The organism is Pseudomonas sp. D4-21 (assembly GCF_051132125.1).
In the GTDB taxonomy this organism is placed as follows: Bacteria; Pseudomonadota; Gammaproteobacteria; order Pseudomonadales; family Pseudomonadaceae; genus Aquipseudomonas.
The window spans coordinates 1,824,200-1,939,542 of record NZ_CP071664.1; the positions used below are offsets into that span (position 1 = coordinate 1,824,200).

General features: G+C 62.1%; 68 protein-coding genes, 7 tRNA genes and 3 rRNA genes (2 of these 78 running past the window's edge). 48 read left to right on the plus strand and 30 right to left on the minus strand.

The annotated features are described in order from the left end of the window. The 5 genes from J3Q04_RS08265 to rrf form a co-directional block, all read left to right on the plus strand. Positions 1–1,177 (plus strand): 16S ribosomal RNA (locus J3Q04_RS08265) (it extends 362 nt beyond the left edge of the window). A 65-nt stretch (positions 1,178–1,242) separates the two neighbouring features. Then, positions 1,243–1,319: transfer RNA gene (locus J3Q04_RS08270), tRNA-Ile, on the plus strand. A gap of 27 nt (positions 1,320–1,346) precedes the next feature. Then, positions 1,347–1,422 (plus strand) — tRNA-Ala (locus J3Q04_RS08275). 250 nt (positions 1,423–1,672) lie between these two features. Next, a 23S ribosomal RNA gene (locus J3Q04_RS08280) occupies positions 1,673–4,564 on the plus strand. Positions 4,565–4,718: 154 nt separating this feature from the next. Then, positions 4,719–4,834, plus strand: a 5S ribosomal RNA gene (gene rrf / locus J3Q04_RS08285). The 16S, 23S and 5S rRNA genes sit together here with 2 tRNA genes alongside, the layout of an rRNA operon. A 98-nt stretch (positions 4,835–4,932) precedes the next feature. Here the strand turns inward: rrf and J3Q04_RS08290 are convergent. Beyond that, positions 4,933–5,334: a lysozyme inhibitor LprI family protein gene (locus tag J3Q04_RS08290; protein ID WP_434606983.1), complete on the minus strand. Its 402-nt coding sequence runs from the start codon at positions 5,332–5,334 to the stop codon at positions 4,933–4,935. A 120-nt stretch (positions 5,335–5,454) separates the two neighbouring features. On the opposite strand from J3Q04_RS08290, the gene J3Q04_RS08295 reads away from it, so the two are divergent. Next, positions 5,455–5,913 carry an SRPBCC family protein gene (locus J3Q04_RS08295; RefSeq protein WP_434559904.1) on the plus strand — a complete coding sequence of 153 codons (459 nt, stop codon included), beginning with the start codon at positions 5,455–5,457 and terminating at the stop codon, positions 5,911–5,913. A gap of 302 nt (positions 5,914–6,215) precedes the next feature. Here the strand turns inward: J3Q04_RS08295 and J3Q04_RS08300 are convergent, their stop codons facing one another. Further along, on the minus strand, positions 6,216–7,163 hold the full coding sequence (locus J3Q04_RS08300; protein ID WP_434606980.1) for an AraC family transcriptional regulator N-terminal domain-containing protein: 948 nt from the start codon (positions 7,161–7,163) through the stop codon (positions 6,216–6,218). Positions 7,164–7,361: 198 nt separating this feature from the next. On the opposite strand from J3Q04_RS08300, the gene J3Q04_RS08305 reads away from it, so the two are divergent. After that, complete coding sequence (locus J3Q04_RS08305) at positions 7,362–8,099, plus strand: SDR family oxidoreductase (protein ID WP_434606977.1); 738 nt, start codon at positions 7,362–7,364, stop codon at positions 8,097–8,099. Between the two features lie 62 nt (positions 8,100–8,161). Here the strand turns inward: J3Q04_RS08305 and inhA are convergent, their stop codons facing one another. Beyond that, a complete protein-coding gene (gene inhA, locus J3Q04_RS08310) occupies positions 8,162–8,848 on the minus strand; it encodes an isonitrile hydratase (RefSeq protein WP_434606975.1) in 687 nt (228 codons plus the stop codon). 99 nt (positions 8,849–8,947) lie between these two features. Here inhA and J3Q04_RS08315 point away from each other — a divergent pair, with 99 nt between their 5' ends. Further along, complete coding sequence (locus J3Q04_RS08315) at positions 8,948–9,934, plus strand: GlxA family transcriptional regulator (protein WP_420767862.1); 987 nt, start codon at positions 8,948–8,950, stop codon at positions 9,932–9,934. Here the strand turns inward: J3Q04_RS08315 and J3Q04_RS08320 are convergent. The 4 genes from J3Q04_RS08320 to J3Q04_RS08335 form a co-directional block, all read right to left on the minus strand. Further along, on the minus strand, positions 9,903–10,805 hold the full coding sequence (locus J3Q04_RS08320) for an alpha/beta fold hydrolase (RefSeq protein WP_434606971.1): 903 nt from the start codon (positions 10,803–10,805) through the stop codon (positions 9,903–9,905). The two genes, J3Q04_RS08315 and J3Q04_RS08320, sit on opposite strands and share 32 nt — an antisense overlap. A 28-nt stretch (positions 10,806–10,833) precedes the next feature. After that, positions 10,834–11,211 carry a hypothetical protein gene (locus J3Q04_RS08325; RefSeq protein WP_434559896.1) on the minus strand — a complete coding sequence of 126 codons (378 nt, stop codon included), beginning with the start codon at positions 11,209–11,211 and terminating at the stop codon, positions 10,834–10,836. A 275-nt stretch (positions 11,212–11,486) separates the two neighbouring features. Further along, entirely contained in the window at positions 11,487–13,310 is a 1,824-nt protein-coding gene (locus tag J3Q04_RS08330; RefSeq protein ID WP_434559894.1) for a glycoside hydrolase family 15 protein, read from the minus strand. Continuing rightward, the gene (locus tag J3Q04_RS08335; protein ID WP_434606968.1) at positions 13,303–14,103 is read right to left on the minus strand and encodes an SDR family oxidoreductase; all 801 of its coding nucleotides are present in this window, start codon (positions 14,101–14,103) and stop codon (positions 13,303–13,305) included. Before J3Q04_RS08335 ends, J3Q04_RS08330 begins: the two co-directional genes overlap by 8 nt. A 157-nt stretch (positions 14,104–14,260) precedes the next feature. On the opposite strand from J3Q04_RS08335, the gene J3Q04_RS08340 reads away from it, so the two are divergent. Beyond that, the gene (locus J3Q04_RS08340; RefSeq protein WP_434606966.1) at positions 14,261–15,433 is read left to right on the plus strand and encodes an MFS transporter; all 1,173 of its coding nucleotides are present in this window, start codon (positions 14,261–14,263) and stop codon (positions 15,431–15,433) included. A 50-nt stretch (positions 15,434–15,483) separates the two neighbouring features. Here the strand turns inward: J3Q04_RS08340 and J3Q04_RS08345 are convergent, their stop codons facing one another. Then, positions 15,484–16,617 carry a cupin-like domain-containing protein gene (locus J3Q04_RS08345; protein ID WP_434606964.1) on the minus strand — a complete coding sequence of 378 codons (1,134 nt, stop codon included), beginning with the start codon at positions 16,615–16,617 and terminating at the stop codon, positions 15,484–15,486. An 82-nt stretch (positions 16,618–16,699) separates the two neighbouring features. Further along, on the minus strand, positions 16,700–17,470 hold the full coding sequence (gene tam, locus J3Q04_RS08350) for a trans-aconitate 2-methyltransferase (RefSeq protein ID WP_434606962.1): 771 nt from the start codon (positions 17,468–17,470) through the stop codon (positions 16,700–16,702). A gap of 131 nt (positions 17,471–17,601) precedes the next feature. On the opposite strand from tam, the gene J3Q04_RS08355 reads away from it, so the two are divergent. The 6 genes from J3Q04_RS08355 to J3Q04_RS08380 all read left to right on the plus strand — a co-directional run bounded on the left by J3Q04_RS08355 (position 17,602) and on the right by J3Q04_RS08380 (position 51,852). Further along, positions 17,602–18,336, plus strand: coding sequence for a thioesterase II family protein (locus J3Q04_RS08355; protein WP_434606960.1), 735 nt, complete (start codon positions 17,602–17,604; stop codon positions 18,334–18,336). 264 nt (positions 18,337–18,600) lie between these two features. Beyond that, positions 18,601–31,374, plus strand: a complete 12,774-nt coding sequence (locus J3Q04_RS08360) for a non-ribosomal peptide synthase/polyketide synthase (RefSeq protein ID WP_434606959.1) — start codon at positions 18,601–18,603, stop codon at positions 31,372–31,374. Then, positions 31,374–44,936 (plus strand): non-ribosomal peptide synthase/polyketide synthase, encoded by a 13,563-nt coding sequence (locus J3Q04_RS08365; RefSeq protein ID WP_434606957.1) that lies wholly within the window; start codon positions 31,374–31,376, stop codon positions 44,934–44,936. The genes J3Q04_RS08360 and J3Q04_RS08365 overlap by 1 nt, the downstream gene beginning before the upstream one ends. Beyond that, positions 44,933–48,145 carry a non-ribosomal peptide synthetase gene (locus J3Q04_RS08370; RefSeq protein ID WP_434606954.1) on the plus strand — a complete coding sequence of 1,071 codons (3,213 nt, stop codon included), beginning with the start codon at positions 44,933–44,935 and terminating at the stop codon, positions 48,143–48,145. The genes J3Q04_RS08365 and J3Q04_RS08370 overlap by 4 nt, the downstream gene beginning before the upstream one ends. Before the next feature lie 355 nt (positions 48,146–48,500). Continuing rightward, positions 48,501–50,972: a TonB-dependent siderophore receptor gene (locus J3Q04_RS08375; RefSeq protein ID WP_434606952.1), complete on the plus strand. Its 2,472-nt coding sequence runs from the start codon at positions 48,501–48,503 to the stop codon at positions 50,970–50,972. Positions 50,973–51,480: 508 nt separating this feature from the next. Beyond that, positions 51,481–51,852, plus strand: a complete 372-nt coding sequence (locus J3Q04_RS08380) for a DUF6124 family protein (RefSeq protein WP_434606950.1) — start codon at positions 51,481–51,483, stop codon at positions 51,850–51,852. 141 nt (positions 51,853–51,993) lie between these two features. Here J3Q04_RS08380 and J3Q04_RS08385 read toward each other — a convergent pair whose 3' ends face one another. The 5 genes from J3Q04_RS08385 to pvdM all read right to left on the minus strand — a co-directional run bounded on the left by J3Q04_RS08385 (position 51,994) and on the right by pvdM (position 61,642). Further along, entirely contained in the window at positions 51,994–56,124 is a 4,131-nt protein-coding gene (locus J3Q04_RS08385) for an amino acid adenylation domain-containing protein (RefSeq protein ID WP_434606949.1), read from the minus strand. A 39-nt stretch (positions 56,125–56,163) separates the two neighbouring features. Continuing rightward, on the minus strand, positions 56,164–57,822 hold the full coding sequence (locus J3Q04_RS08390) for a cyclic peptide export ABC transporter (protein ID WP_434606946.1): 1,659 nt from the start codon (positions 57,820–57,822) through the stop codon (positions 56,164–56,166). 276 nt (positions 57,823–58,098) lie between these two features. Beyond that, on the minus strand, positions 58,099–58,974 hold the full coding sequence (gene pvdO / locus J3Q04_RS08395; RefSeq protein ID WP_434606943.1) for a dihydropyoverdine dehydrogenase: 876 nt from the start codon (positions 58,972–58,974) through the stop codon (positions 58,099–58,101). A gap of 20 nt (positions 58,975–58,994) precedes the next feature. After that, complete coding sequence (pvdN, locus tag J3Q04_RS08400) at positions 58,995–60,275, minus strand: pyoverdine-tailoring periplasmic protein PvdN (RefSeq protein WP_434606942.1); 1,281 nt, start codon at positions 60,273–60,275, stop codon at positions 58,995–58,997. Continuing rightward, a complete protein-coding gene (pvdM, locus tag J3Q04_RS08405; protein WP_434606939.1) occupies positions 60,272–61,642 on the minus strand; it encodes a pyoverdine-tailoring dipeptidase-like protein PvdM in 1,371 nt (456 codons plus the stop codon). The genes pvdN and pvdM overlap by 4 nt, the downstream gene beginning before the upstream one ends. A gap of 256 nt (positions 61,643–61,898) precedes the next feature. On the opposite strand from pvdM, the gene pvdP reads away from it, so the two are divergent. Continuing rightward, positions 61,899–63,515 (plus strand): pyoverdine maturation tyrosinase PvdP, encoded by a 1,617-nt coding sequence (pvdP, locus tag J3Q04_RS08410; protein ID WP_434606936.1) that lies wholly within the window; start codon positions 61,899–61,901, stop codon positions 63,513–63,515. Positions 63,516–63,709: 194 nt separating this feature from the next. Here the strand turns inward: pvdP and J3Q04_RS08415 are convergent, their stop codons facing one another. The 3 genes from J3Q04_RS08415 to J3Q04_RS08425 are packed head-to-tail and all read right to left on the minus strand — an operon-like array spanning position 63,710 to position 68,231. Further along, positions 63,710–65,110: an efflux transporter outer membrane subunit gene (locus tag J3Q04_RS08415; protein WP_434606934.1), complete on the minus strand. Its 1,401-nt coding sequence runs from the start codon at positions 65,108–65,110 to the stop codon at positions 63,710–63,712. A gap of 10 nt (positions 65,111–65,120) precedes the next feature. Then, positions 65,121–67,082, minus strand: a complete 1,962-nt coding sequence (locus tag J3Q04_RS08420) for a MacB family efflux pump subunit (protein ID WP_434606931.1) — start codon at positions 67,080–67,082, stop codon at positions 65,121–65,123. Next, entirely contained in the window at positions 67,083–68,231 is a 1,149-nt protein-coding gene (locus J3Q04_RS08425) for an efflux RND transporter periplasmic adaptor subunit (RefSeq protein WP_434606929.1), read from the minus strand. It abuts the gene before it with no gap. Between the two features lie 435 nt (positions 68,232–68,666). Between J3Q04_RS08425 and J3Q04_RS08430 the strand changes: the two genes are divergently transcribed. The 10 genes from J3Q04_RS08430 (at position 68,667) to J3Q04_RS08475 (ending at position 80,336) form a co-directional block, all read left to right on the plus strand. Continuing rightward, positions 68,667–69,149: a sigma-70 family RNA polymerase sigma factor gene (locus tag J3Q04_RS08430; protein WP_420767837.1), complete on the plus strand. Its 483-nt coding sequence runs from the start codon at positions 68,667–68,669 to the stop codon at positions 69,147–69,149. Between the two features lie 145 nt (positions 69,150–69,294). Then, on the plus strand, positions 69,295–70,629 hold the full coding sequence (locus tag J3Q04_RS08435; protein WP_434606926.1) for a lysine N(6)-hydroxylase/L-ornithine N(5)-oxygenase family protein: 1,335 nt from the start codon (positions 69,295–69,297) through the stop codon (positions 70,627–70,629). Positions 70,630–70,816: 187 nt separating this feature from the next. Beyond that, positions 70,817–74,089 (plus strand): transporter substrate-binding domain-containing protein, encoded by a 3,273-nt coding sequence (locus J3Q04_RS08440; RefSeq protein WP_434606924.1) that lies wholly within the window; start codon positions 70,817–70,819, stop codon positions 74,087–74,089. 154 nt (positions 74,090–74,243) lie between these two features. Further along, positions 74,244–74,666, plus strand: coding sequence for a response regulator (locus tag J3Q04_RS08445; protein ID WP_434559854.1), 423 nt, complete (start codon positions 74,244–74,246; stop codon positions 74,664–74,666). Positions 74,667–74,779: 113 nt separating this feature from the next. Then, positions 74,780–75,394: a response regulator gene (locus tag J3Q04_RS08450; protein WP_420767833.1), complete on the plus strand. Its 615-nt coding sequence runs from the start codon at positions 74,780–74,782 to the stop codon at positions 75,392–75,394. Positions 75,395–75,538: 144 nt separating this feature from the next. Further along, positions 75,539–76,405 (plus strand): pirin family protein, encoded by an 867-nt coding sequence (locus J3Q04_RS08455; protein ID WP_420767832.1) that lies wholly within the window; start codon positions 75,539–75,541, stop codon positions 76,403–76,405. A 93-nt stretch (positions 76,406–76,498) separates the two neighbouring features. Beyond that, on the plus strand, positions 76,499–77,941 hold the full coding sequence (locus J3Q04_RS08460) for a mechanosensitive ion channel domain-containing protein (protein ID WP_420767831.1): 1,443 nt from the start codon (positions 76,499–76,501) through the stop codon (positions 77,939–77,941). 123 nt (positions 77,942–78,064) lie between these two features. Then, positions 78,065–78,505 carry a carboxymuconolactone decarboxylase family protein gene (locus J3Q04_RS08465; protein WP_434606921.1) on the plus strand — a complete coding sequence of 147 codons (441 nt, stop codon included), beginning with the start codon at positions 78,065–78,067 and terminating at the stop codon, positions 78,503–78,505. Positions 78,506–78,726: 221 nt separating this feature from the next. Continuing rightward, positions 78,727–79,149, plus strand: a complete 423-nt coding sequence (locus tag J3Q04_RS08470; protein WP_420767829.1) for an HPF/RaiA family ribosome-associated protein — start codon at positions 78,727–78,729, stop codon at positions 79,147–79,149. 11 nt (positions 79,150–79,160) lie between these two features. Continuing rightward, the gene (locus tag J3Q04_RS08475) at positions 79,161–80,336 is read left to right on the plus strand and encodes a hypothetical protein (RefSeq protein WP_420767828.1); all 1,176 of its coding nucleotides are present in this window, start codon (positions 79,161–79,163) and stop codon (positions 80,334–80,336) included. Between the two features lie 203 nt (positions 80,337–80,539). Here J3Q04_RS08475 and J3Q04_RS08480 read toward each other — a convergent pair whose 3' ends face one another. Both J3Q04_RS08480 and J3Q04_RS08485 read right to left on the minus strand, forming a co-directional pair. Beyond that, positions 80,540–81,691, minus strand: coding sequence for an MFS transporter (locus tag J3Q04_RS08480; protein ID WP_434606918.1), 1,152 nt, complete (start codon positions 81,689–81,691; stop codon positions 80,540–80,542). Positions 81,692–81,820: 129 nt separating this feature from the next. Next, positions 81,821–82,477, minus strand: a complete 657-nt coding sequence (locus J3Q04_RS08485) for a carboxymuconolactone decarboxylase family protein (protein WP_434606916.1) — start codon at positions 82,475–82,477, stop codon at positions 81,821–81,823. Positions 82,478–82,732: 255 nt separating this feature from the next. Here J3Q04_RS08485 and J3Q04_RS08490 point away from each other — a divergent pair, with 255 nt between their 5' ends. Continuing rightward, on the plus strand, positions 82,733–83,752 hold the full coding sequence (locus tag J3Q04_RS08490; RefSeq protein ID WP_434606914.1) for a diaminopimelate epimerase: 1,020 nt from the start codon (positions 82,733–82,735) through the stop codon (positions 83,750–83,752). A gap of 551 nt (positions 83,753–84,303) precedes the next feature. Here the strand turns inward: J3Q04_RS08490 and codA are convergent. The 5 genes from codA to J3Q04_RS08515 form a co-directional block, all read right to left on the minus strand. Next, positions 84,304–85,545 carry a cytosine deaminase gene (gene codA, locus J3Q04_RS08495; RefSeq protein WP_434606911.1) on the minus strand — a complete coding sequence of 414 codons (1,242 nt, stop codon included), beginning with the start codon at positions 85,543–85,545 and terminating at the stop codon, positions 84,304–84,306. Positions 85,546–85,557: 12 nt separating this feature from the next. Beyond that, the gene (gene codB / locus J3Q04_RS08500) at positions 85,558–86,829 is read right to left on the minus strand and encodes a cytosine permease (protein ID WP_434606909.1); all 1,272 of its coding nucleotides are present in this window, start codon (positions 86,827–86,829) and stop codon (positions 85,558–85,560) included. A gap of 196 nt (positions 86,830–87,025) precedes the next feature. Then, entirely contained in the window at positions 87,026–87,856 is an 831-nt protein-coding gene (locus tag J3Q04_RS08505; protein WP_434606906.1) for an alpha/beta fold hydrolase, read from the minus strand. 77 nt (positions 87,857–87,933) lie between these two features. After that, the gene (queD, locus tag J3Q04_RS08510) at positions 87,934–88,290 is read right to left on the minus strand and encodes a 6-carboxytetrahydropterin synthase QueD (RefSeq protein ID WP_025212792.1); all 357 of its coding nucleotides are present in this window, start codon (positions 88,288–88,290) and stop codon (positions 87,934–87,936) included. Positions 88,291–88,373: 83 nt separating this feature from the next. Beyond that, on the minus strand, positions 88,374–89,453 hold the full coding sequence (locus tag J3Q04_RS08515; protein ID WP_420765667.1) for a patatin-like phospholipase family protein: 1,080 nt from the start codon (positions 89,451–89,453) through the stop codon (positions 88,374–88,376). 225 nt (positions 89,454–89,678) lie between these two features. Here J3Q04_RS08515 and J3Q04_RS08520 point away from each other — a divergent pair, with 225 nt between their 5' ends. The 7 genes from J3Q04_RS08520 (at position 89,679) to J3Q04_RS08550 (ending at position 97,148) form a co-directional block, all read left to right on the plus strand. Then, a complete protein-coding gene (locus tag J3Q04_RS08520) occupies positions 89,679–89,987 on the plus strand; it encodes a PepSY domain-containing protein (RefSeq protein WP_434559833.1) in 309 nt (102 codons plus the stop codon). Next, entirely contained in the window at positions 89,987–90,298 is a 312-nt protein-coding gene (locus J3Q04_RS08525) for a PepSY domain-containing protein (protein WP_420765669.1), read from the plus strand. Before J3Q04_RS08520 ends, J3Q04_RS08525 begins: the two co-directional genes overlap by 1 nt. After that, positions 90,298–90,966, plus strand: a complete 669-nt coding sequence (locus J3Q04_RS08530; protein ID WP_420765670.1) for a response regulator transcription factor — start codon at positions 90,298–90,300, stop codon at positions 90,964–90,966. The genes J3Q04_RS08525 and J3Q04_RS08530 overlap by 1 nt, the downstream gene beginning before the upstream one ends. Continuing rightward, a complete protein-coding gene (locus tag J3Q04_RS08535) occupies positions 90,963–92,276 on the plus strand; it encodes an ATP-binding protein (protein ID WP_434606901.1) in 1,314 nt (437 codons plus the stop codon). Before J3Q04_RS08530 ends, J3Q04_RS08535 begins: the two co-directional genes overlap by 4 nt. A gap of 234 nt (positions 92,277–92,510) precedes the next feature. Next, positions 92,511–93,827, plus strand: a complete 1,317-nt coding sequence (locus J3Q04_RS08540) for a Na+/H+ antiporter family protein (RefSeq protein WP_434611638.1) — start codon at positions 92,511–92,513, stop codon at positions 93,825–93,827. Positions 93,828–94,026: 199 nt separating this feature from the next. Then, positions 94,027–95,706, plus strand: a complete 1,680-nt coding sequence (locus J3Q04_RS08545) for a methyl-accepting chemotaxis protein (RefSeq protein ID WP_434635516.1) — start codon at positions 94,027–94,029, stop codon at positions 95,704–95,706. Between the two features lie 380 nt (positions 95,707–96,086). Continuing rightward, positions 96,087–97,148: an AI-2E family transporter gene (locus tag J3Q04_RS08550; protein WP_420765672.1), complete on the plus strand. Its 1,062-nt coding sequence runs from the start codon at positions 96,087–96,089 to the stop codon at positions 97,146–97,148. On the opposite strand, the gene J3Q04_RS08555 is transcribed toward J3Q04_RS08550, so the two are convergent. The 4 genes from J3Q04_RS08555 to J3Q04_RS08570 form a co-directional block, all read right to left on the minus strand. After that, on the minus strand, positions 97,145–97,327 hold the full coding sequence (locus J3Q04_RS08555; protein ID WP_434606899.1) for a hypothetical protein: 183 nt from the start codon (positions 97,325–97,327) through the stop codon (positions 97,145–97,147). The genes J3Q04_RS08550 and J3Q04_RS08555 overlap by 4 nt on opposite strands. A gap of 89 nt (positions 97,328–97,416) precedes the next feature. Beyond that, entirely contained in the window at positions 97,417–97,611 is a 195-nt protein-coding gene (locus J3Q04_RS08560; protein WP_420765674.1) for a hypothetical protein, read from the minus strand. A 257-nt stretch (positions 97,612–97,868) separates the two neighbouring features. After that, positions 97,869–97,944, minus strand: a tRNA-Asn gene (locus J3Q04_RS08565). Between the two features lie 221 nt (positions 97,945–98,165). Next, positions 98,166–99,362: an amino acid aminotransferase gene (locus J3Q04_RS08570; RefSeq protein ID WP_434606897.1), complete on the minus strand. Its 1,197-nt coding sequence runs from the start codon at positions 99,360–99,362 to the stop codon at positions 98,166–98,168. A 332-nt stretch (positions 99,363–99,694) separates the two neighbouring features. On the opposite strand from J3Q04_RS08570, the gene uvrB reads away from it, so the two are divergent. From uvrB to J3Q04_RS08625, 11 genes are all read left to right on the plus strand, one after another. Then, complete coding sequence (gene uvrB / locus J3Q04_RS08575; RefSeq protein WP_434606894.1) at positions 99,695–101,710, plus strand: excinuclease ABC subunit UvrB; 2,016 nt, start codon at positions 99,695–99,697, stop codon at positions 101,708–101,710. 243 nt (positions 101,711–101,953) lie between these two features. Continuing rightward, the gene (gene gltX, locus J3Q04_RS08580) at positions 101,954–103,435 is read left to right on the plus strand and encodes a glutamate--tRNA ligase (protein WP_039593947.1); all 1,482 of its coding nucleotides are present in this window, start codon (positions 101,954–101,956) and stop codon (positions 103,433–103,435) included. A 146-nt stretch (positions 103,436–103,581) separates the two neighbouring features. Beyond that, a tRNA-Ala gene (locus J3Q04_RS08585) sits at positions 103,582–103,657 on the plus strand. Positions 103,658–103,736: 79 nt separating this feature from the next. Further along, positions 103,737–103,812: transfer RNA gene (locus tag J3Q04_RS08590), tRNA-Glu, on the plus strand. A gap of 53 nt (positions 103,813–103,865) precedes the next feature. Next, positions 103,866–103,941: transfer RNA gene (locus tag J3Q04_RS08595), tRNA-Ala, on the plus strand. Between the two features lie 75 nt (positions 103,942–104,016). Next, positions 104,017–104,092, plus strand: a tRNA-Glu gene (locus J3Q04_RS08600). A 179-nt stretch (positions 104,093–104,271) separates the two neighbouring features. Continuing rightward, positions 104,272–104,811: a TetR/AcrR family transcriptional regulator gene (locus J3Q04_RS08605; RefSeq protein WP_039593946.1), complete on the plus strand. Its 540-nt coding sequence runs from the start codon at positions 104,272–104,274 to the stop codon at positions 104,809–104,811. Between the two features lie 27 nt (positions 104,812–104,838). Then, positions 104,839–105,672 carry an alpha/beta fold hydrolase gene (locus tag J3Q04_RS08610; protein ID WP_434606891.1) on the plus strand — a complete coding sequence of 278 codons (834 nt, stop codon included), beginning with the start codon at positions 104,839–104,841 and terminating at the stop codon, positions 105,670–105,672. 45 nt (positions 105,673–105,717) lie between these two features. Continuing rightward, positions 105,718–106,167, plus strand: a complete 450-nt coding sequence (locus J3Q04_RS08615) for an acyl-CoA thioesterase (RefSeq protein ID WP_434606889.1) — start codon at positions 105,718–105,720, stop codon at positions 106,165–106,167. Positions 106,168–106,411: 244 nt separating this feature from the next. Continuing rightward, entirely contained in the window at positions 106,412–107,371 is a 960-nt protein-coding gene (locus J3Q04_RS08620) for a tRNA dihydrouridine synthase (RefSeq protein WP_420765680.1), read from the plus strand. 119 nt (positions 107,372–107,490) lie between these two features. Further along, positions 107,491–107,943 (plus strand): Hsp20 family protein, encoded by a 453-nt coding sequence (locus tag J3Q04_RS08625; protein WP_420765681.1) that lies wholly within the window; start codon positions 107,491–107,493, stop codon positions 107,941–107,943. A gap of 234 nt (positions 107,944–108,177) precedes the next feature. Here J3Q04_RS08625 and J3Q04_RS08630 read toward each other — a convergent pair whose 3' ends face one another. Together J3Q04_RS08630 and J3Q04_RS08635 are read right to left on the minus strand one after the other, a co-directional pair. Then, positions 108,178–111,456, minus strand: a complete 3,279-nt coding sequence (locus tag J3Q04_RS08630) for a PAS domain S-box protein (RefSeq protein ID WP_434606887.1) — start codon at positions 111,454–111,456, stop codon at positions 108,178–108,180. Between the two features lie 67 nt (positions 111,457–111,523). Next, positions 111,524–112,414, minus strand: coding sequence for a LysR family transcriptional regulator (locus J3Q04_RS08635; RefSeq protein WP_434606885.1), 891 nt, complete (start codon positions 112,412–112,414; stop codon positions 111,524–111,526). A gap of 157 nt (positions 112,415–112,571) precedes the next feature. Between J3Q04_RS08635 and leuC the strand changes: the two genes are divergently transcribed. The 3 genes from leuC to J3Q04_RS08650 form a co-directional block, all read left to right on the plus strand. Then, the gene (leuC, locus tag J3Q04_RS08640; RefSeq protein WP_420765684.1) at positions 112,572–113,990 is read left to right on the plus strand and encodes a 3-isopropylmalate dehydratase large subunit; all 1,419 of its coding nucleotides are present in this window, start codon (positions 112,572–112,574) and stop codon (positions 113,988–113,990) included. Between the two features lie 11 nt (positions 113,991–114,001). Next, positions 114,002–114,646, plus strand: a complete 645-nt coding sequence (gene leuD, locus J3Q04_RS08645; RefSeq protein ID WP_030142033.1) for a 3-isopropylmalate dehydratase small subunit — start codon at positions 114,002–114,004, stop codon at positions 114,644–114,646. 154 nt (positions 114,647–114,800) lie between these two features. Continuing rightward, positions 114,801–115,343, plus strand: partial view of a class I SAM-dependent methyltransferase gene (locus tag J3Q04_RS08650; protein WP_434606883.1) — the 5' portion only. The gene runs 222 nt beyond the window's last position; 543 of the gene's 765 nt are visible here — the first part of the coding sequence; the start codon lies at positions 114,801–114,803; its stop codon lies beyond the right edge, outside the window.

A 115,343-nucleotide genomic window follows, 5' to 3' on the forward strand; every position in this document is an offset into this window, starting at 1 on the left:
TTGGACAATGGGCGAAAGCCTGATCCAGCCATGCCGCGTGTGTGAAGAAGGTCTTCGGATTGTAAAGCACTTTAAGTTGGGAGGAAGGGCATTAACCTAATACGTTAGTGTTTTGACGTTACCGACAGAATAAGCACCGGCTAACTCTGTGCCAGCAGCCGCGGTAATACAGAGGGTGCAAGCGTTAATCGGAATTACTGGGCGTAAAGCGCGCGTAGGTGGTTCGTTAAGTTGGATGTGAAATCCCCGGGCTCAACCTGGGAACTGCATTCAAAACTGTCGAGCTAGAGTATGGTAGAGGGTGGTGGAATTTCCTGTGTAGCGGTGAAATGCGTAGATATAGGAAGGAACACCAGTGGCGAAGGCGACCACCTGGACTGATACTGACACTGAGGTGCGAAAGCGTGGGGAGCAAACAGGATTAGATACCCTGGTAGTCCACGCCGTAAACGATGTCAACTAGCCGTTGGGAGCCTTGAGCTCTTAGTGGCGCAGCTAACGCATTAAGTTGACCGCCTGGGGAGTACGGCCGCAAGGTTAAAACTCAAATGAATTGACGGGGGCCCGCACAAGCGGTGGAGCATGTGGTTTAATTCGAAGCAACGCGAAGAACCTTACCAGGCCTTGACATCCAATGAACTTTCCAGAGATGGATTGGTGCCTTCGGGAGCATTGAGACAGGTGCTGCATGGCTGTCGTCAGCTCGTGTCGTGAGATGTTGGGTTAAGTCCCGTAACGAGCGCAACCCTTGTCCTTAGTTACCAGCACGTTATGGTGGGCACTCTAAGGAGACTGCCGGTGACAAACCGGAGGAAGGTGGGGATGACGTCAAGTCATCATGGCCCTTACGGCCTGGGCTACACACGTGCTACAATGGTCGGTACAGAGGGTTGCCAAGCCGCGAGGTGGAGCTAATCCCACAAAACCGATCGTAGTCCGGATCGCAGTCTGCAACTCGACTGCGTGAAGTCGGAATCGCTAGTAATCGCGAATCAGAATGTCGCGGTGAATACGTTCCCGGGCCTTGTACACACCGCCCGTCACACCATGGGAGTGGGTTGCACCAGAAGTAGCTAGTCTAACCTTCGGGGGGACGGTTACCACGGTGTGATTCATGACTGGGGTGAAGTCGTAACAAGGTAGCCGTAGGGGAACCTGCGGCTGGATCACCTCCTTAATCGACGACAGCAGCGGCTCCATGAGCTCCCACACGAATTGCTTGATTCATTGAAGAAGACGATTGGGTCTGTAGCTCAGTTGGTTAGAGCGCACCCCTGATAAGGGTGAGGTCGGCAGTTCGAATCTGCCCAGACCCACCAATTTCATGGTGTACCCTGTAGCGATACGGGGCCATAGCTCAGCTGGGAGAGCGCCTGCCTTGCACGCAGGAGGTCAGCGGTTCGATCCCGCTTGGCTCCACCATTACAGATTGGTTCCAACGTTTAAAGCTTAGAAATGAGCATTCCATCCGCGGGATGATGAATGTTGATTTCTAGTCTTTTGATTAGATCGTTCTTTAAAAATTTGGGTATGTGATAGAAAGATAGACTGAACGTTACTTTCACTGGTAACGGATCAGGCTAAGGTAAAATTTGTGAGTGGCTCTTAGAGCCAGATCGAATTTTCGGCGAATGTCGTCTTCACAGTATAACCAGATTGCTTGGGGTTATATGGTCAAGTGAAGAAGCGCATACGGTGGATGCCTTGGCAGTCAGAGGCGATGAAAGACGTGGTAGCCTGCGAAAAGCTTCGGGGAGTCGGCAAACAGACTGTGATCCGGAGATGTCTGAATGGGGGAACCCAGCCATCATAAGATGGTTATCTTGTACTGAATACATAGGTGCAAGAAGCGAACCAGGGGAACTGAAACATCTAAGTACCCTGAGGAAAAGAAATCAACCGAGATTCCCTTAGTAGTGGCGAGCGAACGGGGACTAGCCCTTAAGCTTCTTTGATTTTAGCGGAACGCTCTGGAAAGTGCGGCCATAGTGGGTGATAGCCCTGTACGCGAAAGGATCTTAGAAGTGAAATCGAGTAGGACGGAGCACGAGAAACTTTGTCTGAATATGGGGGGACCATCCTCCAAGGCTAAATACTACTGACTGACCGATAGTGAACTAGTACCGTGAGGGAAAGGCGAAAAGAACCCCGGAGAGGGGAGTGAAATAGATCCTGAAACCGTATGCGTACAAGCAGTGGGAGCCCACTTTGTTGGGTGACTGCGTACCTTTTGTATAATGGGTCAGCGACTTATTTTCAGTGGCGAGCTTAACCGAATAGGGGAGGCGTAGCGAAAGCGAGTCTTAATAGGGCGTCTAGTCGCTGGGAATAGACCCGAAACCGGGCGATCTATCCATGGGCAGGTTGAAGGTTAGGTAACACTGACTGGAGGACCGAACCGACTACCGTTGAAAAGTTAGCGGATGACCTGTGGATCGGAGTGAAAGGCTAATCAAGCTCGGAGATAGCTGGTTCTCCTCGAAAGCTATTTAGGTAGCGCCTCATGTATCACTGTAGGGGGTAGAGCACTGTTTCGGCTAGGGGGTCATCCCGACTTACCAAACCGATGCAAACTCCGAATACCTACAAGTGCCGAGCATGGGAGACACACGGCGGGTGCTAACGTCCGTCGTGAAAAGGGAAACAACCCAGACCGTCAGCTAAGGTCCCAAAGTTATGGTTAAGTGGGAAACGATGTGGGAAGGCTTAGACAGCTAGGAGGTTGGCTTAGAAGCAGCCACCCTTTAAAGAAAGCGTAATAGCTCACTAGTCGAGTCGGCCTGCGCGGAAGATGTAACGGGGCTCAAACCATACACCGAAGCTACGGGTATCACGTAAGTGATGCGGTAGAGGAGCGTTCTGTAAGCCTGTGAAGGTGAGTTGAGAAGCTTGCTGGAGGTATCAGAAGTGCGAATGCTGACATGAGTAACGACAATGGGTGTGAAAAACACCCACGCCGAAAGACCAAGGTTTCCTGCGCAACGTTAATCGACGCAGGGTTAGTCGGTCCCTAAGGCGAGGCTGAAAAGCGTAGTCGATGGAAAACAGGTTAATATTCCTGTACTTCTGGTTATTGCGATGGAGGGACGGAGAAGGCTAGGCCAGCTTGGCGTTGGTTGTCCAAGTTTAAGGTGGTAGGCTGAGATCTTAGGTAAATCCGGGATCTCAAGGCCGAGAGCTGATGACGAGTTACCCTTTGGGTGACGAAGTGGTTGATGCCATGCTTCCAAGAAAAGCTTCTAAGCTTCAGGTAACCAGGAACCGTACCCCAAACCGACACAGGTGGTTGGGTAGAGAATACCAAGGCGCTTGAGAGAACTCGGGTGAAGGAACTAGGCAAAATGGCACCGTAACTTCGGGAGAAGGTGCGCCGGTGAGGGTGAAGCACTTGCTGCGTAAGCCCACGCCGGTCGAAGATACCAGGCCGCTGCGACTGTTTATTAAAAACACAGCACTCTGCAAACACGAAAGTGGACGTATAGGGTGTGACGCCTGCCCGGTGCCGGAAGGTTAATTGATGGGGTTAGCTAACGCGAAGCTCTTGATCGAAGCCCCGGTAAACGGCGGCCGTAACTATAACGGTCCTAAGGTAGCGAAATTCCTTGTCGGGTAAGTTCCGACCTGCACGAATGGCGTAACGATGGCGGCGCTGTCTCCACCCGAGACTCAGTGAAATTGAAATCGCTGTGAAGATGCAGTGTATCCGCGGCTAGACGGAAAGACCCCGTGAACCTTTACTATAGCTTTGCACTGGACTTTGAATTTGCTTGTGTAGGATAGGTGGGAGGCTTTGAAGCGTGGACGCCAGTCTGCGTGGAGCCATCCTTGAAATACCACCCTGGCAACTTTGAGGTTCTAACTCAGGTCCGTTATCCGGATCGAGGACAGTGTATGGTGGGTAGTTTGACTGGGGCGGTCTCCTCCTAAAGAGTAACGGAGGAGTACGAAGGTGCGCTCAGACCGGTCGGAAATCGGTCGTAGAGTATAAAGGCAAAAGCGCGCTTGACTGCGAGACAGACACGTCGAGCAGGTACGAAAGTAGGTCTTAGTGATCCGGTGGTTCTGTATGGAAGGGCCATCGCTCAACGGATAAAAGGTACTCCGGGGATAACAGGCTGATACCGCCCAAGAGTTCATATCGACGGCGGTGTTTGGCACCTCGATGTCGGCTCATCACATCCTGGGGCTGAAGCCGGTCCCAAGGGTATGGCTGTTCGCCATTTAAAGTGGTACGCGAGCTGGGTTTAGAACGTCGTGAGACAGTTCGGTCCCTATCTGCCGTGGACGTTTGAGATTTGAGAGGGGCTGCTCCTAGTACGAGAGGACCGGAGTGGACGAACCTCTGGTGTTCCGGTTGTCACGCCAGTGGCATTGCCGGGTAGCTATGTTCGGAAAAGATAACCGCTGAAAGCATCTAAGCGGGAAACTTGCCTCAAGATGAGATCTCACTGGAGCCTTGAGCTCCCTGAAGGGCCGTCGAAGACTACGACGTTGATAGGCAGGGTGTGTAAGCGCTGTGAGGCGTTGAGCTAACCTGTACTAATTGCCCGTGAGGCTTGACCATATAACACCCAAGCAATTTGTAGACTCGAAAGAGGCCAGATTGCGGTGTTGTGAAGACGAAACGAACCGAAAGTTCGAGATACTCACAAGCAACACGCTATCACATACCCATTTGCTGGAACGTGACCGTAAGGCACGCGCTGGCTACCGAATTTCTTGACGACCATAGAGCATTGGAACCACCTGATCCCATCCCGAACTCAGAAGTGAAACGATGCATCGCCGATGGTAGTGTGGGGTTTCCCCATGTGAGAGTAGGTCATCGTCAAGATTAAATTCCGAAACCCCTATCTGCTGATGCAGGTAGGGGTTTTGTTTTTGCGCTTGGATTAAAACCGGATGGCTTGTCATCCCTCTCATTGTCCTCAATCAAGCTTCAGGCACCGGACAGCTCAGGTCCCCTTCTTTGCAGCTGAGATAGGTGTTGAACGCGTCAATCCGCGCCTTGGTCAGCGTCGTGATGCACTCATTGTGGATCATGGGATGGACGCTTCCGCCTTCGACACCGGACGCCGAAAAGCTACATTCAGCGTCACGGAAGTCAATCCAGGCGCGCTGTGCCTTGACCAACAATTGTTTGGCCGCAGCGTTATCCTTCAGGCGCGCTGTGATTTTTTGGTACAAGCGGTTCAACTCTTTATCGGCGGCCCTGTTTTCCTGGGTTGCGCACTGGTTCAACTCGCCCTGGGTCGTGGCGTTTGCGCAATCATCAGCTTGGACGGGGCTGACGAACAGCAGCGGAATAAGGGGCAGCAGCAAGCGTTTGGACATTATCAATCTCTCCTTGACGGGTAAAACTGCCGGAGGGAGTGTACCCAAACAATGCGCTGACACAACTTTCCGGTTGGCCTCGTGGTCTTACAAGCCTAGTGTTGAACAAGGAGGTGACCCATGCATTTACCTGACCGTATCGAAAGAAAGATCTTATTGAAGGCGCCCCGTTCGCAGGTTTGGCGCGCACTGGCCGATGCTGAGACCTTCGGCCAATGGTTTGGTGTGAATCTCGACGGGAAACGGTTTGTCGCCGGAGAGCGCACCCAAGGGCAGATTACTTATCCGGGCTACGAACACCTCGTTTGGGATGTGATGGTGGAGCGTGTCGAGCCCGAGCGGGTGTTTTCGTTTCGCTGGCATCCCTACGCTATCGAGCCACAGACGGATTACTCCCAAGAGTCCGAGACTCAGGTGGAGTTCGAACTCGAAGACTTTAAGGGGGGGACGTTGTTGAAAGTGGTGGAGTCGGGATTCAACGGTATTCCTGAAGCGCGTCGACTCAAGGCCTTTCGAATGGATAGTCGGGGTTGGGATGAGCAAATGGCCAACATCGAGGAATTCCTGAGCAAGGCATGATATGGCTTCGGAGCCTTTATCGATCCGATGCCCGATTGACTAAGGGTTTTCGGAAGGGAGGGTATAGCGAATGTCTTACACGGCTTGGTAGTTATATCCTCTATTTCACTTTGGATCCGACGCGTAATCTTTGCTCATCCACTGAAGTACAGGGAGTGCTCAGGATCAGGGATGATCGACCTTGCAAGGATAGCTATCGACAGGGAGTCGTAATGGTCTTGGAAAAACCCGCTTAGGCGGGTTTTTTTTCGTCTGCGAGAAAGATATTCCATAAGGCCTGGCGTCGGGTTTTGCATGCCGGATCAGGCGCTGCTGGCCTGTAATGCCATCGCCCGCAGACGAGCGATGTCCTTGCTCGGCGAGGCGCCGAATAGGCGGCTGTATTCCCGACTGAATTGAGAAGGGCTTTCATAGCCCATCTTGTAGCCAATTGACGAAACGTCGCAGTTCTCGGCCAACAACAATCGTCGGGCTTCCTGCAGGCGCAGCTGTTTCTGATATTGCAGCGGGCTCATGGCGGTCACGGCTTTGAAGCGGTGATGCAGCGCCGAAGGGCTGAGATTGATCATTTGCGCCAGACTCTCAATGCTCAATGGCTCGGCGTAATGGCTATTGAGCCACTCGATGGCCCGGCTGATGCGGTGGGTCTGGGTGTCAGGAATTGCGATTTCATGCAGGCGCCGGCCTTGGGCACCGCGCAACAGTCGATAGAAAATCTCCTGCTGGGCCAAGGGCGCAAGTGTCGCGATGTCGTCCGGACTGTCGAGCAGCCGCAGCAAACGCAGCATAGCGTCGAGCAGGGGTTCGTCAATTCGGTCCAGGAATAATCCGCGGTCAGTTCTTTCAGCCGGCAAACCGATGGGGTTGGCATCGGCAATCAGCCGACAGATCTGGGCCGGCTCAATGTCCAGGCGAATGCACAGGTACGGTTGCTCTGGACTGGCCACGATCACTTGGCCGGCCAGCGGCAGCGTCACCGAGACCACCAGGTAATTGAGAGGGTCGTAGACATAGCGCTCGTGGGCCAGCGTGACTTCTTTGCGACCCTGCACAATCACACAGAGCCCCGGCTTGTGCACGACGTGCAGGGCTTCTGTGGGTTGGTCGCAGCGGATCAGGTGCAACGCTTCAATAGCCGTGGCGTGGACACCAAATTCCGGTGCGAAGCGCTTCATCAGGTTCGCCAGTTCGGCGCGACGCACGTCTATGCGGTTATCAGGCGTGATGGTGATGGACGTGGATACCGACATGCCGATCAATCTCCCTGGCCAATTGAATGGATCGCGCTAGTAAAGCCGATTGAAACTGCGACGACCAGAGGCGCTATCGTTACAGGATCGTGCAAATGCGCAGGAGAATCCGGCTAACCGAAGCGCAGAACGAATCCCTAATCTGGACCTGTCAAAACGCTCCACCGGGAGCCAACACATCCAGACGAGGGATTCATCATGTCCGATATTCAAAACAAAGTCGTGGTCATTACTGGCGCCAGCAGCGGGATTGGTGAGGCGGCGGCACGCTTGCTGGCTGCCCGGGGGGCTTGCGTCGTATTGGGCGCCCGGCGCGAGGAACGTTTGCAGGCAGTCGTGCAGGAGCTTGAGGCCGCCGGCCAACGGGCTGCTTGCAAAGCCGTGGATGTGAGCCGTCGCGATGACGTGCAGAGCCTGATCGATTTCGCCGTCGAAAAATTCGGCCGACTCGATGTGATCGTCAATAACGCCGGGGTCATGCCCCTCTCCAAACTCGAGGCATTGAAAGTCGATGAGTGGGATCGCATGATCGACGTCAACATCCGCGGGGTGCTCCACGGTATCGCTGCCGGCCTGCCACTGATGCAGCGTCAGCGCAGCGGCCAATTCATCAACATTGCTTCCATCGGTGCCTACGCAGTCAGCCCGACTGCCGCGGTGTACTGCGCCACGAAGTATGCCGTGCGGGCGATTTCCGAAGGCTTGCGTCAAGAAGTCGGTGGGGATGTTCGCGTGACCGTGATTTCCCCCGGTGTCACCGAGTCGGAGTTGGCCGAAAGCATTTCCGATGAAGGCGGACGCGCCGAGATGCGTGAGTTCCGTCGGATCGCCATACCCGCCGAGGCCATCGCCCGGGCGATTTCCTACGCCATCGAACAACCGGCGGACGTCGATGTCAGCGAACTGGTGGTGCGGCCGACGGCAAGCCCTTACTGAGGCGAATCGATCCAGCATCGGCTCCAGCCAGGTAACGCTCGCTTACCTGGCTCAACCTCCCGCTACACCTTTTCCAACCGCGCCGCAGCCCGGTGAGTGATCTGCGAACGTACCCGCAAAGACTCTGCCGAACGCCGGTTGGCTTCTTCCAATACTTTCGTCGGCGCCGTGTCCGGACACCCTGAGGCGAACGGCGGTGCGGGAGCGTATTCGAGTTGCAGCTGGACCAGTTCCGCGGTGTCTCGATCGAACAGCTCCGCCGCCAAGGTCAGGGCAAAATCGATGCCTGCCGTGATGCCGCCCCCGGTGAGCAGGTTACCGTCTCGTACTACGCGGTCCTTGACCGGCGTCGCGCCCAGGGGCTGCAACAAACTGTGGAAGGCCCAGTGGGTGGTGGCGCGCTTGCCACGCAACAATCCCGCCGCACCAAGCACCAGCGAACCTGTGCACACCGAGGTGACATATTTGGCATGGGCCGCCTGACGTTTGATGAAGGACAGGGTCTGCTCGTCTTCCATCAGTGGACCGACGCCACTGCCGCCGGGGACGCAGATCACGTCGAGCCTCGGGCAGTCCTCAAATGTGGTGGTCGGCAGCAAGACCAGCCCGGTGCTGGAATTGACGGGCGCCAGGTCTTTCCAGATCAGGTGCACTTTTACATCCGGCAACGAGGCCAGTACATCGTAAGGGCCGGTGAGGTCCAGTTGCTGGACCTGAGGGAACAACAGAAAACCGATCTGCAACGTCATGTGGCTTGCTCCTTTGGATGATGGCCGAGGGGTAGACGGTTTTACTGTAGGCTCGTAGGATCTGGCGTATTCGCCAATAAGCCCACGAATCACGCCAATATGCCAAATACACCGAAATCCATTCATGTGCTGGCCTTCGCCAATGTGCAGGTGCTCGATGTCACCGGCCCCCTGCAAGTATTTGCATCGGCCAACGATCTTGTTCGTGGGCAGGGTCTGCCGGCGCCGTACGCGCCGACCGTGGTCGCTGCCGGTGGCGGGGCAGTGATGTCGTCGGCGGGGTTGGCGCTGATGGCCGAGCCGCTCCCCAACGACGTCAGCGACACCTTGTTGATCGCGGGCGGTTGGGGCGTGTACGAAGCCGCCGAGGATCCAGCCCTGGTGGCCTGGGTCAAACATCAAGGGATGCGCTCGCGACGGGTCGCGTCAGTGTGTACCGGAGCGTTCCTGTTGGCGGCCAGTGGCTGGCTGGACGGACGACGGGTGGCGACTCACTGGACCCGCTGTGAACAGTTGGCCCAGCAACATCCGCAACTGCGGGTCGAACCCAATCCGATTTTCATCAAGGATGGTCCTGTCTGGACGTCGGCCGGGGTCACGGCCGGGATTGACCTGGCATTGGCGTTGGTCGAAGAGGACTTGGGCCGGGCGATGGCCTTGGAGGTGGCTCGGCATCTGGTGGTTTTCCTCAAGCGCCCCGGCGGGCAATCGCAGTTCAGCGCCACCCTGGCGCTACAAAAGCAGGGCGGTCGCTTCGACAAATTGCACGCCTGGATCGCCGAGAACCTGACGCGGGACCTGGGCCTGTCGAGCCTGGCTGCCGAGGCGGGCATGAGTGAGCGAAGTTTTGTCCGCCATTACCGCGCCGAGACCGGCCAGACCCCGGCCCGCGCCGTGGAACTGATCCGCGTGGAGACCGCTCGCCGTCTGCTTGCCGACAGTGCGGTGCCGGTCAAGCGCGTCGCCCTGCAATGTGGCTTCGGCAGCGAAGAAACCCTGCGCCGCAGCTTTTTGCGAGCCGTGGGCGTGACACCCCAGGCTTATCGGGAGCGGTTCAGTGCCCAAGCAGATCAAGCAACGCCTTGACCGTGGCCTCGGGTGCTTCCTGAGGAATGTTGTGGCCGACGCCGGGCAGTACGCGGCGTTCATAGAACCCGCTGAAGTGGCCTGTATCTTCATCGTCCTCCGTCGCAGGCCCCACACCGTCATCGCCGCCGCACAGGGAAATACTTGGCACGCTGATGACAGGTTGCTCTGTCAGTTTTTCCTCCATCCACTCGAGCGTCGGATCCCCCGACGCGTACATGAAACGATGGCGATAGGAGTGGATCGTCACTTCGACGAAGTCCGGATTGTCGAATGACGGTGCGCTAAGAGCGTACAGCTCGGCGCCGCGTTTCCAGGTTGGCGACCAGAGGCGCCAGAGCAATCGGCACAATTCACGCCGATTCTGCGTCAGGCCTTCGACGCCCCGGGCGGTGTGGAAGTAATACTGGTACCACAGACGGTATTCATCTTCGGGGCTCAGCGGCTGGGTTGAATGGGGAATGTCCTGCAGATTGTAGCCATCGCCCGTTACCAGGCAACGGGCGCGCTCGGGCCACAAGGCAGCGACGATGCACGCGGCGCGGCCACCCCAGTCATAGCCGCACAGCGCGGCTCGGGGAATGTCGAGCGCGTCCATCAGGTCCAGCAGGTCCTGGGCCAGTGCCGCCTGTTGGCCGGAGCGGGCGATGGCGGGATTGTTGAACCGGGTCGGGCCATAGCCGCGCAGGTAGGGCACGATGACCCGATAGCCGCGTTGGGCCAGGACCGGGGCCACCTCGTCGAAGGCGCGCGGGTCGTAGGGGAAACCGTGGAGCAGGATGATTGGCTCGCCGCTGGCGGGTCCATGTTCTTCATAGGCGATGCGCAGCAGTGGCGTCACCGCGAAATTGACCTTGGGCGCAGTTGTCATATCTGCCTCCGGCATCGCTCGATTGTTGTCAGGCGGGCTCCTGGTTCACGTATTTGGCCCGCTCCGGTGTGAACGTCACGATCATGTTCGTGCTGGAGCAGGTCAGGGTTCGTTCCTGGGCCAGGTCGATGTCCAGGTCCTCCCCGCGCAGGCCCTGCCATTGGGCCAGGTACTTGAGACAACCGAATTTGGCGGTTTTCTTCAGACTGCGGCTGACTCCGCCTTTCCAGCCCAGCACCGGCAGTTCACCGTCCCGGCAGCGTTGAGCCAGTTCCGGAAACCTCGCCGCCCGGTCGCGGCCGATTTCCCAGCATTTGATCAAGCCTTTGTCGTGGTCGTCCCAGAGTTCTCCCCGGGTCAGCCCTGTTCGGGGCTCGGTGGTAATGGAGCGTTTGATGTGCGTCATGTCAGGTCCTTGAATCGGGTTTTATCGGGCAGCTCCGCTGCACCCGTGAGTGCATCGATCTTAGGAGAGGGTTGGAGGACTGGCAACCTGCAGCCAGCGAAATTCGTTCAGCTTTGTTGGAATCCAACGTGGCGAGGGAGCTTGCTCCCGCTGGGACGGTCCGACGCTTCGGGCGAAGCGACCCCAAATTTCCGAACTGAAAAGCGGCGTGTGCTACGCAGCCGAGCGGGAGCAAGCTCCCTCGCCACGGAATCGTCATTGGTCATAACCGCAGCTCACGGCTGCCAATGATTTTTCTCCCCGCTCAACTTGCGATCCAAAAAGCTCGCCGCGCTGATCAGCGCCAAATGGCTCAAGGCCTGGGGCAGGTTGCCGAGATGATAACCGTGGCTGTCGAACTCCTCGGCATACAGGCCCAGCGGATTGGCGTAGCGCAGCAGCTGTTCGAATTCCAGTTGGGCTTTTTCCACCCGGCCGGCGCGGGCCAGGCATTCGACGTACCAGAATGAGCAGGCCACGAACGAACCTTCGGTGCCGCTGAGGCCATCGATGGGGTTGTCGTCGGTGCGGTAGCGATAGACCATGCCGTCTCGCACCAGGTCTTTTTCGATGGCGTCCAGCGTCGACAACCAGCGCGGGTCGCGGGCGCTGACGAAGCGCACCAGCGGCATCAGCAGCATCGAGCCGTCCAGGGCGGTGCTGCCCAGGCACTGGACGAAGTGCTGATGTTCGTCGCTCCAGAAGTTCGTCCAGATGTCTTCGTAGATGGCCTGGCGGGTCTCATCCCAACGGGCGAACGGGGCGGGCAGGGAGCGTTTGCTCGCCAGGCGGATGGCGCGGTCCACGGCCACCCAACACATCAAGCGCGAGTGCAGGAAATGTTGCTTGTCACCGCGCATTTCCCAGATGCCGACATCCGCGTCCCGCCAGATCGTGCATACCTGATCCACCACATCGACGGTGTGTTTCCAGCCCTGGTGGGAGATGGCTTCGCCGTATTTGTTGACCAGGTACACCGCGTCCATCAGCTCGCCGAAGATGTCCAGCTGCACCTGCTGGTAGGCCAGGTTGCCGATACGCACCGGCTGCGCGTTGCCGTAGCCGCTCAGGTGCGTCAGTTCGGTTTCGGGCAATTCAAGCCGACCGTCCAGGCCGTAGAGGATGTTGAGTTTGGTCGGTTGGTCGCGACAATCGCTGACTCGGCCACGCAGCCAGCGCATGTAAGCGTTGGCTTCGTCGACAAAGCCCAGGCGCATGAAGGCGTAGACGGTGAACGAGGCGTCGCGGATCCAGGTGTAGCGATAATCCCAGTTGCGCTCGCCGCCACGTGATTCCGGCAGGCCGAAGGTGGCGGCGGCGAGGATGGCGCCCTGTTTGCGCGATGTCAGGAGTTTCAGCGCCAGGGCGGAACGGTTGACCATTTCCCGCCAGCGGCCGCGGTAGTTCGATTGGCTGATCCAGCCGCGCCAGAACGCCAGGGTTCGTTCCAGGCAAAGGGCACTGGTATCGTCCACCAGCCGAGGGTCGTCGATGCTGCCCAGCAGGAACTCAGCGGTCTGGCCTTGCTCCAGGGTGAACTCCGTCACTGCCGCCTGGCCGTCCAGCGTCAGGGGCTGGTCGGCGCACAGGCGCAGGCTCGGTTGTTGCGGTGCCTCGAAAATGACGTGATCGCCCTCCTGGCGCGCCGTGGTCGCGGCGCGGGAATAATCATGGCGCACCGCGCAACGCATGCGAAACGTCGCGCTGCCGACGGTCATGCGCACCCGACGCATCAGCACCGGCAGGTCATCCTCGCTGTCGCCGATGGGCAGCAAATCGGTGATTTCCACCACCACGCCGTCGCTCAGCCAGCGGGTCTGCAGGACGTTGGTGTCGGGCAGGTAAATCTGCTGGCGACGGGCGTCCGGCAAGATCGGCGCGAGTTGAAAGATGCCGGCCTCGGGAGTGTCCAACAGCGAGCAGAAGATCGACGGGCTGTCGAATTCCGGCCAGCAGAAAAAATCCACGCTGCCTCGATCGTTGACCAGCGCGGCGGTGCGCATGTCGCCAATGATGCCGTGGTTCTCGATGGGGCTTTGCGGCTCGTCATGATCAACCATTGCCGCGGAACCCCGGATAGAGGCTCATTCCACCGTCGATGAACAGCGTGGTGCCCACGACATAATCGGACAAGTCCGATGCCAGCCAGACCACCGCATTGGCGACATCCTCCACATCGCCGACCCGACCGTAGGGGATGAGCTCGAGGATTTTGTCCTCATTGTCGCCTGCCATGGCCTCCCGATTGATGGCCGTGCGGATGGCGCCAGGGGCGATGCTGTTGATGCGGATGCGCTGGTGGCTGGTTTCCTGGGCCAGGGTCTGCATGAGCTGGTCGATGCCGCCCTTGGATGCCGCATAGTTGACATGACCGGCCCAGGGGATGCGCTGGTGCACCGAGCTCATGTGGATAATCTTGCCGGCGGCCCGGGACACGCCCTGGCGAATGCCCTGGCGGTTGAAGATTCGCAGGGCGGCGCGGGCGCAGAGGAATTGGCCGGTGAGATTGACGTTGATGACGGTGTTCCAGTCGTCCAGGGTCAGGTCCACGGCGGCGGCGTCCTTTTGCAGGCCGGAGTTGGCGACCAGGATGTCCAGCGTGCCGAAGGCGTCGAGGGTCTGGGCGAACAAGCGTTCGACATCCTGCTCCTTCGATACATCGGCGCCGAGGGCGATGGCGCGGCCGCCGCTGTCGTTGATCTCGCGGGCCAGGTCTTCGGCCGGGCCTGCACTGGAATGGTAGTTGAGCACCACGGCGGCACCGGCCGCCGCCAATGCCCGGGCGGAGCCGGCGCCGATGCCAGAGCTGGCGCCAGTGACCAGGGCAACTTGTCGGGCGAGGGAAATCTGCATGGGTAGCACCTTGAACTGAGGGCCTTACTTGCTGACTGGCGCCAGGTGCCGAGAGTTCATTTGCAGGAAACAGTCTTCACATTTCACCCACAGTTTTACGCTTTGCCCGTCCCGGTCGTTTATGGCAAGTTGCAGGCCCTTGTTGAGACCGTGTCCCATGGCAAACCCCTATCGTGAATTATTCACTGCCCCTGGCAGCCGCGGCTTCGTGCTGGCGGGGATGATCGCGCGCATGCCGATATCCATGACCGGCATCGGCGTGATCACCATGCTTTCGCAGCTCAAGGGCGGCTATGGTCTGGCCGGCGCGGTGGCGGCGACGTTTGCCTTGGCGACCGCGTTCTGCGCGCCTCAGGTGTCGCGGCTGGTGGACCGTTTCGGCCAGGGACGGGTCTTGCCGGCGGCGGCGTTGCTGGGGGGCGGGGCGCTGTTGATGCTACTGCTGTGTACGCGATTGCAGGCGCCCCATTGGACGCTGTTCCTGTTCGCTGCCCTGGCCGGTTGCATGCCCAGTATGTCGGCGATGGTCCGAGCGCGCTGGACCGAGGTGTATCGCGGCCAGCCGCAACTGCGCACCGCTTATGCGCTGGAGTCGGTGCTCGACGAGGTCTGTTTTATTGTTGGGCCGCCGCTGTCGGTGGGGTTGTGCGTGGTGGCGTTCCCGGAAGCGGGGCCCCTGGCCTCGGTGCTGCTGCTGGCGATCGGCGTGACCGCGTTTGTGCTGCAACGTGGGACCGAGCCGCCGGTGCATCCGCACCAGGCCCATCATCAGGGCTCGATCATTGGTTCAGGGGATGTGCTTTTGCTGCTGTTGTTGATGGTCGCCATGGGCGTCATTGTCGGGGTGGTGGACGTGGTCAGTGTCGCGTTCGCCCAGCAGCAGGGGCAACCGGCGGCGGCGAGCATCGTGCTGTCGGTCTACGCCATTGGCTCGTGCCTGGCCGGGCTGGCGTTCGGCGCGCTGCGCTCCAAGCTGCCTCTGCCGCGGTTGTTCCTGTATGGCGGCGTGGCGACCGCGGTCACCACGCTGCCGCTGTTGTTGGCGAGCAATATCCTCGGATTGTCCCTGGCGGTGTTCGTTGCCGGTTTATTTTTCGCGCCGACGCTGATCGTCGCCATGGCCTTGGTGGAGCGCATCGTGCCGCCAGCCCGGCTGACCGAAGGCCTGACCTGGCTGGTGACTGGCCTGAGCATCGGCGTGGCGATCGGCGCGGCCGGTTCGGGGTGGCTGGTGGATACGTTCGGCGCGCGCAGTGGGTTCTGGCTGGCGATAGCGGCCGGGGCGGTGGTGCTGGGGGCGGCGGTGCAAAGTTATCGCCAGCAGAGGTAAGCGACAGGTTTGCCGTACACATTCCCTCGCCACGAGTGCAACCTCGACCGCTACCAACCCCGTCCCGAATTCACCCAGAAATTGACTGACAGCGATGTGGACACCGATTCCACTTGATGAAACCAGCCTTCCGGCAAGAACAGCAGGTCACCGGCCTCCAGTGTGGCCCGCAGGAACGTCACGTCCCGGGCGCTGGGGAAACGTGCATAGTCCGGCGCGTCGGGATTGAAGTCGCAGCCGTCCAGCCCGCCTTGGGGCGCGGTCGACCAGGTGCCCAGGGCTTCGCGGTGGTGGGGCGCGGCGAGGGTGAAGGTTTTCTGGCCCCAGACCTGGGCGAACAGGTTATCGGTGTCGTCGCGGTGCAGTGGGGTGAGGGTGCCCTTGGGACCGATCCAGATACGTGGCGGGATGAACAGCGAAGCGTCGAAGTAAGGCGGGTATTTGATCAACTCCATCAACTGCGCCGGCAGAATGTTGTTGCCCATGTACGCCGGCGGCTCGCCGTTGGCGGCCGTGGTCACCGGGTTGTCGAGGGAGGCGATGAAATCGGCCATGGAGGTGGAGCGAAAATCCCGCTCCGTTGAGAAGGTTTTCTTGATGTAGTCGCCGTGGCGGGTGATGCCTTGCAGCTCGGCAAAATGCACCAGGGTTTCTTCCCGGCTGAGCTTGAACAAGGGCCAGTCCTGCAGCGCATCGCTGATGACCACCGGGATGCCTTGGGGCAGATAGCGCGCCTTGAATTCCTGGACTGACAACCCGCTGCACGGCCGACGTTCCACGCTGTGTTGGGTTGGCAGGCTGGCGGTGAGCTTTTCGCTGAAGCGCGAAGGAGTGGGATAGCGCTTGTTCATGTCGACCTTTTCCACCGGGCGGCTGCCATGGCGCGCCTGGTCGATGATCTGTGGCAGCAACGTCGCCAGGCCCATGTTGCCGCCGATCTTCAAACGACCGCTGGCGAACAGTTCCTCGACATTGGCCAGGCCGGCCATGATCCCGAGGAAGTCCTTTTCCGCCACTTCGATGGTGACGTCGGGGCTGGCGTGGCGCCCGGCCTGGGTGCGGCTGGTGGCCTTGACCTCGGACCAGTACGCCTGGTGCGGGCCGAACACGAACTGGAAGACGCCTTCGATACCAACGGCGCCGGCATTGGCGAACAGCTTGCCCAGGATGGTTTGCAGGTCCACGGCGGTCACTCTTGCGGGTTTTCGGTCTAGCAGGTAACGAGGGCCGTGACCGAAAATTTAGCCTGTGCCCCCAATCGCCGCCCTAGCGTGTCGCGACGATGAAGACCCGTGGAAACGGTAGCAGGACCGAACCATCGTCCAGGGTCGGGTAGGCCTGTTCGACAGCCTTGAGGTATTGCGTCAGGTATTGCTCGCGTTGCGCCTCGTCCAACGGTTCGAGAAACGGGCGCAAGCCGCTGCCCTTGAACCATTCCACGATGCCCGAAGCGCCACCGGCCAGTGGATGATGATAGGTGGTGCGCCACACATCGACCCGGCTGCAATGGGGCTTGAGGATCGAATAATAGGTGCTGGCGTCCTCCACCTCGGTCCGAGAATCAGCGGCCCCGGCCAGTTGGCTGGCCCAGGGGCCGTTGGCCGCAATCTCCCGCATCAAGCGGTGGGACGGCTGATGCAGGGTGTCGGGCATCTGGATCGCCAGGCTGCCACCTGGTGCGAGTTTGTCCACCAGTGACGGCAGTAGGGTGGCGTGGTCCGGCAGCCATTGCAGCACAGCGTTGGCGAAGATCACCTCGAAGGGGCCGCTTTCATTCCAGAGGCCGATGTCTGCCGTATCGAATGTCACGTCGGGCAAGCGCTTGCGGGCGGCTTCGACCATGTCGGCGGAACTGTCCAGGCCACGCACCGTCGCGCCGGGGAAGTGGTCCGCCAACAGTTCGGTGGAGTTTCCGGGGCCGCAGCCCAGATCGATCACCTGGCGCGCCTGTACCGGCGGGATCGCCGCCAGCAGATCGCGGGACGGGCGGGTGCGTTCCTGTTCGAAAGCGACATATTGTTGGGCGGACCAGCTCATTGTGTTCTCCTTGGGCAGACCAGAACCATGGGGTTTGCAGTATAAGACGCATCCAGGGGAGAGGCCGGCGACTAATTTTTTACGGCCCGGCCTCGTTATCCTTTTGACTCGAACGATCGGAGAAAACCGCAGTGACCCAACTGACCCTGCTGTGCCTGCCTTATTCCGGCGCCAGCGCAATGGTGTACAGCCGGTGGCGGCGCAAATTGCCGCAATGGCTGCACGTGCAACCAGTGGAGTTGCCGGGACGCGGGGCGCGCTTCGACGAGCCGCTGCACACCGAGATGGGCCCGTTGGCGATGCAACTGGCGCGGGAGCTTTACCCGACGCTCCAGGCGCCGTACGCCTTGTTCGGTCACAGCCTGGGTGCGCTGTTGGCCTGTGAAATCGCCCATGCCCTGCGTGAACTCGGCAGCCCGGAACCGGTGGCGCTGTTTGCATCCGGCACCGCCGCGCCGACGATGCGAGCCGACTACGATCGCGATTTTGCCACGGCAAAGACCGACGCTGAGTTGATCGAGCAATTGCGCACCCTCAACGGCACGAGCGAGGAGATCCTGGCCAATGAAGAACTGATGGCCCTGACCCTGCCGATCCTGCGGGCCGATTTTTTGCTGTGCGGACGTTTTCAGCCGCGGCAGCGACCGTTGCTCAAATGCCCGGTGCACGCGCTCGGCGGCACCGCCGACAAGGCCACCACGGCGCAACTGATGGGCTGGTGTCAGGAAACCACGGGCAGCTTTTCGGTGGACATGCTGGCCGGCGGGCATTTCTTCATCCACGAGCACGAGGCCAAGGTGCTGCGGCTGATCAAGGATCAGTTGAGCGTGCATCATCGGCGGCATGGGTTGGCGATCAGCGCATAACCCGTTAAAGACCCGCTTTCGTGACCTAGGGAGCTTGCTCCCGCTGGGCGGCCGGGCCGCCTCAAAAAGAATGGCGCATTAACCCAGGCAGACCGCATCAGCCGGTTTACGACTGCTGCGCAGCCGAGCGGGAGCAAGCTCCCTCGCCACGGTTTTCTTCCTTCCTGACACTTGTTCCCAATCGCTAATTTTTCCGGTTTGCATTCGTTTCATAGGGACGACATGCCTTTGTGCCTTGTGCCCACTGATCCCGGATACCCAGAAATGAATGCTGAAAACGCCTTGAAACTTGCTCGCCGGTTTATCGGGTTGCCTTTGGACAAGCGCCAGATGTTCCTGGCGGCGCTGGACAAGGAGGGCGTGGATTTCAACAGCTTTCCCATTCCCCAGGGCGTCGAAGCCGAGGATCGCCAGGCCCTGTCCTATGCCCAGCAGCGCATGTGGTTTCTCTGGCAGTTGGATCCCGAAAGCGGCGCCTACAACCTGCCCGGGGCGGTGCGGCTCAAGGGCGCGTTGAGCCTGTCGTCGCTGGAGCAGGCTTTTGCCAGTTTGGTGGCGCGTCATGAAACCCTGCGCACGGTGTTCCGGCGCCAGGCCGACGACAGCCTCTTGCAAGTGGCGACCGATGCGCCGCTGCTGATCGAGCATCAGGACCTCAGCGGCTTGCCGGCAGGCAATCGCGAGCAAGCGGTGCGCCAGGCTGCGCAAGCACAATCGATGCGGCCCTTCGACCTGTCCAGCGGCCCCTTGCTGCGGGGCGAGTTGCTCAAGCTCGATGCGCAGGAGCACGTACTGCTGTTGACCCTGCACCACATCGTCTCCGATGGCTGGTCGATGAACGTGCTGATCGAAGAGTTCATCCGCTGCTACGACGCCCACGAAGCCGGCGTGCCGCCGCAACTGGCCGATTTGCCGATCCAGTACAGCGACTACGCGCTGTGGCAGCGCCGTTGGCTGGAGGCCGGTGAGCAGGGCCGACAACTGGCGTACTGGCAGGCCCAGTTGGGTGATGAGCATCCGGTGCTGGAATTGCCCACCGACCATTCGCGCCCGGCCATGCCAAGCTATCGCGGCAGCCGTTATGAATTCGCCATCGAGCCGGGGTTGGCGGAGCAACTGCGCAGCACGGCCCAGCAGCAGGGCGTCACGCTGTTCATGCTGCTGCTCGGCGCGTTCAACGTGCTGTTGCATCGCTACAGCGGCCAGTCCGACATCCGCGTGGGCGTGCCGATTGCCAACCGCAACCGCGACGAAATCGAAGGCCTGATCGGTTTCTTCGTCAACACCCAGGTGCTGCGCACCGAATTGGATGGCCAGATCCGGGTCGACGAGTTGCTGCGCCGGGTCAAGGAGACCGCGCTCGGTGCCCAGGCCCACCAGGACCTGCCTTTCGAGCGCCTGGTCGAGGCATTGAAATTGGAGCGCAGCCTCAGCCATACGCCGCTGTTCCAGGTGATGTACAACCATCAGCCCCAAGTGGCGGATGTCACCACGATCCGAACGGCGTCCGGGCTGGAACTGGACATGATCGAGTGGCAGACCCGCACCACCCAATTCGACTTGACCCTGGACACTTACGAAAAAGCAGGCACGTTGCGCGCCGCGCTGACTTATTCCGAGGACCTGTTCGAGGCGCCGACCGTCGCGCGCATGGCGCGGCATTGGCTGCGATTGCTCGCGGCGATGATTGCCGATCCGTCCCGGCGTGTCGGGGAGCTGGCGCTGCTTGATGCCGACGAGCACGCCACTCTGGTTTATGACTGGAACGCCACGGCCCAACGCTACCCGACCGAACTGTGCATGCATCAGTTGATCGAAGCCCAGGTGGCGCGCACTCCGCACGCTCAGGCGCTGGTGTTTGGCGACCAGAGCCTGACCTACGCCCAGCTCGATGCCCGCGCCAACCGTCTGGCCCATCTGCTGCGCGGACGCGGTGTACGAGCGGACAGCTTGGTGGGCATCTGCATCGAGCGTTCGGTTGAGATGGTGCTTGGCCTGCTGGCGATCCACAAGGCCGGCGGTGCCTACGTGCCGCTGGATCCGGAATATCCGCAGGATCGCCTGGCCTACATGATCGAGGACAGCGGCATCGGCTTGCTGCTGACCCAGCGCGCGCTGTCGGCGGGGCTGCCGACCGAGGGGATCGAGGTCATCGCGCTCGACCAACCGGACGGTTGGCTCGACGGTTACAGCGACAGTCGACCCGACGTCGCGGTCGACCCGCTGAACTTGGCTTACGTGATCTACACCTCTGGTTCCACCGGCAAACCCAAGGGCGCGGGCAACAGCCACGCGGCACTGGTCAATCGCTTGTGCTGGATGCAACAGGCGTATGGCCTGGATGGCAGCGACGCGGTGTTGCACAAAACCCCGTTCAGTTTCGACGTGTCGGTGTGGGAGTTCTTCTGGCCGCTGATGACCGGAGCACGCTTGGTGATTGCCGCGCCCGGTGCCCATCGTGATCCGCGGCAACTGATCGATAGCATCAACCGTCATCGCATCAGCACGCTGCACTTCGTGCCGTCGATGCTGCAGGCCTTCATCCATGAACCTGGCGTGGAATCCTGCGAAAGCTTGAAGCGTATCGTCTGCAGTGGTGAAGCCTTGCCGCTGGATGCGCAGCAGCAGATCTTCGCCAAACTACCGGACGCAGCGCTCTACAACCTGTACGGCCCGACCGAAGCGGCCATCGATGTGACCCATTGGACTTGCGTAGATGAGGGCGCCGATTGCGTACCGATCGGCCAGCCCATCGCCAACCTGCGTACCCATGTGCTCGACGCCGATCTGTCGCCGGTACCGTGGGGCGTGGCGGGCGAGTTGTACCTGGGCGGGGCGGGGCTGGCGCGCAGTTATCACCAGCGTCCGACGCTGACCGCCGAGCGTTTCGTGCCGTGCCCGTTCCATGACGGCGCGCGCCTGTACCGCACCGGCGACCGCGTGCGCCAGCGCGCCGACGGTGTGATCGAATACCTTGGCCGTCTCGATCATCAGGTCAAGCTGCGCGGCCTGCGCATCGAACTGGGGGAAATCGAAGCCCGTCTCCTGCAACATCCACTGGTGCGCGAGGCCGTGGTACTGGTGCAGGACGGCAAGCATCTGGTGGGCTACCTGGTGCTGGAAAACGGCGACCCGCACGAGCAGTGGCAACAGGACCTCAAGGCCTGGCTGCTCACCGGCCTGCCGGAATACATGGTGCCGACCTACCTGATGCCATTGGCCGGCCTGCCCGTGACCGCCAACGGTAAGCTCGATCGCAAGGCCTTGCCACAACCCGACGCCGCGCCCCGGCAAACATTCATCGCCCCGCAAGATGCACTGCAAACCGTCTTGGCTGAAATCTGGCAGAGCGTGCTTGGCGTTGAGCGCGTCGGTCTCGAAGACAACTTCTTCGAACTGGGCGGCGATTCGATCATTTCCATCCAAGTGGTGAGCCGCGCACGACAGGTTGGTGTGCATATTCATCCCCGCGACCTGTTCCAGTACCAGACCGTGCGCAGCCTGGCGCTGGTCGCCCGCCACGACAACCACAGCGCCCTGGACCAAGGTCCGGTCACTGGCGATGCCATGCTCGGGCCGATCCAGCAGCAGTTTTTCGCCCAGGCGATGCAGGCCCGCGAACACTGGAACCAATCGCTGTTGCTGACCCCACGCGAACCGATGAATGCACAATGGCTCGACGCGGCGCTGACCTGCGTCATCAACCACCACGACGCCTTGCGCCTGCGCTTCGTCGAAGACTCCGACGGTTGGCGGCAGAGCCATGCCGCGTTTTTGCAAAGCGCCGACCTGTGGCAACGCGATGCCCGATCCATCGAGCACCTGAATGCGCTGTGCGACGAGGCGCAGCGCAGCCTGGACCTGCAAGACGGGCCACTGGTGCGCGCCATGCTGGTGAACCTGGCCGACGGCAGCCAGCGCCTGGCGCTGGTTATCCATCACTTGGTGGTGGACGGCGTGTCATGGCGCGTGCTGCTGGAAGATTTGCAGCAGGCCTACGAGCAACTGGCGGCCGGTGGCGGCGTTACGTTGCCGGCCAAGACCAGCGCCTTCCAGAGTTGGACGGCGCGTCTGAGGGCCGAAGCATCGCGCTTCGATGACCAGTCGGCCTATTGGAAAAACCAGCACGAGGCCGCGTGGGACCTGCCATGCGAACGCCCGCAGGGCAGCTTGCAAAACATCCACGGCGAGAAAATCCAATGGCGCCTGGAGGCCGAACTGACCCGGCAACTGCTGCAACAGGCGCCCGCTGCCTATCGCACCCAGGTCAACGACCTGCTACTCACCGCGCTGACTCGCACCATCAGCCGTTGGAGCGGGCAGCCAAGCACATTGATCGAGCTCGAAGGTCATGGCCGCGAAGACCTTTTCGATGACATCGACCTGACCCGCACGGTGGGTTGGCTGACCAGCCTGTTCCCGGTCAAGCTGACCGCCACCGAGGACATCGGCGGCTCGATCAAGACCATCAAGGAGCAACTGCGCAGCGTCCCGGACAAGGGCCTGGGCTACGGCGTGCTGCGTCATCTGGCAGCGCCGTCGGTGCAAGCCCAATGGACGGATCTGGCGCCTGCGCGCATCACTTTCAATTACCTCGGCCAGTTCGACCGCCAGTTCGATGAGGCGGCGCTGTTCCTGCCGTCCGGCGAAGGCAGTGGCGTCGCCCAGGACCCGACGGCACCGCTGGCCAACTGGCTGACGGTGGAAGGGCAGGTGCATGGCGGCGAGCTGGCGATGAGCTGGGGCTTCAGCCGTGACATGTTCGACAGCACGACCGTGCAGCAACTGGCCGATCAATACGCCGTCGAGCTCAAGGCGCTGATCGACCATTGCGTCAACCTGGCGGAACCGCAAGCCACGCCGTCGGACTTTCCGCTGGCGCGGATCACCCAATCGCAACTCGATCATCTGCCAGTGGCGGCCGGTCAGTTGGATGATGTCTATCCGCTGTCGCCGATGCAGCAGGGCTTGTTGTTCCACACGTTGTACGAGCAGGCGGCTGGCGAATACGTCAATCAATTGCGGGTGGACGTGCAAGGCCTGGATGCCGAGCGCTTCCGTGCGGCGTGGCAGGCCACTGTCGCGGCGCAGGATATTTTGCGCAGCGGCTTCGTCTGGGAAGGTGAATGGCCGCAACCGCTGCAGATCGTTCACAAGCAGGTGCAGTTGCCGTTCACGGTACTGGACTGGCGCGAGCATGCCGACCCGGCCCACGCCCTCGCCGCGTTGGCCGAGGCCGAGCGTGCCCAAGGTTTCGACTTGAGCCAGGCGCCGCTGTTGCGCCTGGTGCTGGTGCAGACCGGAGCGGCGCAATGGCATTTGATCTACACCCATCACCACATCCTGATGGATGGCTGGAGCAACTCGCAGTTGCTCGGCGAGGTGATGCAGCGCTACAACGGCCGCGCCCCGGCCAGCACTGTTGGGCGTTATCGCGACTACATCGCTTGGCTGCAACGCCAGGACGGCCAGCTCAGCCAGGATTTCTGGAGCGCACAGCTGGCCCCGTTGCAAGAGCCGACCCGACTCGCCCGCGCGGCCTCGGACAGCGGCGAGAGCGGTCACGGCGATCATTTCCTGACCCTCGACATGCCGCGCACCCAGGCACTGGAGTCGTTTGCCCGCCAGCAGAAAATCACCCTCAACACGCTGGTGCAAGCGGCTTGGCTGCTGTTGCTGCAACGCTATACCGGGCACCCGACCGTGACGTTTGGCGCGACGGTTGCCGGTCGTCCGGCGGATCTGCCGGGGATCGAGCAGCAGGTCGGCCTGTTCATCAACACCTTGCCGGTCATCGGCCGCCCGCGTCCGGACCAGACGGTCGGCCAGTGGCTGCAAACGGTGCAGGACCAGAACCTGAGCCTGCGGGAGTTCGAACACACGCCGCTGGCGGACATCCAGCGTTGGGCCGGGCAGGGCGGCGAGGCGCTGTTCGACAACCTCTTGGTATTCGAAAACTATCCGATTGCCCAGGCTTTGCAGCAAGGCACTGCCAGCGATGTCACATTCGGCGACGTTGCCAACCGTGAGCAGACGCATTACGCCCTGAGCGTGGCGGTTACCCTCGGCGAACAATTGGCGCTGCACTTCAGTTACGAGCGTCGGCAGTTCGCCGACGAGATGATTGATCACATCGGCACTCATCTGCTGCATCTGCTTGAGCAATTCAGCCAGGACGCCGGACGCAATCTGGGTGAAATCGCCCTGGCCAGCGGTGCCGAACATGCGCGCCAACGTGCCGACAACCACCCGCAGCCGTACCCGGTAAACATCCCCGTGCACCAGCGCATCGCCGCGCTGGCCGCCGAGGGCCCGCAACGCACGGCGGTGATTTTCAACGACCGACACGTCAGCTACGGCGAGATCGATCGGCGCGCGAACCAACTGGCCCACACCTTGATCAGCCGCGGCGTCGGCCCGGAAACCCGAGTCGGCGTGGCCCTGCCGCGCAGCGAAGAGGTGATCGTCACGCTGTTGGCGGTGCTCAAGGCCGGCGCTGCCTACGTGCCGTTGGACGTGAGCTATCCCCGCGAACGCCTGGCTTATTTGATGAAGGACGCCGGGTTGGCGCTGCTGGTCAGCGATTCCTCGGTATCGGCCCAGTTGCCCGTGGATGAGTCCTTGCCGTTGCTGGAGCTGGACCGTATCGATCTGCGCGAACTGCCGACCAGCGCGCCCGACGTCCAACTCGACCCGCACAACCTGGCCTACGTGATCTACACCTCCGGTTCCACTGGCAACCCCAAGGGTGTCAGCGTGGCCCACGGTCCGCTGGCGATGCACTGCCAGGCCATTGGCGAGCGTTATGAAATGCGCGACAGCGATTGCGAATTCCATTTCATGTCGTTCGCGTTCGACGGCGCCCACGAGCGCTGGCTCACCAGCCTGACCCACGGTGCGTCGCTGCTGATTCGCGACGACAGCCTTTGGACCCCGGAGCAAACCTACAACGCCATGCACGAGCACGGTGTGACGGTGGTGGCGTTCCCGCCGGTGTACCTGCAACAACTGGCCGAGCACGCCGAGCGTGAAGGCAACCCGCCGAAGGTGCGCATCTATTGCTTCGGCGGCGACGCGGTGCCCAACGCCAGTTTCGAGCGGGTCAAGCGCGCCTTGCGTCCTGAGTACATCATCAACGGTTACGGTCCGACCGAAACGGTGGTCACGCCGCTGATCTGGAAGGCCGGTCGCGAGGCGTGTTGTGGCGCTGCCTACGCGCCCATCGGCAGCCGCATCGGCGACCGCAGTGCCTACGTGCTCGATGCCGACCTTAACCTGTTGCCCCAAGGCATGGCCGGTGAGCTGTATCTGGGCGGCACGGGATTGGCTCGCGGTTACCTGAACCGACCGGGGCTGACCGCCGAGCGTTTTGTCGCCGACCCGTTCAGCGCCGGCGGCTTGCTGTATCGCACCGGAGACCTGGTGCGCCAGCGCGCCGACGGCACTTTCGATTACCTGGACCGCATCGACAACCAAGTGAAGATCCGTGGTTTCCGCATCGAACTCGGTGAAATCGAAGCCAGTCTGCAAGCCCTCGATGGCGTGCGCGAAGCGGTGGTCGTGGCCCAGGAAGGCACCGCCGGCAGCGGCAAGCGTCTGGTCGCCTATGTGGTGGCGGCAGAACCTGCCCGTGAAGACTTCGCCGAGCACTTGCGTGAGCAGCTCAAGGCGACGTTGCCGGCGCACATGATTCCGGCCTATCTGCTGCTGCTCGAATGCCTGCCGCTGACCCCCAACGGCAAGCTCGACCGCAAGAACCTGCCCAAGCCCGACGCCAGCCAATCGCAACACGCCTACCTGGCGCCGCGCACTGCGCTGGAACAGCAACTGGCGGCGATCTGGCAGGACGTGCTCAAGCTTGAACGCGTGGGCCTGCGGGATAATTTCTTCGAACTGGGCGGCGATTCCATCGTCTCGATCCAGTTGGTCAGCCGCGCCCGCCAGGCCGGTATGCACTTCACGCCCAAGGACCTGTTCCAGCACCAGACCCTGGAAACACTCGCCACCGTGGTTCGCCAGGGTGAAGGCGCCCAAGTCATCGATCAGGGTCCGGTGACCGGTGAACTGGCGCTGTTGCCGGTGCAGCGGGTGTTCTTCGAACAGGCGATACCGCAGCGTCATCACTGGAACCAGGCGGTGATGCTCAAGGCGACCGAACGCCTGGATGCATCGGTTTTGAACCAGGCTTTGAATGCGTTGTTAGAACATCATGATGGCCTGCGCTTGAGCTTCACCGAGCAGGCCGAAGGCTGGAGGGCGGTTTACCGTCTCGCCGACATTCAATGCCAAGACCTGCTCTGGACTGTGGACGCACCTGATGCGCAGGCCTTGCAAGGCATCGCCAATGAGGCCCAACGCAGCCTGGACCTGCAAGATGGGCCGTTGCTGCGGGCAGTCCTGGCGACGCTGGGCGATGGTACCCAGCGGTTGTTGCTGGCGGTGCACCACTTGGTGATCGACGGCGTGTCGTGGCGAATCCTGTTCGAGGACCTGCAAACCGCCTATCGTCAGTTGTCCAGCGGTGCGGCGCTGCGACTGCCGCTGAAGACCACCTCCGCGCAGGCCTGGGCCGAGCGCCTGCAAGCGCATGCCGGCAGCAACCGGCTGGCGCAGGAACTGGCGTTCTGGCAAGCCCAGCTCGAAGACGTCGATGCCTCGTTGCCGATGGATAACCCGGCGGGCGGCCAGCAGAACCGCCTGGCCGTGACGGTGCGCACACGACTCGACGCCACGCTGACCCGGCAACTGCTGCAAGACGCGCCCAAGGCTTATCGCACCCAGGTCAACGACCTGCTGCTCACCGCGCTGGCGCGGGTGATGGTGCGCTGGACCGGCAGCGACAGTGCGCTGATCCAGCTTGAAGGCCATGGCCGCGAAGCCTTGTTCGACGACGTCGATCTGACTCGCACCGTCGGCTGGTTCACCAGCCTGTACCCGGCGCGGCTCACGCCTCGGGCGGACTTGGGCGATTGCCTCAAGCAGATCAAGGAACAACTGCGGGCGATGCCCGACAAGGGCCTCGGTTTCGGCGCCCTGGCCCATCTGGCGGATGACGCGACGCGGGCGATCCTGGCCGGGCTGCCGACGCCCAGCCTGACCTTCAACTACCTGGGCCAGTTCGACGCCAGCTTCAACGAAGCCGACGGCGCTTTGTTCGTGCTGGCCGACGAAGCCGCCGGCGATGAGCTGGACGCCGAAGCACCGCTGTCCAATGCGCTGGCCTTGAACGGCCAGGTGTTCCGCGGCGAACTGGACCTGGGCTGGACCTTCAGCCGCGAGCAGTTCAACGAGTCCACCATCCAGGCGCTGGCCGACGATTATGGGATGGAACTGCAGCGGCTGATCGAGCATTGCTGCCGGGGCGAGCACAGCGGCGTGACGCCGTCGGACTTCCCGCTGGCGAGCCTGAACCAGCAGCAACTGGACGGACTGGCGCTACCTCCAGCGCAGATCGTCGACCTGTATCCGTTGTCACCGATGCAACAAGGCATGCTCTTCCATGGTGTGTATGGCGACGCGAGCGGCGACTACATCAACCAACTGCGCCTGGACGTCGAAGGGCTTGATCCGGAACGCTTCCGCCAGGCCTGGCAAGCGGCGGTGGATGCCCATGACATCCTGCGCACGCGGTTTGTCTGGCAGGGTGATTTGCCGGCGCCGGTGCAAGTGGTCAGCAAGTACCTGCAACTGCCTTACAACGTGCAGGATCTGCGCGGTGAGTTATCGCCTGACCAGACCCTGCGGGCCCTGGCCGATGCCGAACGCCAGCAACTTCACTTGAGTGCGCCTGCCCTGATGCGGCTGATGATCGTGCGTCTCGACGAGCAGCGTTATCACCTGATCTACAGCCACCATCACATCCTCATGGACGGCTGGAGCAACTCGCAGTTGCTCGGCGAAGTGCTGCAACGCTACAGCGGGCAATCCGTTGCCGTATCGGGCGGTCGTTATCGGGACTACATCGCCTGGCTGCAACGCCAGGACGCGGCGGTCAGCGAAGCGTTCTGGAAACCTTTGCTGCAACGCATGGAGGCGCCGACGCGGCTGGCTGACGCGGTGGCCAAACCAACGGACTCTGGGGTTGGTTATGGCGATCATGTGCAGGTGCTGGACGAAGCCCTGACCCGTCGCCTGGAAACCTTTGCCAGATCTTCGAAGGTCACGGTCAACACGCTGGTGCAGGCCGCCTGGTTGCTGCTGTTGCAGCGCTACACCGGTCGGGAAACGGTTGCCTTCGGTGCGACGGTGGCCGGTCGTCCGGCGGACCTGCCTGGCATCGAGCAGCAGATCGGTTTGTTCATCAACACCTTGCCGGTGATCGCCAGCCCTCGGGCCGAGCAGTCTTTGGACAGTTGGCTGCAAGCGGTGCAAGCGCAGAACCTCGCCTTGCGCGAGTTCGAGCACACCGCGTTGCTGGACATCCAGCGCTGGGCCGGGCAGGGCGGCGACGCGTTGTTCGACAGTTTGCTGGTGTTCGAGAACTACCCGATCGCCGAGGCCTTGGAGCAGGGCGCACCGGACGGTTTGCGTTTTGGTTCGCCGATCACCCAGGAACAGACCAACTATCCGTTGACGCTGTTGGTGGGGCTGGAGCGGCAGTTGTCGGTGCATATGAGTTATCAGCGGGCGAGCTTCTCGGCGGTTACCGTGGAGCGGTTGGCGGGGCATTTGGCTCAGTTGCTCGGACAGATGACGGCTAATGGCGAGCGGTGCTTGGGTGAACTGTCGATGCTGGAATTCGATGAACACCAGCGCCTGATCCATGACTGGAATCCGGTGGATGCGCCGTTCGAGCAAGACCTATGCATCCATCAATTGATTGCCCGCCAAGCCGAAGCCTCGCCGGATGCCTTGGCGGTGACGTTCAATGATATTCGCCTGAGCTACAGCGAACTCGACGGCCGCGCCAATCGCCTGGCCCATAAACTGATCGAGCTGGGCGTCGGCCCGGAAGTGCGCGTGGGCGTGGCGATGCCGCGCTCCGAGCAACTGCTGATCGCCTTGCTGGCGGTGCTCAAGGCTGGCGGCGCGTACGTGCCTCTGGACCCGGATTACCCGGCCGAGCGCGTGGCCTACATGCTCGACGACAGTCGGGCGAAGGTGCTGTTGACCGAGCAGGCTGTGGCGCAGACGTTGACCGTTCCGGCTGGAACCGAAGTGCTGATGCTGGATCGGGTTGAGTTGACCTCATATCCCTTGAAAGCGCCGGACACAGCGGTCACACCGGACAACCTCGCCTACGTCATCTACACCTCCGGTTCCACCGGCAAACCTAAAGGCGTGGCCATCGCCCACCGCAACGTTCTGGCGCTGATCGACTGGTCGAAAACCGTCTACTGCCGCGACGACATCCAAGGCGTACTCGCCTCGACCTCGGTGTGTTTCGACCTGTCGGTGTGGGAGCTGTTCGTGACCCTGGCCAACGGCGGTTCGCTGATCATCGCCCGCAATGCCCTGGAACTGCCGCACCTGCCGGCCCGCGACCAGGTGCGCCTGATCAACACCGTGCCCTCGGCCATCGCCGCGTTGCAGCGCAGTGGGGAAATTCCTCAGAGCGTGCGCATCATCAACCTGGCCGGTGAGCCGCTGAAGCAAAGCCTGGTGGATGCCCTCTACCCCACACCCCTAACCTGTGGGAGCGAGCCTGCTCGCGAAAGCGGTGGGTCAGGCAACCCGATGCAAACTGACAGGACGCCTTCGCGAGCAGGCTCGCTCCCACAAGGGGGGGAGCATGTCCATGGCATCATCAACCTGGCCGGTGAGCCGCTGAAGCAAAGCCTGGTGGATGCCCTCTACCCCACACCCCTAACCTGTGGGAGCGAGCCTGCTCGCGAAAGCGGTGGGTCAGGCAACCCGATGCAAACTGACAGGACGCCTTCGCGAGCAGGCTCGCTCCCACAAGGGGGGGAGCATGTCCATGGCATCATCAACCTGGCCGGTGAGCCGCTGAAGCAAAGCCTGGTGGATGCCCTCTACCCCACACCCCTAACCTGTGGGAGCGAGCCTGCTCGCGAAAGCGGTGGGTCAGGCAATCCGATGCAAACTGACAGGACGCCTTCGCGAGCAGGCTCGCTCCCACAGGGGATTGAGCATGTCTATGACCTTTATGGCCCATCGGAAGACACCACCTATTCAACCTGGACCCGCCGCACCCAAGGCGGCACGGCCAATATCGGCCGCCCACTCAAGCACACCGCCAGCTACCTGTTGGACGCCAACCTGCAACCGGTCCCCCAAGGCGTGTCCGCTGAGCTGTACCTGAGCGGCGCGGGCATCACCCGGGGTTACCTTGGCCGCGCGGCGATGACCGCCGAAAAATACGTGCCCAACCCGTTCTCCACCACCGGCGAACGCCTCTACCGCACCGGCGACCTGTGCCGTTATCGCGACGACGGTGCGCTCGAATACCAAGGCCGCATCGACCATCAGGTGAAGATCCGTGGTTTCCGTATCGAGCTGGGGGAAATCGAGGCGCGACTGTTGCAACAGCCCGAGGTCAACGAAGTCGCCGTGCTGGCCCAGGAGGGGCCGGGCGGGCAGCAGTTGGTGGCCTATGTGGTGGCTTCGGCGGATGCCGACACCCTGCGCGATCCACTCAAGGCCCGCCTCAAGGAGCATCTGCCCGACTACATGATCCCGGCGCACTGGCTGTTCCTCGATCACCTGCCGTTGACCCCCAACGGCAAACTCGACCGCAAGGCGTTGCCGGGCATCGAGGCCGGGCGCTCGAAAAACGCATACCAAGCACCCGTCAGCGAACTGGAACAGCAAGTCGCGGCGATCTGGGCCCAGGTGCTCACCGTCGAGCGCGTGGGCCTGAACGATCACTTCTTCGAGCTGGGCGGCCACTCGCTGCTGGCGGTCACCGCCGTCTCGCGCATGGCCCTCGAACTGGGGTTGAGCCTGACCCCGCAACTGCTGTTCCAGCACCCCGTCCTGCAGGATTTCGTCGCCCGACTCGACAGCACGGACGGGCCAATCAATGAAGAGAAACTGAACAAGCTGGACGCCCTGCTTGATGAAATGGAGGAAGTCTGATGGACAAGAGTGTTGCTTTGAGGGTTGCCAAGCGCTTTATCACTCTGCCGCTGGACAAACGCAGGCTGTACCTTGAGAAGATGCTGGAAGAGGGCGTCTCGCCGGCCAACCTGCCGATCCCCGAGGTGCGTTCCGGGTTCGAGCATATCCCGCTGTCCTACGCCCAGGAGCGTCAGTGGTTCCTCTGGCAAATGGAGCCGCACAGTTCGGCCTACCACATCCCCAGCGCCCTGCGTCTCAAAGGACGATTGGACGTGCCGGCGCTGGAACGCAGCTTCAACGCTTTGGTCGGGCGCCACGAAAGCTTGCGCACCACGTTCAGCGAGCACGGCGAGCAAGCCGTTCAGGTTATCCACCGGCAGATGCCCCTGAGCATCGCTGTCGAGGCGCTGCCTGCTGGTTCACCTATCAGCGAGGACGCGCGCATCAAGGCATACGTCGAAGGCGAAACCGCGCGTCCGTTCGATTTGCGCCAGGGGCCGTTGCTGCGGGTTTCGCTGTTGAAAGTCGCCGAGGACGACCACGTGCTGGTGCTGATCCAGCATCACATCATTGCCGATGGCTGGTCGATGCGCGTGTTGGTAGACGAACTGGTGCGCTGTTACGCCGCCGACACAGACGGCCAGCCGCTTGTATTGCCGGAGCTGCCGGTGCAATACGCCGACTACGCCATCTGGCAGCGCCATTGGCTGGAAGCCGGCGAGCGTGAGCGCCAGTTGGCCTATTGGGTGCAGACCCTGGGCGACGAGCAACCGGTGCTGGAGCTGCCGTTCGATCATCCGCGTCCCCCGGTGCAAAGCCTTCGTGGCGCGCGGCTGGATTTGACACTGGCGCCGGAGCTGGCTGCCTCGCTGAAACAACTGGCCCAGCGAGAAGGCGCCAGCCTGTTCATGGTTTTGCTCGCCTCGTTCCAGGCGTTGCTGCACCGCTACAGCGGCCAGCCGCAGATCCGCGTCGGCGTGCCGACGGCGAACCGCAACCGGGTCGAGACCGAAGGTCTGATCGGCTTTTTCGTCAATACCCAGGTGCTTAACGCCCACGTCGATGGGCAGCAGCCATTCGATGGCTTGCTCGCCCAGGTCAAGCAAGCGGCCATGGCGGCCCAGGCCCATCAGGATTTGCCTTTCGAGCAACTGATCGAGGCGTTGCAACCAGAGCGCAGCCTCAGCCACAGCCCGATCTTCCAGGTGATGTTCAACCACCAGAACGCCGATGCTACGGGTCGCCGGCAGACGCACCTGCCGCAACTGCGCGTCGAGGACCTGACGTGGGAAGGGCGCACCGCCCAGTTCGACTTGACCCTCGGTACCTACGAAACCGAGCAGGGCATCGTTGCGGAGCTGACCTACGCCACCGACCTCTTCGAACCGCAGACCATCGAGCGCCTGGCCGCGCATTGGCAAAACCTGCTGCAAGGCATTGTCGATGCACCCCGCCAGCGGGTCGGCGAACTGCCGCTGCTCGACCCGGCGCAACAGCGATTCACGCAACAGCAATGGCTGCGCGTCGCCGACCACGGCGCCGGAGCCGTGTGCGTGCACCAGCGCATCGCTGAACAGGCGCAGCAGAACCCCGACGCACTGGCACTGACCGGGGACGGACAATCCCTGAGCTACCGGCAATTGGACGCCCGCGCCAATCAACTGGCCCACCGCTTGATTGATCTGGGCGTGTCCCCTGGCGAGCTGGTGGGCATCGCGGTGGAGCGCAGCATTGAGATGATTGTCGGCCTGCTGGCGATCCTCAAGGCCGGCGGCGCCTACGTACCGCTGGACCCGGCGTATCCCGAGGATCGCCTGGCCTACATGATCGAAGACAGCGGCATCGGGTTGCTGCTGACCCAGGCCCGTTTGCAGGCGCGATTGCCGATCCCGTCGACGCTCCGGACCCTGCTGCTCGATCAGCGGGACGCCGCGCTGCAAGAGGCTCCGAAAACCTGCCCGGCCGTATCGCCGACCGGCGAGCACCTGGCCTACGTCATCTACACCTCCGGCTCCACCGGTAAGCCCAAGGGCGTGATGGTGCGCCATGGTGCGCTGAGCAATTTCATCACCAGCATGATCGCCCAGCCGGGGCTCGCGGCGAGCGATCGCATGTTGTCGCTGACGACCTTCTCCTTCGATATTTTCGGCCTGGAAATCTACGGGCCGCTCTGCGCCGGGGCCAGCATCGTCCTGACCGGGCAGAACGTGCATCAGGATCCGCAAGCGGTGCTGGCGCTGGTCGAGCATCACGACATCAGCGTGCTGCAAGCCACGCCGTCGAGCTGGCGCATGCTGCTCGACCATGAGCGGGCATCGGTGCTCGCCGGCCGGACATTCCTGTGCGGCGGCGAAGCCTTGCCCCAGGAACTGGCGCAGCGACTGCTGGCGCTTTCGCCAAAGCTCTGGAACCTCTATGGCCCTACCGAAACCACCATCTGGTCGGCCGCGCATCCATTGAGCCCCGAGCGCGACCGGCCGTTCCTTGGCCAGCCGCTGGACAATACCGCGCTGTACATCGTCGGCGGCGACCTGACCCTCAATCCGCCCGGCGCGCCGGGTGAGCTGCTGATCGGCGGCGCCGGCCTTGCCCGTGGTTATTTCCAGCGCCCGGGGCTGACCGCCGAACGCTTCGTACCGGACCCGTTTTCCACCACCGGCGAACGGCTGTACCGCACCGGCGACCTGACCCGCTATCGCCCCGAAGGCGTGGTCGAATACCTCGGCCGCATCGACCATCAGGTGAAGATCCGCGGCCTGCGCATCGAACTCGGGGAAATCGAAGCCGCGCTGCTGGCCCAGGACAGCGTGCGCGAAACCGTGGTGGTCGCCCACGAGGGCCCGACCGGTGCGCAACTGGTGGGCTACGTCGTGCCTGCCAGCGGCGCGGTGCCGGAGCCCGATGCGCCGTTGCGCGTCGCGCTCAAGGCAGCCCTCAAGGCGCAGTTGCCGGACTACATGGTCCCGGCGCACCTGTTGTTCCTGGCCCGATTGCCACTGACACCCAATGGCAAGATCGATCGCAAGGCCTTGCCGGCGCCCGACGCCAGCGATCTGCAACAGGCCTACGTGGCGCCTCGCAGTGAGGTCGAGCAACAAGTCGCGGCGATCTGGCAGGACGTGCTCAAGCTTGAGCGCGCGGGCCTGGAGGACAACTTCTTCGAATTGGGCGGGCATTCGCTGCTAGTGACCCAAGTGGTCTCGCGAATCCGTCGGGTGCTGGGCATCGAGGTGCCGCTGCGCAGCCTGTTCGAACACAGCACCTTGCAGGCGTTTGTCGCAGCCTTCGAGGCCACGCCAGGCGAACAGGCCCCGGCAATGGTGCCGGTGCCTCGCGATGCGCCACTGCCGCTGTCGTTTGCCCAGGAACGCCAATGGTTCCTGTGGAAAATGGACCCGGACAGCGCCGCCTACAACATCCCCACGGCCCTGCGGATGCGCGGCACGCTGGACAAGGATGCGCTGCGCGAGAGTTTCGCCGCGCTGGTGGCGCGTCACGAAAGTTTGCGCACCGTATTCGCCGAAGAGGATGGCCGCACCTGCCAAGTCATTCGCGAACAGGGTGAGGTCGACTTCGTCGAGCAGCGCCTGGAAGAGGATGAGATCCAGGCCTTTGTCGAACAGCAGACACAGCGTCCCTTCGATCTGTTGACTGATTCATTGCTGCGCGTGGCACTGCTGGAGGTGGATGAGCAGGATCACATCCTGGTGCTGACGCTGCATCACATCGTCTCCGATGGCTGGTCCTTGCAGGTGATGGTCGATGACCTGATGAGCCTGTATTCGGCGTTCGTCCAAGGCCAGCAAGCGCATCTGCCGCCATTGGCGGTGCAATACGCCGACTACGCCGTCTGGCAGCGGCAATGGATGGCGGCCGGTGAGCGGGATCGCCAATTGGCCTATTGGTCCGGGCAACTGGGCGGTGAGCAACCGCTGCTGGAACTGCCCACCGACCGTCCGCGCCCGGCGCAGCAAAGCCTGCGCGGCGCACGCCTGCCGATCAGGCTGGACGCTGCCTTGAGCGCGAACCTCAAGGCCCTGGCCCGACGGGAAAACGTCACGCTGTTCGTGCTGTTGCTCGGCTCTTTCCAGGCGCTGCTGCACCGCTACAGCGGCCAGGCCGACATCCGCGTCGGCGTGCCGATCGCCAACCGTCAACGACTGGAAACCGAGCGACTGATCGGTTTCTTCGTCAACACTCAGGTCCTGCGCAGCGAGTTTCACAATGGGCTGACCGGCGCCGCTCTGTTGCAGCAGCTCAAGCAGACGGCCCTGGCCGCGCAGATGCACCAGGACCTGCCTTTCGAGCAACTGGTGGATGTTTTGCAGCCGCAGCGCAACCTCAGCCACAGCCCGTTGTTCCAGGCGATGTTCAACCACCGCAACGAAACCGATTCGGCGTTCGCCAATGCCTTGCCGGACCTTTGCGTCGAGCCCCTGGGCTGGACGCAGCGTACCGCGCAGTTCGACCTGAGCCTGGACACGGTCGAGGGCCCGCAGGGCTTGCACGCGGCGCTGACCTATGCGACGGATCTGTTCGAGCCGGCGACCATCGAGCGCATGGCCCGGCATTGGCTCAACCTGTTGCACGAGCTGGTGCAAGACCTGCATCGCCCGGTGGTGCAGTGGGCGCTGTTGGATGAGGACGAGCGCCGGCACATGCTCAGCGACTGGAACGCGACGGCGCAGCATTACCCGCTCGACCGCAGCGTGCAAAGCCTGATCGAGGAGCAAGTGCGCCGGAACCCGGACGCGCCTGCGCTGGTCTTCGGCGAGCAGCGCCTGAACTACCGTGAACTCAACGCCCGGGCCAACCGTTTGGCCCATCGGTTGATCGACCAGGGCGTCGGCCCCGACGTGCTGGTGGGCATCGCCGTGGAGCGTTCCGTGGAGATGGTGCTGGGGCTGTTGGCGATCCTCAAGGCCGGCGGCGCCTACGTGCCCCTGGACCCCGAATATCCGCGCGATCGCCTGGCCTACATGTTCGACGACAGCGGCATCGGCTTGCTGCTGACTCAGCGACATTTAATCGATTCCTTACCGATTCCGGTAGGGCTGCGCAGCCTGGTGCTGGACCTGCCCGATGACGGCTTGTATGCCAACCGCGTCGGCAATCCAGGCGTCGAAGTCCACGGCGAAAACCTGGCTTACGTGATCTACACCTCCGGCTCCACCGGCAAGCCCAAGGGTGCGGGCAATCGCCATCGCGCCCTGGTCAACCGGCTGTGCTGGATGCAACAGGCGTATGGCCTCGATGCCTCGGACAGCGTGCTGCAAAAGACACCGTTCAGTTTCGACGTGTCGGTGTGGGAGTTTTTCTGGCCGCTGCTGACCGGTTCGACGCTGGTGGTGGCCGCGCCGGGCGCCCACCGTGACCCGGCGCAGTTGATCGACTTGATCACGGCCCAAGGCATCACCACGCTGCACTTCGTGCCGTCAATGCTCCAGGCGTTTATGCAGGACCCGCGCGTGGCCGAATGCAGCGGTTTGAAGCGGATCGTCTGCAGCGGCGAAGCGCTGCCGGTGGATGCCCAGCAGCAGGTGTTCGCCAAATTGCCGAACGCCAACCTGTACAACCTCTACGGCCCGACCGAGGCGGCCATCGACGTCACTCACTGGACCTGTGTCGAGGAGGGCCGCGACAGCGTGCCCATCGGCCAACCGATCGCCAACCTCGGCACCTACATTCTCGACGATGAATTGTCGCCGGTTCCGGTGGGGGTGACCGGCGAGTTGTATCTGGCGGGCGAAGGGCTGGCGCGGGGTTACCACCGACGCGCGGCGTTGACCGCCGAGCGCTTCGTCACCGGGCCGTTCGGCCATGGTCAGCGCTTGTATCGGACCGGCGATCTGGCGCGCTATCGCCCCGACGGCGTGATCGAATACGCCGGGCGGATCGACCATCAAGTGAAGATCCGTGGCCTGCGCATCGAGTTGGGTGAAATCGAAGCGCGCCTGGCCGAACACGATGCCGTGCGCGAAACCGTGGTCCTGGCCCAGGACGGCACGCTGCTGGTGGCTTATCTGGTGCCGGCGCGCGCCGAGCTGCTCGCCGCCGATGGCGCCGTTCGCCAGGCGCTGCAAGCACGCCTCAGGGAACATCTGAGCCAATCCTTGCCCGACTACATGGTGCCGCAACACTGGGTGTGGCTGGAAAAAATGCCGGTCAGCCCCAACGGCAAGCTCGAGCGCAAGGCACTGCCCAAGGCCGAGCCGAGCGCCCATCCTCAAGCCTACATCGCAGCCATGACGGCGCAGCAGCAGACGCTGGTCGATATCTGGCAAAGCGTGCTTGGACGCGAGCGCGTGGGTGTGACCGACAATTTCTTCGAGCTGGGCGGCGATTCGATCATCTCCATTCAGGTGGTGAGCCGGGCCCGGCAGGCCGGCCTTCATTTCAGCCCCAAGGACCTGTTCCTGCACCAGACTATCCAGGGTTTGGCCGGCGTGGCGACAACGGGGGACGGCGGGCCGGTCATCGACCAGGGCCCGGTGACAGGCGAGGCGCTGCTGCTGCCGTTCCAGCAGTTGTTTTTCGAGCAGGCCATGGCCGAGCCCCACCACTGGAACCAGTCGGTACTGCTCAAAAGCGTGCGACCGGTGCACGCCGGGCATCTGGAGCAGGCGTTGCAGGCCGTGGTCGAACATCACGATGCGTTGCGCTTGGCCTTCTCCCATGAGGATGGCGCCTGGATCGCTCGCCATAACACCCTGGCCGATCAACGTGCGTTGTGGCAACGCTCGCCGCTGTTGTGGGCCGCCGAGGTTCCCGACGCGCCGGCCCTCGAACGCCTGGCCGAACACGCCCAGCGCAGTCTTGAACCGGGCAGTGGCGCGCTGCTGCGCGGTGTCCTGGTGACCCTGGCCGATGGCAGCCAGCGGTTGTTATTGGTGATTCATCACCTAGTGGTGGACGGCGTGTCCTGGCGGGTGCTGCTGGAAGATTTGCAACAGGCATACGACCAACTGCAGGCCGGCCAGATGCCGACGTTACCGGCCAAGACCACGTCTGCACAGACTTGGGCGCAACGGTTGCAGGCCCATGCCAGCAGTGCGGCGTTGCAAGGCCAAGTCGCTTACTGGCAGGCGCAACTGGACGGCGCTCGCCCCGACCTGCCTTGCGACTACCCCCACGGTGATTTGCGTAGGTGTCATGGGACGCAAGTCCAGACGCGGCTGGACAAAGCACTGACACAACGATTGTTGCAGCAAGCCCCCGCGGCCTATCGCACCCAGGTCAACGACCTGCTATTGACGGCGCTGGCCCGGGTGATCGGCCGCTGGACTTCCCAGGCGTCGACCTTGATCCAGTTGGAAGGCCATGGCCGCGAGGCCCTCTTCGATGATGTGGACCTGAGCCGCAGCGTGGGTTGGCTCACCAGCCTGTTCCCGGTGCGTCTGACCCCGACGGCGACCGCCGAAGGCTCGATCAAGGCGATCAAGGAGCAACTGCGGGCGATCCCCGACAAAGGGCTTGGCTTCGGCGTGCTGCGTTATCTGGGCGATGAACCGACGCGTCGTGCCCTCGCGGCACTGCCGGTGCCGCGCATCACCTTCAATTACTTGGGGCAGTTCGACAGCGGCTTCAACGAAGCGGCCAATGGGCTGTTTGTCCCGGCCAGCGAATCGGCGGGCGCGGCGCAAAGTCCGTTGGCACCGCTGGATAACTGGTTGACTCTCAATGGCAGCGTCTATGCCGGTGAGTTGAGCATCGATTGGAGCTTCAGCACGCAGATGTTCGACGAAGCGACGATCCAGGCGCTGGCAGAAGATTACGCTCGGGAATTGCGGGCGCTGATCGACCACTGTTGCCAGACCGAACGCCACGGCTTCACGCCGTCGGACTTCCCCCTCGCCGGGCTGAACCAGGCGCAATTGGACGCGTTGCCGCTGGTGGCGCGAGAGGTGGAGGACCTTTATCCGCTATCGCCGATGCAGCAGGGCATGCTGTTTCACACGCTGTACGAGCAACAGGCCGGCCACTACATCAACCAGATGCGCGTGGAGGTCCAAGGGCTGGACGTCGAACGCTTCCGCCTGGCCTGGCAGGCGGCCACGGATACCCATGACGTGCTGCGCAGCGGGTTTGTCTGGGACGGCGATTTCAAGCATGCATTGCAGGTGGTGTACAAGCGCGTCGACGTGGCGTTGCAGCTTGAGGACGGGCGCGCACAGGCTGACCTGGCTCACTATCTGGAAAACCTCGCAACGGCCCAGCGCCAACAAGGGTTTGCCCTGGACGCGGCGCCGTTGTTGCGGTTGGTGGTCGTGCGCGTGGCGGACGATCGTTATCACCTGATCTACACCTGCCATCACATCCTCATGGACGGCTGGAGCAACTCGCAGTTGCTCGGCGAAGTGCTGCAACGCTACAGCGGGCAGTCCGTCGCCGTATCGGGCGGTCGTTATCGGGACTACATCGCCTGGCTGCAACGCCAGGACGCGGCGCTCAGCGAAGCGTTCTGGAAACCTTTGCTGCAACGCCTGGAGGCGCCGACGCGGCTGGCCGACGCGGTGGCCAAACCAACGGACGCTGGGGTTGGTTATGGCGATCATGTGCAGGTGCTGGACGAAGCCCTGACCCGTCGCCTGGAAGCCTTCGCGCGTGCCTCGAAAGTCACGGTGAACACGCTTGTGCAGGCGGCGTGGTTGCTGCTGTTGCAGCGCTACACCGGTCGGGAAACGGTTGCCTTCGGTGCGACGGTGGCCGGTCGTCCGGCGGACCTGCCTGGCATCGAGCAGCAGATCGGTTTGTTCATCAACACCTTGCCGGTGATCGCCAGCCCTCGGGCCGAGCAGTCTTTGGACAGCTGGCTGCAAGCGGTGCAAGCGCAGAACCTCGCCTTGCGCGAGTTCGAGCACACCGCGTTGCTGGACATCCAGCGCTGGGCCGGGCAGGGCGGCGACGCGTTGTTCGACAGTTTGTTGGTGTTCGAGAACTACCCGATCGCCGAGGCCCTGGAGCAGGGCGCACCGGACGGTTTGCGCTTTGGTTCGCCGATCACCCAGGAACAGACCAACTATCCGTTGACGCTGTTGGTGGGGCTGGAGCGGCAGTTGTCGGTGCATATGAGTTATCAGCGGGCGAGTTTCTCGGCGGTTACCGTGGAGCGGTTGGCGGCGCATCTGGCTCAGTTGCTCGGACAGATGACGGCTAATGGCGAGCTGTGCTTGGGTGAACTGTCGATGCTGGAATTCGATGAACACCAGCGCCTGACCCATGACTGGAATTCGGTGGATGCGCCGTTCGAGCAAGACCTATGCATCCATCAATTGATTGCCCGCCAAGCGGAAAACACCCCGGACGCCTTGGCGGTGACGTTCAATGATATTCGCCTGAGCTACAGCGAACTCGACGGCCGCGCCAATCGTCTGGCCCATAAACTGATCGAGCTGGGCGTCGGCCCGGAAGTGCGCGTCGGCGTGGCGATGCCGCGCTCCGAGCAACTGCTGATCGCCTTGCTGGCGGTGCTCAAGGCTGGCGGCGCGTACGTGCCGCTTGACCCGGATTACCCGGCCGAACGCGTGGCCTACATGCTCGACGACAGCCGGGCGAAGGTGCTGTTGACCGAGCAGGCTGTGGCTTTGACGGAGCCGGCCGGAACCCGAGTATTGATGCTCGATCAACTCGACCTTTCACGTTATCCATTGAGCGCACCGGTTACTCACGTTTCAGCGGACAACCTCGCCTACGTCATCTACACCTCCGGCTCCACCGGCAAACCCAAAGGCGTGGCCATCGCCCACCGCAACGTTCTGGCGCTGATCGACTGGTCCAAAACCGTCTACAGCCGCGACGACATCCAAGGCGTGCTGGCCTCGACCTCGGTGTGTTTCGACCTGTCGGTGTGGGAGCTGTTCGTGACCCTCGCCAACGGCGGTTCGCTGATCATCGCCCGCAATGCCCTGGAACTGCCGCACCTGCCGGCCCGCGACCAGGTGCGCCTGATCAACACCGTGCCCTCGGCCATCGCGGCGTTGCAGCGCAGTGGGGATATCCCGCAGAGCGTGCGCATCATCAACCTGGCCGGTGAGCCGCTGAAGCAAAGCCTGGTGGATGCCCTCTACCCAACACCCCTAACCTGTGGGAGCGAGCCTGCTCGCGAAAGCGGTGGGTCAGGCAATCCGATGCAAACTGACAGGACGCCTTCGCGAGCAGGCTCGCTCCCACAGGGGATTGAGCATGTCTATGACCTTTATGGCCCATCGGAAGACACCACCTATTCAACCTGGACCCGCCGCACCCAAGGCGGCACGGCCAATATCGGCCGCCCACTCAAGCACACCGCCAGCTACCTGTTGGACGCCAACCTGCAACCGGTCCCCCAAGGCGTGTCCGCTGAGCTGTACCTGAGCGGCGCGGGCATCACCCGGGGTTACCTTGGCCGCGCGGCGATGACCGCCGAAAAATACGTGCCCAACCCGTTCTCCACCACCGGCGAACGCCTCTACCGCACCGGCGACCTGTGCCGTTATCGCGACGACGGTGCGCTCGAATACCAGGGCCGCATCGACCATCAGGTGAAGATCCGTGGTTTCCGTATCGAGCTGGGGGAAATCGAGGCGCGACTGTTGCAGCAGCCCGAGGTCAACGAAGTCGCCGTGCTGGCCCAGGAAGGGCCGGGCGGGCAGCAACTCGTCGCCTACGTGGTGGCCTCGCTGGACGCCGACACCCTGCGCGATCCACTCAAGGCCCGCCTCAAGGAGCATCTGCCCGACTACATGATCCCGGCGCACTGGCTGTTCCTCGATCACCTGCCGCTGACCCCCAACGGCAAGCTTGACCGCAAGGCGTTGCCGGGTGTGGAAACCGGGGCGACGCAAAACGGTTACGCGCCACCCGCAAGCGAACTGGAGCAACAGATCGCCGACGTCTGGCGCGAAGTCCTGGAAGTGGACCAGGTCGGTCGCAACGATCATTTCTTCGAGCGCGGCGGTCACTCATTGCTGGCGACCCAGGCCATCTCTCGGCTGCGCAAACTCACGGGCTATCCGCTGAGCTTGCGTGATCTGTTCGATCATCCACGCCTCAGCACATTGGCGGCGCTGATGAGCGGGACCGGTGATGCAAGCGTGCGCGCCGGCGACTCCAGCAAGGTCCGGCTCAAGGCCCACGGGCCAAGGCAATCGGCTCCGCTGTCGCTGGTGCAACGGCGGTTGTGGATCGCCGAGCAGCTGTCCGGTGGCACTTCGGCGTATGGCATGCCCATGGCCCTGCGCTTGTGCGGCGAGTTATCGGTCGAACGCCTGATGAGCAGTTTTGCCGAAGTGACGCGCCGTCACGCCGTACTGCGCACCGCGTACGTCCAGGACGACGAAGGCGATCCGCTGGCGCTGATTGCCGACGAAGTCCGGTTGGATTTCCCGCTGGTCGATCTCTGCGATCTATCGCCCGGTGCCCAGTTGGAACAGGTGGCCCAGGCGACGCTGGACAATGCTCGCACGCCGATCGATTTGGAGCAGGCGCCGCTGCTGCGTGGGCGAATCCTGCGCCTGAACCCCACCGAACACGTGTTGTTGTACGCCATGCACCACATCATTTCCGATGGCTGGTCGATGGGGCTGTTGATCAACGAACTGGTGCAGATCTACGAAGCCGCTTCGCGCCATGAACCGATGCCGCTGGCGCCGCTGGAGGTCCAATACCATGACTTCGCCCTCTGGCAACAGGCGTTGGAAGAGCAAGGCGTACTGGCGCGCCAGGCCGACTATTGGAAGCAACGGCTCGATGGCTACAACGGGCGTCTCGACCTGCCGCTGGACAACCCTCGCGGGCAGACCTCGTCGTATGAGGGCGATGCGTTGCAGTTCGAACTGTCTGCCGGACTCAGCGCGGCATTGCGGCGGTTATCGAGCGAAGCCGGCGTCACGCTGTACAGCACGCTGCTGGCCTCGTTCCAAGTGTTGTTGCATCGCCTCTGCGCCGCGCAGGATCTGGTGGTGGGCGCTGACGTGGCGGGGCGCGAGCAACCGGAGCTGGAGCGCTTGATCGGCTTCTTCGTCAACGTATTGCCGCTGCGCTCGCGCTTCGATGCGGGCATGACGTTCACGCGGTTCCTGGCCCAGACCCAGGACGACTTGCTCGGCGCGTTGGAGCATCAGGACTTGCCGTTCGACCAGATCGTCGATGCCTCGGGCGTGCCTCGTCACAAAGGCATGAACCCGTTGCTCCAGGTGCTGTTCGTGATGAACAACGTGCCGGTGCGCACGCGCTCCATGGCGGGCTTGAGCGTGGAGTTCCTGCCAGCGCTGCAGAACCATTCTAAATTCGACATGGCATTGTTCGTTGACGAAGAAGAAGGGCAATTGCGCGGTAATTGGCAGTTCGCCACACGCTTGTTCGGACATGGGCGCGTCCAGTACCTGATCGGGGCCTGGACGACCCTGTTGGAACAGATCGTCGCTGATCAGGATATTCAATTGGGAGCTATCAGCATGCCAGTCGACAACGTGGCGACAGCCGCCACGCCTGCCAACGTCCCGGGGCCCAAGGCCGACAAACTGGGCAAGTTCCTCAAGCGATCGGCGACACCGGCCGCGCGGCCGCGTCCGGCGCTGGTGCGTGAATCCCTGGTGGCGGCGCCACAGCGGTTCCCATTGATGCTGGAGCCCGGCGACCCGCACCTCGACGTTATCGAGTGGATCCGGCAAAACCGGCCATTGATCGAGCAGAAGCTGGCCGAACACGCTGGCATCCTCTTCCGTGGTTTCGAGCTGGACGGCATCCAGGGTTTCGAAGCGTTCGCCGAAGCGATTCAACCGGGGTTGTACGGCCAGTACGGCGATTTGCCGAAAAAGGAAGGCGGCAAGAACACCTACCGTTCCACGCCATACCCGGAACGCAAGATGATCCTGTTCCACAACGAGAGCTCCCACCAGGATCGCTGGCCGCGCAAGCAGATGTTCTATTGCGAGCAAGCGGCGCCCGTGGGCGGCGCGACCCCGGTGGTGGACTGCCGCCTGATGTACGAAAAACTGCCGGCGGACCTGCGCGAAAAATTCGAGGACAAGGGGCTGCTCTACGTACGCACCTTCACCGACAAACTCGACGTGTCGTGGCAGCACTTCTTCAAGACCGAGGATCGCCGCGAAGTGGAGGCCCGTTGCCGGGCCGGCGGCATCCAGTGGCGTTGGCTCGATAACGATGAATTGCAAACCCGTACGCCAGGGCCGGCAATCATCACGCACCCGATCACCGGGGAAAAATCTTTCTTCAACCAAGTGCAGTTGCATCACATCCATTGGCTGGAGCCGGACGTGCGCCAGGACCTGTTGTCGATGTACGGCCTGGACCGCATGCCCCGGCATGTCTACTACGGCGACGGCACACCGATCGAAGACGAGGTGATGGCGCGTATCGGTGAGTTGTACGAAGCCTGCGCGGTGCGTTTCGACTGGCGCAAAGGCGATGTGATCCTGCTGGACAACATGCTGGTGGCCCATGCCCGCGACCCGTTCGAAGGGCCACGCAAGATCGTGGTCGCCATGGGTGATATGTACGACCACGCCAGCCTGCAACGGCCCGCGACCGTCGGGCAATCCGCCCGGGGCGTATTCAGTACCGAGGAAACCGGAGCATGAACGAGGTGATGATGGACGTGCAGGACGCGGGTTTCGCCCTGGCGCCCGAGCAGCAACGGGTCCTTGAGCAATTGTCGGGCACGGTGACCACTGGCGATGCCTTGCGTTGGGTAAGCGTGGCTATCGACGGCGACCTTGACCCGCAGCGATTGCAGGGCGCTTTCGACAGGCTGGCGACGCAGCAGCCGATGCTGCTGGCGCGGTTGGTCAAGGTCGCAGGTTTCCACGGCTTGCGTCAGGTTGCCCAGGCCGGGCGCTTCCCGCTGACGAAAAACGCAAGCGAACAGCCCGTTGAAGAGGTCCAGGCACAGTTCAACGAAACCCTCGGCCGGGCGTTCGTGGTCGGCGAATCGGCTGGCGTCCAGGCGGTGCTTTATCGTTTGGCGCCACGGCAATGGCAATTGCTGCTGGGCATCGCCCGCTACAGTGCCGATGCGCCATCGATGAACCTGCTGCTTGGACAGGTAGGGCAGGCGTATGCGGGCCAGTGTTCGGAAGACGAAGCGCCGGGAGATTTCGCCCAGTATCTGGAATGGCGCAGCGAAGTGGTCCTGGATGAAGATGCCGCCACCGCGCGAACCTATTGGCAGCAACATCTGCAAGGTTTGCAGGCGCAGATCGACACGCCATGGCTGGCGGCACGCCGCGCCGGCAGCGGGACCGTCGATGCCCGTGTTTCATTGGAGCTGGAACCGGTCCGGCGCGATGCTTTGCAGCGCTTGGCCGATGAGCTCGGGCAACCGTTGGAGACGTTATTACAGGGCGCATGGTGGGTGCTGCTGGGACGCCTGAGCGGTTCCGACCAGGCACTGGTGGGCGTGCGTCACGACAGCCGCAGCGATTATGACTACTTCGCCAGCGCCATTGGCGTGTTCGAGAAGACCCTGCCGCTTTGCGTGCAGTTGCCCCCCAACGCGCCGTTCAGTGAGTGGCTGGTGCAGTTGGCGGCGGGCCTTGAGGCGCATCGCACCTGGCAGGAATATTGGGTGCCGGAACTGGCACCTTACGCGGCGTATCCGGCCTATGGCTTTGCGATCGGTCGAGCAAGTTTCGTCCACAGCGACGCCGGTTTGAAGTGGAAGGAGTCTTTGCCTGTCCGGACCGATCCGCTTGAGCTACTGCTGCAGGTTCGATTGGAGGATGCCCAGCAGCTTGCCGCGATCGACCTGCAATACGCCGACGCTCGTTATTCGAAAGCCACCGCCAGCACCGTGTTGGAACAATACGACGTGCTGCTGGCCTCTATCCTGGCGGATGCGCAAACGCCGCTGGCGCAGCTCAACCTGCTGGGCCACAGCGAGGAACAGCGCTTGCGCGCGATCAACCCGCCGATGCAAGTATTGGGCGATAACCGCTATCTGCCGCAACGCATCGCGGACCTGGCGCTACGGACGCCGGAGGCCATCGCGCTGACCGACGCCCACCAGTCCTTGAGCTACGGCCAGTTGAATGAGCAGGTCGAACGCGTGGCCCTCGGCCTCCAAGAGCAAGGCCTGGGTAAGGGCTCGATCGTCGCCCTGGCCTTGCCGCGCTCGGCGGATCTGGTGATCGCGATGCTGGCGGCATGGCGCATCGGTGCGGCCTATCTGCCGCTGGATATCCAATGGCCCCAGGCCCGTCAGGCGTTGATGTTGGAGCAGGCGGGCGCCGCAGTGGTGGTCACCGATGCGGCGCACCTGCCGGCGTGGCAGGACCCGCCATGTAACGTGCTGACGTTGGCCGGGCTGAGTCCGTCGAGCGAGCCCTTGCCGGCGCTGGCGACCAAGGGCAACGACACCGCCTATGTGTTGTTTACGTCCGGCTCCACCGGTGTGCCCAAAGGCGTGGTCATCGAGCATCGGCAATTGCTCAACTACACCGCCCAGGCCAGCCAGGCGTTGGCGCTGGATCAGTGCACACATGTCGCCTTCAGCTCCACCGTGGCGGCGGACCTGGGCAACACGGCGCTGTTTGGCGCGCTGTTCAATGGCGCGACGCTGCACGTTGCCAATGACGAGCAGATGCAGGACGGCGCGTTGTTTGCCACGTTCATGCGGCGGCAACAGATCGATTGCCTGAAAATCGTGCCATCGCACCTCGCGGCATTGCTCGACAGCGAGCAGGCGACATTGCCGCGTACCCTGGTGCTCGGCGGTGAGCCGATTGCGCCGACATTGATCGAGCGCATCGCTCGGTTGCGTAGCGATTGCCGAGTGTTCAACCACTACGGGCCGACGGAAGCCACGGTCGGGGTGATGATCCATCCGGTGTCGCTGGAGGGTGCCGCTGAGGATTGTTCGGCGCTGACCCAGGTGCTGGGCAACAATCAGGTTTATATCCTGGATGCTGATTTACGCCTGGCACCGGTGGGCGTGCCGGGTGAGTTGTACTTGGGCGGGGCGCAACTGTGCCGGGGTTATCTGAACGCCGGGGCCGATGGACAGACGTTCATCCAGAGCCCGTTCGATGCGGCGCAGCGCCTCTACCGCACGGGTGACCTGGCGCGTTATCGCCCGGACGGCGGCATTCAACTGCAGGGGCGGCGCGATCAGCAGGTCAAGGTGCGGGGCTTCCGTATCGAACTGGCGGAAATCGAAGCCCAGCTGCTGCGCCTGCCACAAGTAACCGAGGCGCTGGTGGTGCCAGCCACCTCGGCCGAGCAAGGTTTGCTGGCATTTATCGTGGCAGCGCAAGGCTTGCCTACGGATGTGCTGGACACCGTGCGCGCCGAGCTGAGCGCACGCTTGCCCGGCGTGATGGTGCCGCAGCATTGGCACCTGATCGAACGCTTTCCACGGCTGGCCAACGGTAAGATCGATCGCCAGGCGTTGCAGCACTTGGCCGTCGCGACGAGCGATGAAGAGGGCGTCGCACCCCGTGATGGACTCGAACAATTGCTCGCTGCGCGCATGGCCCAATTGCTTGGGCTCGAACGGTTGGGCATCGATCGCGACTTCTTCGCGGCCGGCGGTCACTCGCTGCTGGTGATCAAGTTGGTGGCCGGCATTCGCAAGCTGTTGCAGTGCGACATCCATCCGGGACTGGTCTTCGATCATCCGACCGTGGCGTCGCTGGCGACGGCCTTGCGGGCGGAGGAGAACAGCCCGGGACAACTGGAGAAAATCGCCCAGGCCCGCCTGCGCTTGGAGGCGATGAGTCCCGAAGAAAAGGCTCGACTGACCGAACAGGCTCGGCAACAGCAGGCGGCCAAAGCGGCGCAGGGTCGTTGACCTGAGAGAAACGCAGTGCAGAGGGTCCCTGGCGGCGTTCCCACGCGAAAGCCTGGGAACGATGCTCAACCAACAAAAGGCCGACGCCAGCACGCGTCGGCCTTTTTTGTAACTTTCGTGCAAATGATAAATAAACTCATTCCGGTTTTTCCCAGGTGCTTCGTCTTACTAAGGAATGCGGGCGAATCGGCTCGGGCAAGGCAGCCCAGGCGCCGGTTGTGTCCAGAAAACATGTCGCTGTCGTACAGCCGGATGACCGTGCCCGGGGAGGGGTCGGTCAGCAGGTAATCCGCGCTGGCGAACGGCAGGCCCTTCGGCCCCATGGACTTTTCACTTCTATCAATAAGAGAGCACGATGTCGGCAATTCATGAGTTGAAACCGCTGTTCAAGGCACTTGTCATGTCCCGCGGCCTGCGTTCGCGGCGGGTGTTGACGGGCTTGGGTCTGGTCTGTGTGTTGCCGTTGAGCACCCAGGTGATGGCCGAAGACGTCAGTGTCAACATCCCAGCGCAACCGCTGCCGCAGGCGCTGCAAGCGTTCGGCCAGCAAACCAACCAACAAATGATCTACAACGTCGACGAGTTGGCCGGCCTGAAAGGCAACCGCGTCAGCGGCAAGATGAGCCCGCAGGCGGCCATCACCGAATTGCTCAAGGGCACCGGCGTGCGCTACAGCCTCGAGGGCAACACCCTGATATTGGTGAAGGGCTCCCCCGCGGGCCTGGAACTGGGCGCAACGACCATCAACGCCGAACAGTTGGCTGCAACGACCGAAGGCAGCAACTCGTACACCAGCAACGCCGTAACGATCGGCAAGGGCACCCACACCCTCAAGGAAATTCCCCAGTCGATCACCGTGATGACGCGCAAGCAGATGGATGACCAGAACCTGGTCAACCTCAAGGACGCTGTCAACCAGACCACCGGCATCGTTGGCCTCCAGGGCGTGGGGCAGGGCATGATCCTGTCGTCGCGCGGTTTCCAGATCGACGATTGGCAGTACGACGGTGTGCCGATCCCGCGTAATACCTACTCGCTGGGCAACTGGGCGACCCAGGACCTGATTTTCTACGACCGCCTGGAGATCCTTCGTGGCGCGTCCGGCTTGCTGCAAGGTACCGGCAGCCCCGGCGGCGCTGTCAACCTGGTGCGCAAGCGTGGCCAGAGCACACCGACCGTGACCCTGAGGGGCAAGGCCGGTTCCTGGGACCACTACGGCTTGCAGCTGGACGCTGGCGGTCCGCTGAACGACGCTGGCAACATCCGCGGCCGTATAGTTGCCGACGAAGACCAGAGCAACTCATTCATCGACCACGCGTGGACCAAAACCCACTCGCTGTACGGCTCGTTGGACATCGACTTGAGCGAAGACACCACCTTGGGCTTGGCGGTCAGCCAATCCAATGGCGAATCGCGCGGCAACATCCGTGGTTTGCCGCGCTACGCCGATGGCTCGATGCCGGACGTGTCGCGCTCCACCTACACCGGCGCGCGCTGGAACCGTTCGGAAATCGATGTCACCACCTACTATGCCGATCTGGAGCATCGCTTCAATGAGGATTGGGCGTTCAAGGTGGGGGGCGTGTATATGACCGAGGATAACCAGGCGAAGAACCAGCGCGTCCAAAGAGTCGGTGGTCTCTTGCCCGATGGCAGTGGCGTGCAATATGCCGACTTCCTGACCGACTTCCAGTCTACCAAGGCCGGTCTCGACATGAACCTGACCGGCAAGTTCGAAGCCTTGTCGATGGAACAGGAGGTCATGCTGGGTGGCAACTTCTCCCAATTGGAGACGGATGATAAATATGCCCGTACCTTCAACAGCACCAGCGACTCGATCTTCGACCTTGACAATGACCGCCCGGACATCAGCTACGACAGTTTGATCGCTGCGGGTGGCATGGGCGTCCTCAGCAAGTACGACGTGCGCCAGAAAGGCATATACGGCACCTGGCGCGTCAAGCCGGTGGATGACCTGACACTGATCCTGGGTTCCCGGGTCAGCTGGTACGACTTCAGCTACAAGTCGAAAAATGAACTCGCAGCCGGAATTACACGCAACACGCCAAGCTACTCAACCGAAACCGGCGTGGTCACGCCCTATGCCGGTGTCGTCTATGACCTGAGCCGTGAGTGGGCGGTTTACGCCAGCTATACCGACGTGTTCCAACCGCAGACCAACGTCGATCCCAGTGGTTCGGTACTCAAGCCCATTGTTGGCAAAAACTACGAAGTCGGCCTCAAGGGCGAGTTGATGGATGGACGGGTCAATACCTCCTTGGCTGTGTTCCGCTACGACCACGAAAACCGCGCCGTCAACATCCCTAGCTGCACTGGGGTGAACTGCTCTTCTGCCTCCGGGAAAGTGCGCAGCCAAGGCATCGAGGCCGAAATCAGCGGTGAAGTGGTAGAAAACTTGCAGTTGTTCGCGGGCTACACCTATAACACCACCAAGTACCTGGAAGACACGGGCGGTATCGACAGTAAGGAAGGCAAGGTTTTCAGCACCTGGACGCCAAAACACATGTTGCGCGTGTGGGGCAACTACCAGTTCACCGGCGATTGGAGCCGTGTCAGCACCGGCCTGGGCTTCACCACCCAAAGCCACACGCTGGTTTACGACTATGACCGTGAAATCCCGGGCTACACCGTATGGAACGCCCGTGTCGGCTACAAGTTGACGTCTGAGATCGATCTGGCGGTCAACGCCAACAACCTGTTCGACAAGACCTACATAACGCCGGCTTACAACCAACTCAATGGCAACAACAACTTTGGCGATCCGCGTAATTTGATGTTCACAGTGAAGTACACGCCGCAGTTCTGATTGCCTGCAAAGAAAAAAAACCGACCCACTTACACGGGTCGGTTTTTTATGGGATTAATTTCGCTGAAAACGCAAACCCCGTGGCGAGGGAGCTTGCTCCCGCTGGGTTGCGAAGCGACCCCAGAGTTCCTGAACTGAAAAGCGGCGTCTGCTGCGCAGCCGAGCGGGAGCAAGCTCCCTCGCCACAGGAACCTGTGTCCTACAAAAAATGTGGCGAGCCGGACATTTCTGACGAGTCGTGTCGGTTGGTGGTTCGGAAGCGATGGGGATAGGCTTTGTCCGTCGCTGCAAAATCAGCGACCGGGTTTGGTCACCTGTTCGAAGTCAGGCGCACATGCGCAACTCAGCATCTCGGCGCTTTTGCCGTTATGCTTTGCGGCGGGCTGTGCGCGGGGCACTCTCGAGTGCGCCGGGTGCCTGACTTCCCGGTTGACCAACCTGCGTATAGCCCACCACCCTCGTTTGGTCACGAGGTGGTTAAGCTCACTATCAAGTCAGGAGTTTCAAGATGGTCAAGAACACCCCCAACCCTCCAAAAAAAGCCAAAGATCTCTCCGCCTACACCAGCCTCGACTCAGCAGAGCGTCGCGAAGCGGCCGATAGAGCACTAGACATCCACTTATCGCCCAACAAGCCAGCCAAGCCCGACACCCAGGACGGCCAGATCTTTACCGTGGTCAAAGGGCTCAACACCGAATCCATACTGACCACCCTCAGCGAGACCCTGGCTTGCGCTAATGCCATGGCCAACGACCTGGCCTTCGACCTGGAAGGCTCGCGGCGGCATGTGGCGTTGGGGCTCCAGCAATTGATCGAGCTAGGAACGCTACTGGCCAATCGGGCACTGGATGACATCGAGCTGCCCCAGCCTCCACGCTAGCCGCAGCACCGCAGCCCCCCGTGGCGAGGGAGCTTGCTCCCGCTGGGCCGCGAAGCGACCCCAGAGTTCCTGAACTGAAAAGCGGCGTCTGCTGCGCAGCCGAGCGGGAGCAAGCTCCCTCGCCACAGGGTCATTTTTTGCTCAAGAAAGCTTCTCAACCGTACTGGCCAGAAAAACCTCGACCAGCTCCCCAAGCAACCCGTCATCAAAAATCATGCTGCGATGACCCAGCGGAGACTGCACCGAACACCGCAACGCCCCCGTCAAGCTATGCTCTCGAACCAGTGCCTCGCAAAAAGCCAGTTCCTCGGGAGTCTTCTCCGTCCGTGTCCACCAGCAGCTCGGTCGAACTCTCACAGGCTTGAAAGTGAATCCCGCAAATGCCTCCAGCAACCGATCATGCACCGAGAACGCCTGGGCATTCATGATTTCTTCCTTGACGCTCTGCACGATCGACAACAGGTCGCCTCGCTCAGGCTCGATCTGTCCGGCTGCCCACTCATGGAACGCCGTGACCGAACTGTCCGGTCGCTCCCGTCGATAAGCCGCCGTGCGCTCCGTCAGCGAAGGGAACAGCAAGTCGAAGTATTCAATTGCTTCAAGTAGATCCTGGGAGGCCGCATCGTCTTTTTCGTTACCCGCCAGATGCCGATGGCGCGGCATCCCTGAGGGATACAGGTGTTCTGGAATCGTGCTGTCCACCAACCCGAGGAAATCAACCGTGTGCCCCTGGCTTTCCAGCACCGCCGCGATGTCGAAGGCGATCGCCCCGCCGAGGGACCAGCCCATCAAGTAATACGGACCTTCAGGTTGGGCCCTGACGATTTCCTTGCTGTAGTCGGCAATCATTTCCTGCCAGGCCTCGGGGCCTGCATGGGGTTCGCTGAAGCCGCGGTGCATGATGCCGACAGTTCGCGCCCGGTTTTGCAGTTTGCGCGCCAGCGGTTGGTAGCAGAACACGATGCCGCCGCTGGGGTGCAGGCAAAACAGCTGCGGTGCGCTGGCGGGCGCGCTATTCAGGGCAACGAGGCATTGCGTCTGTTCACGGTGTTTCTGTGAGATGAACAGGGCCAACTCGGCGATGGTCGGGTTGGCCAGCAACTCTTGCAGACGCACGGTGATGTTCAGGTTCGCCTTGAGCTTGGCGATCAGCTCGATCGCCAGGATCGAATGCCCGCCCAGTTCAAAGAAACTGTCGCTGATACCCACGCGCTCGGCTTTGAGGGACTGCTGCCAGAGTTGCGCCAACGCTTGCTCCAACTGCGTGCGGGGCGCCACGTGGTTCGAATGCCGAAGCGTGAGGTCGGGTTCGGGCAAGGCCTTGCGGTCGAGCTTGCCGTTGGCGTTGAGCGGCAGGTGATCGATGAACAACAGATGGCTGGGCACCATGTAATCCGGCAGATGCGCCTTGAGCGCGATCAGCAGGTTATCCCGCAGTTCGACCGTGGCCGGTTGTGTCGGGATGACGTAAGCGATCAATTGCAGGCCTCCCGGGCCGTCGTGGGTCAGCACCACGCCCTCGCGCACGCCCGGCAGTACTTGCAGGCGCGCCTGGATCTCGCCCAGTTCAATGCGGAAGCCGCGGATCTTGACCTGGTGATCCAGGCGCCCGATGTATTCAATGCTGCCGTCGCTGAGGTAGCGGGCCAGGTCCCCGGTGCGGTACAGGCGTCCACCTGGCGATGGGTCGAACGGGTCGGGAATGAAACGGCTGGCGGTGAGGTCGGCACGCTGGTGATAACCACGGGCCAGGCCGGCGCGACCAATATACAGCTCACCGCTGCACCCCTTGGGCACCGGGTTCAGGTGCGCATCGAGCAGATACCAGGACAGGTCGACGATGGGCTCGCCGATGGGGCTCGCGGCCTCGCCGTGCAAGTCCGCCATCGACAGTGGTCGCCAGGTGACATGAACGGTGGTTTCGGTGATGCCATACATGTTGATCAATTGTGGCGCCTGATCGCCGAAACGTTCGAACCAAGGACGCAGACTGTGCACATCAACTGCTTCGCCGCCGAAAATCACCTGCCGCAACCGGTGGCTGAGGGGCTGTCCAGGCTCACATGCAACTCGCAGCAACGACTTGAACGCCGAAGGCGTCTGGTTGAGCACCGTGACCTTTTCCTGGCAGAGCAGGGCGTAGAAATCCTCGGGCGACCGGCTCACGGCGTGGGACACGATGATCAGCCGCCCCCCGTGCAGCAGCGCGCCGAAAATCTCCCACACGGAAAAATCGAAGGCATAGGAATGAAACAGGCACCACACGTCCCGGTGGTCGAAACCGAACCACTGTTCAGTGGCCTGGAACAGGCGGTTGACGTTGTGGTGCGCGAGCAGCGCGCCTTTGGGCTTGCCGGTCGAACCGGAGGTGTAGATCACATACGCCAGGTTGTCCGGATGCATTGGCACATCGGGATTGTGCTCAGGCCAGGCGTTGTCGGCATCGCTCGTATCCAACAGCAGGCAGTCGATGTCGGCCGGCAACGCCAGCGATTCAAGCAGATGGGCCTGAGTCAGGATCTGCCTGACGCCGCTGTCCTGGATCATGTAGGCCAGTCGGTCGGCCGGGTAGGCCGGGTCCAGCGGCACGTAGGCGCCACCGGCCTTTAGAATCGCCAGCAGGCCGATGATCATTTTCGGTGTCCGCTCCACGGCGATTCCCACCAGCACATCGGGGCCGACGCCTTGCTCGATCAATCGATGGGCCAATCGGTTAGCGTGGCGGTTAAGCTCGGCATAGCTCATGTGCTGCCCGTCGAACGTTAGCGCTATCGCCTCACCTGTGTTGGCGGCATGGGTTTCGATCATGCGATGCAGGCATTCTTCGCTATGCAGCCGGGTGGGTTGGCGGTTCCAGTCGTCCAGGGTCAGCCGCCGTTCTTCGGCGCTCAATAATTGCAATTCGCCGAGGGCGCGTTCGGGCGTCTCGATCAGCCCCCGCAACAGGTTCTGCCAATGCTCGGCCATGCGCTCGATGGTGTCCGCGCGGTACAGGTCACGGCTGTACTCGAACGTCGCGAGTATCTGCTGCTGTGAATAGTCGACATCCAGTGACACATCGAACTTGGCCTGGCCTTCACCGGTGTCGAGGAACTCCAGCGTCAGTAGATCCAGGCTTGGCAGCGATGTCGTCCGTGACCCGGTGCGCCAGTTGAACAGGACCTTGAACAACGGGTTGGCGCCCAATTGATCCTGGATCAGTTCCAGCGGGTAATCGGCATGCTCCAGCGCGGCGAGGGATTGGCCGCGCAGCGCTCGTAGGTAATCCAATGCGCTGCGGCTCGAGTCGATCCGCGCCCGGTACACCTGGCTGCTGACGAAAAATCCCACCAACGCCTGGCTTTCATGGCTGTTGCGATTGGCGTTGGGGACACCGACGGCAAAATCGTCCTGGCGGCTGTAGCGGGCCAGCAGCAATTGCCACGCACCCAGCGCCACCACGAACGGCGTGAGCCCCTGGCGTTGGCAAAAAGCGTCCAGTGCTCGCGCCAACGACGGCGCCAGCGATACGTGCACGCGACCGGCCCTGTGTTGTTGGCTTGTGTTGCGTGGAAAGTCCTGGGGCAACTCCAGGGTGGGCAAGTCGCGGCCCAGGTACTCGCTCCAGTATTTGCCACTGCGCAGGCGGGCAGCGCTTTGCAGATAGTCGCCGCGCTGGTGGATCGCGTAATCGGCGTATTGCATCGGTAACGGTGGCAGCGCAGACGAATCACCCAGCACCGCCCGGCCGTACGCCTGGGTCATGTCCTGCATGAGGATGGTATTGGACCACGCATCGGAAACGATGTGATGCATGTTGAGCAGCAGCACATGTTCGGTACGGCTCAATCTCAGCAACGTGGCCCGTATCAGCGGCGCCTGGGTGAGATCGAACGGTTGCCGGGCGTGTTGCTCGATGCGCTGCGAAAGTGCCGGCTGGTCGAGCCCGGCAAGGTCTTCGCGATGCAGGGTCAGGTAGGTGCTGCGCTCGATTACCTGAGTGGCGGCGCCGTCGATTTCAATGAACGCGGTGCGCAGGATGTCGTGTCGGTCAATGACGCGGTTCAGGGCGTCTTCCAAGGCATCGGGGTTCAGTTCGCCGCTCAGGCGCAAGGCCCGTGGCAGGTTGTAGGCCGAACGGGTCGGGTCCCGCTGCTGCTCCAGCCACAAGCGTTGCTGGGCGAAAGACAGGGGCGCGCGATCCATCCTGCCGCGGCTGGCCAGGGCGTGCCTGTCATCGGCGACCTCATCGAGCAACAGCGCCAACAGATCATCATCTAGCAGTTCGTTCATGGTGTTCTCGCGGTAAAACAACATTGGCGTCGGGCAGGCTCAGGCGAAGGCTGCCGGGACCTTTTCACTCACCACCCGGCCGGCCTGCATTCGCACCAGTTGATCGGCGATGTCGAAGTAACGATCGTCGTGGGAAATGACGATGATGGTTTTGCCCAGGGCCTTCAGCTCCGGCAGCAGTTCGGTGTAGAACACGCGCCGGAACACCGGGTCCTGGTCGGCGGCCCATTCGTCGAAGACCAGCACGGGACGTTCTTCCAGCCAGGCATTGAGCAGGGCCAGGCGCTTGCGCTGCCCGGTGGAAAGATCGGTGGTGCTGAAAGCGCCGTCGCGAATGCTGACTTTATGGGCGATCTCCAGGCGATCCAGGTAGCGGTTGGCATCCCCGGGTACGTTTTGATCGCCCTGCACCAGTTCATCGAACAAGTAATAGTCGGCGAAGATGGTGGTGAAAAGCTGGCGATAATCGTCACGTCGCGCCGCCGATACCGGCTCGCCATCCAGGAGAATTTCGCCGCCCTGGGGCGCATAAAGGCCCAGCAGCAATTTGATCAGCGTGGTCTTGCCGCCGCCGTTCTCACCGACGATAAACACAATGTCGCCCTGGGCGATGGTCAGGTTGACCGGTCCAAGGGCGAAGGGCTGGGTGCCGTCGACCGGGGGGAAGGCGTAATGCACGTCACGCAATTCGAGCCGCTGAATTGTCGGCTTGGGGACGCTTTTGTCGTTGAGCAGCAGGTGCGGTTCCGGCGAGGAAAACTGCTCGGCCAATTCGGCAATGCGCTTGAAGGCGATGTTGGCGCGGCTGATCACCGGCAACGTCATCACCAGGTATTCCAACGGCCCCTTCATGTACAGCAACACCAGCACGAAACCGCTGAGCACCGCTTTGTCGGTGCCCAGCCACAGCGATTGCAGGGCCAGGACCAGGCCGATGACCACGAAAAAAAGCATCGAGCCGAAGGTCTTGGCGACCACGAAGGTATTGACCGCGCGGATGTTGGTGTCGCAGATCTGCTCGGCGGTGGCTTCGATGCGCTGGCTGAACATGCGCTGGCGGCGCGGGCGGTGGATGCGCAGCTCCTTGGCGCCCGCGGCGATGGCGCTGTAGTGCTTTTGCAGGGCGTCTTCGGCCTCGCGGGCGGCTTCGAAACCACGAATGCCACGAGCGCGCGCCACGTACTGGATGACCGTGCCGATCACCAGCGCCACCAACAGCAGCGCAAACATCGGCAACGACAGGTAGGCCAGGTAGCCCAGGCAACCGAGGGTGACGGTAAAGGCAATCGCCAGCGGTGCGAAGGAAAACGCGAAGTTGCTGACCATGTTGACGTCGTGGGTCAGGATCGGGATCAGCCGATGACTGCGGAACCGCTCGATCTGCTCGATGGGCGCCAGCAGGACTTTCTGGCCGAGGGATTTGCGCAGGCTGGCGATGATGTTCTGGCCGACGTGGTTGGTGCCGATGTCCGACAGGATCGAGGTCAGCAGCGCTGACACGCACAGGCCGGCGAAGGTCGCCAACACTTGGGGGGTGGGCCCCGCATCGGCGTTCAAGGCGCCGTTGATGGTTGCCAGCAGGGCCGTGATGCTCAAGCCACCCAGCATGCCCAGGAGAATGGAGCCTGCGACAATCAGCCGGAAGGGTTTGAGCAGAATGAACAGCTCAGCGATCACCCCGCGTTTTGGTTGGCTCATGAGGTTTCCCTGCTAGATGAAAAAAAGGCAAAGGCCATCGCGGGCTTTCACCGCAAGGGCTGGAGGACAGCGGCACGCCGGTTGGGGCGCGCCCACCTATGGAACGATTGGAGGGGAAGGGGATTTAACCAGAGTCTCCTGACACACATTATTGTGGCGAGGGAGCTTGCTCCCGCTCGGTTGCGCAGCGACCGCAAAATCTAGGGGCCGCTTCGCAGCCCAGCGGGAGCAAGCTCCCTCGCCACAAAAAGCGGATCTTCAGATGGTCCGGTTGAGCTACATATCCCGGGCGACCCGAAACCCCAGCCAGTCACCGCGGGCATCGGAAAACACCGCATTGCGATTGCCCGAACGGGAAAAAACCGGCGCTTCGCCCCAGTCGTTGCCGCGGATGCGTCGCACCTTGCAGTTGCCCATCAGCGCGGCGCTGCCGTCGCTCGGCGCATCGGTGTAGTTTTCGTTGAAACAATCGGCGGTCCATTCGTAGACGTTACCGTGCATGTCGTACACGCCAAAGGCGTTGGGCGCGAAGCTGCCCGCCGGCGCTGTGAAGTTGAAGCCGTCGGCGGCGCCATAGGTATTGGCGTGCTGGGCGATGCTGTAGTCCTTGCCTTCGTCGAACGGGAAGGGGAATGGGCCGGTGCTGCCACCACGTGCGGCGTATTCGCGCAGGGATTCGCTGACGAGTCGGTACGGCTTACCGGTCTTCTTCGAAAGCCACGCCACGTAGGCAGTAGCCTCTTGGAGGTTCATGCACACCGCCGGGTGCCGGTCGGTGTATTGCTTGCGCGGGTCGCTGCCCTGGTAGTCCGGCACGCCGGCCTGGCACGCGCGGCCGGGGCGCTTGTCGCCGTCGGGCATCACGTAGCCGGTATCGCGCAGGTAGGCGAACCATTCACCCTTGAGCACCTGGAAACGGCTGATCGCAACGGGCCTGGCGAACGTCACCGGGTGCAGCGGGCCTTCGTCGGGCTCGCGGCCCACTTCGTCTTCCGGGGTGCCCATCTGGAAGGTGCCGGTGGGCAGCACGACCATTTCCGGGCAGTCCTTGCAGTCGCGAAACACCTGGCCCGGTTGCGAGGCCTGGGCATCGGAGGGCAGCAGGGCGGCGAGGGCCAACGCCGGGAGTGTCTTCAATAAAAAGCGGTTCATCGATTGCTCTCGATCAGTCATCAGAGTGTTTTGCCCAACAGCGCCAGGAAGCGATCAATCTCGGCTTCGGTGTTGAGCAGCCCCGGCGCGGTGCGGATCACCGGTCCGGCATCGCGGTGCACGGCATCGGCGACCACGCGGTTTTGCATCAGGTAGGCGGCGATCTCGTCGCTCTTGCGATCCTTGACCCGGAAGAAGGTGAAGCCGGCGGACAGTTCTGGGCTCAGCGGCGTCACCAGCTCGATCTGCGGCAACGCGAGCAAGTGTTTTTTCAGGTAAGTGTTGAGCGCGTGGATACGCGCCTGCACCTCGGACTTGCCCAGTTGCAGGTGCAGCTTGAACGCTTCGTCCGCCGCCCAGCGATGCTCGAAGGCGTGGTAGCCGCCCGGGGTCATGGTGGTGGAAAACGCCGTGGCTTCGGAGAAGGTCGGGATGATCGGCGTGACGTACCTGACCTCTTCGCTGCGGCTGCACACCACGCCGGTGCCCCGTGGGCCGAACATCCACTTGTGGGTGCCGGCGATGAAAAAGTCGCAATTCATCGCCGGGAAACTCAAATCCTCGACGCCGAAACCGTGCACGCCGTCCACCACGTACACGATGCGCTGTTCATCGCTGCGGCCCTGGTTGTGCTTGTCCACCAGGGCGCCGATCTTGCCGATGGGCAGCTTGACGCCGCTGCCTGAGTGCACCCAGGTCATGCCCAGCACGCGGGTTTCGGGACGGATGTTGCGGTCGATGGCCGTGAGGATTTGCGCCTCACTGACGCCATGGGCGTTCTCGAACAGCTTGATCTTGCGCACCCGTGTTCCGTCCCGTTGCTTGCGCAGATCGAGAATGGTGTGGGTGGCGTAGTGTTCGTGGGCGGTGGTGAGGATTTCCTGGTCGGGCCGGACATGGACCCCGCCGTAAATCATCGCCAGGCCTTCGGTGGTGCTGCCGGTGAGGGCGATCTGCTTCGGGTTCGCTTGCAGGTAGCGACCGGCCCAGGTCCGCACGTTTTCCTCGCGCGCTTCGGTGACGCCCAAGTCCCAGTCCATCAGCAGCCCGGGGTTTTTATCCAGGGCGGCGCGGTGCCGCTCGATGGCCTCGCGCACCGGGCGCGGGTGGGTGGTGACCAGGAAATTGGAGAAGTGCAGGTAGTTCGGGTCCTGGTTGAACAGCGAGCGCAGCTGCGCCCATTTGTCCCGGGACAGCGGCGGCGGTGAGTCGGCCGCGGCACTCGAAGGCAGGTTTGCGGCCAATGGCAGGCCGGCGGCGATAATACCGGCGTGCTTGAGTAAGGCGCGGCGCTCGATCATGGCTGAGGGGCCTTCTGCGCCGAGGCGATGGCAGGGCGGGCGGCTTTCTGCACCTGATCCCAGACCCGCAGGAAATTACCGCCCCACAGCTTGGCGATGTCGGCTTCGGAGTAACCGCGGGTCAGCAGTTCGGCGGTGACGTTGCGGATGTCGCTGACGTTCTCCCAGCCTTTCACGCCGCCACCTTCGTTGAAGTCCGAACTGATGCCGACGTGGTCGATGCCGATCTTGCGCACGGCATAGTCGATGGCATCGCCCAAATCCTTGAGGCTGGCCTTGGGTTCCTCTTCGAGAATGCCGTAGAGCTGGCCGGCGTATTCGCCGAACTTCTGTTCCGGCCACGCGGCGATGATCGGGTCGCCGGGCATCAAGGCCATCGCCAGGTTGGGCAGCGGTGGCAGGTCGAAGCGCCCGCGCAGGGCATTGAGTTTGCCCTGGGTTTTTTGCGTCAGCGGGCGCAGGTATTGAGAGAACCCCACGATCTGCACCACGCCGCCGCTGGCCTTGATCAGCTGCATTTCCTTGTCGCTGAGGTTACGCGGGATGTCCACCATCGCCCGTGGCGCGGAGTGGGACGCCACCAACGGCGTGCGGCTCAGTTGCGCGACTTGCTCCAAAGCCTGGGTCGACATCTGCGACACATCGATGATCACGCCCAGGTCGTTCAGGCGTGTCACCGCTTGCTTGCCGATGTCCGATAGGCCGCCGAGGGCGTCGGGCGAGTCGTTGAAGAACGGCAGCGGGCGCGAGGAGTCGGCCCAGTCGTTGTTGCCGATGTAGCTGAAGCCGAACATGCGCATGCCCCGCGCCGTCCACAGGTCCAGCAGGTTCAGGTCGTGGCCCAGGGGATAGGCGTTGAGCATGCTGATGAAAATCGCGAACTTGCCTTCGCCATGCAGGCGCCGGAAATCGTCCGGGGTGTAGGCGATGGCGACCTGGTTGGGAAAGTCCCGGACCATGCCGGTGATGATCTTGTAGCGCACCTCTTGCTGGTTGCGCGCTTCTTCGACGAACCCGGCGGTGGGCTTGTGTGGCGCGTTGGGCCCGTTCCACAGTTCGGGCCAGCCGAAGATCGTCAGCGCGGCGCCGGAGAGGCGGCCGCGATTGGCTTTCACCAGGTCGAACTGGCCCTCGCCGTCCTTGTCCGCTTCGTTGCCGGCGGTGCCGAAATCCAGCGGCACGGTGATGTGGCTGTCGAAGGACAGCAGGCGTTCGTGCAGCTCGCGCGCTTCTTTCATCACCTTGACCGAGTAGCCGGGGTTGTCCCGCCACCAATGGTCCCAGGCCGCGACGCCAGCCCCGACGACCAGCGCCAGGGCCAGGGGCACGCCGGTGAAAAGAGCTTTTTTCGAACGTGGTGTTGTCATTGCCGATCTCAGTCTGGTTCGCCTTGGAAGGACAGGCGCGGGGGCCTTTGCTATCTGGGGGGAACGAGTGATCGGGCGGGAAATTTAGGTGTTCTCAAGGGCCTCTTCGCGAGCAGGCTCGCTCCCACAGAGGATCGCGTTCCCATGTGGGAGCGAGCCTGCTCGCGAAGGCGGCCTCATGGCTGCCTATAAATTTGTCGCCCCAGCCATCGTTCTAGCTTGGATAAAGCCCACCAGGGCGAACACAGGTAAGGCAATGACGATTTCTCGACGATGGTTCATGGCAGGCCTGGCGCTGACCGGTGCCGCCGTGCCTGCGGTGTACTACGGGCATCGCGAACTGACCCGGCCGGACCCGACCATCACACCCGGCGAAGCTTCCTTCGATGTGGCAGACGTCGCCGGACAGCGGCGGGCGAACACGTTGCGGGGAATCTGGACGATCCGTTTCAGCGGGCGCGATGCCGGCCTCGACGGCTTGCCGGGCGACAATCTGGAGATGTTTCTCGACATCGCCCACAAGGGACGTGGCCTGGTGGGCTACCTCGACACCGCCGAACGGCTGCGCGGTGGAGATGAGCCGCGTTATCGGGTGCTGGGCGACCTGGCCGGCAGCGACCCGAAGCAATTGAGCTGGCGATTGATCGGTGCCGGGCATGGCACGCCGGACTACGAATTCATCATGACCCTGGACGAAGTCTGGGCCGGTTTCGGCAACGCCGGCACGGCCACCCTCAGCGGCCGGGTGTTGCGGTTGGATCGCCCGTTGGCGTTGCCGGAGCTCGACAATCAGTTCGTCGCCGTGAAACAGCGGTTCCCCGAAGCCCGGGAACGTACGCCGCTGAGCCCGAAGTTGCTGGCCTGGCTGGTGTCGCCCGAGCACCGGCTGTTCCATCAACTCTGGCATGCCACGCGAGACAAATGGCACACCCTCGACGAAGACAAGCGCGACGCCCTGCGTGGCATCGGCTGGCAACCCGGGCCGCGGGACAACGAACGTGATGCTCGCGGGCCGCGCAAAGATCGCAACGGCTCGGGCGTGGATTTCTTCTTCATGCACCGGCATATGCTCGGCACGGCGCGTTCTTTCCAGCCGTTGCCGTCATGGCCACGTTTTCCATTGCCGCAACCCGAGTTGGAGCGTGATCGCCTGGGCTTTGCCCGGTATTTCGACAACGTCGACGGGACGGCACTGCCACCAACGTGGCTCGCCCGTGGTGACGAGCAATACGCCCAATGGGTCAGCGACATCAAGACCGCCGAGACCTATCACAGCAATTTCCAGGTCTGGGAATCCCGTTACCGCGACCCGCGCTATTTATCCAAACTGACCCTGGGCCAGTTCGGTTCGGAAGTGGAATTGGGGCTGCATGACTGGCTGCATATGCGCTGGGCCTCGGTGCCGCGAGATCCGTCAAACGGCCATCCGGTGCCATTCGCCCGTGATCAGGCCGACTTCGCCCAGCGCTGGTTCGAACCGGAAAACGACTTTTTAGGCGATCCGTTTTCCTCCCATGTAAACCCGGTGTTCTGGGCTTTTCACGGCTGGATCGACGATCGCCTCGAAGACTGGTTTCGCGCCCACGAACGCTTTCATCCGGGAGAAGTGAGCCGGCTCGAAGTCAACGGCGTGCCCTGGTTCGCCCCGGGCCGCTGGGTCGAAATCGCCGACCCCTGGCTCGGCCCGGACACCCATGGCTGCAGCACCACGCCGGGGCTGCAGGTCGGGCGCTCGGTGGAGATGGATCCGGAAACCATGAAGTTGGCGTTGCGTATTACGTTTGGCAGTGATGACGACAAGCTGGCGCGACTGTTTCGCCGCGTACCGCAGAGGCCTTGGTATGCACGCAATCTCAAGGCCAAGGTGGTGTGAGCCCAGGCTCGAACCGACCGAACCTGGGGCCGTGTGCAATGACTGCTTTTGTGGCGAGGGAGCTTGCTCCCGCTGGGCTGCGAAGCGCCCCAATGACGAGCGCCTCTGTGGGTCAGGTGTTTTGAGGCGGCTGGTTCTGGGGCTGCTGCGCAGCCCAGCGGGAGCAAGCTCCCTCGCCACGATGGTGCTCCTCTTCAGATCTGCTTCACCCGCCAACCCCCACCCAACGCCTTGTACAACGCCACGCTCGCCTGCACCCGCGCCAGTCGCAACTGCACGTTCATGTCCTGGGCGGCGAAGAGGGTACGTTGGGTTTCCAGTACAGTGAGTAAATCTTCAGCGCCGGCCTGGTAGCGGCGTTGGGCAATGTCGAAGGCAGTCTGGGCCTGGTGCAGTTCTTCGCTTTGCCATTGCCGTTGGCGGTCCAGGCCGTGGATGCCGTTCAGGGCTTTTTCGACGTCGGCGAAGCCGTTGATGATGGCGGCGCGGTAGGCCTCCAGCAGTTCTTCCTGGCGCGCGGTAGCCCGGGCTCGCTCAGCCTTCAGGCGACCATTGTTGAAGATTGGCGCGGCCAGCCCGGCGCCGAGGTTGTAGACGTTGTTGCGCAGCAACTGGTCGGCGATGTCGGCGCCGGTGGCCAGGCTCAGGCCGAGGGTGGCGGAGGGCAGCATGGCGGCGCGGGCGACAGTGATGTTGGCCTGGGCGGCGGCAAGGCGCGCTTCGGCGGCGGCGATGTCGGGGCGGCGCAGCAGCAGATCGCTGGGCACGCCGGCATCGATGGCGGGCCAGCGCAATGCGTCGAATGGTTCATCGTCGAGTTGCAGCGATTGCACCGGTTCGCCCAACAATGCCGCGAGGGTGATCAATGCCTCGCGGGCCTGTTGCTGCACTTGCGGCAGGCGGCGTTCCTGGGCCGCCACCAGGCTCTTTTGTTGAGACAGTTCCAGGGCCGTGGCGCTGCCCGCGTCGTAGCGAGTCTGCACCAGGTCCAGCACACTGCGGGCGTTGCCCAGGTTCAATTTGGCGATGCGCTGTTGCTCGCGCAGGGACAACGCCTGGGTGTAGCTGTTGGCGACGCCGCTGAGCAGGGTCAGCTCCACGGTCGCGCGGTCGGATTGGCTGGCCGACAGCGTGCTCAGCGCACTGTCCCGGGCCGCCCGTTTACCGCCCCAGAAATCCAGCTCATAAGTGGCGCTGAGGTTGGCGTCGTAGTAATCGATGGTGCGGTTGTCCCGATCCACGTCTAGCTGGCTATAGCCCTGGCCCCGCAGCAATTCCTGGCGATTGCCGTTGAGCCCGGCGGTGATTTCCGGCAGCAACGGCGCGCCGGCGATCACCGCGCTGGCCTGGGCCTGGCGAACCCGAGCCATCGCGGCGGCCAGGTCGTGGCTGTCCCGACGCGCCTGTTCGATCAAGCGGTTCAATGACGGGCTGCCGAACTGCGTCCACCATTGTTGGTTATCCGCTCGGACACCGGGCGTATCGAGGCTCTGCCAGGCTGCGGGCGGTTGGATGCCGCTGTCCGGTGCCGACACCGGCGTGGCGCAGGCCACCAGCATCAGGCTGGCGGCCAGGAGAGTCAGGTGCGCTTTCATAAGGAGGGGTTCATTCACTGGTGAGGGCCGCGACCGGGTCGAGGCGGGCGGCCTTGCGGGCGGGCATGAAACCGAAGACGACGCCGGTGACCAGGGCGCAGCCGAAGGCGCCGAACACCGCCAGCCATTCGAAGGCCACGGCGATCTTGCCCAGCAGCAGGCCGCCGCCCACCAGCAGGACCAGGCCGATACCGGCCAGCCCGCCGACCACCGAGAGCATCACCGCTTCGGTGAGAAACTGGCGCAGGATGTCCCGCTGGCGGGCGCCGGTGGCCATGCGGATGCCGATCTCCCGGGTCCGTTCGCGCACGGTCATGAGCATGATGTTCATCACGCCAATGCCACCCACCAACAGCGAAATCGCCGCAATGGCCCCAAGCATCAAAGACAGCGTGCCTTGGGTGCGAGCTTCGGCCTGGATCATCGCGGCGTTGTTGGTCAGCTCGAAATCCCGCTTGCCGTCGTGCAGGCGCGACAGGGTACGGGAGACCGCCTGCTCGGCCTCCTTGACCTTGCCCGCATCCCGGGCGGCGATCACCACGTACTCGGGATGACGGGTGCCGAACAGCCGAACGCTGGCGGCGGAATAAGGGATGGCGATGCGATTGTCGGCATCCGAATCCCCGGAGCTGGCGCCTTTTTCCGCGAGTACGCCGACCACCTGGAACGGCACGTTCTCGATCAGGATGTAACGGCCGATGGGGTCGGCGACGTCCTTGAGCAGTTTTTGCCGGACCTTGTGGCCGATCACCGCCACTGCCGCGGCGCCTCGTTCATCGGCGTCGCTAAAGTAGGCGCCCTCGGCCACGGGCCAATTGAAGATGATCGGGAAGTGGGTGTCGTTGCCGCCCACGTAGCTGGTGTGGTCGAGGTTGCCGAACCGCACGCTGGCGTTCTTGCCGTTGACCGGCATGATGCGTTGCACTTCGGGCAGGGCAGCGAGGGCGGCAATGTCCTGTTCGCTGATGATGCCCTTGGCGGCGCGCGGGTTGGGGGCCGTGCCGTTGAGGTAGATGATGTTCGAGCCGAAGGCGCCCATCTGGGCCATGACCTGGCGCTTGCTGCCTTCGCCCACGGCCAGCATGACCACCACCGAGGCCACGCCGATGACGATGCCGAGTAGGGTCAGGGCGGTGCGAAAGCGATTGATCCACATCACCCGCCATGCGGCCTGCACCGCGTCCACCAGCTCGCCTTTCCAGGCGCCGTTGTGTTCGCTGCCGGCACTCAGGCGTTGGCGCAGGTCCACGGCGTGCAAGGCGTTCGGATTGGCCTGCGGTGCGGCGGTAGCGCTGTCGCTGATGATCAAACCGTCGCGGATCTCGATGATGCGCTTGGCCCGGGCCGCCACTTCACGGTCGTGGGTGATCAGGATCACCACGTGCCCCTGGCTCGCCAGTTCGTCGAGCAACGCCATCACCTCAATCCCGCTCTGGCTGTCGAGGGCGCCGGTGGGCTCGTCGGCGAGGATGATGTGGCCGCCGTTCATCAAGGCCCGGGCAATCGACACTCGTTGCTGCTGCCCGCCGGAGAGTTGATGGGGGCGGTTGCCGGTGCGGCTGGCCAGGCCGAGGCGGTCGAGCAGTGCGCTGGCCCGGGCGTGGCGCTCGGCGGCGGAGGTGCCGGCATAGATTGCCGGCATCTCGACGTTTTCCTGGGCGGTGCCGGAAGCAATCAAATGGTAGCCCTGGAACACGAAGCCAAATGCTTCGCGCCGCAGCCAGGCCAGTTCGTCGCTGCCCAGGCCGGCGACGCCTTCGCCGGCAAAGCGGTACTCGCCACTGGTAGGACGGTCGAGGCAGCCGAGGATGTTCATCAAGGTCGATTTGCCGGAGCCGGACGCCCCGACAATCGCCAGGAACTCCCCCGCATAAATGGACAAGTCGATGCCGCGCAGCACTTCCACCCGGGGGCTGTCGCCGCCGCCATAGGCCTTGCGAATGTCCCGCAGTTCGATCAGGGGCGTGTCCACTCAGCCTCCGCTTGCGCTGGATGGGCCGATCAGCACGCGCTCGCCTTCGCTCAAGCCGTCGAGGACCTGGGTGCGCAGGCGATCGCTGACGCCCGTACGGACGGTGCGCGGCTGGACATCACCATTGTCGGCGAGCACGCGTACCTGGTCGGCCTCTTGCAAGGCGGCGATGGGCACGGTCAGCACGTCCTTGGCCTGGGCGGCGACAAAAAACACTTGTGCGGTCATGTCGGTCATCAAGGCGCGGTCGGCGTTGTCCACGTCGAGTAGCACGGTATAAAGCACCACCCGCTCGCTGCCGCTGCGGCCGCCAGTGGGGCTGCCGCCCTGGCTGGCTTCCAATGGGCGCGGCGGCACGGGGAGGATCTGGCGAACGGTGCTGCTCCAGCGGCGACTGCCGCCGGCCAGGGTGGTGAAGTACGCGGTCATGCCCGGCTTGACGTGGCCGATGTCGGCTTCCGAGACTTCGGCCCAGACCGTCATCGGCGACAACCGGGCGATGCGCAGGATCAACGGCGTCTGCTGCTGGGCGTTGAGGGTCTGACCTTCCCGGGCGCCGACCGCGACCACGGTGCCGCCCATGGGCGCATAAATGCGCGTATAGCCCAGTTCCGCCTCGTCGCTACGCAGGCTGGCCTGGGCCTGGCGGATCTGGGCCTGAAACATGTCGATGCGCGCCTGGGTCGCGCGCACCTCGGCCTGGGCAGTCTGCACATCTTCTTCGCGGGTGGCGCCGCCGGCCTTGAGCTGTTGCTGGCGACGGAATTTCTGCTGCGCCAGGTCGTGCTGGGCGCGCTGTTCCTGAAGCTGGGCCTTGAGGTTCTCGATGGAAAATCGCCCGGCGTCGAGCCTGGCTTTTTGCGTGGAGGGGTCGATTTCCACCAGTAGCTGGCCTTCAGTCACTTCGTCGCCGGCTTCGACGTGGATCTTCTGGATCTGCCCGGACGCCTGGGCGCCGACGTCCACGTAGCGCCGGGGCTGCAAGGTGCCCAGGGCCGTTACGCTGTTTTCGATGTCGCCACGGGTGACCGGGACGGTGTCGAGCGGCGCGCGGTCCGGCACAACCACTTGCCACGCAGCGAAAGCCACGGCCGGAAGCAGGGCGAAGGTGAGAAGCCAGGCGCGTCGGGTAGGGCGGGGACGTTTCATGCAGGGTTCCGGCCGGTGATATCGGGCCCATCGCACGGAAGGCCGGGACGGGTGGCTGTTCTGGTAAACGAGCGTTGCGGGCGGGAATTTAACGAGGGGAACCCATGGTAGCGCTTGAACGACACCCACCCCGTGGCGAGGGAGCTTGCTCCCGCTGGGCCGCGAAGCGGCCCCAAAACCTGAGTTCTCTCCTGAAATGTGTCGCCTGCCCTGGGCCTGCTGCTCAGGCCAGCGGGAGCAAGCTCCCTCGCCACAAATGCAGGTTCCGATGCCCGATGACCTGAACGATTGAGCCCTGATACAAACCAAAGCTTTAAATCTATATGAGAATTACTATAAATTACGCAATTGAATCTGCCACTATCGTGCCATGTCCGTTTCAGGCATGCCGGGGTGGCACAGGGATAGCTGTCGCAGTCATTGCGCACGGGAGTCATGTTGGAAAACTACTATCGCGAACTGGTGTGTTTCCTGAACGCCAGGCTAGGCAACCGCCAGGCGGCCGAAGACGTGGTGCATGACGCTTATGTGCGGGTGCTGGAGCGCGCCAGCGATACGCCCATCGAGCAACCCCGTGCGTTCCTTTATCGCACCGCGTTGAACCTGGTGATCGACGGGCATCGGCGCAACACCTTGCGCCAGGTCGAGTCCCTCGATGTCCTGGACAGTGAAGAACGCTTCTTCACGCCATCGCCCCACACCAGCCTCGACCATGGCCAGCGCCTGGACATGCTGCAACGCGCCCTGGCCGAGCTGCCACCGATGTGCCGCGAGAGCTTTCTGCTGCGCAAGCTCGAAGGCCTGTCCCACCCGCAAATCGCCGAGCGCCTGGGCATTTCCAGGGCGTTGGTGGAGAAACACATCGTCAACGCCATGAAGCATTGCCGCGTTCGTGTGCGGCAGTGGGACGCGACCTGATTCGTCCCTCGCCGGTCGCAAGGCGGTAAATTTTTTTTCATTGTCCTCGTTCCACTCAACAGACGACTCGCCGGCGCTTGAAATGCCGGCCGGTTCCCCAGGCTTTCCGCGCCCTGTTGAGGGACTTTTCCAGAGGACACTGGACATGACACAGGCAATTGCATCGCCCATCGTTCACGACTTGATCGGCATTGGCTTCGGCCCTTCGAACCTGGCGCTGGCCATCGCGCTACAGGAACGAGGGCCGGTCCAGGGTGAACTGGACGTGCTGTTCCTCGACAAACAGGCCGATTATCGTTGGCACGGCAACACCCTGGTGACCCAGAGCGAACTGCAGATTTCCTTCCTCAAGGACCTGGTGACCCTGCGCAATCCCACCAGCCCGTACTCGTTCGTCAACTACCTCAAGCACCACGGCCGCCTGGTGGATTTTATCAACCTCGGCACCTTCTATCCGTGCCGCATGGAGTTCAACGACTACCTGCGCTGGGTGGCCGGGCACTTCACCGAGCAGAGCCGCTATGGCGAAGAAGTGCTGCGCATCGAGCCGGTGCTGCGTGACCAGCAGGTCGAAGCACTGCGGGTGATTTCCCGCGGTGCCCAGGGCGAAGAGCTGGTGCGCGCCACGCGCTCTTTGGTGGTCAGTGCCGGTGGCACGCCGCGCATCCCCGATGCGTTCAAATCGTTCCAGAACGACGCCCGGGTATTTCATCATTCGCAGTACCTGGCGCGCATGGCGAACCAGGCCTGCGTGAGCGGTCAGCCGATGAAGGTCGCCATCATCGGCGGCGGACAGAGCGCGGCGGAGGCTTTCATCGACCTCAACGACAGCTTCCCGTCGGTGCAGGTCGACATGATTCTGCGGGGCTCGGCCCTCAAGCCGGCGGATGACAGCCCGTTCGTCAACGAAGTGTTCTCGCCGGAGTTCACCGACCTGGTGTTCCAGCAACCCCACAGCGAGCGCGAGCGCCTGGTCAACGAGTACCACAACACCAACTATTCGGTGGTGGACATCGATTTGATCGAACGCATCTACGGGATTTTTTACCGCCAGAAAGTCTCTGGCATCGCCCGTCATGCGTTCCGCACCCTCACCACCATTGAGAAAGCCACGGCCACCGACGCGGGCGTGGAGCTGGCGGTGCGCAACAACGCCACCGGCGAGCTGACGGTGCGCTGCTATGACGCGGTGGTGCTCGCCACCGGCTACGAACGCCAGATGCATCGCACCTTGCTGGAGCCGCTGGCGCAATACCTGGGGGATTTCGAGGTGGATCGCAACTACAAGCTGATCACCGATGAGCGCTGCAAGGCCGCGATCTATATGCAGGGCTTCTGCCAGGCCAGCCATGGCCTGAGCGACACATTGCTTTCGATCCTGCCGGTGCGCGCCGATGAGATCGCCGGCTCGCTCTATGAGCACGCAAGGCATCGTGGCCAGGGGCATTCGGTACGTGACCTGAAGCTGGCCACGGCTTAAGTCTCACCGAGCTTGCACATTCCTCAGGAAATTCTTGAGAAACTTCCTACACTCATCTTACGTCCCTCTCGGTAGCCCCGGGAGGAACGTAAACGGTTCGCTGTTCCCTCGCATTGGCAGTCCGAACCGATCAGCCGGTCGCTGAAGTAGCGTTCCGGGCCGATTTCGCCAAGCGAAACCTGATCGAATGATGCTGTTGCTGCGCACGGGCCTGGCGGCGATATGGCTGGGTCTATCCTGTATGGCGCCACAGGTGGGCGCTAAACCCGAGTCGCTGCAGGTGCTCGGACGATCCACTGTGAGCGATTATTCGGTGAGCCTGGACGAAGCCGACTGGGCCTGGCTGCGGCGCAAGGGCACGTTGCTGCTGGGCACCTCGGCACCGGATTATCCGCCGTTCAGCATCACCGGCAATGGCAACGATTACGAAGGCTTGACCGCTGACTACGCCCGGTTGATGGGGCAGTTGTTGCACGTCGAGGTGCGGGTGCAGCGGTACGCCTCGCGGGATGCATCGCTCCAGGCCCTGCGCAGCGGGGAAATCGATGTGCTTGGCACCGCCAATGGCTTCGAGGCCAGCGATCCGGGGCTGGCGATGTCCCAGGCCTATGCCGATGACATTCCTACGCTGGTGGCCAGGGTCGATGCCGGCGAGGAACTGCCCGCGGACCTGGCGGGCAAACGGGTGGCGATGCTGTATCACTACTTGCCCCCGGACAAGGTCGAGGCTTTTTATCCCGACGCCACTTTGCAGTTGTTTCCCTCGACCTTGAGCGCCATCGGCGCCGTGGCGTTCGGCCAGGCCGACGTCTACCTGGGGGATTCGATCAGTGCCCACTACCTGATCAGCAAGAACTACCTTAACAATGTCCGGCTGGTGGATCTTTCCCGCATGGAAGTGCAACCGTTCGCCTTCGCGGTCAGTCGTGGCAACAAGCAGCTGTTGCGCATCGTCAATGCCGCGTTACAGGCCATCCCCATCGGCGAACGCATGGGCATCCTGCGGCGTTGGAATGCCGGCGGGGCAAGCGTGCCGGGCCAGCAGGCGTTGCATTTCAGTGTGAATGAACAGCGCTGGCTCGATGCCCATCCGCGAATCAAGGTGGCTGTCAGCGAAAATTTCCTGCCGTTGACGTTTTTCGATGAGCACGGCCAACTCCGCGGCATCGGGGCCGATGTGCTGGCCAGGATCAGCTTGCGCACCGGCCTGAAATTCGACATCCAGCATGGCGATTCGGTGGATGACCTGGTCGGCAGGATCACCAGCGGCAAGGCCGACGTTCTGGCAACCGCGATTCCCAGCGCGGAACTCGAAGACGAGTTGCGCTTTACCCGTCCGTACCTGACGAACCCCTTCGTGCTGGTGGTGCCGGTCAAGGCGAATGACTCGCTGACGATGGATCGGATGGCCGGCAAACGGCTGGCGCTGGTGCGCGGGAACATGCTGCGCGAATACCTGCTGGAGCAGTTTCCCACGGTGCAGTTGGTGCCGGCGCAGAACCTGGCCGAGGCCATGTCCATGGTCGCCACAGGCGCGGCGGACGGCGCGATCAGTTCGCTGATCAGCGCTCGCTACATGATTTCTCGCCAGTACCGCGAGAAGCTGCAAGTCACCAGCACCGTCGGCACGGTGCCCGCCCGCGTCGCGCTGGCGACCAGTCATGACGCAGCGCAGCTCTATTCGATCCTGGACAAGGCGCTGCTGAGTATTTCCCCCGAGGAAATGGATGAGCTGACCAACCGTTGGCGCAGTGAAGTGGTAATCGATGACAGCTACTGGCTGCGCCATCGCACCGCGATTGTCCAGGGTTTCGCCATCGCCGCGCTGCTGTTGCTGCTGGCATTGGGCTGGGTTGTCTACCTGCGGCGCCTGCTCGAGCAATTGCGCGTGGCCAAGGCCAGCGCCGATGATGCCAACCGGGCCAAGACCACGTTCCTGGCGACCATGAGCCACGAAATCCGCACGCCGATGAACGCCGTGATCGGCATGCTGGAAATGGCGCTGAAAAAAGCCGAGCAAGGCGTCATGGACCGGGCCGCCCTTGAAGTCGCGTCGAGCGCCGCCCAAGGCTTGTTGGATTTGATCGGCGACATTCTCGACATCGCCCGCATTGAGTCGGGGCGGCTGTCGCTGACACCTGAGCGCGCCAACCTGCGCACGATGGTCGAGGCCGTGGCGAGGATGTTCGAGGGCCTGGCCCGGCAAAAACAATTGAACCTGCGACTGGATGTGGACGCGGCGAGCAATCAGGACGTATTGATCGACCCGATGCGCTTCAAGCAGGTGCTCTCGAACTTGCTGAGCAATGCCATCAAGTTCACCGAGCAGGGCCACGTGCGCCTGGTGCTGCGAGCCGAACCGGGAAAGGGAGGGCAGCGCCTGGCCATCCGTCTGCGGGTCGAAGACACCGGCCGCGGAATTTCAGTCCACGACCAGCAACGCTTGTTCAGCCCCTTCGCTCAAGTCGGCGACAGCACCCAGGCGGCGCGCAGCGGTTCGGGGTTGGGGCTGGTCATCAGCCAAACCTTATGCGGCATGATGGGCGGCACATTGCTGCTCGATAGCGTGCCGGGACAGGGTACGCAGGTCGAGATCCGCCTGGAGTTGCCATTGCCTGAAACGGTGGGCGAAGCGCCGGTGGTGCAGACCGAGCCGGTGATGCCCGCACGGCCGTTGAACATCCTGGTGGTCGATGATTACCCGGCCAACCGGTTGTTGCTGGTCCAGCAAATAAACTACCTGGGCCACCGGCTGCGGGAGGCCGAGGACGGTGCCGAGGGGTTGCGGGCGTGGCGCGCCGGGCAGTTCGACGCCGTCATCACCGATTGCAACATGCCGCGGATGAGCGGTTATGAATTGGCCCGCGCCATTCGCGACGACGAGCGGGACCGAGGCCTGGCGCCGACCACGATTCTCGGCTTCACGGCCAATGCCCAGCCCGAGGAAAAGGCCCGTTGCCTTGCGGCGGGAATGGACGACTGTCTGTTCAAACCCATCGGCTTGAACCAATTGAACGCGCGTCTGGCATCGGTCGTGCCCAACGGTGCGGTGGAACCGCGTGTTGCTGACGCAGACTTCGACCTGACCAGCCTGGAACAACTGACCGGCGGCGACTGGGTTTCCACCCAGGGCCTGTTGCTGGAACTGATCGACAGCAATGGACAGGACAAGGCGCGGTTGCAGACATTATTTTCGCGCCATGACGTGTCCGGGCTGTCCGATCTGGCGCATCGGATCAAGGGCGGGGCCAGGTTGATCCAGGCACAGCGCTTGATTGCCGCTTGCGAAATACTGGAAAACGCCTGCCGCGCGGGCGAAACGTCATCGCTCGCTGCTGCGGCGGATGAGTTGCACGAGGCGATGGAGCACCTGACTGGGCGGCTCCAGGCTTACATGACAAGCAAGCCCGTTGCGCAAGGCAACGCCGGCGCCATCGACCCTACGCGCGACCGGCATTGATAGAAAACGCACACTGCCGCAGGTCGACAGGCGATTTTTCTTCCTGTTTTTGAGATTTGTCCTACAGCGTGCCTAAAGACCTTCCTCTAGCCTGACGCGACTTAACGTTCCCGAGCCGGTTCGTACCTGCCGCGTTGCCATTGGAATGCCTGCCATGCCAAATAAAGCTCTACGCATCATGATTGCCGATCCTGAGCATTATCATCGACTGCAACTAGAACGCCTGTTTAATCACCAAGGCTATTTCCGCATCGCTCCGGTGAGCGACGTGCATGAACTCCTGACGTTGGTGGACTGCGGCTGTGAGCCGTTCGACCTGGTCATCGTCAATGCCAGCGTGGCGGATGACGCCTTGGACCTGCCCGGATTCTTCCTCGACAACCCTCTGGTTCGTCATGCTTTGATCTACAACGCCCAGCAGGGCACCCCGGCGACTCGCCAGCCTTTTCTCCAGGTAAGCAACGCCCGACTGCCCGATGCGATTTCCGTGCAGCGCTTGATGAAAAGCGTCGATCCAGCGGCCAACGAGCCGGTTCCGTCCTGGGCTCGCACCGTCGAACAGCGTCACGGAACCTGACGGCACCGTTAGTCCGCACTGTCAGATCTTACAGGTGGCTGGGTCAGCCATTTGTGTCACCGTCGATGCGGTCATGGCGTCGGCGCCGTTTGCATTGTCCCCGGGGAGTTGCCTTGAAAAACGTATTGATTGTGGACGATCACCCCGTCATCCGGGGGGCGCTGCGGCTTGTATGCCAGAACGAGGGATTCAGCCAGGTCACTGATGTCAGCGGCGTGGCCGATGCGCGGGCATGTATCAAGCAGGATATCCCGGACGTGGTGATCCTGGACCTGGTCATGAATGGTTTCGATGGCCTGGACCTGCTTGTCTGGATCACCGGCCAATTTCCCGGTTGCGCTGTGCTGGTGTTCACCTCCCAGGATGCCCAGCATTTCTGCAACCGCTGCATTTCTGCCGGGGCCAGGGGGTTCGTGACCAAGAAAAGTGACCTGAAGGAGCTGATAAAGGCCATCCACGCCTTGAAGTCCGGCTATTCCTATTTTCCGCAGATGTCCGTCAGGCTGGACTTTCAACAACGTTCCGAGCAGAAAGCACTCGAGAGTCTTTCCACCCGGGAGCTGTCCATCCTGCGGATGCTGGCGATGGGCATGCGTGGCAAGGACATCGCCGAGACTTTGTTCCTCAGCCCGAAGACAGTCAGCACCTACAAGACCCGTTTGCTGGAAAAGCTCGGCTTGAGTTCCCTGGTGGGCCTGTCGGAATTTGCCAAGCGCAATCAGCTTTGAGCGTCAGAACCGAGTTCGCCCTCGCAGTGTCGATCGTCGTTCCATAGGTAGAACGCTAAGGCCGGTTTTTGCAGTCTGGTGCGTTATTGGTATGGGTTTTAAGCTGTGTCCATCGAATCTCAACCTTTGATTTGGAGACGCAGCTTGAAAAAGATCATAGGCCTCTATACCAGTCCAAGGCCGCATTGGGTTGGCGACGGCTTCCCGGTCCGTACGCTGTTTTCCTACGACAACCTGGGCAAGCACATCAGCCCGTTCCTGCTGCTGGACCACGCCGGCCCCAGCGAATTCACGCCCACCACCGAGCGCCGTGGCGTCGGCCAGCATCCTCATCGGGGTTTCGAAACCGTGACCATCGTCTACCAGGGCGAACTGGAGCACCGCGACTCTACCGGCAGTGGCGGCAAGATCGGCCCCGGCGACGTGCAGTGGATGACCGCTGCCTCAGGAATCATCCATGAGGAATTTCACTCCGAAGCGTTCGCCCGGCAGGGTGGCTTCATGGAGATGGTCCAGTTATGGGTCAACCTGCCAGCCAAGGACAAGATGGCGCCGGCCGGCTACCAGACCCTTCTCAAGCAGGACATTCCGAACATCACGCTAGAAGACGCGGCCGGCAGCGTGCGGGTAATCGCCGGGCGCTTCGAGGGGCACCAAGGCCCGGCGAAAACCTTTACACCCATCGACGTCTGGGATATCCGACTGAACGCCGGGAAAGAGCTGACCCTGGACCTGCATGACGGCCACAGCAGCGCGTTGGTCGTGCTGCGAGGTTCGATCCAGGCCAACGGCCGCGAACGGGTCGAAGCCGGGCAACTGGCACTGTTTGATCGGGTAGGCGACCAGTTGAGGGTGCAAGCCAACAACGACGCGGTACTGCTGTTGCTCAGTGGCGAGCCGATCGATGAGCCCATCGTCGGCCATGGTCCGTTCGTGATGAACAGTGAGCAGGAAATCCACCGGGCCTTCGAGGATTTCCATTCCGGGCGCTTCGGCCGGATGGATGGCTAGTCAAGCAGCAACGCGAAACCATTGTGGGGGTGATCTCTACAGCCGCTTGAATCTGTGCCAATCTTCGCCAATCGCCTTCCTGGAGCTGTCCCGATGCTCGCCCCGATCACCGACCATCCGCTGCTGTGTGCCCTGGCATTGCTCGTGCTCGATTTGCTGGCGTGGCGGCTGGTCAGTGCCGAACGGACGTACTGGAAAATCGGCGTGCGGCTGGCGATTTTCATGTTGTTCAGCATGCTGCTGTTCAACGAAGGCCTCAACCCCATGCAGACCGCACAGTGGGTCGACGACGTACCTCGGCACCTGGCGGCGACCGGCCTGCAGATTGCGTGGTGGTTGTTCGCCGCGCGAACCCTGACGGTGATGATCGGCGCGGTCATGATGCAACGGGTCGGCCATACGGGACGGCTGTTGCAGGATCTACTGGGGGCGGTGATTTTCCTGGTCGCTGTCATCGCGGCGCTGGCTTATGTGTTGGATCTGCCGGTCAAGGGCGTGCTCGCGACGTCCGGCGCAATGGCGATCATCGTCGGCCTGGCCTTGCAGAGCACCCTCAGCGATGTGTTTTCCGGCATCGTGCTCAACACCACCAAGCCCTATCAAGTCGATGACTGGATTTCCATCGACGGCACCGAGGGCCGGGTCACCGACATCGACTGGCGGGCCACGCGATTGCAGACCTCCCAGGGCAGCATGGCGGTGATTCCCAACTCCTTGGCGGCGAAAGCCAAGATCGTCAACTTCAGCCGTCCCAGCGACATGCATGGCTTGTCCATCAGCCTCCAGATCAGCCCGCATGCGCGCCCACAAAAAGTGATCGAAGCGCTGGAGCGGGCAATGATCGGCTGCCGGGCGCTGCTCGCCAGCCCGGCGCCCAGCGTCACGCTCAAGAGCGCCGGCAGCGCCGGAGCGGAATACGAGATCAGCGGTTTTGTGGCCTCGATGGGGCAAAAACGCGAAGTGCGCAACCAACTGTTCGATCTGGCGTTCCGGCATCTGCATGCATCGGGCGTGAGCCTGCTGTCTACTGGCGAAAGCGCGGCGGCCGTGGCGGTGTCGCGTCCTCGGGCATTGCTGGAAAGCTCCAGCATCTTTTCCACGCTGCGCCCGGACGAGAAAGACACGTTCAGCCAGAACATGACCCTGCAGACGTTCCGCGCCGGCGACGTGATCCTGGCAGCCGGAGAGGTCAGCGACCACCTGTTCATCATTGAGTCCGGCGTGGTCAGCGCGAGCCTCATGCGTAATGGCCAGCCCATCGAGGGCGGGCGCATGGGGCCGGGTGAAGTCATCGGCGAAGCCGGGGTCGTCGCCGAGCAAGCGGCGTTGGCGAGTTTCACCGCGAAGACGTTCTGCACCCTGTATCGCATCGAGAACAGTTACCTCAAACCCTGTCTCGAGGCCCGTCGCGACATCGGCGACGCCATGAAAAACCTGTTGGACGTACGCATCCACCTGGCTCAGAACCTGACCCGTGACATACCCAAGCCGGTCGCCAAGAAGCGCTTTCTGCAATGGTTGCGCAGCCGGGCCTGACCTATCTCCACCGGCAGGCAACGACGCTTCATTGGTCACTCGAACTTCCCCACAATTGGCTATTTGTCCTGCGCCAGTGCAGGGCTAACGTAGCGCCACACCCAATTGTTCAGGAGTTCCCCCATGCAACCGCGTATCGATTTTTATGCCGCTTCCCCTGATGCCTACAAAGCCATGCTGGCCCTGGAGAACGCGGTCTCCAGATTGGGCCTTGAAAAGTCCCTGATCGAGCTGGTGAAGCTGCGCGCTTCGCAAATCAATGGCTGCGCGTTCTGCATCGATATGCACACCGCCGATGCGCGCAAGGACGGCGAGACCGAGCGGCGCCTGTATGCCGTGACCGCCTGGCGCGAGGCGCCGTTTTTCACCGGCCGTGAACGCGCCGCGCTGGCTTGGACCGAAGCCCTGACGCGCCTGAGCGAGACCCATGCGCCCGACGCCGACTACGAGCTGCTGAACGAGCACTTTACGCCCAAGGAAATGGTCGACCTGACCGTGGCGATCAACGCCATCAACGGTTGGAACCGCTTGGCGGTGGGCTTCCGAAAAATGCCGGAGGCTTGATAAATAAGGCAACTCGCTGTGGGAGCGAGCCTGCTCGCGAAAGCGGCGTGACAGTCGATGACGTACAAACTGTTGCACCGCATTCGCGAGCAGGCTCGCTCCCACAAAGGGTAATCAACAGCCTCTCAGGCTCCAGTCATCCCGCGCCGGGAACTTCGCCCGTTTGATCTTCTTCTACCTACAACAGGCGGCGTCAGCCGTCTTTTGCAAAGGAGTCGATCATGCAAGTTCAAGTCAACAGCAACCATATTGAAGGCAGTGCCCGTTTGCAGGAATGGGTTGGCAGTACGGTGGTGGACGCGTTGCAGCGTTTCGAAGATCAGTTGGCCCGCGTCGAGATTCACGTCAGTGATGAAAATGCCCAGAAGGGCGGTGCCGCTGACAAGCGTTGCCAGATCGAGGCACGCGTACAGGGCCATTCATCATTGTCGGTCAGTCACAAGGCCGAGAGCCTGGAGCTGGCCGTGGAGGGCGCTGCCGAGAAAATGCTGCACGCGCTCGATCATCAGATCGGCAAGCTCAACCCCGCCGTCGAATCGATGGGCCGCGTGACCGCACCCGTCGATGAGGCGCCGCCGGAGATGGTGGACGCCATGCTGGAGGAGGACTTCCTCGAAAACCAAGAGGCTCGTGGTAAAGAATAAAGGAGACGATCATGACCGCTCATCAACCCTTCAGCCGGCAGGTGCTGGCCGAGCTCCTGGCGTTCGACGAACAGCCGAGCCTTTCGTTGTACATGCCCACCCATCGCACATTCCCCGAGCGTAGCCAGGACCCGATCCGCTACAAGAACCTGGTGCGTGACCTGCAAACCCAACTTGAACAACAGCACCCTGGCATGGACTGCGCGCCGTTGCTGGCTCCGTTCCTGGCCTTGGTGGAGGACCAGGGTTTCTGGAATTCCAACCGCGACGGCATCGCGGTGTTCGGTGCCCGTGACTATTTCAAAGTCGTTTCGGTGAGCCAGCGCTTGCCGGAATGCGCGTTCGCCAACAGCCATCCTTATCTCAAGCCGTTGTTGCGCCTGGTGCAGTCCACCGAGCGTTACCAGGCGTTGTGCCTGACCCGCAACGAGATCTGGTTGTATGAAGGTTCCAGCGAGCAGTTGGAGAAAATCGAGCTGGCCGAACCGGTCCCGCGCAACCAGAACGAGGCGTTGGGCGATGAGCTGACGTCTGGTGACCAGCAGGGCTTCCCCAATGGTTTCAGCCGCAGCGGCGAGCGTGGCGATGCGATGATGCATGAGTCCGCCGGTGGCGGTAAGCAGGACGAAATCAACCTGGATCGCGAACGGTTTTTCCGCGCGGTGGACAAAGCCATCCTGCAACATCACTCGCAGCCTTCGGGCCTGCCGATGATCCTGGTGGCCTTGCCGGAAAACCAGGCAGTGTTCCGTGCCGTCAGTCATAACCAGCACCTGCTGACGCAGGGTATCGAGGGCGATCCTTCGCGGTTGAGCGTCGAAGAGTTGCGGGTCCAATGCGCCAAGCTCATGGCCCACAGTCACGCCGACCAAGTGGTCGATAGCCTGAATCGCTATGGCGTCGCGGTCGGCCAGGGACGCGCCCTGGACAAGCTGGCCGACATCGCCAAGGCCGCTTGGGAGGGCCGTGTCGCGATGTTGCTGGTGGAGGCGGAGCGCCAGGTTCCCGGCCAGCTGGACCCGGACAAAGGCCGGTTGATCATCGACGAGACGGGCGATGAACAGGCTCCGGATGTGCTGGACGAACTGATCCTCGCGGTGACGCGTCAAGGCGGTGAAGTGGTCGTGGTGCCGCCCGAGCATGTCATGCCGACCGATACCGGGGCAGCCGCGGTGTGCCGGTTCTGACCGATACGTGACGTAAGCCGCGCCCTGTGAGAGCTTGGTCGCGATGGCAGATTGTCAGTCATCCCTCGATGTCGACTGACCCGACGCCATCGCGAGCAGGCTCGTTCGAATGCGAAGCCTCTGGCACAGCGCATTCACCGGTTTACGACTGCTTCGCAGCCGAGCGGGAGCAAGCTCCCTCGCCACGGGGACGTCTCAAGGCTTCAGACTTTCAACACCTTACCGCTAAACGCCACCGCCACCAGCGATAGCGCAATCAAGCCGAACGCGATGCCCAGGCTGCTGCCATGGGCGACGAAGCCGATCAATGCCGGCCCTGCGAGAATGCCGGCATAACCGATGGTGGTAATAGCCGGCACGGCGATGGCTTCGGGCATCAGCGTCTGTTTGCCAACGGCGGTGTACAGCACCGGCACGATGTTGGAACACCCGGCACCGACCAATGCATAACCCAGCAGCGCGGCTTGCCACATGGGCGCGACGGTCGCCATCAGAAATCCCGCGGCGGCCATCGTTGCGCCGTAAATGATCACCCGCTTGGCCCCCAGTCGATGCACCACCGAATCGCCCGTCAGCCGGCCAATGGTCATGGTCAAGGCAAACGCGGCGTAACCCAGCCCGGCATAAGCGGTATCCACTGCGCGTTCGGCGGTCAGGAACACGGCGCTCCAATCCAGCACCGCGCCTTCGGCCAGGAACACGATAAAGCACAGGATGCCGATAAACAGCACCACGCCGTGGGGAATGGCAAACGCCGGCCCAGCACTTTCACTGCCATAGGGCAGCAGGTGCGGCGCTGCCTTGAACAGCGCCACCAACAGCACGCCATTGACGACAAGCGTCGCCGCCAGCGGCGAAAGTCCCAGGCCGAGCAGGGCGCTCACACCGGCGGCGCCAATGATCCCGCCGAGGCTGAACATGCCGTGGAAACCCGACATCATGGTCTTGCCGCTGGCGCGCTCGACGATGACCGCTTGCAGGTTCACCGTCGAGTCCACGGTGCCGAGCCCGGCGCCAAACAGGAACAACGCCGCCACCAGCCACGGCAAGGAACTCATGGTCGCCAGCAATGGCAGCGCCAGGCAGACCAGAAGCGTGCCGCCACTGAGTACTCGACGGCAACCGAACCGTGTCGCCAGCGCGCCGGAAATCGGCATCGCCAGGATCGATCCGACTCCAAGGCATAGCAGCAGCAAACCGAGGGTGCCTTCATCGAGGTTCGCCCGCACCTTGGCATAAGGCACCAGCGGTGCCCACGCGGCGATGCCGATTCCGGCGATGAGGTAGGCGACACGGGTGGACATCTGCTCCAGGCGCCCTGGAACAAAGGTAGGTGGAGGGGTGATAGCGGTCATGAATCGTCCTTGGCGTTCGTGCGGTGCGGTCAAGCGGGCAGGGAGGCGCCTATGCTTGCATATCCACTGACCGCACCGCGACCCCAACGTGCCAAGGCACTGGACGTGTCCTGTCGGAACCCGCGCGAGTCATCGCGCGTGATACAACCTGAGGCTGATCACATGGTCAGCCTCCACCTCGAAATACACCAGGGCGGTGGGGAAGTCGGATTCTGCATCGAAGCATTCGACGACCACATTCCGGGCCGACGTTCCATGAACCGACAAGCGTAGGGCTTTGCGCAGCAACCGCTTGATCTGAGGTTGGACCGGGATGGGCGGACGGCCCTTGCGCACCCGCTCGCAAAAGTCCAGCGTCACCTCCCGAGGCGTGGGTGGCGGTGGCGAGGCGAGGCCCGCTTCTGCGAACAACCGATTGAGCTGATCGGCTGCGGAGACGGCTCGCGGAAAACCCGCGAACGCCGAGGCCTGTACCACCAGCTCAATCATCTCTCCCGGCGCCAACCCTGATGCGAGCCCGGTTTTCAAATGCACGCTAAGGGGAGGACCGACCATTCCGGCCGCCACGATGGCGGCCAGCGTTGCGCCTTCTCGCAGGCGCGGGTCGAGGCCGGGACGACTCTGCAAATGACCGTACACCACACCGACGGCGAGTTCGCCAAGCGCCGGAGCAGCGTGGAACAACGCGTCGAGGCGCGCGCCGCCGTCGGGTACCAGTTCGATGAAGTGTTTTCGGCCTTCGCTGTAGAGCTCTGCCATGGGCGTTGAGGTGCGCTTGTCTTTCATGATGAGTCCTTGTCCGGGCGTGACTTGCCTACGTTACGAGCTAGCCAGCCAAGTCGCACCTGTCGGACCTTACAGGTGACGCCCCGGTGTTTTGCGTGTACCGAACCGGCATTGCAGCATTTCCATCGGCAGATCCGATTGGCGCTGGAGGATGTGCAGAACCGATGACAGAGTTATTGATGCTATATCCGTGTGTGCTCGGTCGGTGGATTGGCCTAGAGTAGCGACTTCCCCAGGCTTATTCCGGACCGACGCATGGCACAGTTCTACGACGCACGCGGCAATGTTTATGGAGTCGTTTCCCCGCAGCAAATCCGTGCCGAGGGGATCGATCTTCCGCCGTCTGCCGTCCAGGCAGCGCGAACGCGCCAAGCCTGGAGTTGTGCCGCGGTGCAGGCTTTTTGCGCATGGGCGCCGGGCGAAGCGCCGCCGGATGCCAAGGCCCATCGCAGTGATGGCCTGCTGATTGGCCCGTTCCAGGACGAGCCGCCATTCGATGTGTTGATCGTTAATACCGATGGAACGCTGGCCGAGCGCAGTGGCAATGGCTTGACGATTTTTTCCCTGGCCCTGCAAGAGCGAGGTCTGCTGCCGGAGGACATGGACTTTTTGCTAAGGGTCCATCACGACAAACCCGAAGGTGTCTCACCGCTGCAAACGACGGTTCGCGCCGCCGAGTTCGAAGGCGTGCAAGGGTTCTGGCTGGATCTGGGCAAACCGCTGTTCGGACCCCGCGCCGTCGCTGCCCAAGGGGTGGAAAAAGTAACGTCCGGCCGGTGCGAAACAAGCCGGGTGCCTGCGCTTCATGCGTTGGATCCGGCGTGGGGCAATAGCCAGTTCGTGCGCATCGGCAACCCCCACTGCGTGACGTTGGTCGATGACGTGGAGGCATTGCCGAGTCTTTCACAGATGCGCGCGCCGATGCTGTCGCAGAGCCTGACCGCCATTGCCTATGCCACCCCCGGCGGGGCGGGCGATCCTTGTCCGGCGGGGATCAATCTGCAATGGGCGTGGCGCGCGGGCGAAGGGCAAGTCGCGGCGCGGGTGTTCGAGCGGGGCGAAGGCCCTACCGCGTCATCAGGCACCAGCGCCAGCGCCGTGGCCAGTGCCGCCTGGCGGTTGGGGTGGGTGAGGGCGGGGGTGGTGAGGGTGGTGATGCCCGGCGGTACGGCGCCGATCCTGCTGGAGGAAGAGGCAGGCGAGCTGGTGCGGGTCAGGTTGTTTGGCGCGGCGCGGCCGATGACGTCTTCGCGAGCAAGCTCGCTCCCACAGTAGATCTCCAGCGGGCGCAGATTTCAGGTATCACACCAATCCACTGTGGGAGCGAGCCTGCTCGCGATGGCGTCAGCTCAGTCACATAGACATCAACTGACAGGCCCCAATCGCGAGCAGGCTCGCTTCCACAGTAGATCCCCAGCGGGCGCAGATTTCAGGTATCACACCAATCCCCTGTGGGAACGAGCCTGCTCGCGATGGCGTCAGCTCAGCCGCATAGATATCAACCGACAGCCCCCTATCGCGAGCAAGCTCGCTCCCACAGTAGATCTCCAGCGGGCGCAGATTTCAGGTATCACACCAATCCCCTGTGGGAGCGAGCCTGCTCGCGATGGCGTCAGCTCAGCCGCATAGATATCAACCGACAGCCCCCTATCGCGAGCAAGCTCGCTCCCACAGTAGATCTCCAGCGGGCGCAGATTTCAGGTATCACACCAATCCCCTGTGGGAGCGAGCCTGCTCGCGATGGCGTCAGCTCAGCCGCATAGATATCAACCGACAGCCCCCTATCGCGAGCAGGCTCGCTTCCACAGGTATAGGGGATTTCAGGTCTACTGCGGCCCGAACTCTACCACCGGCATCTGCCGCTTCATCAGCACTTCGCCTTTGCGAATCGAGTAAAGCGGCAGGCCCTGGCTGCGGATCACTTCGTAGTCGCTGTCGGCCGAAAGGACCAGCAGGTTCGCCGGACGCCCAGGCTCCAGCCCGTAGCGCTCGCCCAGGGCCATGGCCTTGGCACTGTTGTCGGTGACCAGGTCCAGGGCGCTTTGCAGGTTGCGATAGCCGAGCATATGGCAGATGTGTAGCCCGGCTTCGAGCACGCGCAAGATGTTGCCATTGCCCAGCGGGTACCATGGATCGACGATCGAATCCTGGCCGAAACACACATTCATTCCGGCTTCGAGCAGTTCATTGACCCGGGTGACGCCGCGACGCTTGGGGAAGTTGTCGAAGCGTCCTTGCAAATGGATGCTTTCGGTCGGGCACGATACGAAGCTGATTCCAGAGTGGCCGAGCAGGCGGAACAGCTTGGCGCAGTAGGCGTTGTCGTAGGAGCCCATCGCCGTGGTATGGCTGGCGGTCACCCGCGCGCCCATGTCGCGACTGCGCGCTTCTTCGGCGAGCACTTCGAGGAAGCGCGAGTGTGGGTCGTCGGTTTCATCACAATGCACGTCCACCAGGCAGCCGGTGCGCTCGGCCAGGTCCATCAGGAACTTCACCGAACTGACACCCTGGTCGCGGGTGTATTCGAAATGCGGAATGCCCCCCACCACGTCGGCGCCCATGCGGATCGCTTCTTCCATCAGCTCGCGGCCGTTGCGGTAGGACTCGATGCCCTCCTGGGGGAACGCGACGATTTGCATGTCGACCAGATGGCGGCTTTCCTCGCGCACTTCGAGCATTGCCTTGAGCGCCGTGAGCGCCGGATCGGTCACGTCGACGTGGGTGCGCACGTGTTGGATGCCATGGGCGGCCAGGGCCTGGAGAGTCTTCTTGGCGCGGGTCTTGGTGTCTTCTTGGGTGATGGTGGCCTTGCGTTCGCCCCAGCATTCGATGCCCTCGAACAGCGTGCCGCTCATGTTCCAGCGCGGTTCACCGGCGGTCAGTGTGGCGTCCAGGTGTATGTGCGGCTCGACGAAAGGCGGCACCACCAGGTTGCCTCCGGCATCAATGTCTTCGGGCCCCAGGCTGGGGGCTTCGGTCTGGCGGGCGATGCTGGCGATCAGGCCGTTTTCCAGGTGCAATTCATGCAAGCCTTCGCGGTTGCGCAGGCGGGCGTTGATGATGTGCATCAGGCGAATCCTTTAGAGGTCTTGTAGGGGCGCGTCAGCGGTGCGAGTGCCTGTTACGCCGATCAATAGCACATACGTTAGCGCGCCGGTGGCGATTCCTACCAGCGGTGCGATCCATGGCGAATTGAACGCCGCAACGGTGCCGACGGCATAGGCACCCAGCCCAGGCCAATTGAACGCAGGCAGTTGCGCCTGCGCCAAGCGAGGATAGCGCCCACGCCAGCGGAAGAAGAAGTCGGCCATGATGACCCCGCCAATCGGTGGAATCACGGTGCCGAGCAGGATCAGGTAAGGCACCAGCAAATCGTACATGCCCAGCAACGCCAACAGGGTGCCGATCGCGGCGCCGACCAGCGTGACCGCCCTGCGTCGGCGAGTGCGCAGCAGGTTGCAACCGGCCACGGCGAAGTTGTAGATGGTGTTGTCCTGGGTGCTCCAGATATTGAGCAGCAGCATTGCCATCGCGGCCATGGCGAAGCCCTGCAACAACAGGACTTCGACGACGTCGGGCTGCTGGTAGACGATGGCACCGTATGCGCCGATCAACACCATCAGGCCATTGCCCAGGAAAAAGCCGATCAGGCTCGCCAGCACCGCGACCTTCGCCGAGCGGGAAAAACGTGTCCAGTTGGTCGCCTGCGTGGCGCCGCTGACGAACGTGCCGAAAACCAGGGTGATTGCCGTAGACCAATCCAGATTACCCGTTGGCACAACCGCCAGCAGGCCATCGAGGCCGCCGACCTTCTGCGTCGCGACCCACATCGAGAGCATCAGCAACAACAGCATGGCCGGTACGGCGATGTACGACAGGATCTCCAGCCCGCGATAGCCGATATAAGCCGTGGCGCAGAATCCCAGGCCGAACAGCACCATCAGCCCCAGCACCGTGCCCTGGCCCAACTCGAAGTACTTGCCCAGCACCACCGCAGCGGTGGCCGTGCCCCAGGCGTACCAACCGATCTGGGTAAAGCCCAGGATCAGATCGCTGAGCTTGCTGCCTACTTCGCCAAAACAGAGGCGGCCCATCAACACTGAATTGAGCCCGCTCTTGAACGCGATGTAACCCAGGCCCGCGGCATAAAGGCCCAGCAACAGATTGCCGATGACGATGACGCCGAGCATGTCCGCGAAACCGAACGCCACGCCCAGCTTGCCACCGGCAAACATGGTGGCGGTGAAAAACGTAAAGCCCAGCAGCACCATGGCCGTGGAAGCCAGGCCCTTGCGTGCGCTCAACGGGACTTCACTCAAGGGGTAGTCATTACCGGGATCGTTCTGGGTCATGTGGCGGGTCCTTGCGGAGAGAGAAAAAGCGCAAGCGTGCAGCGGCCGTGCCAAGCGAGCGATCGCCGGTTATTTATAGACAATCCCGTTGGGTTGGGTGGGTTTCGAGGAACAAAAGTGGTGCAGGGATGGTTCACGTTGGAACACGGAGGGGCCGTGTGGGAGCGAGCTTGCTCGCTCCCACACCGTAAAGATTTCAGGTAGGGGAAAGCGGCCTTAAGAACCGCAACACCGCCGCGACGATGGCTTCCGGCGCATCCTCCTGAACCAGATGTCCAGCGTTCGGCACGGCCTGAAACAGCGCCCCCGGAATCATCTTGTGCAGCGCGCGGCCACGCTCGATGGGGATCCACTGGTCATCTTCACCCCACAATATCTGGGTCGGGCAGCGTACGCTGGGGTACAGCCCTTCGACCTCACGGGTGTAGCGCTCGTCCATCTGCGCAATCTGCCGGTAGAAGGCCGCCTGGCCCGGATCGCCAAGCCACGGCTTCACGTAGGGCGCCAGTTCTGCGTCGGAGATGTCTCGTTTCATCGCGCCGCGGACATAGGTCGGCACGATGGCGCGCTGGATGTAATCGGGCAGGCCGCTGAACGCCGCTTCATGCTGGCGCACATGCTGGACGAAAGGCGAACCCCAGGGCGACAGGGCCACCGGGTCGATCAGGGTCAGGCTTCGGTAATCCTTGCCATCGAGCAGATGTGTACGCAGCGCGGTGGCGCCGCCAAAGTCATGGGCCACTACGTCTGGACGCTCCAGGTTCCAGTGTTCCAGCAATTGGGCAAGCAGTGTGTTCTGCACGCCCAGGGACACGTCGGCGTCCGGTTGCGCAGATTGGCCATAACCCAGCAGGTCGAAGTAATGCACTTTGTGCGTGGCGAAGAAGAGCGGGGCGATGCGGTGCCACACATGGGAAGAAAAGGGCGTGCCGTGGACAAACACCAGCGGCGGGCCGTCGCCGTGGATGGCGTAGCGGACGGGGTGTCCGTTGAACTGGTAGACCTGATCCAGCGGCCAGTGAGTCATGATCGTATCCTCTCGGCATGTTTAAGCCAGAGAGCATAGACACAAAAGCTGCAGCTCCCTCGCCACAGCAGGTTTGGTTACTCCCCGTGATAGATGCAGCCGCTGGTGCAGGTCTCGTGGATGCGAATGGCGCTGAGTTCCGGCAGCAGCGGCTTCAACTCATTCCAGATCCACTTGGCCAGGACTTCGCTGGTCGGGTTTTCCAGGCCAGGAATGTCGTTGAGGTAGTTGTGGTCCAGGCGCTCGTAGAGCGGCTTGAAGATCGCCTTGATTTCCGAGAAGTCGCGAATCCATCCAGTGTGCGGGTCGATGTCACCGCTGAGGTGGATAGCCACCTTGAACGAGTGACCGTGAAGACGGCCGCACTTGTGGCCTTCGGGTACGTGGGGCAGGCGGTGGGCGGATTCGAAGGTGAATTCTTTGAAGATTTCCACAGGTTCAGGCTCTTTAAGGTAGCGGTCGCGAGGCAGGCGGCGGAGTTTATCAGGTTGATCCGTGTGATGCGCGAGCATGCTGACTAAAGGGTCAGCAAACGCTCGCCCCATCCACCGTTGGCCGTCAGTTCAAGGAACTCATCGCCGAGCCGGCGGCTTTCGTCCATCGCCGTGCGCCAGTATTTACGGCGGCTCGGGTCATCGCCCATGAAGCGCTTGAAGTCGTTGCGATCCGGCAGTTTGCCGTAGGGCAGGCGAGCCAGGTATTCGCGCGATGGCGCGAGCAACAGCACGTTCTGGAGGCGTTCGGCGTTGCCCCTGCGCCATGGCAGGCCCTTGTCGAACCAGCCGGGAATGACCCGATCGGTGAAGTGTGGATAAAGGACTATGTCGTCGCCGCTGTAGGGCAGGTCGAGGTGATAGTCCAGCAGACCGCCGTCGCGGTAGGTGCCGGCGCCGGCGCCGGGGAGGTCGCGCACGCCTTCCATTACCATCGGGATCGAGCCCGACGCCAGCAACGCCTGGCGCAGGTTATCGGCGGCCAGCGGCACGAAGCGCGACGGGAAGTCTGTCAGCGGATTCAGCGGAGGCGCCAACCGAGGATCGTGTACGATCAGCCGCTCAAAATGCCGCGACAAGCGTGCGCGGCCTCGCAAGTTGTCGGCAATCACCGATGACAAGCCCAGGCCCAGCCGGCCACGGTGGTCCAGTGCCAGCAAGCCGTGGCTCTTGACCACCATGATATTGAGCCGGTAGAGCGGGTTGTCGAGGATCGTCAGGTCCCGGCCTTCCAGCAGGTCGTCGAGCATGCGCTGGGAGCTTTGGCTGACGCCGGCCATGGTCACGCCTTTGGCGAAGCTCTGTTCGTTATACAAAGTGCCCAGGCGCCGGATACCCTCGGCGGCGTTCGGCAGACAGGCGCTGGCAAAGCGCCAGGAGCCAACCGAAGCCCCGATCAGCGACCGCTCTCGCGGCGCGGCGGGGAGCCATTCGCCGAACAGGGCCAGGTCCAATCCCTGGATGCCCAAGGCTTTCGGGCCACCGGCGGCACCCGGCAGGATGCCAACATCGGCGGCCTTGAGGCCCGCCTCGCGGATACGCTTGAAGGCGCGGGAGCCGGCCTTGACGGTGAGGGCTGGGAATTTGATATGGATGGCGGTCATACCGATCTCTGATACTGGCAAGCGATGAATTATAACGACACAAAACCCCGTAGGAACGAGCTTGCTCACGATAGCGTCAGCCCAGTTGCATCGATGGCAACGCAAAAACCGCTGTTGCCAGCAAGCTCGCTCTCAATTGATGTGTGTCCAATGATGGCAATTCAGTTTCAGTTAAGTTCATCCCGATAAAGTTTCCCGGTGAAGATTATAAGAAGGAGATAATCCGTGAACCGCCTGACTGCCTTTATTCTCGTGACGCTCATGGCCTTTGGCGCTGGCCTGGCTCAAGCACGAGATCTCCATCGCCATGAGATCAAAAAGCTGGTGGACGCTGGTACCATCCTGCCTTTTGACAAGCTCAACGAAGCGGCCCTGGCCGAACACCCTGACGGCACCGTGATTGATTCAGAGCTGGAAGATGAATACGGCAAGTACCGTTACAAGGTGGACCTGCGCGATGCGGATGGCATCGAATGGGAACTGGAACTCGACGCCGTCAGCGGCAAGGTGCTCAAGAATCATCAGGATACGTAATGAAGCTTAGTTTACGCGCCCGCAGCCGCTGGGCGCTGGCGCTGCTGGCGTTCTGTTCACTCGCCATGGCCCGGGACCTGGACCAGGACGAGGCCCTGCAACTGCGCCAACAGGGCGTGATCCTGCCGCTGGAGCAATTGCTCCAACAAGCGCTGGACCGCCATCCTGGCGCCAAGTTGCTGGAGGCCGAGCTGGAGGAAAAGCACGGCGTCTATATTTATGAGGTCGAGCTGCTGGATACCGACGGCGTAGTGCGCGAACTGGACCTGGAGGCCGCTACCGGCCGTTTACTCAAAGATAAGGAAGACTGATGCGCCTGCTCCTGGTGGAAGACCACGTTCCCCTGGCCGATGAGCTGATGGCCGGGCTTGCGCGGCAGGGTTATGCGGTGGATTGGCTGGCCGATGGTCGTGATGCGATCTACCAGGGCAGCAGCGAGCCCTACGACCTGATCATTCTGGACCTGGGCCTGCCGGGCGTTCCTGGGCTTGAGGTGCTGACGCAATGGCGAGCCGGTGGCCTGGCCACGCCGGTGTTGATCCTCACCGCCCGCGGCTCCTGGGCCGAGCGCATCGAAGGGCTCAAGGCCGGGGCCGATGATTACCTGACCAAGCCCTTTCACCCCGAAGAACTGCACTTGCGCATCCAGGCGCTGCTGCGTCGTTCCCACGGCCAGGCCAATCAACCGACGCTCCAGGCGGCCGGGTTGCACCTGGATGAAGGGCGCCAGTGCGTGATTCGTGACGGAGCGGAGATCCAGCTGACCGCCGCCGAGTTCCGCTTGTTGCGCTATTTCATGTTGCACCCCGAGCAAATCCTCTCCAAGAGTCATCTCGCCGAGCACCTGTATGACGGAGAAACCGAGCGCGATTCCAATGTGCTGGAAGTCCATGTCAACCACTTGCGGCGCAAGCTGGGGCGCAACGTGATCGAAACCCGTCGCGGCCAGGGATACCTGTTCGGCGGGCAGACGCAGTGAGATCCATCCAACGGCGCCTGAGCCTTGGGCTGATCGGTGTGATGGTCGTGGTCGGCCTCGTCCTGGCGCAGACCAGCCTGTGGCTGTTCGAACTGGGCTTGCAGCGTTATCTGGAAGCGGGGCTGCGTAACGACAGCGAGAACCTGTTGGTGGCTTTGGTCCGTGGCCCGCAAGGTTTGCAGTTGGACGAGCGGCGCTTGTCACCGGCGTATCTGCGGCCGTTTTCCGGGCACTATTTCCGCATCGATTTCGCCAACGAGCATTGGCGCTCCCGCTCCCTGTGGGACCAGGAACTGCCCCGGCTCGACCATCCGGGCCTGCACAGCAATCTGCAACTGGGCCCCGAAGGCCAGAGGCTGCTGGTACTGCGCACCGACTATCGGCGCTTGGGCCAGGCAATTTCCATCAGCGTGGCCCAGGACTACACGCCCGTGCGGGACAGCTTCCTGAGGATGCAGCAGGTCGGCTTGGGGCTCGGCCTGGCCGGGTTGCTGCTGATCCTGTTACTCCAGCGCCTCACGGTACATCGCGCGTTGCGTCCGTTGGAAAAGGCTCGGGAGCAGATTGCCCAGTTGCAGCGCGGGCAGCGCTCGCAGCTCGATGAGCAAGTGCCCAGGGAGCTGGAGCCACTGGTGGCGCAGATCAACCATCTGCTGGCCCACACCGAAGACAGCCTCAAGCGCTCACGCAACGCCCTGGGCAACCTGGGCCATGCCTTGAAGACCCCGCTGGCGGTGCTGCAAAGCCTGGCGTCGAACGAAAAGCTCGACCCTTATCCGGAACTGCGCAAGTTGCTGCTCGAACAACTGGAGCAGGTTCGCCAGCGCTTGAACCGCGAACTCAATCGCGCCCGGTTGTCCGGTGATGCGTTGCCCGGGGCGCACCTGGACTGCGACGCCGAACTGCCGGGATTGCTGGCGACGCTGAACATGATCCATGGCGAGCATCTGCATCTGGCCTACGTCGGGCCGCCCGGCTTGCACCTGCCTTGGGATCGTGAAGACCTGCTGGAACTGCTGGGCAACCTGCTGGACAACGCGTGCAAATGGGCCGACGCCGAAGTGCGCCTGAGCGTGAGCGAGACGGTCGAGGGCTTCAGCATGGTGGTGGAAGACGATGGGCCGGGCATCCCCGCGGAGCGCCGCGACCAGGTATTCAGCCGAGGCACGCGGTTGGATGAGCAAACCGACGGCCACGGCCTGGGGCTGGGCATCGTGCGCGACATCGTCGACACCTGGGGCGGGACGCTGGCGCTGGGTGACAGCGAGTGGGGCGGCTTGAAGGTCGTGATCGACTTGCCCAAGCGCTGAAACACGCTAATGGTGCCGCTGAGCCCTGGGGGAGCGAGCTTGCTCGCGATAGCGTCAGTTCAGCCAAATGAATATCAACTGACCCACCGCCATCGCGAGCAAGCTCGCTCCCACACTGGATCGGCAGTGAATGCGAAACCCGCCGCATGACCCTTGCAGCTTGCCGCCGCTTCCTGCAAAGTCGCGACCTTTTTGTCCGGTGGCTTTCCATCGCTGTGCTTTGAGGTAACGATGATAAATGCAGTAATTGCGGCGGTTGGCGTCATGCTGGTGCTCAGCCTGTCCCGCGTGCATGTGGTGATCGCGCTGATCGTCGGCGCATTGGTGGGCGGCCTGACGGGCGGCCTGGGGATCGAGGCGACGCTCAAGGCGTTCAATGCAGGCCTGGGCGGCGGCGCTACGGTGGCGTTGTCCTACGCATTGCTGGGTGCTTTCGCCGTGGCGATCGCCAAGTCCGGCATGGCTCACGCCTTGGCCGACAAAGCCCTGGCCATGGTCGACCGCCAGGACGCCGCCGGCGGCACGGGCGTCAAGTGGGTGCTGATCGGCCTGCTGGGTACCGTCGCGGTCGCTTCACAGAATATCCTGCCGATCCACATCGCCTTCATCCCGCTGCTGGTGCCGCCACTTTTATATGTACTGACCAAGTTGCAGATGGACCGCCGGTTGATCGCCTGCGTCATGACCTTCGGCCTGATCACGCCCTATATGTTCCTGCCGGTGGGCTTCGGCAATATTTTCCTTAACGAGATCCTGTTGGCCAACGTCGCGAGAAGTGGCGTGGACGTCAGCGGCATCAACATCACCCACGCCATGGGCATCCCGGCGCTGGGCATGGTGTTTGGCCTGGCGCTGTCGTTTATCACCTATCGCAAGAAACGCGTCTATGACCTGAAGAAAATCGCTCGCGCCGAGCAGGTGGCGGTGCGCTATAACCCGCTCAGCCTGTGGGTGGCGGGGTTGGCGATCGCGGCGGCCTTTGCCATCCAGCTGCTGCTCGACTCGATGATCATCGGCGCCCTGGCCGGCTTCCTGATCTTTTCTGTCTCGGGTGTGGTGCGTTGGCGCGAGACCGATGACCTGTTCACCGAAGGCATGAAGATGATGGCGATGATCGGCTTCATAATGATCGCCGCGTCGGGGTTCGCCGAGGTGATGAAGGCCACCGGTGAAGTCCAGAGCCTGGTTGAAACCTCGGCGGCCTGGATCGGCCACAACAAGGGCGTCGGCGCATTGCTGATGTTGCTGGTGGGATTGTTGGTGACCATGGGCATCGGCTCGTCGTTCTCCACGGTGCCGATCCTGGCGACTATCTTTGTGCCGCTGTGCCTGCAACTGGGTTTCAGCCCGCTGGCGATCGTCTGCATCGTCGGCACCGCCGGCGCCTTGGGCGATGCCGGCTCGCCTGCCTCGGACTCGACGCTGGGCCCGACCTCCGGCCTGAACATCGACGGCCAGCATCACCACATCTGGGACACCGTGGTTCCGACCTTCATCCATTACAACCTGCCGTTGCTGGTGTTTGGTTGGGTGGCGGCGATGGTGTTGTAGGCCAAGACCGCGTTGCCTTCATCGCGAGCAGGCTCGCTCCCACAATGGATCGCATTTTCCTGTGGAAGCGAGCTTGCTCGCGATGGGGCCCTTGAATTCAGCGACCCTGCCAACTGACTGTTCACCTTGTCCTACAGTTTTGCCGTGGGCTGCCGTTAACCCAGCTAACCACACCATAAAACCTACAAGAGTGAACAGCATGCGCCTGAGCTTGAAGGCTAAAGTCCTGTCCCTGGCAATACTGCCGGTATTGCTGTCCGCCGTGATCATCAGCCTGACCACTGCGTTCATCTTGAAGGAACAGGCCAGCAAAGAAGTCCAGCAAACCCGCGAGCGCCTGCTCAGCGAGGCCAAGGCCACCCTACAGAATTATGTCGCGGTCGGGCTGACGGCCATCAAGCCGCTCTACGATGCCGCCGCGCCCGGCGATAACGAGGCGCGTGCCCAGGCGATCAAGTTGCTGTCCAATATCAGCTACGGCAAGGACGGCTATTTCTTCGGCTACGACTCCGAGACTATTCGTCTGTTCAAGGCCAACAGCCCTGATGGTGTGGGCAAGAGTTTCAAGGACAACCGCGATCCGAACGGTGTCTACGTCAACCGTGACCTGGTGAAAGTCGCCAAGGACGGCACGCATTACCTCGAATACAGCTCGCCGCTGCCGGGCAGCAAAGACCTGGTGCCGAAGCTCGGCTACACCGAATACTTGTCCAAGTGGGACCTGGCGGTGGGCAGCTCGGTGAATCTGGATGGCATCGAAGGTCAGGTGGCGTTGGTGGAAGCCAAGGTCCACGATCGGCTGCAAGGCGTGATCCTCAGCATCGTCGGGATTGCCGCCGTGGTGTTGCTGGTGATCGCGGTGGTGGGCCTGGTGCTCGCCAACACCATCCTGCGTCCGTTGCACCTGATGAAGGACAACCTCGACGACATCGCGGCGGGAGAAGGCGACCTGACCCGGCGCCTGGCGATTACCAGCCAGGATGAACTGGGCCAACTGGCCGGTTCGTTCAACCGTTTCGTCGACAAGATCCACGGCCTGGTGCGGCAGATCACCGACATGACCTCGCAGCTGACCGGGCTGGTGACGCAAGTCTCCGAGCAAGCCCAGCGTTCAGAGCAGGCCATGGAACGCCAGCGCCACGAAACCGACCAGGTCGCCACCGCGATCAACGAGATGTCCTCCGCCGCCCAGGAAGTCGCCCGCAGTGCCCAGGGCGCCGCCGTCGCGGCCCAGCAGACCGACGAAGAAGGCCAGTCGGCCAAGCGCGTGGTGGCCGGCAGTATCCAGCAGATCCATGCGTTGGTGAACGATATCCGCAGCAGCGGCGTGTCCTTGGACAGTCTGCAACAGGACGTGGCCTCGATCGTCAGTGTCCTGGGAGTGATTCGTTCGATCGCCGAGCAGACAAACCTGCTGGCCCTTAACGCCGCCATCGAGGCCGCGCGGGCCGGCGAAGCGGGACGCGGTTTCGCGGTGGTCGCCGATGAAGTCCGTGCCCTGGCCAGCCGGACCCAGCAAAGCACCCAGGAAATTCAAGGGATGATCGACCGGTTGCAGTCCGGCACCCATGCGGCGGTGGAAGCGATGCGCCGTTCCAGTGAGGCCGGCGACGGCACGTCGGAACGGGCCAATGAGGCCGGCGCTTCACTGGACACCATGGCGCAGCTGATCGGCACCATCAACTCGATGAACGCCCAGATCGCCAGTGCCGCCGAAGAACAGACCGCGGTAGCCGAAGAAATCAACCGCAGCGTTCACCAGATCGCCGTGGCCGTGGACAGCGTTGCCGACGAAACCCAACTCGGCGCCCAGACCTCCCGCAGCCTGGCCGACCTGGGCCAGCGCCTGGGCAAGCTGGTGGGGCAGTTCCGGATCTGATTCGGGCAGCAGGAGCTGCCGAAGGCTGCGATCTTTCGCTTTCGATCCAGATGTGCCGCCTGGCTTGCCAGGCCCTATCGGAAGCGGAGGATCGCAGCCTTCGGCAGTTTCTGTCGGTCATCCTGTGGGAGCGAGCAAGCGCGCTCCCACAGTTGTTCTTCGCCGCCTGCATTGCCGGATCAGTGCCTGGGCTATGGCTCGCGCACCCTGTATCAACACGCCGAACGGCACATCCACCGCAATGTCGGGTCGAAAAGCGGCGGGGTAGGCCACGTCCGGCCAGGCGGTATTGGTTTGTGTTCATGGCGCGCAGCAGACGCGACGGCACTCCGGCGAGTCCTGGCGGACTAATGTGTATCTGCCAAGGACATGGAAAGCAAATGAACCGCAAGAACCTCCAAAACAAATCGCAGATGTTGCTGCTGATCCTGGTCAGCATCGCCTTCGTCTGGATCCTGCTGCCGTTCTACGGAGCGGTGTTCTGGGCCGTCATCCTGGGCATCGTCTTCGCGCCGCTGCAGCGGCGGCTGCAATTGAAACTCAACTGGCCGCGCAACCTCACGACGCTGCTGACCCTGACCAGTTGCATGCTGATCGCTGTCTTGCCGGTCATCGTCATCAGCACCTTGCTGGTCCAGGAAGGCGCGGCACTCTACAAGAGCCTGGAAAGTGGCGAGCTGGACGTTGCCGATTACCTGGCCCGCTTCAAGGAAGCATTGCCCCCGTACTTCCAGCACCTGCTGGACCGTTTTGGCCTGGGCAACCTGAGCGGGTTGCGGGACAAGATCGTCAAGAGCGCGATGCAGGGCAGCGAATTCTTCGCCACCCAGGCGTTCAGTTTCGGCCAGGGGACGTTCCAATTCCTGGTGAGCTTTTTCGTGATGCTCTACCTGCTGTTCTTTTTCCTGCGCGACGGTCCGGAACTGGTGCGCAAGGTTCGCTTTGCCGTGCCATTGGCGGAGCACCAGAAGCGCCGCCTGCAGTTGAAATTCAACCGGGTGGTGCGGGCGACGGTGAAAGGCAACCTGTTGGTAGCGATTACCCAGGGCGCACTGGGCGGCTTGATCTTTTGGGTGCTTGGCATTCCGACAGTGCTGCCCTGGGCGGTGCTGATGGCGTTCCTGTCGCTGCTGCCAGCCGTGGGAGCGGGCATCGTCTGGGCGCCGGTGGCGGTGTATTTCCTGCTGTCGGGGGCGATCTGGCAGGGCGTCGTGCTGACCCTGTTCGGTGTATTCGTGATCGGCCTGGTGGATAACTTCCTGCGACCGATCCTGGTGGGCAAGGACACCAAGATGCCCGACTACATGGTCCTGGTCTCGACACTGGGCGGGCTGGCGGTGTTTGGCCTGAACGGCTTCGTCATCGGCCCGTTGATCGCGGCACTGTTCCTGTCGTGCTGGGCGTTGTTCGTCGAAAATACGCCTCGGGTGCAATTGCCTTAGGCGCGCAGCAGATAGGGACCGATGCGTTGCGACATGGCCTGGGCAGCGGGCAGTGAAGTCAGCGGACCGCTGATGGTCACGCCGTCCTGCACCAGATACCAGCAAGCCAGCAGGCCTCGTTCCCTGAGCGGGGCGGGGACGGCGCTGCCAATGACAGACATGATTTGAACCTTGGGCATGGGAAACCTCCATCAATCGATGGGGCTACCTTACGTCTCATGAAGGATGGGGAAAAATCAACGGCTTCAATAGTAGGAATCGATGCCGCTCAATCGACCACCAGGTCCAGCATGTGCACCACTTCCTGCTCGTTGAGCAGGCCCTTGCGGACCAGGCTCTCCGCGAGCAGGGAGAGGAACTTGGCGCTGCGGTGGCCTTCCAGGTGCTTGAGCTCGGTCAGTGCGTTGTACACCTTGCTCGAGGTGCACAGTCCCACGATGCGGTGAGGGTTTTGTGTTGGCATGGCTTCGTCCTTGTTGTTATGAAGCTGCAATGGCGGACCGGGACAGTTTGCGGCACGGCCATGACGCTCAGGTGACAGCTTGGGATTGGGAAAAACAAAGCAGGATTCAGACCATGATGCCGCATTGGCGCCAAATTATTGTTCTGGTAGCGACCTCAGACAGGCGCTCTACGGCTATCAGCGGGCTCTGACCGCCGAAAGGCGCCCATAAAAAAGCCCCTGAATCTTTCGATTCAAGGGCTTTGATTTTTGCTGTCTGGCTCCACGACCTGGACTCGAACCAGGGACCCAGTGATTAACAGTCACTTGCTCTACCAACTGAGCTATCGCGGAATGATGCGTATGTTACTGATTGGAAAAGAGAAGTCAAGCTTGGGTTGATGATTGGGCGGGATTTTCGTGGTTGAGGTGTTCAGGTAGCAAATGTTACTGCTCCACACATTACCGGCCGGACGCTGACCATTGTGGCGAGGGGATAAATGTCTGGCCACAGAGGACACCCAAAAAAAACGGGAAGCTCGATGGCTTCCCGCTTTTCATCCAGCGCCGGGGTGTCAGATCACCTGGACGATGGCCTTGGTTACCGCATCGATGTTGTTCTGGTTCAGCGCGGCCACGCAGATGCGGCCGGTGTCCAGGGCATAGATGCCGAACTCGTTGCGCAGGCGCGTCACTTGTTCAACGGTCAGGCCGGAGTAGGAGAACATCCCCCTCTGGCGTGCGACGAAGCTGAAGTCGTGGTGCGGCGCGGCCTTGGCCAGCATGTCCACCATCTGGTCGCGCATGCCGCGGATGCGCAGGCGCATCTCGGCCAGTTCTTCTTCCCACTGGGCCCGCAACTCAGGGCTGTTGAGCACGGCGGCGACGATGCTGGCGCCGTGGGTTGGCGGGTTGGAGTAGTTGGTGCGGATCACGCGCTTGACCTGGGACAGGACGCGGGCACTTTCTTCCTTCGACTCGCTGACGATCGACAAGGCGCCGACGCGCTCGCCATACAGCGAGAACGACTTGGAGAACGAACTGGAGGCGAAGAAGGTCAGGCCCGACTCGGCGAACAGGCGCACCGCCGCGGCGTCTTCATCAATACCCTTGCCAAAGCCCTGGTAGGCCATGTCCAGGAACGGCACGTGGTTCTTGGCCTTGACCACGGCCAGCACGTTTTTCCAGTCCTCGGGGCTCAGGTCCACGCCGGTCGGGTTGTGGCAGCAGGCGTGCAGCACAACGATCGAGCGGTCGGGCAGGGCGTTGAGGTCTTCCAGCAGGCCGCTGCGGTTCACGTCGTGGGTGGCGGCGTCGTAGTAGCGATAGTTCTGTACTGGGAAACCGGCGGTTTCGAACAGGGCGCGGTGGTTTTCCCAGCTTGGGTCGCTAATGGCCACGACCGCGTCTGGCAGCAGTTGCTTGAGGAAGTCGGCGCCGATCTTCAGTGCGCCAGTGCCGCCCACGGCCTGGGTGGTGATGACGCGGCCCGAAGCGATCAGCGGGGAGTCCTTGCCGAACAGCAGGGTCTGGACCGCCTGGTCATAGGCGGCGATGCCGTCGATCGGCAGGTAGCCACGGGACACGTGCTGAGCCACGCGAATTGTCTCGGCTTCAACCACGGCGCGCAGCAATGGAATGCGCCCTTCCTCGTTGCAGTAAACACCTACGCCCAGGTTGACCTTGTTGGTACGGGTGTCGGCGTTGAAAGCTTCGTTGAGGCCCAGGATGGGGTCGCGTGGTGCCAATTCGACAGCGGAAAACAGGCTCATTAGTGCGCGGCTCTGAATGGAGAGTGAGGGGACGTGTCGCGCTCCAGCCGGATGCACTAGAGCGGTGCACAAACGGGGAGCTAGTATAGAGGCCATCACCGGGCAGGGCGACAGGCTAATCGGTCTTTACCGTAAGTATTTTCGTTTTTTTTCGACCGTTAGTCCCTTCGCCGCGTCAAAGTCTGCAAGGCGTGTAGGACGCTCGTCTTGAAAGCGAAGGCATTCACCTCCACATTGTGTGAATTCCAGCTTTTTCATCGGCCGACGTCAGTCAATTCGGTCTTCCTCGTTCCCGTCGGCTGGCCGACAGGAGTGAACCCAGGGGTTATGTTATGTCTGAATTCCAGCTAGTCACCCGCTTCCAGCCCGCCGGCGATCAGCCGGAAGCCATCCGCCTGATGGTCGAAGGCATTGAGGCCGGGCTGGCGCACCAGACGTTGCTGGGTGTGACCGGCTCGGGCAAGACTTTCAGCATCGCCAACGTGATCGCCCAGGTGCAGCGCCCGACGCTGGTGCTGGCGCCGAACAAGACGCTGGCGGCGCAGTTGTACGGCGAGTTCAAGGCATTTTTTCCGAACAACGCGGTGGAATACTTCGTTTCCTACTACGACTACTACCAGCCCGAAGCGTATGTGCCGTCGTCGGACACCTTCATCGAAAAGGACGCCTCGATCAACGACCACATCGAGCAGATGCGGCTGTCGGCGACCAAGGCGTTGCTCGAGCGCAAGGACGCGATCATCGTCACCACGGTGTCGTGCATCTATGGCTTGGGCAGCCCGGAAACGTACTTGAAGATGGTGCTGCACGTGGATCGGGGCGATAAGCTCGACCAGCGCGCCTTGCTCCGGCGCCTGGCGGATTTGCAGTACACCCGCAACGACATGGATTTTGCCCGGGCGACGTTCCGCGTGCGGGGTGATGTGATCGACATCTACCCGGCAGAGTCGGACCTGGAAGCGATCCGCATCGAGCTGTTCGACGACGAAGTGGAAAGCATCTCGGCCTTCGATCCGCTGACCGGCGAAGTGATCCGCAAGATGCCGCGCTTCACCTTCTATCCCAAGAGCCACTACGTAACGCCACGGGAAACCTTGCTGGGCGCCATCGAGGGGATCAAGGCCGAGCTGCAAGAACGCCTGGAATACCTGCGTTCGAACAACAAGCTGGTGGAGGCCCAACGCCTGGAGCAGCGGACCCGCTTCGACCTGGAAATGATCCTGGAATTGGGTTACTGCAACGGCATCGAGAACTACTCGCGCTACCTCTCGGGCCGTCCGGCGGGCGCACCGCCACCCACTTTGTACGACTACCTGCCGCCTGACGCCCTGCTGGTGATCGACGAGTCCCACGTCAGCGTGCCGCAAGTTGGCGCCATGTACAAAGGCGACCGTTCGCGCAAGGAAACCCTGGTGGAATATGGTTTCCGCCTGCCCTCGGCCCTGGATAACCGGCCGATGCGTTTCGACGAATGGGAAAGCGTCAGCCCGCAGACGATTTTCGTCTCGGCCACTCCTGGCAATTACGAGGCCGAGCATGCCGGTCGCGTGGTCGAGCAAGTGGTGCGGCCGACGGGGCTGGTGGACCCGCAGGTCGAGGTGCGCCCGGCACTGACCCAGGTCGATGATTTGCTGTCGGAAATCACGAAACGCGTGGCCTTGGAAGAGCGGGTGCTGGTCACCACGCTCACCAAGCGCATGGCCGAAGACCTCACCGATTACCTGGCAGACCATGGCGTGCGGGTGCGTTACCTGCACTCGGACATCGACACGGTGGAGCGGGTCGAGATCATCCGCGACCTGCGCCTGGGCACTTTCGATGTGTTGGTGGGCATCAACCTGCTGCGCGAGGGTCTGGACATGCCGGAGGTGTCGCTGGTGGCGATCCTCGACGCTGACAAGGAAGGTTTCCTGCGCTCCGAGCGCTCGTTGATCCAGACCATCGGTCGCGCGGCGCGAAACCTCAACGGCCGTGCGATTTTGTACGCCGATCGCATCACCGGGTCCATGGAGCGGGCCATTGGCGAGACCGAGCGCCGCCGCGACAAGCAGATCGCCTTCAACCTGGCCAATGGCATTACGCCTAAAGGCGTGTTCAAGGACGTCGCCGATATCATGGAAGGCGCCACGGTGCCTGGCTCGCGCAGCAAGAAACGCAAGGGCATGGCCAAAGCCGCCGAGGAAAGCGCCCGCTACGAAGCCGAACTGCGCTCGCCGAGCGAAATCACCAAGCGTATCCGGCAATTGGAAGAGAAGATGTACCAACTGGCCCGTGACCTGGAGTTCGAGGCCGCGGCGCAGTTGCGCGATGAGATAGGCAAGTTGCGCGAGCGGTTGCTGACTGTCTGACTCTTGCAGTGGCTTCGAAGGCCTCATCGTCGGAACGCCGCCCGGAGCAGGCTCGCTCCCACAGTGGACCGCATCCAGTCCAGACAACTCGGTTTCCTGTGGGAGCGAGCCTGCTCGCGATGAGGGCGACTCGGTCTGGCAGGCTTTACTCAAATCGGCCTCTCACTGGAGCCCGCCCACCATCGCCTGTTACCATTCGCCCCCTGTTTGATCTTCGCTTTTATCTTCTTTCCGAGACATGCCATGACCACCGTCCGTACCCGCATCGCGCCTTCGCCCACTGGCGATCCCCATGTCGGCACCGCTTACATCGCCTTGTTCAACTATTGCTTTGCCAAGCAGCACGGTGGTGAGTTCATCCTGCGGATCGAGGACACCGATCAGTTGCGCTCGACCCGCGAGTCGGAACAGCAGATTTTCGACGCCCTTCGCTGGCTCGGCATCGACTGGAGCGAAGGCCCGGATGTTGGCGGCCCGCATGGCCCGTATCGCCAGAGCGAGCGCGGCGAGATCTACAAGCAGTACTGTCAGCAACTGGTGGACATGGGGCACGCATTCCCTTGTTTCTGCACCGCCGAAGAGCTCGACCAGATGCGCGCCGAGCAGATCGCCCGTGGCGAAACCCCGCGCTATGACGGTCGCGCGCTGCTGCTGTCCAAGGAAGAAGTCGCCCGTCGCCTGGCCGCTGGCGAGCCCCATGTGATCCGCATGAAGGTACCGACCGAGGGCGTCTGCGTGGTGCCGGACATGCTGCGTGGCGATGTCGAGATTCCGTGGGATCGCATGGACATGCAAGTGCTGATGAAGACCGACGGCCTGCCGACGTACTTCCTGGCCAACGTGGTCGACGACCACCTGATGGGCATCACCCACGTCCTGCGCGGTGAGGAGTGGCTGCCGTCGGCGCCGAAACTGATCCTGCTTTACGAGTACTTCGGCTGGGAGCAACCGCAGTTGTGCTACATGCCGCTGCTACGCAATCCGGACAAGAGCAAGCTGTCCAAGCGCAAGAACCCGACCTCGGTGACCTTCTACGAGCGCATGGGCTTCATGCCCGAGGCGATGCTCAACTACCTGGGGCGCATGGGCTGGTCGATGCCCGACGAGCGCGAGAAGTTCTCGCTGCAGGAAATGGTCGAACACTTCGACCTTTCGCGTGTTTCCCTGGGCGGGCCGATCTTCGACGTGGAGAAATTGTCCTGGCTCAACGGCCAATGGCTGCGTGACCTGCCTGTGGAAGAGTTCGCCGCGCGCGTGCAGAAGTGGGCGTTCAACCCTGAATACATGATGAAGATTGCCCCGCACGTGCAGGGCAGGGTCGAGACGTTCAGCCAGATCGCGCCATTGGCCGGGTTCTTCTTTGCCGGTGGCGTGACCCCCGATGCGAAGCTGTTCGAATCCAAGAAGCTTTCGGGCGACCAGGTGCGGCAGTTGATGCAATTGATCCTCTGGAAGCTCGAAAGCCTGCGCCAGTGGGAAAAGGACAGCATCACCGCGACGATTCAGGCAGTGGTCGAATCCCTGGAGTTGAAACTGCGCGACGCGATGCCGCTGATGTTTGCCGCCATTACTGGCCAGGCGAGCTCGGTGTCGGTGCTCGATGCCATGGAAATCCTCGGGCCGGACCTGACCCGTTTCCGCCTGCGCCAGGCCATCGATCTGCTCGGTGGCGTGTCCAAGAAGGAGAACAAGGAGTGGGAAAAGCTGCTGGGCGCGATCGCTTAAGCGGCTGATGGAGGAGGGCATGCCCCGGTTTTCCGGGGTTTGTCGGTAAGTGATTGTTATCCCGGCAAAAAATTTTCAAATTCTTTGAAAATAAATTTGACAGCCCTCCGATACGCCCTTAAGATTCGCCCCGTCCTCAGCGATGAGGGGCTATAGCTCAGCTGGGAGAGCGCTTGCATGGCATGCAAGAGGTCGACGGTTCGATCCCGTCTAGCTCCACCAATTTACACTTCAAGGCCTGGCCACACCGGCCTTGAAGCGATCAACTCTCAGCGTTGATCAGTTGTATAGAAGGGTTTGCGTCCCCTTCGTCTAGTGGCCTAGGACACCGCCCTTTCACGGCGGTAACAGGGGTTCGAGTCCCCTAGGGGACGCCAGTTTTACAGAAGCGATGTTGCAAGATGTCGCTCCGCCGCGAGGCGAAAAATCCGGGGCTATAGCTCAGCTGGGAGAGCGCTTGCATGGCATGCAAGAGGTCGACGGTTCGATCCCGTCTAGCTCCACCAATCTCAGGTTCAAGGTCTGGCCACTCCGGCCTTGAATCGATCAGTTCTCAGCGCTGATCAAGTAAGAAGGTTTGTGTCCCCTTCGTCTAGTGGCCTAGGACACCGCCCTTTCACGGCGGTAACAGGGGTTCGAGTCCCCTAGGGGACGCCACGATTACCCGCTCTGCGGGATTTTATAAGGGTCATTCAATTCTTGAATGGCCCTTTTGTTTGCCTGGCGTTCAGCCAATTTCCTATTCTCCTGAAAATACTTCTGACCGGCGGTCAACATTTCGCTTGCGAAAATTTATTATGAGAATAATATTTCAATCGTAATATTCGGAGGCAACGATGAGCGATAAAAAAGCACAGACCCGCGAACGCATTCTCAAGGCCGCCAGCGATGCGCTGATCCAGCGCGGGCCGGCCGAGCCGAGCGTGGGCGAGGTGATGGGGGCGGCCGGGCTAACGGTGGGTGGTTTCTACGCTCATTTCGAAAGCAAGGACGCCTTGATGCTGGAGGCGTTCAAGCAGTTGCTGAACCGCCGCCGTGGCTTGATCGCCGACATGGATGCCGAGCTGACGGGTGAAGAACGGCGCGCCTTGGTCGCGGCCTTCTACTTGTCGCGCAAGCACCGCGACTCAACCGAGCAGGCGTGTCCGATTCCGGCATCGGTCGGGGAGCTCGGGCGGCTGCCGGATGCATTTCGTGAGGTGCTCAATGAGCATATCGAGCTGATGGTCGCGCAATTGGCCGCCAGCCCCGAAGACGCGGACAAAGCCCTGGCTGACATTGCCTTGATGGTCGGCGGCCTGGCGCTGGCACGGGCATTGGGCCCGGGTGAGTTATCGGATCGTTTGCTGCGCGCCGCCAAGTCGGCGGTGCGCTGAGCTAAGGCGCAAGCCCTGGAGATGAGCATGGACAGGTTGAGCTGGATTCGTGGCGTCAATGGCACCCTTGGTTGGATAGCACCGCGCCTGGTGGCGAAGAAAATGCGCAGGGTCTTCATGAGTCCACGCAACCTGCCACCGAGGGCCTGGGAGTTGCCATTGCTTGCCTCGTCCGAGCGCATTACCTTGCGCTTCGGCCTGTCTGCCTTGCGCTGGGGCAAAGGCCCGGCGGTCCTGCTGATGCATGGCTGGGAAGGACGGCCGACGCAGTTCGCGGCCTTGATAACCGCGCTGGTGGATGCTGGTTATACCGTGGTGGCGCTGGACGGACCGGCCCATGGTCGCTCGCCGGGCCACGAAGCCAACGTCCTGTTGTTTGCCCGGGCGATGCTCGAAGCCGCAGCTGAGTTGCCACCGCTGCAAGCGGTGATCGGTCACTCCATGGGTGGCGCCAGTGCCATGCTGGCGGTCCAGTTGGGCTTGCGGACCGAGACGCTGGTCAGCATCGCCGCGCCTGCGCGGATCCTCGGCGTGCTGCGTGGGTTCGCCCGGATGATGGGAATGCCCGCCAGGGCCCGCTCGGCGTTCATTCGCCAGGTGGAGCAGGATGTGGGCATGCAGGCTTCGAAGATGGATGTTGCGCAATACCAGCTGGATATTCCAGGGTTGATTGTCCATGCCGAGGACGATACGTCGGTTTCGGTCAGGGAATCGCAACTGATCCATGAAGCCTGGTTCGACAGTCGCTTGCTGCGGTTGTCCGAGGGTGGACACCAGCGAGTCCTGGCCGATCCCCGTGTCATTGATGGCGTGTTATCACTGCTGGCGGGGCGCAGTCTGCAAGCGCGGCAATCGGCTTGAGCTTCCGTTACACTGCCCCGATCCAAATTCGACCGGGAGAGGGGCATGGGCTGGGATCGGGCAACGCCGTTCATTATTGATCTTCAGGTCAATCCAGAAGATATCGATGGGCTAGGCCACGCCAACAACGCGGTGTACGTCACCTGGCTGGAGCGTTGCGCGTGGCGGCATTCCCAGCGCCTGGGCCTGGATCTGGTGGAATACCGGCGACTGGATCGGGCCATGGCGGTGGTGCGGCATGAAATCGATTATCTGGCGGCCGCCTACGAGGGCGACGAATTGCAGTTGGCGACCTGGATCGTCGACTGGGACCAGCGCCTGAAAATGACCCGGCATTTCCAGCTGGTCCGTCCCAGTGATAACACCACATTGCTGCGGGCCCAGACCACTTTCGTTTGCATCGAACTGTCTACCGGCCGGCCCAAGCGCATGCCGCCGGAGTTCATCGAAGGTTATGGCGTGGCGCTGAATTCATCTGACCTCTTTATAGACTGACCCACCGCCATCGCGAGCAGGCTCGCTCCCACAGGGTTTGGTGGTGGATTCCGGTTTTGTGGGCGCCTTGGAGTCGGTGTGGGAGCGAGCTTGCTCGCGATGGCGGCGGCACATCCAGCATCTTCCCAAGCTGATACACCGCCATCGCGAGCAGGCTCGCTCCCACAGTGATTCGTGGTGGATTCCGATTTTGTGAAGGAAATCCGCTAAACTGCCGCACGTTTTTTCGTTGAGTGTGTTTCCCATGCAAATTGCCTTGGCGCCCATGGAGGGGTTGGTCGACAACATCCTGCGGGACGTCCTGACCCGTGTTGGCGGCATCGATTGGTGCGTCACCGAGTTCATTCGCGTCAACGACCGTCTGCTCACGCCGGCCTATTTCCATAAGCTTGCCCCTGAACTGTTGACCGGTGCCCAAACAGCGGCGGGTGTGCCCCTGCGTGTGCAGTTGCTCGGTTCCGACCCGGTATGCCTGGCGGAAAACGCGGCGCTGGCCTGCGAGCTGGGCTCCGAGGTGATCGACTTGAATTTCGGGTGCCCGGCCAAGACAGTGAACAAGTCACGGGGCGGGGCGGTGTTGCTCAAGGAGCCAGAGCTGCTCAACGAAATCGTGGAACATGTCCGTCGTGCGGTGCCCAAGCACATTCCGGTTACGGCGAAGATGCGCCTGGGTTTCGACAGCCCGGACGGCGCGCTGGTCTGCGCCACGGCGCTGGCCGAGGGCGGCGCGGCGCACATCGTCGTGCATGCGCGGACCAAGGTCGACGGCTATAAGCCACCGGCCCACTGGGAGTGGATTCCCCGCGTCCAGGAAGTGGTCAAGGTGCCGGTGTTCGCCAACGGCGATATCTGGTGCGTCGATGACTGGCGTCGGTGCCGGGAAATCAGCGGTGTCGAAGACATCATGCTCGGCCGTGGACTGGTCTCCCGTCCCGACCTGGCGCGGCAGATCGCCGCCGCCCGGGCGGGTGAAGAGGTTATCGAGATGTCTTGGGCCGACCTGCAACCGATGCTCCAGGATTTCTGGGTACAGGTAGTGGAGCAATTGACCCCTCGCCAGGCGCCGGGTCGCTTGAAGCAATGGCTGGCCATGCTGACCCGCAATTACCCCGAAGCCGTGGAGTTGTTCGGCGCGCTACGGCGGGAAACGGAACTGGATGCGGTGGGCCATTTATTGGGTGTGCAGCGCACCGAAGCGGCCTGAAAAAAATCTCAGGAAAAGCTCTTGAAAAGTTTTTGGCGGACCCTAGATAGGGGGTACGCGATGCCGAATTCGGGTCGCGGAGACAAAAAACCTTGCTGAACTTTCAGGAGATTTGAATCATGAGTACTGCATTTTCGCTGGCCCCTCTGTTCCGTTCCTCGGTGGGCTTCGACCGTTTCAACGACCTGTTCGAAACCGCACTGCGCAACGAACCGGGCAGCAGTTATCCACCTTACAACGTGGAAAAACACGGCGATGACGAATACCGCATCGTAGTCGCCGCTGCCGGGTTCCGGGAAGAAGACCTGGACCTGCAAGTGGAAAAAGGTGTGCTGACCATCAGCGGCGGCAAGCGCGAGGCCAGCAACGACAGCGTGACCTACCTGCACCAAGGCATCGCCCAGCGGGCGTTCAAGCTGTCCTTCCGGTTGGCGGATCATATCGAGATCAAGGCCGCCGGCCTGAGCAACGGTCTGTTGAGCATCGACCTGTTGCGCGTGGTACCGGAAGAGGCGAAAGCCAAGCGCATCCCGATCAACGGTGCGCAGCAAAAACCCGCGCTGGAGAATTGATCCATCGCAATTGAAGAAGGGCGCCGAATGGCGCCCTTCTTCGTTTTTGAGATCGGTGGAAGATTAATCGTGGCGAGGGGATTTATCCCCGCTGGGCTGCGAAGCAGCCCTAAAAGCCGTCGCCTCGGCGTGTCAGGCTAAACAGCGTCGTCTGTTCTTTTTTGGGGCTGCTTCGCAACCCAGCGGGGATAAATCCCCTCGCCACAAAAGCCCGTCTTGTATTGCGGTTCAGAATTAGGGCAACAACCGCTCAAACGCCTCCAGCGGCAACGGCCGGCTGTGCAGGTAACCCTGGTACAAATGACAATCGAGCCCCTGCAGGAACTGCAATTGTTCCAGCGTTTCCACCCCTTCGGCGATCATTTCCAGGTTCAGGCTACGGGCCATGGCCACGATGGCGCGGATGATTTCGGCGTCGTTGGGGTCGCTGGTGGCGTCCCGCACGAAGGATTGATCGATTTTCAACGTGTCGACCGGTAGGCGTTTGAGGTACGTCAGCGACGAGTATCCCGTGCCGAAATCATCCATGGCGAAGCTCACGCCCAGTTTCTTGAGGCGACGCATCTTGCCGATGGTGTCGTCCAGGTTCTGGATTACGATGCCTTCGGTGATTTCCAGCTTGAGCACGCAATAGGGCAGGCCGTGACGGGAGAGGCTGCTTTCGATGCGTTCGACGAAATCACTCTGGCGAAACTGCCGTGGGCTGATGTTGACGCACAATTTGAAGCGCTGCGGATCGACCTTGCCCTTGGCGATCAACTGCTTGAAGCCGTTGCAGGCTTCATCGAGGATCCAGGTCCCGACCTCCAGGATCAAGCCGCTGTCTTCCAGTACCTTGATGAACTCGTTGGGCGACTGCGCACCCAGGTCCGGATGATGCCAACGGACCAGGGCTTCGGCGCCGATGATGCGATTGTCCCGGGCATCGATCTGGGGCTGGAAATGCAAACTGAACTCGTTGCGAGCCAGGGCCTGGCGCAAGTCGGTTTCCATGCGCAATCGCTCGCTCGCGGCTTTTTGCATGGTGGCGTGGAACATCTGCGAGGTGTTGCGCCCCGAGTCCTTGGCGCGGTAGAGGGCAATGTCGGCGCGCTTGAGCAGGTCGGTCGGGGTGGATCCGTGGTCCGGAATCAGCGCCATGCCAATGCTGGGGGTGACTTGAAGCCGTTGGCCGTCCAGGAACATCGGTTCCGAGAGCAGGTCACGCAGGGTGTCGGCCAGGTTCTGTACCTGTTCGCTGACCGCGGCCCGTGTGCCTTCGAGGCCGCTGAGCAGTACCACGAACTCGTCGCCACCCAGCCGCGCCACGGTGTCTTCGAGGCGCACGCTGGCTTCGAGGCGTGCGGTGATGATCTTCAGCACCGTATCGCCCACCGGATGGCCGAGGGAGTCATTGATGTGCTTGAAGTGGTCCAGGTCGAGGAACAGCAGGGCACCGCGAAGGCTGTGGCGCTTGAGCAAGGCGATCTGCTGGCTCAAGCGGTCCATCAACAACGCCCGGTTGGGCAGGTTGGTGAGTGGGTCGTGATAGGCCAGGTGGCGGATCTGCGCTTCGGCGTTGCGCAGCAGGCTGACGTCCCGGGCTGTCAGCAGCAGACAGGCGGTCTCGTTGAGCGTGATGGGTTCCACCGACACTTCCACCGTGAGGATTTCCCCACGCTTGTTGCGCCCGAGCATTTCCTGATGCACGACCCGGCCCTTGAGCTGTAGCTCTGCCAGCAGCGCCGTGCGTTGTTTTTCCTCGGCCCAGATGCCGACTTCGTACACTGTGTGGCCGACCACTTCGTCGGCGCGATAGCCGGTGAGGCGGCAGAAACCGTCGTTGACCTCAAGGTAGCGGCCGCTTTCGCATTCAGTGATAGTGATGGCGTCAGGGCTGGAGTGGAAAGCCTTGGCGAATTTTTCCTCGCTGGCCTTGAGCGCCGCCTCGGAACGCTGCTGCTGGGTGATGTCCCGCAGGGTGGTGACGATGCAGGGCTGGTTGCCGACGTGGATCTGCCGGCTGGAAATCACGCAGGTCAGCGGCTGGCCGTTCTTGTGGTGGACGACGATGGCGACATTGCTCAGCGATTGCTCACGGATCACCCGTTCGATGCGTTGCAGGCTGCTGCCGGACGCGTCCCACAGACCAATCTCGTCGGCGCTGCGGCCGATGACGTCGCTGGCCGCCCAGCCGAAGGTCTGGGTGAAGCTGGAGTTGATTTCCAGGAATCTGCCATCGTCCTGGTGGGTCACGCAGATCGGGTCGGGGCTGACCTGGAACAGTGTGGCGAATTTTTCTTCCGATGCCGCCAGGCTCTGTTCGCGCTCCACCTGATCGGTGATGTCGAGCAAAGTGCCGGCCATGCGCAAGGGGCTGCCGTCGTCGTCGCGGTAGAGGCGGGCGCGGCTCTCAAGATAGCGTGAGCTGCCGTCCGGCAGCTGCACGCGATAGGTCAATTGATAGTTGCCCGCCGGGCCTTCGCGCAGGCTGCGGTAGGCGTTGCGCATGTTGTTGCGTTCTTCGGTGGGTACGCCCTCGAAAAACGCGTCGAACGATTCATGAAAGGCTTTGGGCTCCAGGCCATGGAGCTGCGCGGCCCGGGCCGAACCGTAGAGCATGCCGCTGGGAATGTGCCAGTCCCAGGTGCCCAGTTGCGCCGAGTCGAGGGCCAGGTCCAGGCGTTCCTGGCTGTCCTTGAGGGCCTGTTCGGCGAGTTTGCGCTCGGTGGTGTCCAGGAACGTGCTCAGCAGGTACGGTTGGCCTTCGAGTTCGACTTTCTGCGCGCTGAGGATGCCGTTGTGGACCTGGCCGTTACTGGCCCGGAACTCCACTTCCATGCTCACCAGTTCGCCTTTGGCCTTGGTCGCCTCCACCAGCTTCGCCCGTTGCCTGGGGTCGACCCACAGGCCCAGTTCCAGAGTGGTGCGGCCAATCACATCGTGAACCGGCCAGCCGAACAGGCTTTCGAAATACTGGTTGGCTTCGCTGATCAGGCCGTCCTCCTGGCGGGTCAGCAAGACCATGTTCGGGCAAAGATGAAAAAGCGTGGCGAAGCGTTTTTCCGAGCTGCGCAGCGCCTGTTCCCGTTCGCGCTGGTGGGTGATCTCGCGAATGACCCCGATCATGCGTGGACGGCCATGTTTGTCGGGCAATACGCTGCCGCTGATTTCCAGCCAATGCAGGCTGCCGTCGGGCCAGACGATTCGGTGGTGCATGGCCTGCTCGAGCGGTGCGCCGGCCACCGCCGCGTGAAACGCGCGCATGGCCCGGGCCCGGTCCTCGGGCAGCAACAGATCGAGGTAGTCCACGTCGGCGGGTAACGGTTGGCGCGGATCGAAGCCGAACAGTGCCTGGGTGCCTCGGGACCAACTGATCTGCCCGGTATCGATGTCCCACGACCAGGCCCCCAGCCGCGCTCCGTTCAGGGCGGCCAGCAGCTGTGGCGCGCTGTCCCAGCTCTGCTCGGACCGCTTCGGGTCGAGCGCCTGGATACGCGGCAGGGGCGGAAGATGGTCGGCGGGTTTGGGCATTCTCTAGCGGGCCTTGGGCGGGTGGGTGTGATGCACAGGCGTAGTGGCCCTATAGGAGTAGCACAACTTATGCCCTTGTCCCTGGCAGATCGATTTGTGCGTCCAGTAGAGCCATGAAAGCCCGTGCTGCATTCGACAGCGTCCGTTCGGTGTGCACGATATAGCCTAGCTGGCGACTGAGCTGTATGCCCGGCAAAGGAATGCGCGCCACCTGTTCGTCGAGCATGGTGCGCGGCAGGACGCTCCAGGCCAGGCCGATGGAGACCATCATCTTTATGGTTTCCAGATAATTCGTGCTCATGGCGATGTTCGGTGTCAGGCCTTGGGCTTCGAACAGTCGCTGGACGATGTGATGGGTGAAGGTATTGCCGCCAGGGAACACCGCCGGATGCAAGGCGATGTCCGCCAGGCTCACTGCGCCGTTTTCCAGCAGCACATGTTCCGGCGCTACGACGAAATCCAGCGGGTCATCCCACACCGGCTTGGCCCTTACCAGTGCGTGGGGCTCGGGGGCGAGGGTGATGACGGCGAGTTCCGCGCGACCGTGAAGGATTTCCTCGTAGGCCACTTCCGAATCAAGGAACTGAATATCCAATGCCACCTGTGGGTAGCGTCGGGTGAATTCCCTTAATAAGGAGGGCAGGCGATGCAAGCCGATGTGGTGACTGGTGGCGAGGGTCAGCCGCCCGGTCACTTCGCCGGTCAGATTGGTCAGGGCGCGGCGGGTGTCGTCGAGCACGTTGAGAATCTGATAGGCCCGGGGCAGCAGCGCCCGGCCGGCTTCGGTCAGGCCAATTTCACGGCCCAGCCGGTCGAAGAGGCGCACATTGAGCTGTTGTTCCAGCCCGGCAATACGCTTGCTGATAGCGGGCTGGGTGAGGTGCAGGCGCTCGCCGGCTCCGGAGAAACTGCCGGTCTCGGCGATGGCAATAAAGGCGTTGAGGTTGGCTAAGTCCATGGCCGTACCGGTCGAATTCCTGTTGGTTATGCAAAGCATGAAAAATATGAATTTGAGTTATTTAATGTAGCCTCATAACATCAGCCTCACAAGCCAAGGGGTCATTTACTCACTCAAGACCCAGGGCATAGAAACAAGCTGATGAGGAAACCGTGTGATGGCCGGCAAAACGCTCTACGACAAGCTCTGGGATTCGCATTTGGTCAAGCAGCGCGACGATGGCTCGGCGCTGATCTACATCGACCGTCACATCATCCATGAAGTGACTTCGCCGCAAGCCTTCGAAGGCCTGCGCCTGGCTGGGCGCAAGCCTTGGCGCATCGATGCCAACATCGCCACCCCGGACCACAACGTACCGACCACCCCGGAGCGCAAGGGCGGCATCGAAGCCATTGCCGACCAGGTCTCGCGCCTTCAAGTCCAGACCCTCGACGACAACTGTGATGAATACGGCATCGTTGAATTCAAGATGAACGACGTGCGCCAGGGCATCGTCCATGTCATCGGCCCGGAGCAAGGCGCGACCTTGCCCGGCATGACCGTGGTCTGCGGTGACTCCCATACCTCGACCCACGGCGCATTCGGCGCCTTGGCCCACGGCATCGGCACTTCCGAGGTCGAGCACGTGCTCGCCACCCAGTGCCTGGTCGCCAAGAAAATGAAAAACATGCTGGTGCGCGTCGAGGGCAAGTTGCCGTTCGGCGTGACCGCCAAGGACATCGTCCTGGCCGTGATCGGCAAGATCGGTACCGCCGGCGGTAACGGCCATGCCATCGAGTTCGCCGGCAGCGCGATCCGCGACTTGTCCGTCGAGGGCCGCATGACCATCTGCAACATGTCCATCGAAGCCGGCGCGCGCGTCGGGTTGGTGGCCGCCGATGAAAAAACCGTCGAATACGTCAAGGGCCGTCCGTTCTCGCCCAAAGGCGCGGAGTGGGACATGGCGGTCGAAGCCTGGAAAGACCTGGTCTCTGACCCGGACGCCAAATTCGACACCGTGGTCGAGCTCGATGCGACGCAGATCAAGCCGCAAGTCAGCTGGGGCACTTCGCCGGAAATGGTCCTGGCCGTGGACCAGAACGTGCCGGATCCGGCCAAGGAAACGGACCTGGTCAAGCGCGACTCCATTGTCCGTGCCTTGAAGTACATGGGCTTGAGCGCCAACCAGGCGATCACCGACATTCAGCTCGACCGTGTTTTCATCGGCTCCTGCACCAACTCGCGGATTGAGGACCTGCGTGCCGCGGCGGTCATCGCCAAGGGCCGCAAGGTCGCCTCGACCATCAAACAGGCCATCGTGGTGCCGGGCTCGGGCCTGGTGAAGGCCCAGGCCGAAGCGGAAGGGCTGGACAAGATTTTCCTCGAAGCCGGTTTCGAATGGCGTGAGCCGGGTTGCTCGATGTGCCTGGCAATGAACCCGGACCGCCTGGAGTCGGGCGAGCATTGCGCCTCGACGTCCAACCGAAATTTCGAAGGCCGTCAGGGTGCCGGTGGTCGTACGCACCTGGTTAGCCCGGCGATGGCCGCGGCGGCAGCTGTCAACGGCCGTTTCGTCGACGTCCGCGAATTGATCTGAAGGAGCGCAGCATGAAAGCTTTTACCCAGCACACCGGTCTTGTCGCGCCTTTGGATCGTGCCAATGTCGACACCGACCAGATCATCCCCAAGCAATTCTTGAAATCCATCAAGCGCACCGGCTTCGGCCCGAACCTGTTCGACGAATGGCGCTACCTGGATGTCGGCCAGCCGTACCAGGACAACTCCAAGCGTCCGCTGAACAAGGACTTCGTGCTCAACGCCGAGCGCTACCAAGGCGCCAGCGTGTTGCTGGCCCGTGAGAACTTCGGCTGCGGCTCGAGCCGCGAGCACGCGCCGTGGGCCCTGGAAGAGTACGGTTTCCGCAGCATCATCGCGCCGAGTTACGCCGACATTTTCTTCAACAACAGCTTCAAGAACGGCCTGCTGCCGATCATCCTCAGCGATGCCGAAGTGGACGAGCTGTTCCAGCAGGTCGAGGCCAATCCTGGTTATCAATTGCAGATCGACCTGGCCGCGCAGACGGTGACCCGCCCCGACGGCAAGGTGCTGGGTTTCGAGATCGATGCGTTTCGCAAGCATTGCCTGCTCAATGGCCTGGATGACATCGGCCTGACCTTGCAGGACGGCGAGGCAATTGCCGCGTTCGAGGCCAAGCATCGGGCGAGCCAGCCTTGGTTGTTTCGCGATGCTTGATTGACCTGAGATAGATGTAGTCAGTGCAGGCCCCTTCGCGAGCAGGCTCGCTCCCACTGGGATTGTGGACGCTGCAAGTCCAGTGTGGGAGCGAGCCTGCTCGCGAAGACGGCGGCACTGACACCACAAGGCTATACCCAAAAAGGAAGTCCCCATGACCAGCACCGCCCACAGCCAAGTCGTCCAAAAGCAATTCGGTGAACAGGCCTCGGCCTACCTGAGCAGTGCCGTGCACGCCCAGGGCGCCGAGTTCGCCCTGCTACAGGCCGAGCTGGCCGGTCGTGGCGATGCCCGTGTGCTGGACCTGGGTTGCGGCGCCGGCCATGTGAGTTTCCACGTGGCGCCGCTGGCCGGTGAGGTGGTGGCCTACGATCTGTCCCAGCAGATGCTCGACGTGGTGACGGCGGCGGCTGCCGAGCGTGGCCTGGGCAATATCAGCACGGTCCGTGGCGCCGCCGAGCGGTTGCCGTTCGCCGACGCTGAGTTCGACTTCGTGTTCAGCCGCTATTCGGCGCATCATTGGAGCGACCTCGGCCTGGCATTGCGGGAAGTGCGCCGGGTGCTCAAGCCGGGCGGGGTGGTAGCGTTCATCGATATCCTGTCGCCTGGCACGCCGTTACTGGACACCTACCTGCAAAGCATCGAAGTGCTGCGCGACACCAGCCATGTGCGCGACTATTCGGCCGCCGAATGGTTG

Coding starts and splice junctions, on each gene's coding strand:
- J3Q04_RS08525 (WP_420765669.1), top strand. CDS start 89,987: ATGAAGCTTAGTTTACGCGCCCGCAGCCGCTGGGCGCTGGCGCTGCTG.
- codA (WP_434606911.1), bottom strand. CDS start 85,545: ATGCACATCATCAACGCCCGCCTGCGCAACCGCGAAGGCTTGCATGAA.
- J3Q04_RS08390 (WP_434606946.1), bottom strand. CDS start 57,822: ATGAGCCAACCAAAACGCGGGGTGATCGCTGAGCTGTTCATTCTGCTC.
- tam (WP_434606962.1), bottom strand. CDS start 17,470: ATGAGCTGGTCCGCCCAACAATATGTCGCTTTCGAACAGGAACGCACC.
- J3Q04_RS08485 (WP_434606916.1), bottom strand. CDS start 82,477: ATGAAAGACAAGCGCACCTCAACGCCCATGGCAGAGCTCTACAGCGAA.
- J3Q04_RS08465 (WP_434606921.1), top strand. CDS start 78,065: ATGCAACCGCGTATCGATTTTTATGCCGCTTCCCCTGATGCCTACAAA.
- J3Q04_RS08380 (WP_434606950.1), top strand. CDS start 51,481: ATGGTCAAGAACACCCCCAACCCTCCAAAAAAAGCCAAAGATCTCTCC.
- J3Q04_RS08385 (WP_434606949.1), bottom strand. CDS start 56,124: ATGAACGAACTGCTAGATGATGATCTGTTGGCGCTGTTGCTCGATGAG.
- J3Q04_RS08530 (WP_420765670.1), top strand. CDS start 90,298: ATGCGCCTGCTCCTGGTGGAAGACCACGTTCCCCTGGCCGATGAGCTG.
- J3Q04_RS08300 (WP_434606980.1), bottom strand. CDS start 7,163: ATGTCGGTATCCACGTCCATCACCATCACGCCTGATAACCGCATAGAC.
- J3Q04_RS08505 (WP_434606906.1), bottom strand. CDS start 87,856: ATGACTCACTGGCCGCTGGATCAGGTCTACCAGTTCAACGGACACCCC.
- J3Q04_RS08480 (WP_434606918.1), bottom strand. CDS start 81,691: ATGACCGCTATCACCCCTCCACCTACCTTTGTTCCAGGGCGCCTGGAG.
- J3Q04_RS08415 (WP_434606934.1), bottom strand. CDS start 65,110: ATGAAAGCGCACCTGACTCTCCTGGCCGCCAGCCTGATGCTGGTGGCC.
- J3Q04_RS08375 (WP_434606952.1), top strand. CDS start 48,501: ATGTCGGCAATTCATGAGTTGAAACCGCTGTTCAAGGCACTTGTCATG.
- pvdM (WP_434606939.1), bottom strand. CDS start 61,642: ATGACAACACCACGTTCGAAAAAAGCTCTTTTCACCGGCGTGCCCCTG.
- uvrB (WP_434606894.1), top strand. CDS start 99,695: ATGTCTGAATTCCAGCTAGTCACCCGCTTCCAGCCCGCCGGCGATCAG.
- codB (WP_434606909.1), bottom strand. CDS start 86,829: ATGACCCAGAACGATCCCGGTAATGACTACCCCTTGAGTGAAGTCCCG.
- J3Q04_RS08430 (WP_420767837.1), top strand. CDS start 68,667: ATGTTGGAAAACTACTATCGCGAACTGGTGTGTTTCCTGAACGCCAGG.
- J3Q04_RS08620 (WP_420765680.1), top strand. CDS start 106,412: ATGCAAATTGCCTTGGCGCCCATGGAGGGGTTGGTCGACAACATCCTG.
- J3Q04_RS08610 (WP_434606891.1), top strand. CDS start 104,839: ATGGACAGGTTGAGCTGGATTCGTGGCGTCAATGGCACCCTTGGTTGG.
- J3Q04_RS08325 (WP_434559896.1), bottom strand. CDS start 11,211: ATGACGCACATCAAACGCTCCATTACCACCGAGCCCCGAACAGGGCTG.
- J3Q04_RS08425 (WP_434606929.1), bottom strand. CDS start 68,231: ATGAAACGTCCCCGCCCTACCCGACGCGCCTGGCTTCTCACCTTCGCC.
- J3Q04_RS08470 (WP_420767829.1), top strand. CDS start 78,727: ATGCAAGTTCAAGTCAACAGCAACCATATTGAAGGCAGTGCCCGTTTG.
- J3Q04_RS08435 (WP_434606926.1), top strand. CDS start 69,295: ATGACACAGGCAATTGCATCGCCCATCGTTCACGACTTGATCGGCATT.
- J3Q04_RS08630 (WP_434606887.1), bottom strand. CDS start 111,456: ATGCCCAAACCCGCCGACCATCTTCCGCCCCTGCCGCGTATCCAGGCG.
- J3Q04_RS08315 (WP_420767862.1), top strand. CDS start 8,948: ATGCCAAATACACCGAAATCCATTCATGTGCTGGCCTTCGCCAATGTG.
- J3Q04_RS08550 (WP_420765672.1), top strand. CDS start 96,087: ATGAACCGCAAGAACCTCCAAAACAAATCGCAGATGTTGCTGCTGATC.
- J3Q04_RS08370 (WP_434606954.1), top strand. CDS start 44,933: ATGAACGAGGTGATGATGGACGTGCAGGACGCGGGTTTCGCCCTGGCG.
- J3Q04_RS08490 (WP_434606914.1), top strand. CDS start 82,733: ATGGCACAGTTCTACGACGCACGCGGCAATGTTTATGGAGTCGTTTCC.
- J3Q04_RS08335 (WP_434606968.1), bottom strand. CDS start 14,103: ATGCAGATTTCCCTCGCCCGACAAGTTGCCCTGGTCACTGGCGCCAGC.
- J3Q04_RS08555 (WP_434606899.1), bottom strand. CDS start 97,327: ATGCCCAAGGTTCAAATCATGTCTGTCATTGGCAGCGCCGTCCCCGCC.
- J3Q04_RS08440 (WP_434606924.1), top strand. CDS start 70,817: ATGATGCTGTTGCTGCGCACGGGCCTGGCGGCGATATGGCTGGGTCTA.
- J3Q04_RS08570 (WP_434606897.1), bottom strand. CDS start 99,362: ATGAGCCTGTTTTCCGCTGTCGAATTGGCACCACGCGACCCCATCCTG.
- leuD (WP_030142033.1), top strand. CDS start 114,002: ATGAAAGCTTTTACCCAGCACACCGGTCTTGTCGCGCCTTTGGATCGT.
- pvdO (WP_434606943.1), bottom strand. CDS start 58,974: ATGAACCGCTTTTTATTGAAGACACTCCCGGCGTTGGCCCTCGCCGCC.
- J3Q04_RS08635 (WP_434606885.1), bottom strand. CDS start 112,414: ATGGACTTAGCCAACCTCAACGCCTTTATTGCCATCGCCGAGACCGGC.
- J3Q04_RS08360 (WP_434606959.1), top strand. CDS start 18,601: ATGAATGCTGAAAACGCCTTGAAACTTGCTCGCCGGTTTATCGGGTTG.
- J3Q04_RS08460 (WP_420767831.1), top strand. CDS start 76,499: ATGCTCGCCCCGATCACCGACCATCCGCTGCTGTGTGCCCTGGCATTG.
- J3Q04_RS08340 (WP_434606966.1), top strand. CDS start 14,261: ATGGCAAACCCCTATCGTGAATTATTCACTGCCCCTGGCAGCCGCGGC.
- J3Q04_RS08445 (WP_434559854.1), top strand. CDS start 74,244: ATGCCAAATAAAGCTCTACGCATCATGATTGCCGATCCTGAGCATTAT.
- J3Q04_RS08515 (WP_420765667.1), bottom strand. CDS start 89,453: ATGACCGCCATCCATATCAAATTCCCAGCCCTCACCGTCAAGGCCGGC.
- J3Q04_RS08330 (WP_434559894.1), bottom strand. CDS start 13,310: ATGGTTGATCATGACGAGCCGCAAAGCCCCATCGAGAACCACGGCATC.
- pvdP (WP_434606936.1), top strand. CDS start 61,899: ATGACGATTTCTCGACGATGGTTCATGGCAGGCCTGGCGCTGACCGGT.
- J3Q04_RS08560 (WP_420765674.1), bottom strand. CDS start 97,611: ATGCCAACACAAAACCCTCACCGCATCGTGGGACTGTGCACCTCGAGC.
- J3Q04_RS08365 (WP_434606957.1), top strand. CDS start 31,374: ATGGACAAGAGTGTTGCTTTGAGGGTTGCCAAGCGCTTTATCACTCTG.
- J3Q04_RS08320 (WP_434606971.1), bottom strand. CDS start 10,805: ATGACAACTGCGCCCAAGGTCAATTTCGCGGTGACGCCACTGCTGCGC.
- leuC (WP_420765684.1), top strand. CDS start 112,572: ATGGCCGGCAAAACGCTCTACGACAAGCTCTGGGATTCGCATTTGGTC.
- J3Q04_RS08615 (WP_434606889.1), top strand. CDS start 105,718: ATGGGCTGGGATCGGGCAACGCCGTTCATTATTGATCTTCAGGTCAAT.
- J3Q04_RS08625 (WP_420765681.1), top strand. CDS start 107,491: ATGAGTACTGCATTTTCGCTGGCCCCTCTGTTCCGTTCCTCGGTGGGC.
- J3Q04_RS08605 (WP_039593946.1), top strand. CDS start 104,272: ATGAGCGATAAAAAAGCACAGACCCGCGAACGCATTCTCAAGGCCGCC.
- J3Q04_RS08295 (WP_434559904.1), top strand. CDS start 5,455: ATGCATTTACCTGACCGTATCGAAAGAAAGATCTTATTGAAGGCGCCC.
- J3Q04_RS08305 (WP_434606977.1), top strand. CDS start 7,362: ATGTCCGATATTCAAAACAAAGTCGTGGTCATTACTGGCGCCAGCAGC.
- pvdN (WP_434606942.1), bottom strand. CDS start 60,275: ATGATCGAGCGCCGCGCCTTACTCAAGCACGCCGGTATTATCGCCGCC.
- J3Q04_RS08290 (WP_434606983.1), bottom strand. CDS start 5,334: ATGTCCAAACGCTTGCTGCTGCCCCTTATTCCGCTGCTGTTCGTCAGC.
- gltX (WP_039593947.1), top strand. CDS start 101,954: ATGACCACCGTCCGTACCCGCATCGCGCCTTCGCCCACTGGCGATCCC.
- J3Q04_RS08545 (WP_434635516.1), top strand. CDS start 94,027: ATGCGCCTGAGCTTGAAGGCTAAAGTCCTGTCCCTGGCAATACTGCCG.
- inhA (WP_434606975.1), bottom strand. CDS start 8,848: ATGACGTTGCAGATCGGTTTTCTGTTGTTCCCTCAGGTCCAGCAACTG.
- J3Q04_RS08475 (WP_420767828.1), top strand. CDS start 79,161: ATGACCGCTCATCAACCCTTCAGCCGGCAGGTGCTGGCCGAGCTCCTG.